Annotated in this window: 104 protein-coding genes and 2 tRNA genes (2 of these 106 only partly in view); 47 read left to right on the top strand and 59 right to left on the bottom strand. The window is 67.0% G+C overall.

Annotated elements, in window-relative coordinates; genetic code table 11:
• The 9 genes from pgaC to ACZK1G_RS15180 form a co-directional block, all read right to left on the bottom strand.
• Window positions 1-675 carry the 5' portion of a poly-beta-1,6-N-acetyl-D-glucosamine synthase gene (pgaC, locus tag ACZK1G_RS15220; protein WP_101765810.1) on the bottom strand. 582 nt of this gene lie to the left of the window's left edge, so the window shows 675 of its 1,257 coding nt (coding positions 1-675); its start codon is at window positions 673-675; its stop codon lies off the left edge, out of view.
• A 1-nt stretch (window position 676) separates the two neighbouring features.
• Window positions 677-2,563 carry a poly-beta-1,6-N-acetyl-D-glucosamine N-deacetylase PgaB gene (gene pgaB / locus ACZK1G_RS15215; RefSeq protein WP_049442788.1) on the bottom strand — a complete coding sequence of 629 codons (1,887 nt, stop codon included), beginning with the start codon at window positions 2,561-2,563 and terminating at the stop codon, window positions 677-679.
• Between the two features lies 1 nt (window position 2,564).
• Window positions 2,565-4,592, bottom strand: a complete 2,028-nt coding sequence (gene pgaA / locus ACZK1G_RS15210; protein ID WP_049442789.1) for a poly-beta-1,6 N-acetyl-D-glucosamine export porin PgaA — start codon at window positions 4,590-4,592, stop codon at window positions 2,565-2,567.
• Window positions 4,593-4,933: 341 nt separating this feature from the next.
• Window positions 4,934-6,139, bottom strand: a complete 1,206-nt coding sequence (locus ACZK1G_RS15205; RefSeq protein ID WP_014037847.1) for a CynX/NimT family MFS transporter — start codon at window positions 6,137-6,139, stop codon at window positions 4,934-4,936.
• Between the two features lie 221 nt (window positions 6,140-6,360).
• A tRNA-Pro gene (locus tag ACZK1G_RS15200) sits at window positions 6,361-6,437 on the bottom strand.
• Between the two features lie 140 nt (window positions 6,438-6,577).
• Window positions 6,578-6,654, bottom strand: a tRNA-Pro gene (locus ACZK1G_RS15195).
• Between the two features lie 55 nt (window positions 6,655-6,709).
• A complete protein-coding gene (cydX, locus tag ACZK1G_RS15190; RefSeq protein ID WP_005410354.1) occupies window positions 6,710-6,826 on the bottom strand; it encodes a cytochrome bd-I oxidase subunit CydX in 117 nt (38 codons plus the stop codon).
• A gap of 58 nt (window positions 6,827-6,884) precedes the next feature.
• The gene (gene cydB, locus ACZK1G_RS15185; protein WP_014037846.1) at window positions 6,885-8,036 is read right to left on the bottom strand and encodes a cytochrome d ubiquinol oxidase subunit II; all 1,152 of its coding nucleotides are present in this window, start codon (window positions 8,034-8,036) and stop codon (window positions 6,885-6,887) included.
• 15 nt (window positions 8,037-8,051) lie between these two features.
• Complete coding sequence (locus tag ACZK1G_RS15180; protein ID WP_014037845.1) at window positions 8,052-9,641, bottom strand: cytochrome ubiquinol oxidase subunit I; 1,590 nt, start codon at window positions 9,639-9,641, stop codon at window positions 8,052-8,054.
• Window positions 9,642-9,868: 227 nt separating this feature from the next.
• On the opposite strand from ACZK1G_RS15180, the gene cydD reads away from it, so the two are divergent.
• On the top strand, window positions 9,869-11,614 hold the full coding sequence (gene cydD / locus ACZK1G_RS15175) for a thiol reductant ABC exporter subunit CydD (RefSeq protein WP_049442790.1): 1,746 nt from the start codon (window positions 9,869-9,871) through the stop codon (window positions 11,612-11,614).
• Window positions 11,611-13,284, top strand: coding sequence for a thiol reductant ABC exporter subunit CydC (cydC, locus tag ACZK1G_RS15170; RefSeq protein ID WP_101765808.1), 1,674 nt, complete (start codon window positions 11,611-11,613; stop codon window positions 13,282-13,284). The genes cydD and cydC overlap by 4 nt, the downstream gene beginning before the upstream one ends.
• Window positions 13,285-13,382: 98 nt before the next feature.
• On the opposite strand, the gene ACZK1G_RS15165 is transcribed toward cydC, so the two are convergent.
• From ACZK1G_RS15165 to ccmA, 11 genes are all read right to left on the bottom strand, one after another.
• Window positions 13,383-13,727, bottom strand: a complete 345-nt coding sequence (locus tag ACZK1G_RS15165) for a DUF1294 domain-containing protein (protein WP_101765807.1) — start codon at window positions 13,725-13,727, stop codon at window positions 13,383-13,385.
• Complete coding sequence (gene metX / locus ACZK1G_RS15160; RefSeq protein ID WP_049442653.1) at window positions 13,728-14,840, bottom strand: homoserine O-acetyltransferase MetX; 1,113 nt, start codon at window positions 14,838-14,840, stop codon at window positions 13,728-13,730.
• Between the two features lie 152 nt (window positions 14,841-14,992).
• The gene (locus ACZK1G_RS15155) at window positions 14,993-15,982 is read right to left on the bottom strand and encodes a tetratricopeptide repeat protein (protein ID WP_101765806.1); all 990 of its coding nucleotides are present in this window, start codon (window positions 15,980-15,982) and stop codon (window positions 14,993-14,995) included.
• Complete coding sequence (locus ACZK1G_RS15150; protein WP_049442655.1) at window positions 15,976-16,425, bottom strand: cytochrome c-type biogenesis protein; 450 nt, start codon at window positions 16,423-16,425, stop codon at window positions 15,976-15,978. The genes ACZK1G_RS15155 and ACZK1G_RS15150 overlap by 7 nt, the downstream gene beginning before the upstream one ends.
• A gap of 4 nt (window positions 16,426-16,429) precedes the next feature.
• Window positions 16,430-17,047 carry a DsbE family thiol:disulfide interchange protein gene (locus tag ACZK1G_RS15145; protein ID WP_014037838.1) on the bottom strand — a complete coding sequence of 206 codons (618 nt, stop codon included), beginning with the start codon at window positions 17,045-17,047 and terminating at the stop codon, window positions 16,430-16,432.
• 8 nt (window positions 17,048-17,055) lie between these two features.
• Window positions 17,056-18,975 carry a heme lyase CcmF/NrfE family subunit gene (locus ACZK1G_RS15140; protein WP_049442656.1) on the bottom strand — a complete coding sequence of 640 codons (1,920 nt, stop codon included), beginning with the start codon at window positions 18,973-18,975 and terminating at the stop codon, window positions 17,056-17,058.
• A complete protein-coding gene (gene ccmE / locus ACZK1G_RS15135) occupies window positions 18,976-19,437 on the bottom strand; it encodes a cytochrome c maturation protein CcmE (RefSeq protein ID WP_014647764.1) in 462 nt (153 codons plus the stop codon).
• Window positions 19,434-19,622, bottom strand: a complete 189-nt coding sequence (locus ACZK1G_RS15130; protein WP_049442657.1) for a heme exporter protein CcmD — start codon at window positions 19,620-19,622, stop codon at window positions 19,434-19,436. Before ACZK1G_RS15130 ends, ccmE begins: the two co-directional genes overlap by 4 nt.
• Window positions 19,619-20,389 (bottom strand): heme ABC transporter permease CcmC, encoded by a 771-nt coding sequence (ccmC, locus tag ACZK1G_RS15125; RefSeq protein WP_049442658.1) that lies wholly within the window; start codon window positions 20,387-20,389, stop codon window positions 19,619-19,621. The genes ACZK1G_RS15130 and ccmC overlap by 4 nt, the downstream gene beginning before the upstream one ends.
• A gap of 43 nt (window positions 20,390-20,432) precedes the next feature.
• Complete coding sequence (ccmB, locus tag ACZK1G_RS15120) at window positions 20,433-21,128, bottom strand: heme exporter protein CcmB (RefSeq protein WP_101765805.1); 696 nt, start codon at window positions 21,126-21,128, stop codon at window positions 20,433-20,435.
• The gene (ccmA, locus tag ACZK1G_RS15115; protein ID WP_414616775.1) at window positions 21,125-21,694 is read right to left on the bottom strand and encodes a heme ABC exporter ATP-binding protein CcmA; all 570 of its coding nucleotides are present in this window, start codon (window positions 21,692-21,694) and stop codon (window positions 21,125-21,127) included. Before ccmA ends, ccmB begins: the two co-directional genes overlap by 4 nt.
• Window positions 21,695-21,941: 247 nt before the next feature.
• Here ccmA and ACZK1G_RS15110 point away from each other — a divergent pair, with 247 nt between their 5' ends.
• The 3 genes from ACZK1G_RS15110 to ACZK1G_RS15100 all read left to right on the top strand — a co-directional run bounded on the left by ACZK1G_RS15110 (window position 21,942) and on the right by ACZK1G_RS15100 (window position 24,449).
• Window positions 21,942-23,090, top strand: a complete 1,149-nt coding sequence (locus tag ACZK1G_RS15110) for a pyridoxal phosphate-dependent aminotransferase (RefSeq protein WP_014037833.1) — start codon at window positions 21,942-21,944, stop codon at window positions 23,088-23,090.
• Window positions 23,091-23,104: 14 nt separating this feature from the next.
• Complete coding sequence (locus ACZK1G_RS15105) at window positions 23,105-23,911, top strand: amidohydrolase (RefSeq protein ID WP_049442659.1); 807 nt, start codon at window positions 23,105-23,107, stop codon at window positions 23,909-23,911.
• Between the two features lie 103 nt (window positions 23,912-24,014).
• Entirely contained in the window at window positions 24,015-24,449 is a 435-nt protein-coding gene (locus ACZK1G_RS15100) for a hypothetical protein (protein ID WP_014037831.1), read from the top strand.
• Here the strand turns inward: ACZK1G_RS15100 and ACZK1G_RS15095 are convergent.
• Together ACZK1G_RS15095 and ACZK1G_RS15090 are read right to left on the bottom strand one after the other, a co-directional pair.
• Window positions 24,436-24,729, bottom strand: a complete 294-nt coding sequence (locus ACZK1G_RS15095) for a hypothetical protein (RefSeq protein WP_014037830.1) — start codon at window positions 24,727-24,729, stop codon at window positions 24,436-24,438. The two genes, ACZK1G_RS15100 and ACZK1G_RS15095, sit on opposite strands and share 14 nt — an antisense overlap.
• A gap of 95 nt (window positions 24,730-24,824) precedes the next feature.
• Window positions 24,825-25,952: an MFS transporter gene (locus ACZK1G_RS15090; RefSeq protein WP_101765804.1), complete on the bottom strand. Its 1,128-nt coding sequence runs from the start codon at window positions 25,950-25,952 to the stop codon at window positions 24,825-24,827.
• Between the two features lie 90 nt (window positions 25,953-26,042).
• Between ACZK1G_RS15090 and ACZK1G_RS15085 the strand changes: the two genes are divergently transcribed.
• A complete protein-coding gene (locus ACZK1G_RS15085; protein ID WP_101766426.1) occupies window positions 26,043-26,831 on the top strand; it encodes an AraC family transcriptional regulator in 789 nt (262 codons plus the stop codon).
• Between the two features lie 122 nt (window positions 26,832-26,953).
• Here ACZK1G_RS15085 and ACZK1G_RS15080 read toward each other — a convergent pair whose 3' ends face one another.
• The 3 genes from ACZK1G_RS15080 to ACZK1G_RS15070 are packed head-to-tail and all read right to left on the bottom strand — an operon-like array spanning window position 26,954 to window position 30,375.
• A complete protein-coding gene (locus ACZK1G_RS15080) occupies window positions 26,954-28,588 on the bottom strand; it encodes a pseudouridine synthase (RefSeq protein WP_014037827.1) in 1,635 nt (544 codons plus the stop codon).
• On the bottom strand, window positions 28,581-29,456 hold the full coding sequence (gene scpB, locus ACZK1G_RS15075) for an SMC-Scp complex subunit ScpB (protein WP_101765803.1): 876 nt from the start codon (window positions 29,454-29,456) through the stop codon (window positions 28,581-28,583). Before scpB ends, ACZK1G_RS15080 begins: the two co-directional genes overlap by 8 nt.
• Window positions 29,457-29,469: 13 nt before the next feature.
• Window positions 29,470-30,375 (bottom strand): segregation and condensation protein A, encoded by a 906-nt coding sequence (locus ACZK1G_RS15070; RefSeq protein ID WP_006456456.1) that lies wholly within the window; start codon window positions 30,373-30,375, stop codon window positions 29,470-29,472.
• Between the two features lie 376 nt (window positions 30,376-30,751).
• Between ACZK1G_RS15070 and ACZK1G_RS15065 the strand changes: the two genes are divergently transcribed.
• From ACZK1G_RS15065 to ACZK1G_RS15020, 10 genes are all read left to right on the top strand, one after another.
• Window positions 30,752-31,051, top strand: coding sequence for a YciI family protein (locus ACZK1G_RS15065; protein WP_049442759.1), 300 nt, complete (start codon window positions 30,752-30,754; stop codon window positions 31,049-31,051).
• The gene (locus ACZK1G_RS15060; protein ID WP_014647753.1) at window positions 31,048-31,323 is read left to right on the top strand and encodes a BolA family protein; all 276 of its coding nucleotides are present in this window, start codon (window positions 31,048-31,050) and stop codon (window positions 31,321-31,323) included. Before ACZK1G_RS15065 ends, ACZK1G_RS15060 begins: the two co-directional genes overlap by 4 nt.
• Window positions 31,324-31,471: 148 nt before the next feature.
• Entirely contained in the window at window positions 31,472-32,509 is a 1,038-nt protein-coding gene (locus ACZK1G_RS15055) for a LacI family DNA-binding transcriptional regulator (RefSeq protein WP_042358849.1), read from the top strand.
• Between the two features lie 76 nt (window positions 32,510-32,585).
• Complete coding sequence (locus tag ACZK1G_RS15050) at window positions 32,586-35,642, top strand: TonB-dependent receptor (protein WP_049442663.1); 3,057 nt, start codon at window positions 32,586-32,588, stop codon at window positions 35,640-35,642.
• Between the two features lie 250 nt (window positions 35,643-35,892).
• Window positions 35,893-37,497 (top strand): glucoamylase family protein, encoded by a 1,605-nt coding sequence (locus ACZK1G_RS15045; protein ID WP_049442664.1) that lies wholly within the window; start codon window positions 35,893-35,895, stop codon window positions 37,495-37,497.
• A 4-nt stretch (window positions 37,498-37,501) separates the two neighbouring features.
• A complete protein-coding gene (locus ACZK1G_RS15040) occupies window positions 37,502-38,842 on the top strand; it encodes a sugar ABC transporter substrate-binding protein (protein ID WP_101765802.1) in 1,341 nt (446 codons plus the stop codon).
• Window positions 38,839-39,720, top strand: coding sequence for a carbohydrate ABC transporter permease (locus ACZK1G_RS15035; RefSeq protein WP_005410323.1), 882 nt, complete (start codon window positions 38,839-38,841; stop codon window positions 39,718-39,720). The genes ACZK1G_RS15040 and ACZK1G_RS15035 overlap by 4 nt, the downstream gene beginning before the upstream one ends.
• The gene (locus ACZK1G_RS15030) at window positions 39,717-40,553 is read left to right on the top strand and encodes a carbohydrate ABC transporter permease (protein ID WP_008264935.1); all 837 of its coding nucleotides are present in this window, start codon (window positions 39,717-39,719) and stop codon (window positions 40,551-40,553) included. The genes ACZK1G_RS15035 and ACZK1G_RS15030 overlap by 4 nt, the downstream gene beginning before the upstream one ends.
• The gene (locus ACZK1G_RS15025) at window positions 40,550-43,717 is read left to right on the top strand and encodes a discoidin domain-containing protein (protein ID WP_101765801.1); all 3,168 of its coding nucleotides are present in this window, start codon (window positions 40,550-40,552) and stop codon (window positions 43,715-43,717) included. Before ACZK1G_RS15030 ends, ACZK1G_RS15025 begins: the two co-directional genes overlap by 4 nt.
• A gap of 2 nt (window positions 43,718-43,719) precedes the next feature.
• Window positions 43,720-44,607, top strand: a complete 888-nt coding sequence (locus ACZK1G_RS15020; protein ID WP_101765800.1) for an endonuclease/exonuclease/phosphatase family protein — start codon at window positions 43,720-43,722, stop codon at window positions 44,605-44,607.
• 184 nt (window positions 44,608-44,791) lie between these two features.
• Here ACZK1G_RS15020 and ACZK1G_RS15015 read toward each other — a convergent pair whose 3' ends face one another.
• Complete coding sequence (locus ACZK1G_RS15015) at window positions 44,792-48,037, bottom strand: Rne/Rng family ribonuclease (protein ID WP_101765799.1); 3,246 nt, start codon at window positions 48,035-48,037, stop codon at window positions 44,792-44,794.
• A gap of 407 nt (window positions 48,038-48,444) precedes the next feature.
• On the opposite strand from ACZK1G_RS15015, the gene ACZK1G_RS15010 reads away from it, so the two are divergent.
• The gene (locus ACZK1G_RS15010; RefSeq protein ID WP_049401092.1) at window positions 48,445-49,419 is read left to right on the top strand and encodes an RluA family pseudouridine synthase; all 975 of its coding nucleotides are present in this window, start codon (window positions 48,445-48,447) and stop codon (window positions 49,417-49,419) included.
• Window positions 49,420-49,507: 88 nt separating this feature from the next.
• Here the strand turns inward: ACZK1G_RS15010 and zupT are convergent, their stop codons facing one another.
• From zupT to ACZK1G_RS14995, 3 genes are all read right to left on the bottom strand, one after another.
• Window positions 49,508-50,317, bottom strand: a complete 810-nt coding sequence (gene zupT, locus ACZK1G_RS15005) for a zinc transporter ZupT (RefSeq protein WP_014037815.1) — start codon at window positions 50,315-50,317, stop codon at window positions 49,508-49,510.
• A 98-nt stretch (window positions 50,318-50,415) separates the two neighbouring features.
• Window positions 50,416-50,832 carry an energy transducer TonB gene (locus ACZK1G_RS15000; protein WP_014037814.1) on the bottom strand — a complete coding sequence of 139 codons (417 nt, stop codon included), beginning with the start codon at window positions 50,830-50,832 and terminating at the stop codon, window positions 50,416-50,418.
• Window positions 50,829-51,179, bottom strand: a complete 351-nt coding sequence (locus ACZK1G_RS14995) for a 4a-hydroxytetrahydrobiopterin dehydratase (protein ID WP_006456031.1) — start codon at window positions 51,177-51,179, stop codon at window positions 50,829-50,831. Before ACZK1G_RS14995 ends, ACZK1G_RS15000 begins: the two co-directional genes overlap by 4 nt.
• Before the next feature lie 90 nt (window positions 51,180-51,269).
• Here ACZK1G_RS14995 and ACZK1G_RS14990 point away from each other — a divergent pair, with 90 nt between their 5' ends.
• On the top strand, window positions 51,270-51,869 hold the full coding sequence (locus ACZK1G_RS14990) for an NfuA family Fe-S biogenesis protein (RefSeq protein WP_014037813.1): 600 nt from the start codon (window positions 51,270-51,272) through the stop codon (window positions 51,867-51,869).
• 10 nt (window positions 51,870-51,879) lie between these two features.
• Window positions 51,880-53,640 carry a hypothetical protein gene (locus ACZK1G_RS14985; RefSeq protein WP_101765798.1) on the top strand — a complete coding sequence of 587 codons (1,761 nt, stop codon included), beginning with the start codon at window positions 51,880-51,882 and terminating at the stop codon, window positions 53,638-53,640.
• Between the two features lie 132 nt (window positions 53,641-53,772).
• On the opposite strand, the gene ACZK1G_RS14980 is transcribed toward ACZK1G_RS14985, so the two are convergent.
• Both ACZK1G_RS14980 and ACZK1G_RS14975 read right to left on the bottom strand, forming a co-directional pair.
• On the bottom strand, window positions 53,773-54,186 hold the full coding sequence (locus tag ACZK1G_RS14980; protein WP_049444791.1) for a barstar family protein: 414 nt from the start codon (window positions 54,184-54,186) through the stop codon (window positions 53,773-53,775).
• The gene (locus tag ACZK1G_RS14975; protein ID WP_014037810.1) at window positions 54,186-54,638 is read right to left on the bottom strand and encodes a guanyl-specific ribonuclease; all 453 of its coding nucleotides are present in this window, start codon (window positions 54,636-54,638) and stop codon (window positions 54,186-54,188) included. Before ACZK1G_RS14975 ends, ACZK1G_RS14980 begins: the two co-directional genes overlap by 1 nt.
• Window positions 54,639-54,857: 219 nt before the next feature.
• On the opposite strand from ACZK1G_RS14975, the gene ACZK1G_RS14970 reads away from it, so the two are divergent.
• On the top strand, window positions 54,858-55,469 hold the full coding sequence (locus ACZK1G_RS14970; RefSeq protein ID WP_101765797.1) for a superoxide dismutase: 612 nt from the start codon (window positions 54,858-54,860) through the stop codon (window positions 55,467-55,469).
• A 103-nt stretch (window positions 55,470-55,572) separates the two neighbouring features.
• Here the strand turns inward: ACZK1G_RS14970 and ACZK1G_RS14965 are convergent, their stop codons facing one another.
• A complete protein-coding gene (locus ACZK1G_RS14965) occupies window positions 55,573-56,421 on the bottom strand; it encodes an endonuclease/exonuclease/phosphatase family protein (protein WP_101765796.1) in 849 nt (282 codons plus the stop codon).
• Between the two features lie 162 nt (window positions 56,422-56,583).
• On the opposite strand from ACZK1G_RS14965, the gene ACZK1G_RS14960 reads away from it, so the two are divergent.
• Window positions 56,584-58,149 carry a POT-type proton-dependent oligopeptide transporter gene (locus ACZK1G_RS14960; protein WP_014037808.1) on the top strand — a complete coding sequence of 522 codons (1,566 nt, stop codon included), beginning with the start codon at window positions 56,584-56,586 and terminating at the stop codon, window positions 58,147-58,149.
• Between the two features lie 7 nt (window positions 58,150-58,156).
• Window positions 58,157-58,783, top strand: a complete 627-nt coding sequence (locus ACZK1G_RS14955) for a rhomboid family intramembrane serine protease (RefSeq protein WP_014037807.1) — start codon at window positions 58,157-58,159, stop codon at window positions 58,781-58,783.
• A 43-nt stretch (window positions 58,784-58,826) separates the two neighbouring features.
• On the opposite strand, the gene ACZK1G_RS14950 is transcribed toward ACZK1G_RS14955, so the two are convergent.
• Window positions 58,827-58,988 (bottom strand): hypothetical protein, encoded by a 162-nt coding sequence (locus tag ACZK1G_RS14950; RefSeq protein WP_014037806.1) that lies wholly within the window; start codon window positions 58,986-58,988, stop codon window positions 58,827-58,829.
• Window positions 58,989-59,197: 209 nt separating this feature from the next.
• Between ACZK1G_RS14950 and ACZK1G_RS14945 the strand changes: the two genes are divergently transcribed.
• Genes ACZK1G_RS14945 through cfa form a run of 3 tightly spaced genes read left to right on the top strand, consistent with a single transcriptional unit; the run spans window position 59,198 to window position 61,554 of the window.
• Window positions 59,198-59,500 (top strand): GNAT family N-acetyltransferase, encoded by a 303-nt coding sequence (locus ACZK1G_RS14945; RefSeq protein WP_197622132.1) that lies wholly within the window; start codon window positions 59,198-59,200, stop codon window positions 59,498-59,500.
• A gap of 37 nt (window positions 59,501-59,537) precedes the next feature.
• On the top strand, window positions 59,538-60,419 hold the full coding sequence (locus tag ACZK1G_RS14940) for a DUF3298 and DUF4163 domain-containing protein (protein WP_049444810.1): 882 nt from the start codon (window positions 59,538-59,540) through the stop codon (window positions 60,417-60,419).
• Between the two features lie 19 nt (window positions 60,420-60,438).
• The gene (cfa, locus tag ACZK1G_RS14935; protein ID WP_101765795.1) at window positions 60,439-61,554 is read left to right on the top strand and encodes a cyclopropane fatty acyl phospholipid synthase; all 1,116 of its coding nucleotides are present in this window, start codon (window positions 60,439-60,441) and stop codon (window positions 61,552-61,554) included.
• 173 nt (window positions 61,555-61,727) lie between these two features.
• On the opposite strand, the gene ACZK1G_RS14930 is transcribed toward cfa, so the two are convergent.
• Window positions 61,728-63,896: a M3 family metallopeptidase gene (locus ACZK1G_RS14930; RefSeq protein WP_101765794.1), complete on the bottom strand. Its 2,169-nt coding sequence runs from the start codon at window positions 63,894-63,896 to the stop codon at window positions 61,728-61,730.
• Window positions 63,897-64,026: 130 nt separating this feature from the next.
• Here ACZK1G_RS14930 and ACZK1G_RS14925 point away from each other — a divergent pair, with 130 nt between their 5' ends.
• The gene (locus tag ACZK1G_RS14925) at window positions 64,027-64,506 is read left to right on the top strand and encodes a glutathione peroxidase (protein ID WP_075677299.1); all 480 of its coding nucleotides are present in this window, start codon (window positions 64,027-64,029) and stop codon (window positions 64,504-64,506) included.
• 43 nt (window positions 64,507-64,549) lie between these two features.
• Here ACZK1G_RS14925 and ACZK1G_RS14920 read toward each other — a convergent pair whose 3' ends face one another.
• From ACZK1G_RS14920 to ACZK1G_RS14905, 4 genes are all read right to left on the bottom strand, one after another.
• Window positions 64,550-65,329, bottom strand: a complete 780-nt coding sequence (locus ACZK1G_RS14920) for a ferredoxin--NADP reductase (protein WP_014037801.1) — start codon at window positions 65,327-65,329, stop codon at window positions 64,550-64,552.
• Between the two features lie 79 nt (window positions 65,330-65,408).
• Window positions 65,409-67,280 carry an ABC transporter ATP-binding protein gene (locus ACZK1G_RS14915; RefSeq protein ID WP_101765793.1) on the bottom strand — a complete coding sequence of 624 codons (1,872 nt, stop codon included), beginning with the start codon at window positions 67,278-67,280 and terminating at the stop codon, window positions 65,409-65,411.
• A gap of 237 nt (window positions 67,281-67,517) precedes the next feature.
• Window positions 67,518-67,967 carry a carboxymuconolactone decarboxylase family protein gene (locus ACZK1G_RS14910; protein ID WP_101765792.1) on the bottom strand — a complete coding sequence of 150 codons (450 nt, stop codon included), beginning with the start codon at window positions 67,965-67,967 and terminating at the stop codon, window positions 67,518-67,520.
• Between the two features lie 36 nt (window positions 67,968-68,003).
• Window positions 68,004-68,900, bottom strand: a complete 897-nt coding sequence (locus ACZK1G_RS14905; protein ID WP_049444775.1) for an RNA polymerase sigma-70 factor — start codon at window positions 68,898-68,900, stop codon at window positions 68,004-68,006.
• Between the two features lie 147 nt (window positions 68,901-69,047).
• Between ACZK1G_RS14905 and ACZK1G_RS14900 the strand changes: the two genes are divergently transcribed.
• The 3 genes from ACZK1G_RS14900 (at window position 69,048) to ACZK1G_RS14890 (ending at window position 71,718) form a co-directional block, all read left to right on the top strand.
• A complete protein-coding gene (locus tag ACZK1G_RS14900) occupies window positions 69,048-70,565 on the top strand; it encodes a fumarate hydratase (protein WP_008268808.1) in 1,518 nt (505 codons plus the stop codon).
• Window positions 70,566-70,689: 124 nt separating this feature from the next.
• The gene (locus tag ACZK1G_RS14895; protein ID WP_101765790.1) at window positions 70,690-71,025 is read left to right on the top strand and encodes a hypothetical protein; all 336 of its coding nucleotides are present in this window, start codon (window positions 70,690-70,692) and stop codon (window positions 71,023-71,025) included.
• Window positions 71,026-71,082: 57 nt separating this feature from the next.
• The gene (locus tag ACZK1G_RS14890; RefSeq protein ID WP_049444771.1) at window positions 71,083-71,718 is read left to right on the top strand and encodes a glutathione S-transferase family protein; all 636 of its coding nucleotides are present in this window, start codon (window positions 71,083-71,085) and stop codon (window positions 71,716-71,718) included.
• Between the two features lie 73 nt (window positions 71,719-71,791).
• On the opposite strand, the gene arsC is transcribed toward ACZK1G_RS14890, so the two are convergent.
• From arsC to ACZK1G_RS14875, 3 genes are all read right to left on the bottom strand, one after another.
• Entirely contained in the window at window positions 71,792-72,133 is a 342-nt protein-coding gene (arsC, locus tag ACZK1G_RS14885) for an arsenate reductase (glutaredoxin) (RefSeq protein ID WP_101765789.1), read from the bottom strand.
• On the bottom strand, window positions 72,133-73,287 hold the full coding sequence (locus ACZK1G_RS14880; protein ID WP_101765788.1) for a phospholipase A: 1,155 nt from the start codon (window positions 73,285-73,287) through the stop codon (window positions 72,133-72,135). Before ACZK1G_RS14880 ends, arsC begins: the two co-directional genes overlap by 1 nt.
• Before the next feature lie 118 nt (window positions 73,288-73,405).
• Entirely contained in the window at window positions 73,406-73,891 is a 486-nt protein-coding gene (locus ACZK1G_RS14875; protein ID WP_014037793.1) for a DUF456 domain-containing protein, read from the bottom strand.
• 235 nt (window positions 73,892-74,126) lie between these two features.
• Here ACZK1G_RS14875 and ACZK1G_RS14870 point away from each other — a divergent pair, with 235 nt between their 5' ends.
• Window positions 74,127-74,336: a cold-shock protein gene (locus ACZK1G_RS14870; protein ID WP_014037792.1), complete on the top strand. Its 210-nt coding sequence runs from the start codon at window positions 74,127-74,129 to the stop codon at window positions 74,334-74,336.
• A gap of 72 nt (window positions 74,337-74,408) precedes the next feature.
• Here the strand turns inward: ACZK1G_RS14870 and ACZK1G_RS14865 are convergent, their stop codons facing one another.
• Both ACZK1G_RS14865 and ACZK1G_RS14860 read right to left on the bottom strand, forming a co-directional pair.
• Window positions 74,409-74,903, bottom strand: a complete 495-nt coding sequence (locus ACZK1G_RS14865; RefSeq protein WP_005410289.1) for a glycine zipper 2TM domain-containing protein — start codon at window positions 74,901-74,903, stop codon at window positions 74,409-74,411.
• A gap of 136 nt (window positions 74,904-75,039) precedes the next feature.
• Window positions 75,040-75,474, bottom strand: coding sequence for a cytochrome c (locus tag ACZK1G_RS14860; RefSeq protein WP_101765787.1), 435 nt, complete (start codon window positions 75,472-75,474; stop codon window positions 75,040-75,042).
• A 79-nt stretch (window positions 75,475-75,553) separates the two neighbouring features.
• Here ACZK1G_RS14860 and ACZK1G_RS14855 point away from each other — a divergent pair, with 79 nt between their 5' ends.
• Window positions 75,554-76,381 (top strand): tRNA threonylcarbamoyladenosine dehydratase, encoded by an 828-nt coding sequence (locus ACZK1G_RS14855; RefSeq protein WP_101765786.1) that lies wholly within the window; start codon window positions 75,554-75,556, stop codon window positions 76,379-76,381.
• A gap of 77 nt (window positions 76,382-76,458) precedes the next feature.
• Here the strand turns inward: ACZK1G_RS14855 and ACZK1G_RS14850 are convergent, their stop codons facing one another.
• The gene (locus ACZK1G_RS14850; RefSeq protein WP_101765785.1) at window positions 76,459-77,232 is read right to left on the bottom strand and encodes a TatD family hydrolase; all 774 of its coding nucleotides are present in this window, start codon (window positions 77,230-77,232) and stop codon (window positions 76,459-76,461) included.
• Window positions 77,229-77,444, bottom strand: coding sequence for a DUF6116 family protein (locus tag ACZK1G_RS14845; RefSeq protein ID WP_014037787.1), 216 nt, complete (start codon window positions 77,442-77,444; stop codon window positions 77,229-77,231). Before ACZK1G_RS14845 ends, ACZK1G_RS14850 begins: the two co-directional genes overlap by 4 nt.
• 163 nt (window positions 77,445-77,607) lie before the next feature.
• Here ACZK1G_RS14845 and ACZK1G_RS14840 point away from each other — a divergent pair, with 163 nt between their 5' ends.
• The 11 genes from ACZK1G_RS14840 to ACZK1G_RS14790 all read left to right on the top strand — a co-directional run bounded on the left by ACZK1G_RS14840 (window position 77,608) and on the right by ACZK1G_RS14790 (window position 91,296).
• Window positions 77,608-78,453 (top strand): glycine zipper 2TM domain-containing protein, encoded by an 846-nt coding sequence (locus ACZK1G_RS14840; RefSeq protein ID WP_014037786.1) that lies wholly within the window; start codon window positions 77,608-77,610, stop codon window positions 78,451-78,453.
• 126 nt (window positions 78,454-78,579) lie between these two features.
• Complete coding sequence (locus tag ACZK1G_RS14835) at window positions 78,580-79,122, top strand: GNAT family N-acetyltransferase (RefSeq protein WP_101765784.1); 543 nt, start codon at window positions 78,580-78,582, stop codon at window positions 79,120-79,122.
• A 176-nt stretch (window positions 79,123-79,298) separates the two neighbouring features.
• Entirely contained in the window at window positions 79,299-79,955 is a 657-nt protein-coding gene (locus ACZK1G_RS14830; protein ID WP_049444808.1) for a glutathione S-transferase family protein, read from the top strand.
• Between the two features lie 78 nt (window positions 79,956-80,033).
• A complete protein-coding gene (locus tag ACZK1G_RS14825; RefSeq protein ID WP_101765783.1) occupies window positions 80,034-82,313 on the top strand; it encodes a thiamine pyrophosphate-dependent enzyme in 2,280 nt (759 codons plus the stop codon).
• Between the two features lie 3 nt (window positions 82,314-82,316).
• Window positions 82,317-84,260, top strand: coding sequence for an asparagine synthase (glutamine-hydrolyzing) (asnB, locus tag ACZK1G_RS14820; RefSeq protein WP_101765782.1), 1,944 nt, complete (start codon window positions 82,317-82,319; stop codon window positions 84,258-84,260).
• Window positions 84,261-84,326: 66 nt separating this feature from the next.
• Complete coding sequence (locus ACZK1G_RS14815) at window positions 84,327-84,887, top strand: NADPH-dependent FMN reductase (protein ID WP_101765781.1); 561 nt, start codon at window positions 84,327-84,329, stop codon at window positions 84,885-84,887.
• A gap of 347 nt (window positions 84,888-85,234) precedes the next feature.
• On the top strand, window positions 85,235-86,665 hold the full coding sequence (locus tag ACZK1G_RS14810) for a replicative DNA helicase (protein WP_075677331.1): 1,431 nt from the start codon (window positions 85,235-85,237) through the stop codon (window positions 86,663-86,665).
• A gap of 173 nt (window positions 86,666-86,838) precedes the next feature.
• Window positions 86,839-89,082, top strand: coding sequence for a TonB-dependent receptor family protein (locus ACZK1G_RS14805; protein ID WP_101765779.1), 2,244 nt, complete (start codon window positions 86,839-86,841; stop codon window positions 89,080-89,082).
• Entirely contained in the window at window positions 89,082-90,671 is a 1,590-nt protein-coding gene (locus ACZK1G_RS14800) for an alkaline phosphatase D family protein (protein WP_101765778.1), read from the top strand. The genes ACZK1G_RS14805 and ACZK1G_RS14800 overlap by 1 nt, the downstream gene beginning before the upstream one ends.
• A 167-nt stretch (window positions 90,672-90,838) precedes the next feature.
• Window positions 90,839-91,051, top strand: coding sequence for a hypothetical protein (locus ACZK1G_RS14795; protein ID WP_049438118.1), 213 nt, complete (start codon window positions 90,839-90,841; stop codon window positions 91,049-91,051).
• A complete protein-coding gene (locus tag ACZK1G_RS14790; protein WP_101765777.1) occupies window positions 91,048-91,296 on the top strand; it encodes a hypothetical protein in 249 nt (82 codons plus the stop codon). The genes ACZK1G_RS14795 and ACZK1G_RS14790 overlap by 4 nt, the downstream gene beginning before the upstream one ends.
• Before the next feature lie 25 nt (window positions 91,297-91,321).
• Here the strand turns inward: ACZK1G_RS14790 and gstA are convergent, their stop codons facing one another.
• Window positions 91,322-91,924 (bottom strand): glutathione transferase GstA, encoded by a 603-nt coding sequence (gene gstA, locus ACZK1G_RS14785; RefSeq protein ID WP_101765776.1) that lies wholly within the window; start codon window positions 91,922-91,924, stop codon window positions 91,322-91,324.
• 123 nt (window positions 91,925-92,047) lie between these two features.
• Between gstA and ACZK1G_RS14780 the strand changes: the two genes are divergently transcribed.
• Entirely contained in the window at window positions 92,048-92,944 is an 897-nt protein-coding gene (locus ACZK1G_RS14780; protein ID WP_233490792.1) for a LysR family transcriptional regulator, read from the top strand.
• Window positions 92,945-93,083: 139 nt separating this feature from the next.
• On the opposite strand, the gene lpdA is transcribed toward ACZK1G_RS14780, so the two are convergent.
• The 6 genes from lpdA to purB form a co-directional block, all read right to left on the bottom strand.
• Window positions 93,084-94,520 carry a dihydrolipoyl dehydrogenase gene (lpdA, locus tag ACZK1G_RS14775; protein WP_008264626.1) on the bottom strand — a complete coding sequence of 479 codons (1,437 nt, stop codon included), beginning with the start codon at window positions 94,518-94,520 and terminating at the stop codon, window positions 93,084-93,086.
• A gap of 63 nt (window positions 94,521-94,583) precedes the next feature.
• Complete coding sequence (gene sucB, locus ACZK1G_RS14770; protein WP_014037775.1) at window positions 94,584-95,786, bottom strand: dihydrolipoyllysine-residue succinyltransferase; 1,203 nt, start codon at window positions 95,784-95,786, stop codon at window positions 94,584-94,586.
• A 40-nt stretch (window positions 95,787-95,826) separates the two neighbouring features.
• A complete protein-coding gene (locus ACZK1G_RS14765; protein WP_075677345.1) occupies window positions 95,827-98,658 on the bottom strand; it encodes a 2-oxoglutarate dehydrogenase E1 component in 2,832 nt (943 codons plus the stop codon).
• Between the two features lie 186 nt (window positions 98,659-98,844).
• On the bottom strand, window positions 98,845-99,741 hold the full coding sequence (locus ACZK1G_RS14760; RefSeq protein WP_101765775.1) for a GNAT family N-acetyltransferase: 897 nt from the start codon (window positions 99,739-99,741) through the stop codon (window positions 98,845-98,847).
• A 9-nt stretch (window positions 99,742-99,750) separates the two neighbouring features.
• Window positions 99,751-101,163: a ribosomal protein uL16 3-hydroxylase gene (locus tag ACZK1G_RS14755; RefSeq protein ID WP_101765774.1), complete on the bottom strand. Its 1,413-nt coding sequence runs from the start codon at window positions 101,161-101,163 to the stop codon at window positions 99,751-99,753.
• A 779-nt stretch (window positions 101,164-101,942) separates the two neighbouring features.
• On the bottom strand, window positions 101,943-103,310 hold the full coding sequence (gene purB, locus ACZK1G_RS14750; protein WP_049443184.1) for an adenylosuccinate lyase: 1,368 nt from the start codon (window positions 103,308-103,310) through the stop codon (window positions 101,943-101,945).
• Between the two features lie 294 nt (window positions 103,311-103,604).
• Between purB and ACZK1G_RS14745 the strand changes: the two genes are divergently transcribed.
• Entirely contained in the window at window positions 103,605-105,044 is a 1,440-nt protein-coding gene (locus ACZK1G_RS14745) for a class II fumarate hydratase (protein ID WP_075677386.1), read from the top strand.
• A gap of 70 nt (window positions 105,045-105,114) precedes the next feature.
• Here the strand turns inward: ACZK1G_RS14745 and ACZK1G_RS14740 are convergent, their stop codons facing one another.
• The 7 genes from ACZK1G_RS14740 to ACZK1G_RS14710 all read right to left on the bottom strand — a co-directional run bounded on the left by ACZK1G_RS14740 (window position 105,115) and on the right by ACZK1G_RS14710 (window position 109,694).
• Window positions 105,115-105,540: a hypothetical protein gene (locus ACZK1G_RS14740; protein WP_042358832.1), complete on the bottom strand. Its 426-nt coding sequence runs from the start codon at window positions 105,538-105,540 to the stop codon at window positions 105,115-105,117.
• Window positions 105,541-105,646: 106 nt separating this feature from the next.
• On the bottom strand, window positions 105,647-106,252 hold the full coding sequence (locus ACZK1G_RS14735) for a DUF2884 family protein (protein ID WP_101765773.1): 606 nt from the start codon (window positions 106,250-106,252) through the stop codon (window positions 105,647-105,649).
• 30 nt (window positions 106,253-106,282) lie between these two features.
• The gene (locus ACZK1G_RS14730; RefSeq protein WP_101765772.1) at window positions 106,283-107,170 is read right to left on the bottom strand and encodes a DUF4097 family beta strand repeat-containing protein; all 888 of its coding nucleotides are present in this window, start codon (window positions 107,168-107,170) and stop codon (window positions 106,283-106,285) included.
• A gap of 25 nt (window positions 107,171-107,195) precedes the next feature.
• Window positions 107,196-108,224: an ABC-2 transporter permease gene (locus ACZK1G_RS14725; protein ID WP_014037765.1), complete on the bottom strand. Its 1,029-nt coding sequence runs from the start codon at window positions 108,222-108,224 to the stop codon at window positions 107,196-107,198.
• Window positions 108,221-109,096 carry an ABC transporter ATP-binding protein gene (locus ACZK1G_RS14720; protein WP_014037764.1) on the bottom strand — a complete coding sequence of 292 codons (876 nt, stop codon included), beginning with the start codon at window positions 109,094-109,096 and terminating at the stop codon, window positions 108,221-108,223. Before ACZK1G_RS14720 ends, ACZK1G_RS14725 begins: the two co-directional genes overlap by 4 nt.
• Window positions 109,096-109,455, bottom strand: a complete 360-nt coding sequence (locus ACZK1G_RS14715; RefSeq protein WP_005410261.1) for a GntR family transcriptional regulator — start codon at window positions 109,453-109,455, stop codon at window positions 109,096-109,098. The genes ACZK1G_RS14720 and ACZK1G_RS14715 overlap by 1 nt, the downstream gene beginning before the upstream one ends.
• Before the next feature lie 2 nt (window positions 109,456-109,457).
• Window positions 109,458-109,694, bottom strand: a complete 237-nt coding sequence (locus tag ACZK1G_RS14710; RefSeq protein WP_080347456.1) for a hypothetical protein — start codon at window positions 109,692-109,694, stop codon at window positions 109,458-109,460.
• Between the two features lie 366 nt (window positions 109,695-110,060).
• On the opposite strand from ACZK1G_RS14710, the gene ACZK1G_RS14705 reads away from it, so the two are divergent.
• The 3 genes from ACZK1G_RS14705 to ACZK1G_RS14695 all read left to right on the top strand — a co-directional run.
• Window positions 110,061-110,648: a glutathione peroxidase gene (locus tag ACZK1G_RS14705; protein WP_101766425.1), complete on the top strand. Its 588-nt coding sequence runs from the start codon at window positions 110,061-110,063 to the stop codon at window positions 110,646-110,648.
• A gap of 96 nt (window positions 110,649-110,744) precedes the next feature.
• Entirely contained in the window at window positions 110,745-111,722 is a 978-nt protein-coding gene (locus ACZK1G_RS14700; protein WP_014037761.1) for an FKBP-type peptidyl-prolyl cis-trans isomerase N-terminal domain-containing protein, read from the top strand.
• Window positions 111,723-111,745: 23 nt separating this feature from the next.
• Window positions 111,746-111,751, top strand: the start of a protein-coding gene (locus ACZK1G_RS14695; protein WP_101765771.1) for a UDP-glucose dehydrogenase family protein. Its footprint extends 1,344 nt past the window's final position; the window shows 6 of its 1,350 coding nt (coding positions 1-6); its start codon is at window positions 111,746-111,748; its stop codon lies beyond the right edge, outside the window.

Genomic DNA, 111,751 nt, shown 5'->3' with positions numbered 1-111,751 from the left:
GCCGACCTGGTGCAGGGCGGTGCGGCGGAAACCGGCGATCACGCCGGAGATGGTGAAGATGCGCCCGTACACCCGCTGCGCCCGCTTGATCATGCCGATGATCGAGGAGAACTCGGCCACCTGCAGGCGCCCGAGCAGGGTGGAGCGGTTGCGGATGCGCGGGTTGCCGGTGACCGCGCCGACCCGGTTGCCACTGACCAGGTGCCAGATCATCCAGTGCAGCGCGTGTTCTTCCAGCATTGCATCGCCGTCGATGCACACAAGATATTCCGAGCGTGCCGCCAGCGCGCCCATGCGCAGGGCGTTGGCCTTGCCCAGGTTGCGATCCAGGTGCAGCACGCGCAGCCGCGGGTACTTCGCGGCCAGCGCATCCAGGCGGGCACCGGTGTCGTCGCTGCTGCCATCGTCGATGGCGATTACCTCGTAATCGGCCGGATAGCGCTGTGCCAATGCCGCACCAAGCGTGTCGCCCAGGTTCTCCGCTTCGTTGTGGCAGGGAATCAGCAGGCTGGCGAACGGTGGATCGATCATCAGCGGTGGATCGTTGCGTGGCCGCGAATGCCGCTCGCGCCGGAAGTAGTAGTAGAGGCCACCGGACATCCAGAAGAACGCCATCACCATCGGGTAGTAGAAGGCGAACTGGAACAGGACCTGCAGCAGCGGATGCATGTCCATGTCACTTCTCCGGGTACGGGAAGTTGCCGGCGGACATCGCCGCGCGGGCATCGCGGGTGGAGGGCTGGTCGGCGATGAAGTCATCCGGGTACCAGGCGAAGTGGTGCACGCCCTGCGCCTGCAGCTGGCGGATCTGCGCACGCAGGCGCTCGGCGGGAATCGGCTGCCCGCTGCGCCAATCGACGGTCTGCAGCTCGAACAGCGTGTGCTGAAGCTGCGGGTCGTGTGTGCGTACCGCGGCCAGCAACTGATCGAGCCAGCGCTCGGGGTGCTTGCTGCCTTCCATCCACGGCATCGCCATCAGCGCCGTCTGGTCGTAGGCCTTGTTGAACAGGTCCAGGCGCTGCGCGAACCAGGCTTCGCTCTGCGGGCGGAGTACCGGCTCGGCATACAGGTTGCGCACCGTTGCCAGTTTCGGCCGCCAGCGCTGCGCGCTGTCGCGCAGGGCCAGGGTGAAGTCGATCAGTGCCTGGGTACGTGCGCTGCCATCCTCGCCGGCCGCCAGCGCGGGCAGCTCGGTGTCGCGCAGGTAACCGTCGTCATGGAACAGCAGGCCTTCGAAGTAGGAATTGACCGCCAGATCCTCGTAGATGTCGAGCATGATCTGCCTGGCCTTCGGGTTGGTGAAATCCAACCGGTACATGCCGTCGGCATCACCATTTCGGATCGCCAGCGCCTTGCGCTGCACCGGGTCGGGCAGCTCGAAGCCGAGCACCGGCAGCCACGCGTAGACCTTCACCCCGGCGCGGGATTTCAGCTGCCAGGCGACGCGGCTGAACAGGTCCGCCCGCATCGGCATGTGCCGGTTCGGGAAATACAGCGCATCGGCGGTGTTGTTGCCGTCCGGGTCGGCGAAGGCCTGCAGATAGACATGGGTCGGCGCGATGCGCTTGACCCGCTCGATCAATGCATCGAGATTGCGTGCCTGCTGCGCCGGATCCGGGTCATATACATCGTCCAGGTCGATCTGCAGGGCGCGGATGCCATCGAGCGCGATATCACGGCGCAGCTCATAGGCCAGGCCTTCCACCGTCGGGTTGTCGCTCACCAGCAATCGCGCCAGCCCGTGCAGGTCGCTGGCCACCGGGGTGCTGCGGCCTTCCAGGTCGAACGAGACCGGCATGCCCAGCTGCTCGGCGATGTCGTTGCTCAACTGGTTGTAGGCCGCGTACGGCCAGACGATCGCGCGCGGACGTACGCCGAGATGCTGTTCGATGCGCTGCGCGCTGCGTGTGAGGTCGGTGCGCAGGCGCTGCTCATACTGCGCCTCGCTTTCGTAGCTGTGCGTGGCGGGGGTGTAGATGCGGGTGACCACGGCGGGCGTGGAATTGCCCTGTGGGTTGGCAATCACGCCGTGGTGCAGGTCGTCGGTATGGCTGGCCACTTCGATCAGGCCGCTGTCGTGCATCTGCTTCAGCTGCGCCCAGGTGACGAAATCATCGTGGCCGAACGGGCGGTAGCCGTAGTCGATGGTGCGGCCCGGTGCCATGTCCACGTAGTCGGTGATCACCGCCACCAGGGCCGGGTAATGGTAGGCCTGCAGCAGCGGGAAGGCCTTGTCGTAGACGCTGCGCAGGCCATCGTCGAAGGTCAGCAGCACCGGTTTCGGCGGCAGCGTGGCACGGCCCTGCGAGGCTTCGATCACCTGCGACAGCGAGACCGGGTGATAGCCATGCGCGCCCAGCCAGTCCAGGTGCGCGGCGAAGTTCTGCGTGCTCACCGCATAGGTATCGGCATCGCCCTTGGCGGCCACCTGGTCGCGGATGTCGTGGTAGCTGAGGATCAGCAGGCCGTTGTCGATCGCATCAAGATGCAGGGGTTGCTGCGCGAACGCCGGCGGCACGCTGGCCAGCAGCAGGAGCACGATCAGTCGCAGGATGCGGGCCATGTCAGTCTCCCCAGCGCAATGCGGCTTCGAAGCCGATATGGCGTTCGCGATGGCCGTCGTAGACCGGCCGTGACCAGCGCACGCCGTACTCGAACACGCGGCCGGGGCCCAGCTGCCACTCATGCATGTAGGACACCGACGGCACCAGTGCGCTGCCGAAGCCGTCCTGCCAGTAGTCGCCCAGCGAGACGGTCAGCCGGTGCCGGAAGTGGCGCTCGTAATGCCGCCACAGCTGCTGGTCGATGCGCAGGCCGATCTCGACCATGCGGTCGCGTTTCGGGTTGAAGTAGGGCGCATCGTCGCGGCTGCCACGACTGGTGTAGGCGCTGGCCAGGCCATCGATCAGCCAGCGGGGGCGGGTCAGCAGGCGCTGTTCCAGGCTGGTGCTGAACAGCTCGCGATGGTTGCCATCGTCATAGCGGAAGCGGCTGGCGCCGAACATCCAGTGGGTGAGCTCGCTGCGCCGGTAGTCCACCTGTGCGCTCACGCTGTCGGCGGTGATGCCGGCCGCGCGCGCCTGCATCGAGGCGTCCGGATCATTGCGCGCGGCCACCACGCCGGCATGCCAGTAATCGTTGAACTGCCAGCCGACACCGGCGCGCAGGCCGGTATCGCCGATGTGGTCGTTGGCGCGCAGTACGGCTGCTTCTGCGTCCAGCCGCCCGAAGCGGTAACGCACGCCCGCGCCCAGCCACAACGGATCAATGCGCTGGTCCTGGAAGTCGGTCGAACGCCGGTCGGCGAGGGCGAACAACCGCCAGCGGTCATCAAGGATCGGCGTCTCCACTTCCACGCCGTAGTGGCGATCGTTGTTGCCCAGTGGCGAGGTGCCACCGCCCCCGGAGCTGTGGCCGATGTCGGTCCATGCCTTCAGCTGCCAGCCGCGATGCGCACGCCAGGCCTGGTCCATGCGTTCGACCGCCGGCTGGGTGGGATAGCGCGCGACCAGGTCATCGTGCAGCGGTCGCGCCAGGTCGTCGCGCTGCAGGGCAACGTAGGCTTCTTCCATGCCCAGTCGCGGTTCGATGTCACGCGGGTCCAGCGCGTGCGCCATCTGCTGGCGCTGCAGCGCCCTGCGTGGCCAGCCGCGCATCATGTAGACGCTGCCCAGCGCACTCTGCAGCCCGCCGTTGCCGGGTGCGATCTCGACCATCGACTCCAGGTCGTGCTGCGCGGTGTGCAGGTCACCGCTGTAGGCGCGCACCATCGCCAGGTTGAGGTCGGCCTCGTAGCGCGACCAGTTCGCGTAGGGCGACTTGCCGTTGCTCCAGCGCCAGGCCGGCTCCTTGTCACGCCATGCCTGCAGCAGGTCGATGGCCTTTTCCTGCTGCTCGCTTTCCAGGTAGGCGTAAGCCAGTTCCGAATGCGAGGCGTCGCGTGTCGGGTCGCCGGCCACGGCGGCCTGCAGCACCGGAATGGCTTCCTCCGGGTGCAGGGTGCCCATCAACGAATCGCCCACTGCGGGCAGCACGTAGTCGGGCAGGGTGTGGCCTTCGGCCTGCAGTGCCCGGGCTTCCTCGCGGACCTGTGCATGGCGGCCCAGCCGGTTGAGCAGGATCAGGCGGTCCATGCGGATCCGCAGCGGTGCCTGCGCGGGCGGCGTGCCTTCGCCGCCAAGGTAGCGCTGCATGCGGGCCAAGGTCGATTCGGCCTCTTCCAGGCGGCTGTCCTCGCTGCTGCTGTAGGCCAGGCTCCAGACCACCAGCTTGGCCAGGTAGTCGCCTTCAAGGCGCTGTTTCTGTGCATCGTCGAAGAGTTGCGGGCGCTGCTGGTACAGCTCCCACGCGCGCCAGGCGTTGCCGATGTCGCCCAGCGTCAATACGCGCAGCTTGAACAGCAGGTCGTCGTTGGGTTGCTGCTGGCTGGCGCGCTCGATCGCGCCCAGGGCGTCCAGCCAACGCGCCTGGTCTCGATAGCGGCCGATCTCGGCCAACGCCGCGTCGCGGTCGGGCGGGGCAGCGCTGCTGGCCCAGGCCAGGGCGGTGCAGGCAAGGCCGACGCAGAGCGCCAGCCGGCGGTGGACAACCATTGGGGACCCCCTTGGCTTCCGAACCAGACAACCTGTGAAAATGTGACGCACATCACATGCCAGATTCTGGGATGGCCGTGGCCTGCGTCACTCCCTTCGTGCATGCCGCCCAGCAAGGGCGGGTACAACCCGGACAGCGACCTGCAATGTCTTGTCTGAAACGAAAGTCCCCCGCACACCGAGTGGTGTTCCGGGCGGCGACGCCGCCCCCATGCCCGATGCCGGCACGCGGCAATGATGGGCATTCACCGGCACTATCCGCCCGGAATTGTCAGTCCAGCGTCAAGATGCGTGTGAAGACGGATGGCGGGTCGACGAGGCCGGCAGGCGGCCCCGGCCGCTTACCAGAGATCTTCCAGCTTGCGCGGCTTGCAGGCCACCCACGAGGCGCACAGCATCAGGGTGGCGCAGCCGAACAGGAAGCTGAACGGGAGGGTCCAGCCGTCGCTGACCGTGTGCAGCCAGCCGACCAGGAACGGGCCCAGGCAGCTGAAGCTGTAGCCCACGCCCTGCATGAAGCCGGACAGCGCCGCCGAGCCGGTCGGGGTGCGCGTGCGCAGGTTGATCAGCGTCAGTGCCAGCGGGAAGGTGGACGGGCCGACACCGAGCAGGCAGGCCCACAGCAGTGGCGCCTTCATCGGTGCCAGCAGCAGGCCGGTGAAGGCGATCACGAACGAGAAGAAGCCGATCAGCACCAGCGGGAACGGGTTCTGCAGACGCACCGCCATCGATGGAATGACCAGCGACGGCAGCAGGCCCAGCGCCGAGAACACGGCGACCATCACGCCACCGAACGCGGGCGTGCCACCGGCCTCGACCACGATGCGCGGCAGCCAGGTGAACATCGAGTAGGTCATCAGCGAGGTCATGCCGAACATCAGCGTCATGCTCCAGCCCAGCGACGTGCGCCAGACCTTGCCGTGCGGCTGCGCGGTCGGATCGGACGCGTCGGTCTGCGGCTTCGGCGCGCGCGTGGCCAGCACCAGCCACGGCAGTGCGGCAGCCAGCGCCAGCAGCGCCCACATGCCCAGCGAGACGCGCCAGCCTGCGGCGTTGGCCACCGGCACCGCCAGCAGCGCCGGCAGCATCGTGCCCAGCTGCAGCACGCTGATGTAGAGCGTGCTCATGGTGCCGACCTTGTTGGCGAAATAGCGCTTCACCAGCGGTGGCACCACCACGTTGCCGATGCCCATGCCGGCCAGTGCCACCACCGAACCCAACAGCAGCGTGCCGACGTTGCCGGCGCTGGAGCGCAGCAGCAGGCCGGCCATCGCCATCACCATCGCCAGCAGCGTGGTGCGCTCCAGCCCGAGGCGCCGCGCCAGTGCCGGCGTGGCGACGCCGAACAGCGCGAACGAGGCGGTCGGCAGCATGCCCAGCACGCCGGTCATGGTGGTGCCGAAGCCGAACTGCTGGCCGAGCACGTCCAGCAGCGGGGTGATCGAGGTGACCGCGGTGCGCAGGTTGATCGCTGCCAGCAGGATCGCAGCGAACGCGAGGACGCGCCCGTGCAGCAGCGACGGCGAATCGGAAGTGGAGGAACTCATCGGTGGTCCTTGCAGGTGTCGCACGCCGGGGCAATGGCATGCAGCGCCGGCATCGGTCTACGCCGAAGCGGCAGGTGGGGGAGGGGCTGCTGGCGGGCCGGCAGCGCGGCCATTGTACGTGCGGGCTCCGGCAAGGTCCCGTCATGCGGGCGGCCGGGTGCCTGATACAAAAAAACCCGGAGGACAGTGATGTCTTCCAGGCTTCTTGGTGACCACCGAAGTGGTCGGGGAGACAGGATTCGAACCTGCGACCTCTACGTCCCGAACGTAGCGCTCTACCAGACTGAGCTACACCCCGAAGGGAGCCGCCTATTCTAGCGATTTACCCCGATGGCGGCAAGGGGTAAATGCCGTTTTCTTCACACTACCGAAGCAGTGCCACTTCAGGGAACAAAAAAGCCTGGACGACTTCACCAGGCTTCAATGCGACCACCGAAGTGGTCGGGGAGACAGGATTCGAACCTGCGACCTCTACGTCCCGAACGTAGCGCTCTACCAGACTGAGCTACACCCCGAAGGAGCCGCCTAAGATACCGTGTGAAGGCCAGGGCGGCAAGGTTTTTTTACAGCTCAGCGACGATTTTCTTTCTCGATGCGGTTCTGCTCGCGAGCTTCGAACCACATGCCGTTGAGGATGGCCACCGTCGAGGCGAGGCCGGCGCCGAGAATCCAGGCGAAATACCACATGATCAGTCTCCTTCATTCCGGGTAGGTGCCGACCGTTGGTCGGCACACGTGCAGGCGATCAATACGCGTTCGGGTTGTTGCCCATTTCTTCAGTGGTGGTCTTGCCCTTCAGCACGCGGTACACCCAGGTGGTGTAACCGATGATGATCGGCAGGAACACCGCCGTGGCCAGCAGCATGATCCACAGGGTCAGGTGGCTGGACGAGGCATCCCACACGGTCAGGCTGGAGGTGGGCTGGCTCGAGGACGGCAGCAGGAACGGGAAGATGGCGAAGCCGACGGTCAGGATGATGCCGGCGATGGCCGCACCGGAGGCAATGAAGGCCAGGCCGCCGCGACGGGCACGCAGCAGCACCGCACTGGCCAGCAGGCCGGCCAGGCCGAGCAGCGGGGCCAGGATCGTGGCCGGCATCGTGCTGTAGTTGCGCATCCAGCCACCGGCGGCGCCGAGTTCGGCGGTCTTCAGCAGCGGATTGGTGGCGCCATCGGTGACCACCTGCGAGGTGATCTGGTAACCCGGCAGGCCGAAGGCCACCCAGGCGCCACCGACCGCGAACAGCACGAAGGCTATGATCGCGGCGATGCTGCCGAAGCGGGCCGCACGCTCGGCCACCGGGCCATCGGTCTTCAGCACCAGCATGGCGGCACCGTGGGCGACCAGCATCGACACGCTGAGCAGGCCGGCCAGCAGCGCGAAGGGCATCAGCAGGCCGAAGAATGAGCCGGTGTAGAAGATGCGCATGCTGTCATCGAAGTGGAACGGCACGCCCAGCACCACGTTGCCCACCGCCACGCCCATGATCAGCGCCGGGATGAAGCCACCGATGAACAGCGCCCAGTCCCAGGTGTTGCGCCAGCGTTCGCTGGGCATCTTGCTGCGGAACTTGAAGCCGACCGGACGCAGGATCAGGGCGAACAGGATCACGAACATCGCCAGGTAGAACCCGGAGAAGCTGACCGCATACAGCGGCGGCCAGGCGGCGAAGATCGCACCGCCACCGAGCACCAGCCATACCTGGTTGCCTTCCCAAACCGGGCCGATGGTGTTGATCACCAGCCGGCGCTCGGCATCGTTGCGGGCGACGAAGGGCAGCAGGGTGCCCACGCCCAGGTCGAAACCATCCATCACGGCGAAACCGATCAGCAGGATGCCGAGCAGCAGCCACCAGATCACGCGCAGCGTGGTGTAGTCCAGAAGAATGAAATCCATCTTGGTTCTCCTGCCTCAGGCCTGGCCGGCGGCCGGCGCCGAGGCATTGTGGGAAGCATGCGGCTGGGGTGACTGCAGCGACGGCAGCACCTCGTCCGGACCCTTGCGGATCGCCTTGAGCATCAGCTTGATCTCGACCACGATCAGCGCGGTGTAGATCGCGGTGAAGCCCGCCAGGGTCAGCACGATTTCATGCAGGGCCAGGCCCGATGCCGCATAGAAGGTCGGCAGCACGCCGTCGACCGCCCACGGCTGGCGACCGTATTCGGCCACGAACCAGCCACATTCGATCGCGATCCACGGTGCCGGCAGCGTCCACAGGGCCAGCTTGAGGAACCAGCGCTTGTCCTGGAAGTTGTTGCGGCAGGAGTAGTAGAAGGCCAGCGCGAAGAAGGCGATCAGGTAGAAGCCCAGGCCGGCCATCACGCGGAAGGTCCAGAACAGCGGCATCACGCGCGGCACGGTGTCCATCGCCGCCTGCGAGATTTCCTGCGGGGTGGCGTTGAGGATGTCATCGCGGTAGCGCTTGAGCAGCAGGCCATGGCCCAGGTCCTGCCAATGGCGGTCGAACATCTCGCGCGCCTCAACGTCGTTCTTGTTGGCGCGCAGGCGTTCCAGTGCACCGTAGGCCAGCTGGCCACCGCGCACGCGGTGCTCGGCACGATCGACCAGTTCCAGGATGCCCGGGATCGGCTGGTTCAACGAACGGGTGGCGATCAGGCCCATCAGGTACGGGATCTTCACCGCGTAGTCGTTCTGGTGGGTTTCCTGGTTCGGGATGCCGAAGGCGGTGAAGTCGGCCGGTGCACGCTCGGTCTCCCACATCGCTTCGATCGCGGCCAGCTTCATCTTCTGGTGTTCGCTGGCGGCGTAACCGCTCTCGTCACCCAGCACCACCACCGACAGCGACGACAGCAGGCCGAAGGCTGCGGCCACCGCGAACGAACGGCGGGCCAGGTCCTTGTGCTTGTTGCGCAGCAGGAAGAGGGCGCTGATCGCCATCACGAACACCGCACCGGTCACGTAACCGGCACTGACGGTGTGCACGAACTTGGCCTGCGCCACCGGGTTGAACACCACGGCCATGAAGTCGACGACTTCCATGCGCATGGTTTCCGGGTTGAACACCGCACCCGTCGGGTTCTGCATCCAGCCGTTGGCGATCAGGATCCAGATCGCCGACAGGTTGGTGCCCAGCGCCATCAGCCAGGTCACCATCAGGTGCTTGACCTTGGTCAGGCGGTTCCAGCCGAAGAAGAACAGGCCGACGAAGGTGGCTTCCAGGAAGAACGCCATCAGGCCTTCGATGGCCAGCGGCGCACCGAAGATGTCACCCACGTAGTGGCTGTAATAGGACCAGTTCATGCCGAACTGGAATTCCATGACGATGCCGGTGGCGACGCCCATGGCGAAGTTGATGCCGAACAGGACGCCCCAGAACAGGGTCATCCTGCGCCAGATCTCCTTGCCGGTCATCACGTACACGCTCTCCATGATGGCCACCATGAAGGACAGGCCGAGGGTGAGCGGTACGAATAGGAAGTGGTACATCGCGGTCAGCGCGAATTGCAGCCGCGACAGTTCTACGACTGTCTGATCAATCATGGCCTGGCTACCTCGTGGATAGTGCCGTTGCAGGTGGCGGGAAGGGTGGTCTACGACGTGAATGATGTGACCGACTACTTCAAACAGCCTTGATCCAGATCAATGTATGAACAGGTGTGCGAAGGGATCGTATGCGAACCTGATGAAGACTGCGACCGCCGGCCGCAGGGGTCGGCTATTGCCTGCGCCTACAATGCCGTGTCTCCCCCGTTGCCCGTGAAGACCTCTTGAGCGCTGCCGAAACGACCCCTGACGGCCTGTCCCCGGAAGCTGAAACCGCCCGCCAGCGGCGTGTGCGCACGGCCTGGCTGGCCGATCTGGCACGCTCCGCCCGCGGCCGCCAGCGTCTGGCCGCGCTGTGCATCAGCCTCTCCGGCGCGCTGTTGATCGGCCAGGCCGCCGCCATCGCCTGGCTGGTGCAGCAGGTGCTGGTGGAGCACGCGCCGCTGGCCTCGGGGCTGCCGGTGCTGGCGGGACTGGCGGTGATCCTGGTGCTGCGCACCTTGCTGGGCAGCGCCACCCAGGCCGCTGCCGGCGATGTGGCCGACGCCGCCCGCCTGGCACTGCGCGAACGCGTGTTCGCGCGCCTGCTGGGCCATGGCCCGCTGTGGCTGCGGCAGCGCCGCACCGGTGAACTGGGCGAACTGATGCTGCATCACGGTGATGCGATCGAGAGCTATTACAGCGGCTTCCTGCCGGTGCGCACCGAAGTGGTGGTGGTGCCGCTGCTGATCCTGGCCGCGGTGGCCTGGGTGGACTGGGTGGTGGCGCTGATCCTGCTGTTCACCGCGCCGCTGGTGCCGTTCTTCATGATGCTGGTGGGCTGGGGCGCCGAAGCCGCCGGGCGCGCGCAGCTGGGTGAACTGGCGCGCATGAGCGGCCATTTCGCCGACCGGATCAAGGGCCTGGGCCTGCTGCGCCTGTATGGCCGCGGTGACGCCGAGCTGGAGGGCATCGAGGCCGCCGCCGAAGGCGTGCGCGTGCGCACGCTGAAGGTGCTGCGCATCGCGTTCCTGTCGTCCACGGTGCTGGAATTCTTCGCCTCGGTCAGCGTGGCGATGGTCGCGTTGTACCTGGGCCTGAGCTATCTGGGCATGATGTCGCTGCATGCAGCGGTGCCGACGCTGGGTGCGGGCCTGTTCTGCCTGTTGCTGGCGCCGGAGTTCTATGCGCCGTTGCGACGGCTGGCCGCGCACTACCACGATCGCGCCAATGCACTGGCCGCCGCCGCCGAAGTGGAGCGCCTGCTGCAGTCGCTGCCGGACGAGCAGGGCCTGATCGAGAACGAGGTTGCACCGCTGGCGGTGGAGCCGGCCGAGGCCGCCTTGCCGCCGCTGCAGGCACAGGGGCTGGTGTTGCGCCCGCTGGGCGCGCCGCAGGATGTGTTGCAGGATTTGGACCTGCTGCTGGAGCCGGGCCAGCGCCTGGCCCTGGTCGGTCCCAGCGGGTCCGGCAAAAGCACGCTGCTGGAGGCGCTGGCCGGCTGGTTGCCGCCGCGCGCCGGCAAGCTGCAGTTGCGGCCCGGCGTGCAGGTGGCCTATGCCAGCCAGCGACCGTACCTGTTCCACGGCAGCATCGCCGACAACCTGCGGCTGGCCGATCCCGGTGCCAGCGATGCGCGGCTGCGCGCGGTGGCCGAGGCCTCGCAGGTCCTGCAGTTTGCCCAACGCCTGCCGCAGGGGCTGGACACGGTGATCGGCGAGCGCGGCTTCGGACTGTCCGGTGGCGAAGCCCGCCGCATCGGCCTGGCCCGCCTGTTGCTGCGTGATCCGCAGGTGCTGCTGCTGGACGAGCCCACCGCATTCCTCGATGCCGATACCGAAGCGGCCCTGCTGCGCAGCCTGGCCGCGTATGCACGCGGGCGCAGCGTGGTGGTCGCCACCCACAGCCCGGCGGTGATCGCGTGGGCTGACCGTTGCCTGCTGTTGCCGGAAGGCCGCCTGGTGGAACCGGCACAGGCGGTGCGCGCATGAGCCGTTCGCCTGATTCGCTGCGCGCGGTGTTCCTGCGCCACCGGCCGCGCCTGTTGCTGACCATGCTGCTGCTGTGGATCACGATGCTGGCCGGCACGGCGCTGCTCGGCCTGTCCGGTGGTTTCCTCACGGCGGCTGCGCTGGCCGGTGCGGCCGGCCTCGGCCAGGGCTTCAATTTCTTCTCACCCTCGGCCGGCATCCGTGGCCTGACCATGGCGCGCATCGTGTCGCGCTACTTCGAAAAGCTGGTCGGCCACGATGCCACGCTGCGCATCGCCCGCGACCTGCGCGTGTGGTTCTTCCGCCGCGCGCTGCCACTTGCCCCGGCACGGTTGGGGGCCACGCGTACCGGCGAGCTGCTGGCGCGGCTGCTGGGGGACATCGGCGAAGTGGATGGACTGCTGGTGCGTGCGATCGGGCCGCTGGTGGCGCTGGGTGCGCTGTCACTGGTGGCGGTCGCCTCGGCAGCGCTGATCCTGCCCTCGGCAGCGGTACTGCTGGCGGTGCTGGCGCTGCTGATCGCCTTCGGCGTGCCGTGGTTGGGCGTGCGTGGTCGCGACGACGAAGAGGCCGACCGTGCCGCGCATCGCGCCGCGTTGCGCACCGCTGCATTCGAAGGGCTGGAAGGGGCCGGTGATCTGGCTGCGCTGCATGCCGATGCGGCCTGGCAGCTGAAGGTGCGCGTGGCTGCCAAGCAGCTGGCCTCGCGTGATCGTCGTCGGCGTTGGCGCCTGATCGCGGCCTCGACCCTGCACGGCCTGGTCGCCGGGCTGGGGCTGGTGGCGATGCTGGCGTTGGCGCTGCACGCCGCCGAACAACAGCGCATCGCGCCGGAGATGGCCGCGGGCCTCGTGTTCCTGACCGTGGCGCTGATCGAGCTGTGGGCGGGCATGGGCCTGGCCTGGCAGTCGCTGCAGTCCGGGCGCATTGCGGCCGATCGCCTGCAGGCCATCGTCGAACAACCGCCGACGGTGCAGGATCCGCAGGCGCCGCAGCCGGTGCCGCAGGCGGCGCGCGTGCATTGGGATGACGTGCATTTCCAGTGGCCGGGTGCCGCGCGGCCGGTGCTGTCCGGCCTGCAGCTGACCCTGGCGCCGGGCGAACGCATCGCGATTCGCGGCGACAGCGGCAGTGGCAAGACCACGCTGTCCAGCCTGCTGCTGCGGCTGTGGGATCCGCAGCAGGGGCGAATCACCTATGGTGGACGCGACCTGCGCGACGTCGCCCAGGCCGAGTGGCACCGCCAGCTGGCCTGGCTGCCGCAGAACGCACCGGTGTTTGCCGGCACGGTGGCCGAGAACCTGCGGCTGGGTGATCCCGACGCCAGCGATGCCGCGTTGTGGGCGGTGCTGCGCCGCGTTCGCCTGGGTGACTGGGCCGAGCACAACGGTGGCCTGCAGGCCTGGGTCGGCGAGAACGGCGCGACGATGTCGGCAGGCCAGGCGCGACGGCTGGCGCTGGCGCGCGCGCTGTTGCGCGATGCGCCGATCCTGCTGCTGGACGAACCGACCGAAGGCCTGGACGTGGATACCGCACGCGCGCTGTTGCAGGACCTTTCCGGGTTGCTGGACGGGCGCAGCCTGCTGATGATCACCCACGACGACCTGCCCGACGGCGTGGTCGATGTGCAGTACCGGTTGCGTGATGGGATGTTGGAGCGCGAAGCGTGAAAACATCCCGGTAGTGCCGGCCGCTGGCCGGCAACCTCATGGCGTTTCACGCGGATACCTGATTGCCGGCCAGCGGCCGGCACTACCGATTGCGAGGGTTACCGCGAGAACTCGCGCAGCATCACCGCGATCGAGGCGACGTTGGCCAGCACGCACAGCCAGAACACCCACTGGAATCCGGTTTTGCGGTGCTTGTGGCGGAACAGCGCCTGGCCCAGCAGCGCGCCGGGCCAACCGCCGGCGAAGGCCAGCAGCTGCAGGGTGCGCTCGGGAATCCGCCATTGCTTTCGCTGTGCCGCGCGCTTGTCGTGGCCATACAGCCCGAAGGACACCGCGCTGGCCAGCAGGCACCAGCCACCCAGCCACAGAGGCAGCACTCCGCTGATCATCAAGGCGGCCAGCGCGCCGAATGCGGCCAACGCGAGATTACGCCGCCATGCCACTTACAGCGCGTCGAGGAAGCCGCGCACGGCCGGGCCGAAACGCTCGAAATCGACGAGGAAGGCGTCATGGCCCTGCGGCGATTCCAGTCCGACGAAGCGCGCATCGGCACCGCCGGCACGCAGGCCGTCGGCGACCTGTTGCTGCTGCTGCACCGGGAACAGGATGTCGGTGTTGGCGCCGATCGCCAGTGCCTTCTCCACCCGGATCTTCGCCAGCCCGGCCAGCACGTCGCCGTCGGCGTACTCGGCCAGGTCGAACCAGTCCATCGAGCGGCTCAGGTACAGATAGCAGTTCGGATCGAAGAAGCGCACGAAGCGCCGTGCGTGGCCTTCCAGATAGCTTTCCACCTGGAATTCGAGGCCGAACGGATCGTCGTCGGCCTGGTCCGAATCCAGCCGCACTCGGCCGAAACGGCCATCCCATTCCAGGGCCGAGCGGTAGGTGATCACGCCCAGCTTGCGCGCCATGCGCATGCCGGACTCCGGGTACTCGGCATCGTCGTAGCGACCGCCATTCCAGCGCGGATCGAGACGGATCGCCTCACGCTGCAGCGAACGGATCGCGATCGAGAACGGCAGTGCCTGCGCACTGCCGGAAATGTTGACGTGGCTGCGCGCGATGCCCGGATGCAGCATCAGTACCGCCAGTGCGGTCATGCCGCCCATTGAATTGCCGACCACGCAGGCCAGCTGTTCGATGCCCAGTGCACGCACGACTTCGATCGCGGCGCGTGCGCCGTCTTCGATCGACAGCTCGGGGAAGTCCAGGCGATAGGGCTCACCGCTGGCCGGGTTGAGCGAAGCGGGGCCGGTCGAACCCTTGCAGCTGCCCAGCGAGTTCACGCATATCACGAACCAGCGATCGGTATCGATCGGCTTGCCGGGGCCGACCATGCCTTCCCACCAGCCCGGTGCCGGGTTGGCCTCGTTGGCCGCTGCATGCGCGTCCGGCGACAGGCCGGTCACGATCAGGATCGCATTGCTGGCGTCCGCCGCCAGCGTTCCCCAGGTTTCATAGGCCACGCGTGCGCCATGCAGGGCGCCACCGCGCTTGAACGGGAATGGCGAGGGCAGGGCGTGGAAGCGGGTGCCGGGCGGGATGAATTCGGTCATGCAGTCATTCTAGCGGGGCCGCATGTGGAGCTGGCGACACGCTGGTTTCCATCGGCGATGCACCCGGTGGTGCCGGCCGCTGGCCGGCAACCTCATGAACCGTGATGCGCCCGCGTGGCTGCCCGCCAGCGGCCGGCACTACCTGCGGAGCGTCAAGGGAACCGCAGTTCCACCACGCCTTCATGCGGCAGGCTCACCTTCACCGGAACGCTCTGCAGGTCATCCTCGCTGCGGTTGGCGCTGCCGCTGCGCGAGATGCGTGCCAGCACTTCCACCTCACGATGGGCCGACAGCGGTGCGGTCGGCATCGGGCTGTCACCGTCGCCCAGCCCGACCATGGCCGGGAAACCGGCCAGGGGCAGCTTGCGCGCGGCCACCGGCATCGGCGGTCCGCCTACGGCGCGGGCCAGTACGAACACCTGGGTGCTGGCGGGCCATTCGGTGTTGTTCAGCGCAGGCAGCTGCACACGCACCTGCAGCAGCGCCTCTGGCGCCGCAGCGGCAGCATCGGGCGCCTGGCCGGCGGCTTCACGGGCGATGGCGATCTGCGCCTGCAGCGCCTGCGCGGCGCCGGGTTCCAGCCGTGGCAGCAGGCCACTCCACACATCCGCGGCCTCGGCATTCTTTCCGCGCTGGCGCAGGGCGATGCCCAGTAACCAGCTGGCGCGCTCGGCATCGGGTGCCTGTGCACGGGCCTGGTGCAACCAGGCCATCGCGGTGTCATCGAACTGCTTGCCGGCATCGGCCTGCGCGCGCGCCTGCGCGGCCTCCACCAGCACGCCCGGATCATCCGGTGCCAATGCGGCGGCCCTCGCGAAGGCGTCTGCCGCGGCCGAGACATTGCCCAGCTCGGCCTGCGACCGGCCCAGCAGTGCCCAGCCGTCAGCCCGCTGCGGGTCGCGCTTCAGTGCGTCCCGCAGGGCCTGCACGCCATCGCGCAGCGTCGCCACCGAGGGTGTCGGCTTCACCTGTGCAGCACGCGGATCACCGACCAGCAGATACAGGCAGGCGCCGGCCACGCCCAGTGCGAGCACGCCCACCACGAAACCGCGGCGCCCATGCTGGCGCAGTGGCCACAGCACCAGCGCCGCCATCAGCGCGGCCACCAGCCCAGCCAGCATCGGCAGCCAATGGCTCACCATCCGTCTCCCTCATCGGCCTTGCTGGCCGGCACGGCGGCGACCGCGCGGCCACGGCGGCGGACGATGCCCAGCACCACCAGTGCGCCGGCGCCGAGCACCAGCAGCGGACCACCCCACAGCAGCCAGGTACCCGGCTGCAACGGTGGCTGGTAGAGCACGAACTCGCCGTAGCGGGCGACCAGGAACTGCTTGATCTGCGCGTCGTCGCGGCCCTGCTGCATCAGCTGCAGCACCTCGCGGCGCAGGTCCTGGGCGATCTGCGCGTTCGAGTCGGCCAACGACTGGTTCTGGCACTGCACGCAGCGCAGCTGCGCAGCCAGGTCATGGAAGCGGCGCTCTTCGGCGCCATCGCGGAACTGCAGCGGCTGCGGATCGTGCAGCGGCTGCTGGGCCAGCACGGCCAGCGGCAGCATCAGGAGCAGCAGCGCCAGCAGCCAGCGCATGGGCTCAGGGCGCCGTATGCAGGGTGTTGCCGGCACTGGCCTGGGCCTTCTCGATCTTCTGCAGCGCCGGGATCAGTTTCTCGTCCACCACGCGCTGGGTCATCGCGCCACTGTACTTCCAGCGCACGATGCCGCTGCCATCGACCAGGAAGGTCTCCGGTGCTGCGGTCACGCCCCAGTCGATCGCGGTGCGGCCTTCAACGTCGCTGAGCACCACCATGAACGGGTTGCCCAGCTGTTCCAGCCAGTGCAGCGCGTCGGTCGGGTCGTCCTTCCAGTTGTAGCCGATCACGCGCACGCGCTTGCTCTCGGCGAACCGGGTCAGCACCGGGTGTTCCTCGCGGCAGGCCGCGCACCAGCTGCCCCACACGTTCAGCAGGTAGGGCGCGCCGCGCAGGTCATCGCTGTGCACGATCATTTCCGGGTCGTGCAGCACCGGCAGGGCGAAGGCCGGCGCCGGCTTGTCGATCAGCGCCGACGGCAGTACGTCGCGCTGCGGATCACCCGATTTCATCACCCCGTAGATCATCAGCCCGAGCAGGCCAAAGAAGAACAGCACGCCGATCACGATGGCTACCGGCGGCAGCGGGCGGGAGGGGCGCGGGGCGGGGGACTCGGACATGGGAACTCCTACGGACGACGGAAACGGCGGTCGGCGGCGGTGATGAATCCGCCCAGGGCCATCAGCAGCGCGCCCAGCCAGATCCAGCGCACGAACGGCTTGATGTGCACCCGGACCGCCCATGCATTGTTGCCCAGCGGCTCGCCCAATGCCACGTAGACATCACCATCGAAGCGTGCATCGATGCCGGCCTCGGTCATCACCTGGCCACCGCTGGCGTACTGGCGCTTCTCCGGGTGCAGCAGCGCCAGCTCGCGGCCGTTGCGGAACACGCGCAGATGGCCTCGATCAGCGATGAAATTCGGCCCTTCGCGATGGTCCACGCCCTCGAAGCGGACTTCGTAGCGGCCGACCACCAGCTGCTGGCCCGGTGCCAGTGCCACCTCGCGCTGCACGTTCAACGCTTCCACCAGCAGCGCGCCGGCCAGGAACACGGCGATGCCGGCATGGGCGACGATCATGCCGAGCATTTCGGCGGTGAAGCGGCCATTGCCGCGCAGGCGCTGCCAGACGAAGCGCGCGGTACCCAGCCCGACCCAGGCCGCAGCGGCTACGCCGATGCCGGCCTTCCAGCCGTTCTGCGGCGCCTGCCACCACGCCAGCGCGCCCAGCAGCAGCGCCAGGCCCAGCCACGGTGCCAGCAGTGCGAACGCGCGCGAAGGCTGGTCGCGCTGCCATTTCACCAGCGGGCCGAACGGCAGCAGCAGGATCATCGGCGCCATCAGCAGCAGGAACAGGCTGCCGAAGTAGGGCGGGCCGACCGAGATCTTGCCCAGCGACAGCGCATCGGCCAGCAGCGGGTACAGCGTGCCGAGCAGCACCATCGCGCAGGCGGTGGCCAGCAGCAGGTTGTTGGCAAGCAGCAGGGTCTCGCGCGAGGTGGCGGTGAAGCCACGGCGCGGATCGTCGGCGTCCACGCTCAGCTGGCTGGCACGCAACGCATACAGCAGCAGGCTGCCACCCACCAGCACCGACAGGAACACCAGGATGAACAGGCCGCGCGAGGGATCCGCGGCGAACGAATGCACGCTGGTCAGCACGCCGGAGCGCACCAGGAACGTTCCCAGCAGCGACAGCGCGAAGGCGGCGATCGCCAGCAGCAGGGTCCAGCTGCCGAAGGTGCCACGCTTTTCGGTGACGGCCTGCGAATGGATCAGCGCGGCGCCGACCAGCCAGGGCATGAAGCTGGCGTTCTCCACCGGGTCCCAGAACCACCAGCCGCCCCAGCCCAGCTCGTAATAGGCCCACCAGCTGCCCAGCGCGATGCCCAGGGTCAGGAACCCCCAGGCGACGTTGGTCCACGGCCGCGTCCAGCGCAGCCAGCGTGCATCGACGCGGCCTTCCAGCAGTGCGGCAACCGCGAACGCGAACGGCACCGCGAAGCCGACATAGCCCAGGTACAGCATCGGCGGATGGATGATCAGCCCCGGGTCCTGCAGCAGCGGATTGAGGTCGCGGCCTTCCAGCGGCGCCGGGTTCAGGCGCAGGAACGGGTTGGAGGTGAAGATCAGGAAGGCGAGGAAGCCGACGCTGACCACGCCCATCACCGCCAGTACGCGCGCCTGCACCGGCGCCGGCAGGTGCCGCGAGAACAGCGCCACCGCGCCGGTCCACAGCGCCAGCACCAGCGCCCACATCAACAGCGAGCCCTCGTGCGCGCCCCAGACCGCCGAGTAGCGGTAGACCATCGGCAGCAGCGAATTGGAGTTCTCGGCCACGTAGCGCACCGAGAAGTCCTGCTGCACGAACGCGGCGGTCAGCACGGCGAACGCGCCGGCGACCAGCAGCAGCTGCGCGAATGCGGCAGGTCGTGCCACCGCCATCCACGCCGTATTGTTGCGCTGCGCGCCGACCAGCGGCAGGCCGGCCTGCAGCAGCGAGGCCAGCAACGCGCACAGCAGCAGGATCTGACCCAGTTCGGGCAGCACTCAGCGCACCTCGGGTGCCGTCACCGGCACGTCGTGCTTGCGATGGGCGTCACCCATCTTGTCGGCCACTTCCTTCGGCACGTACTTCTCATCGTGCTTCGCAAGCACCTCGTCGGCGACGAAGGTGCCGTCCTGCAGTCGGCCGCTGGCGACCACCGCCGTGCCTTCGGCGAACATGTCCGGCAGGATCCGCGACGTGGTCACCGCCAGTTGCGCGTCGCCGTCGGTCACTTCAAAGCGTGCCTCCAGCGAGCCGACCGGTCGGTTGAAGGAGCCTTTCACCACCATGCCGCCGAGGCGGAAGCGCGATTGCGCATCGACATCGCCGCGCAGCACTTCCGAAGGCGTGTACAGGTAGGCGATGTTGCGCTCCAGTGCCATCGCCACCAGCGCAGTGGCCAGGCCGGAGGCGAGCAGGGCCAGCAGCACCCACACCAGGCGGCGACGCTGTACCGGGGTCATCGTTCCAGCTCCGTCGACAACGGCGCCGCTGCGTCCTGCCTGCCGGCGCGGGTCTGTTGCCGTTGCTGCCGGGCCAGTGCCAGCCGGCGCGCCACGCGCAGGCGCAGCCACGAACCGACGGCATCGGCGCTGAGCACCAGCACGAACACGGCGTAGGCGCCGATCACATAGGGCAGGTGGGTCATGGCTGGGCCTCCCGGGCCGGGCGTTCGGCATCGACGCGGCCACCGACCCAGGCTTTGCCGGCCTCGCGGTCGAGATTGTCGGCGCGGGCCTTGGCCAGCACCGAACCGGCGAACCAGAACTTGGTGCCGATCACCATCCACCACAGCGGCGCGATCATCGCGCTGCTGATCGCCGATTCACCGAACACGCTGATCGACTGGCGCTGGTGCAGGCCGCCCCACCAGTCCACCGAATAGCGGATCACCGGCAGCAGGCTGACGCCGACGATGGCCAGCAGCCCGGCCGCGCGCGCGGCGCTGCGGCGGTCCTCGATGGCGTGGTACAGGCCGATCACGCCCAAGTACAGGAACAGCAGCACCAGCTCGCTGGTCATGCGCGGGTCCCAGTCCCACCAGGTGCCCCAGGTGCCCTTGCCCCAGATGCTGCCGGTCAACAGGGTGATCAGGGTGAAGCCGGCGCCCATCGGCGCACAGGCCATGGCCAGGATCTCGCAGACCTTGATCCGCCAGATCAGCGCGATGGCCGCATACAGCGCCATCAACGCGAACACGAACAGGCTCATCCAGGCACTGGGCACGTGGATGTAGAGGATGCGGAAGCTGTCCAGCTGCTTGGCTTCCGGCGGTACCACCAGCAGCGCCTGCCACATGCCGACCAGCAGCACCGGCACCGCCGCGAGGTAGAACACCCGCGACCAGCGGGCAGCGAAACGGTCGAACGTGGGGGGCGAACCGAGTTGGTGGAACCAGCGGACAATCGGATTCATGCGTGGCGGCTATCCAGCAGGGGTGGATTGGCTCTCAGCTCGGTCAACTCAGAGAAATACGTATTGCAGCGGCAGTGGCCAGCGGCGCCAGCACCAGCGCGACCAGCAGGCCAGCGCCCAGCATCAGCAGCGCACCGACCGGATCCTGCCCGCGTCCGGCTGCCGCCAGGCTGCCTGCACCGAACACCAGCACCGGCACGTACAGCGGCAACGACAGCAGCGCCACGAGAATACCAGAGCGTCGGATGCCTACGGTCAGCGCGGCGACCACGCCACCGATCAGGCTCAACAATGGTGTTCCCAGCAGCAACGATGCCAGCAACATCGGCAGCTGGTCATGCGGCAGATGCAGCATTTCGGCCAGCAGCGGGCTGACCACGATCAGCGGCAGCGCAGTGGTGGTCCAATGCAGCAGCACGCGCACCAGCACCAGCCAGGCCAGCGGTACCGGCGCCAGCAGCCATTGTTCCAGCGAGCCGTCCTCGGCGTCGGAACGGAACAGCGAATCCAGCGACAGCTGCCCCGCCAGCAGCACGGCCAGCCACAGCACCGCGCCGGCGGTGGCGGCCAGCAGCTGTGGTTCGCGGCCCTGGGCCAACGCGAACAGCACCACCACCAGCACCGCGAACAGCAGCGGCTGCAGCGCATCGCCGCGGCGGCGCCAGAGCAGGCGCAGGTCGCGCTTGAGCAGGGCGCCCGCGGTCTGCCACAGGCCCGGCTCCGTACCCGGCGCGATCATGCGGCACCGCCGAGGTCGAGCTGGCGGGTACGCACAGGCGGTGCGGCATAGGCGCCATGGGTGGTGACCAGCGCAGCGCCTCCGGCGCGCAGGTGTGCCGAAATCATCCGGTTGACCAGGGTGATGCCCTCCAGGTCGAGGTTGGCATAGGGTTCGTCCAGCAGCCACAGCGGCGCCGGCGACAGCCAGATGCGCGCCAGTGCCAGCCGCCGCTTCTGTCCGGCCGACAGATGCCGTACCAGGGTGTCCTCATAACCGGCCAGGCCGACGATGGCCAGCGCGTTGCCGGGCATCTGCCGCGCACGCCGTCCGTGCAGGCCACACAGGAAATGCAGGTTTTCCAGCGTGCCGAGGTCCGGTTTCAGGGCCGGCAGGTGGCTGAGGTAGGCGACATACCTCGCGCGCTCGGCATTGCTGGCCGGCTTGCCGTCGATCCGCACCTGGCCAGCACCGGGCCGGGCCAGGCCGGCCAGCACGCGCAGCAGGGTGGTCTTGCCGGCGCCATTGCCGCCCTGCACCAGCAGGGCTTCGCCGGCGTCCACATGGAAGTCCAGCGGGCCGAACACCGGCTCGTCATTGCGGGAGAAGCTCAGGCCGCTGGCGGCCAGCAATGCAGGGGTGTTCAAGGGGCAAAGGTCTTCATGCCGGAGTGCGGCGGCAATTGTAGCGGTGAATTCACAGGGTAGTGCCGGCCGCTGGCCGGCGGGCGCGACCCAGCGTCGCAGATTGCCCGGGGGTGCCGGCCAGCGGCCGGCACGACCGAAGCAGGGATTGCGTAAACTCAGGGGTCTGTCTCCCCATATCCCCAGGCCGATGCAACCCACCACCAAGCTGCCCAAGGTCGGTACCACGATCTTCACCGTGATGTCCCAGCTCGCCGCCGAACATGGCGCGGTCAACCTGGGCCAGGGTTTCCCGGACTTTTCGGCGCCGCAGCGCCTGATCGACGAGACCGCCAGGGCGATGGCCGCCGGGCTGAACCAGTACCCGCCGATGACCGGCGTGGCGCCGCTGCGCCAGGCCATCGCACAGAAGGCGCTGGACTGCTACGGCGCGCAGGTCGATGCGGACAGCGAGATCACCGTCACCAGCGGCGGCACCGAGGCCATCTTCAACGCCATTCACGCCGTGGTGCGTGCCGGCGAGGAAGTGATCGTGCTCGACCCGGCGTATGACTGCTACGAACCGGCGATCGACCTGGCTGGCGCCAAGGCCGTGCATGTGTCGCTCGATCCGCAGACGTTCGCGGTCGACTGGGATCGCGTGCGTGCAGCGATCACCCCGCGCACCCGCATGCTGATCGTCAACACCCCGCACAACCCGTCCGGCGCGATGCTGTCCGCGCAGGACATGCAGGCGCTGGCCGAGCTGCTGCGCGGCACGCAGATCTACCTGATCTCCGATGAGGTGTACGAACACATCATCTACGACGGACGCCGCCACGAATCGGCGCTGCGCTACCCGGAACTGCGCGAGCGCGCGTTCGTCATCTCCAGCTTCGGCAAGACCTACCACTGCACCGGCTGGAAGATCGGCTATGCGATCGCCCCGCCGGCGCTGACCGCCGAGTTCCGCAAGGTGCACCAGTACAACACCTTCACCAGCTTCGGCCCCGCACAGTACGGCTTCGCCGCGATGATCCGTGACGAGCCCGAACACCACCTGGAGCTGGGCGCGTTCTACCAGGCCAAGCGCGACCGCTTCCGCGAGCAGCTGGCCGGCACCCGGCTGAAAGCACTGCCGGTGCCGGGCGGTTACTTCCAGCTGGTCGACTACTCGGCCATCAGCGACCTGCCGGACCATGAGTTCGTGAAGTGGCTGACCATCGAGAAGGGCGTCACCGCCATTCCGCTGTCGCCGTTCTACGAGAATCCGCCGGCCGGCCAGCGCCTGGTGCGCCTGTGCTTCGCCAAGAATGAAGCGACCATGGACGCGGCGATCGAACGCCTGCGCCTGCTGTGAGCGGAGACACGGACATGCAGGACCTGCGCATTTCCCTCGTCCAGGGCGACACCCGCTGGCATGACCCGGCGGGCAACCGCGCCTACTACGGTGCGCTGCTGGCACCGCTGGCCGGCACCACCGACCTGGTGATCCTGCCGGAGACCTTCACCAGTGGCTTCTCCAACGACGCCATCGCCCAGGCCGAAGGCATGGACGGTCCGACCGTGGCCTGGGTGCGCGGACAGGCCCAGGCCTTGAACGCGGCGGTGATCGGCAGCGTGCAGCTGCGCGAGGGCGACGGCGTCTACAACCGCCTGCTGTTCGCCACCCCTGATGGCGACCTGCAGTACTACGACAAGCGCCACCTGTTCCGCTACGGCGGTGAGCACGAACGCTATGCCGCCGGCCGTGAGCGCCTGAGCGTGGAATGGAAGGGCTGGCGGATCAATCCGCAGGTCTGCTACGACCTGCGTTTCCCGGTGTTCTGCCGCAATCGCTACAACGTGGAGCGTCCGCAGCAGCTGGATTTCGACCTGCAGATCTTCGTCGCCAACTGGCCGTCGGCGCGCGCCTATGCGTGGAAGACCCTGCTGCGTGCGCGGGCGATCGAGAACCTGTGCTTCGTCGCGGCGGTGAACCGCATCGGCGTCGATGGCAACCAGCTGCACTACGCCGGCGACAGCGCAGTGCTGGATTTCCTTGGCCAGCCGCAGGTGGAGATCCGCGAGCGCGAACAGGTGGTCACCACCACCATCTCGGCCGAGGCGCTGGCCGCGCACCGCGCGCGTTTCCCGGCGATGCTCGATGCCGATGCCTTCCACCTGGACGAACAGGCCTGAGCGACGGCCTGAACACTGCCGCACCAGCGCGCGCGCCTGCATCCAACGTGCACGCGCGCGCTGCTAGATTCGCCGGCAGTCCGACCGAACTGGAAGTCCCGCCATGAACAAGCCCTTCGCCCTGCTGCTGGCCCTGTCCGCTGCAACGCTGGCCCCGGCCGCGCACGCTGCCGGCAACCTCGATTGCCAGCTGCGCTACAACCTGTCCGGTTGGTCACTGATCTACAAGACCGCCTCCGGCAATGGCACGGTCAGCTGCAGCAATGGCACCAGCCTGCCGGTGCGCATCGAAGTGAAGGGCGGCGGCCTGACCGTGGGCAAGTCGAAGATCACCAATGGCCGTGGCAGCTTCACTGGTGCCGTGAGCGTCAACGAGCTGCTGGGTACCTATGCCTCGGTGGGCGCACATGCGGGCGCAGTGAAGTCCAGCAATGCGCAGGTGATGACCAAGGGCGACATCTCGCTGGCCCTGTCCGGCACCGGCAAGGGCTGGGACCTGGGCGTGGATGGCGCCGCCTTCACCATCAGCCGGCGTTGAGTGGGGCCGGCTGGGTCCCTTCCCAGCTGATGCGGATGTAATGCTGCTCGGCGTCGCTGGGCAGTTGTTTGACCTCGAAGCCATTGTTCAGCAACTGCGCGACGACGCCCTCGACGAGCCGCTCGCTGGCCAGTGCCTGGCTGAAGCCGAACACGATGTAGCGGCGACCATTCTCCGAGCCGGCCCGGATCGACGTGTCGAGATCGCGGTAGTACTGGTCGATGGGACGCGTAGCGGCATCGGCGTTGGCGCGCGCCTGTTCGGCGGTAATGGTGACCATGGGCATCTGCCTCGTTGGGGAGAACGCGCACGATAGCCAGCGCAGTGGCGTTGATTCCGGAAGCAGCGCACAGTGCGCGGTCTTTGCAGCAATTCCTAGACCGTAACCGGGCGCGGCCGCTGCAACCACAATGCAAGCAGGCCGCACACGATGAGTGTCGGTGCCAGCAGTTGCAGTGTACCGACCACCGCCATCGCCACGCCGATCAAGAGGTAGTAGAGCAGTCCGAACAGGGCGCCCGCGCTGCCCAGGCAGTGCGGATATCCGCGCAGGGCCTGGCCCAGCACATTGGGGATGGCTAGGCCAAACCCGGCCACCACCGGTACCATCGCCGCGACCAGTGCCGGTTGATTGCGCAGCAATGCAGCCAACAGCCCGCCGGCCAGCACCAGTCCTGCGGCGAGCCGGATGCGCGTGGCGGAGGCAATGCCTGCGCGCAGCAGGCGACCATTGCCCCATGCGCCCAGCGCCGAACCCAACGCCAGCACCGCGCCGCTTGCGCCGAACCAGGCCAGCGGCCAGTGCAGGCGTTCGAACACGAACGGGCCCAGCGCGTACCAGCTGTACATGGCCACGTTGAACGCCATCACCAACAGCGCTTGTGACCAGATCCAGCGATCACGCAGCAGTTGTCGCAGCAGTGGCAGCAGGGGCGTGTGCGCGACTTCGGCAGGGCGGCTCTCCTGCAGGCCGGATGCGCATCCGAGCATCAGCAGGATGACAATCAGCAGCAGGCCGGCCTGCACGCCGGCATAGCCGTGGTTGGCAACCAGCAATGCCCCCAGTGCCAGCCCGATCGCCGGGCTCAGGGCCAACGCCATGCCGATCCACGAGAACGCCTGCGCCAACGCGGGTCCCTTCAGGTGGTCGCGCAGTACGGTCTGGGTGACCACCGAGGCCGTCGCTGCACCCAGCGCGGCCAGTGCCTGGGCCAGCAGGACCTGGCCGAACGTGCTGGCCAGCAGCCCGCCGCAGGCCGCCAGTGCGAACACGGCCAGGCCGCAGAGCAGGGCAGGGCGACGGCCGATATGGTCGGCCAGCCGCCCCCATAGCAGGACACCGGCGGCGAAACCGAACAGGTACAGGCTCATGGCCTGGCTGGCGGCGCCGGGGGGCAATGCGAAGCGCCCGGCCAGATCGGCCAGGGCAGGGCTGTACAGGGTCTGCGCAAGCTGGGGGAACATCAGCAGCGCGATGGTGAGCAACAACAGGCGGCGCGACATGCGGGCGCTCCAGGAACAGGGCCGCGCATTGTGGTCGCGTCCCTGATGGCGCACCCTGTCTATCCTGTCATTGAATGGATGAAATCAGACGTGGCCTGGTTGCACCCGGATGCGCACTTCGATGCCGATGCCTGGAGCGCGCCGGTGTTGGGGATCGCGGCCTCACTGGCGGATCACGACTCGGGTTGGCACCAGCATGCACGCGCGCAGTTGCTGTACACCCGGCAAGGCTGTACGCGCCTGACCTACGGTGACCGCATCAGCCTGCTGCCGCCCGCGCGCGCGGCGTGGATTCCGGGTGGGCTGCGCCATCGCGCGCAGATGCGCCAAGCGGTCGACTACCGTTCGTTGTACTTCGAGGCCACCCTGTCGGCCCAGTTGCCGCAGCAGCCGGCGATCGTCGGCGTGGGTACCCTGCTGCAGGCATTGCTGGAGCCAATCGCGCAGGCGCCGTTCGACCATGACTGGCGGGTGCCGCGTGCGCACCACCAACTGGCGTTGTGCATGCTGGAGATCGCAGCCGCCCCGGTGGCCCCGATGGACCTGCCGCTGCCACGCGACCCACGGATCGCGCGCTGCCTGCCAGTGGCCGAGCAGTTGCCGCCCGAACTGGGCGAGCTGGCCGAGCGTGCGGGCTTGAGCGTGCGCACCGTTGGCCGGTTGATGCAGCGTGATACCGGCATGGGCTACCAGGCTTGGCGCCAGCAATGGCGACTGATGCGGGCCATGGAGTTGCTGCTGCTGGGCCATCGCGTTGCGCATGTGGCGCAGGACACCGGCTTTTCCGCCGAGAGCCCGTTCATCGCATTCTTCCGCAGCATGACCGGTACCACGCCCGCCGCCTTCCAGCGCCACGCAAAAGGGGACGGAGGGGATTAAGTCGCTTTCGCCTCAAAGGGGCAAAAGCGACTTAATCCCCTCCGTCCCCTTTTCCCTCCATCCCCCTTTCAAAGAAAAACCCCGGCTTGAGCCGGGGTTTTTCGTTTCAGTCGGACCGCTGATCAGCCGCCGCGCGGGCCGCTGCGGCGCGGGCCGCCGGGACCACGATTGCCACCGGGGCCACCCGGGCCACGGTTGCCACCCGGACCACCGGGACCGCGATTACCGCCCGGACCACGGTTGCCACCGCCCGGACCGCGACCGCCCGGACGGGCGCCCTGTGCAGGCTTCGGGCTGCCATACGGGTTGAAGCCCGGCGTGGCGTGGTCGGACGGGAAGCTCGGGGCGTTGCCCGGATGGCCGTACGGGTGCTTGTTGCCCTGGCCCTGCGAGCGGTTGCCGGCACCGGCCGGACGACCCTGGCCGCCTGCGCCGCCACGGCCTTCACCACCGAAACCGCCACGGCCCTGGCCGCCACCGGCGCCAGCGCCCGGACCCTTCGGCTTGCCGTACGGACGGCCCTGGCCGCCTGCACCCGGACCACGGGCACCGGGGCCGCGTGCGCCCGGACCGGCGTTGCGATGGCCGCTCGGGCCGGTGCTCACGCCATCCGGCACGTACCAGGTGCGGAACGCCGCCGGGTTGCCTTCCGGCAGCGAGCGATCATTCTTCTGGGCGCGCTGCTTGAACGGCTTCTGCGACTGCTTGGCTGCCGCTTCACCGCTGACCGTCAGGCCGCCCTTGAAGCCGCCACCCTTGCCGCCGCGACCACGGCCGCGGTCTTCGCGGACGTTGTCGAAACGACGCAGCTCGCGGCCTTCGTCAGCGGTGTTGTGGCCGTTGACGTACGCGTTGCCACGGCCACCTTCGCGCACGCGCACGGTGGTCTTGGCGGCGCGGCGCTGGCCGATCACCGGCTGCAGCGTCAGTGCCGACGGTGCGCCTTCTTCCAGCTTCAGCTGCGCGCGCAGGGCTTCAACCTGCGCGGTGCCCAGTTCCACCGAATGGCCACGGGCCAGTTCGCGCGGCAGGCTCACCTTGCCATAGCGGGTGCGCTTCAGGCGGCTGACCTGGCAGCCCTGCGATTCCCACAGGCGGCGCACTTCGCGGTTGCGGCCTTCCTTCACCACGACGCGGAACCAGTCGTGCGAATCGGTGCCGCCGATGCGTTCGATCTCATCGAACTTGGCCGGGCCGTCTTCCAGCGCGACGCCACGGGTGAGGCGGTCGACGATGGCGTCGGAGACCTTTTCCTCGCCTTCCGGCGCACGCACGCGCACCACGTACTCGCGCTCGACCTCGAACGACGGGTGCATCATGGCGTTGGCCAGCTCACCGTCGGTGGTGGCCAGCAGCAGGCCGGTGGTGTTGATGTCCAGGCGGCCGATGGCGATCCAGCGCGCGCCCTTCAGCGGCGGCAGCGACTCGAACACGGTCGGGCGGCCTTCCGGATCATCGCGGGTGGTCACTTCGCCTTCCGGCTTGTTGTAGACCAGCACGCGCGACGGCTCGGCCAGGGCGGTGGCGACGAAGCCACGGCCATCCAGTTCGATCTTGTCGCCGCTCTTGACCGACATGCCGGTCTGCGCGACTTCACCGTTGACCTTGACCAGGCCTTCGGCGATGCGCTGTTCCAGCGCGCGGCGCGAGCCGAGGCCGGCCTGGGCCAGCACCTTGTGCAGGCGCTCTTCCAGCTTGAACTGTTCGGAGGTGGCTTCGCGCTTCAGCGAGAGCTTGTTACGGGGGGTGTCACTCATCAGTTTTGCTCCGGCCGACGGTTTCGAGGTCGGCCTCTGGTTCGGAATCGGCTTGGTCAACAGCCACGGTCGTCATCGCGACGGCGTTGTCTTCGCGTTCGTTCACTGGCACCGCGCGCTCGCCCGGCGCGGAATCGGGGTGCCCATCATCGAGGGGCGAAGGTGCTTGCTCATCGGAGGCCGACGCAGGGGCTGCATCGACGGAATCGGGGGTGTCACTGCCGGCCAGGCCGGCGTCATCGTTCGCGGCAGCGCCATCGGCGCCGGCCGAGATGTCCGGACCGTCGGCACTGGCGGCCGCCGGTGCATCGCGGTCCAGGGACAGCTGCGGTTCCAGCTCGCCCAGGTCCTTCAGTTCCGACAGTGGCGGCAGCTCATCCAATCGCTTCAGGCCGAAATAATCCAGGAAGCCCTTGGTGGTGCCGAACAGCGCCGGCTTGCCAGGCACGTCGCGGTGGCCGACCACGCGGATCCATTCGCGTTCTTCCAGCGCCTGGATGATGTTGCTGCTGACCGCCACGCCGCGCACCTGTTCGATCTCGCCGCGGGTGATCGGTTGCCGGTAGGCGATCAGCGCCAGGGTTTCCAGGGTGGCACGGGTGTAGCGGGTCTTGCGCTCGGTCCACAGCCGGCTGATCCAGCCATGCACTTCGCCGGTGACCTGGTAGCGGAAGCCGGAGGCGACCTCGACCAGTTCCACGCCGCGGCCTTCGCAGGCTTCGCGCAGGCGTTCCAGCGCGCGTTCGATGCTGCCTGGCGGTGCCGGTTCCTCTTCCGGGAACAGGTCCTTCAGCTGGGCCAGAGTGAGCGGCTGGCTGGAAGCCAGCAGGGCACCCTCGACAATGCGGTTGATCAGCGATTGATCCATCGGCAGTCAGCGCTCACTCGTCTGCATTGGCGGCGTCGTTGTCGTCGAACTCGCTGCTGAACTGCAGCGGGGCGTTGGTGTTGCCGGCCGCCAGCGACTTCACGTAGATCGGCGCCAGCGGTTCTTCCTGGACGATGTCCAGCAGCTGTTCCTTGGCCAGTTCCAGCACCGCCAGGAACGTGACCAGCACGCCCAGCTTGCCTTCTTCCGCCGTGAACAAACCTTCAAAACGATAGAACTTGCCGTCTTCCAGGCGTCCCAGCACTTCGCCCATGCGTTGCCGCACGCTCAGTGCCTCACGCTTGATGGCGTGGCCGCTGAACAGCTCGGCGCGCTTGAGCACGTCGTGCAGGGCCAGCAGCATTTCCTTCAGGTCCACCGGCGGCGGCAGCTTCACCGTGGCGCGTTCGGGCATGAAGGCGTGTGCCAGGCTGGTATCGCGGTCCTGGCGGGGCAGGGCGTCGATGTCCTCGGCGGCCTGCTTGAATCGTTCGTACTCCTGCAGCCGGCGCACCAGCTCGGCGCGCGGGTCGGCCTCGTCGCCTTCCTCGCTGACCGGGCGCGGCAGCAGCATCCGCGACTTCACCTCGGCCAGGATCGCGGCCATCACCAGGTATTCGGCCGCCAGCTCGAAGCGCAGCTCACGCATCACGGTGATGTATTCCACGTACTGCCGGGTGATCTCGGCGACGGGAATGTCCAGTACATCCAGGTTCTGGCGGCGGATCAGGTACAGCAGCAGGTCCAGCGGGCCTTCGAAGGCATCCAGGATGACTTCCAGCGCGTCCGGCGGAATGTACAGGTCCTGCGGAATCTGCAGGACCGGTTGCCCATGCACCACGGCCAGCGGCATTTCCTGCTGCTGGGGGGCGGGCGGCCGGGTTGGCGGGTTCGCGTCGAGCGCGAGTTCGGAAGTCATCTAATGGAGATCAGGATTGCAACGGACCAGTCGCGGCACCGGGTTCGCCGGGCCAACGCCACGGAGCCCCAGGGCACCAGACACGCCGGGATCGGCGCGATTCCACACATATCAAACAGCAGGACGCGCCGCAGTAAACGGCAGCGACAGAACTACGGGGAGGTCGTCTACGTGGCCCGGCCGGGTGGTCCGGTTTGAAGCAGCGGGACGGTCGTCGGGGGCTGCGTTGGCCGCAAAAACCGACGGGCTGCTGCATCCAGCCACGTGCAATGGAGTCTAGGGTAAGCCTTTGCCGCGCCAGTGTCCAGCCGGGGCCGGGACAGGGTCGGCATTGGCTAGAATCTGCGGACCCGACAACGCAAGCGAGGAAATGCCGGTGTGGTATGTGATCGAAGGGTATGACGGCCAGGATGTGCTGGCGCAGCGGCTGCAGGCGCGGCCGGAACACCTGGCGCGGCTGCACGCGCTGCGCGACGAGGGACGCCTGCTGCTGGCCGGGCCGTGCCCGGCGGTGGACAGTGAAGACCCGGGCCCGGCCGGTTTCAGCGGCTCGGTGGTGATCGCGCAGTTCGAGTCGCTGCCGCAGGCCCAGGCCTGGGCCGATGCCGACCCGTACGTGGCTGCCGGCGTCTACACCCGCATTCAGGTGCGCCCGTTCCGCAAGGTCCTGCCGTGAACGCGGAACGGATCGAGCGGATCCGTGATGCGCTGCAACAGGCGCTGGCGCCCAGCGTGCTGGAGATCGAGGATGACAGCCATCGCCATGCCGGCCATGCCGGTGCCCGCGACGGGCGCGGCCATTTCAACGTGCATGTGGTGAGTGAACGCTTCGCCGGATTGGCTCCACTGGCCCGGCATCGCGCGGTCTATGCCGCGCTGGGGTCGATGATGGACACCGATATCCACGCGCTGTCCATCCGCGCACATACCCCGTCAGAACAGGGCTGAGCCCTTGTCCCGCACTGTCCTGGCCGGTCCGCACGGGCCTCGCCACGGACAGATTTTCATGTCCATTTCGGGACATTCGCCTAACGGACTGTTTACAAGCCCAGATGGAAACGCTTACATTCCGCGCCAATGCTGGTAGGTCCAAGCCGTGGAGGGCGGCTTCGTGAACAAGGCAGCTATCACAATCAAAGACGTCGCACGCGAAGCCCGGGTCTCCGTGGCCACGGTTTCCCGCGCGCTCAACGGGCATGAAAATGTCGCCGAACCGGTCCGCCAGCTCGTGCTGGAGGTGGCCGCACGGCTGCGTTACACCCCGCACGCCGCCGCCCGCAGCCTGAGCAGCCGCCGCACCAATACGGTGGGCGTGGTGCTGCCTGACCTGTACGGCGAATTCTTCTCCGAACTGATGCGCGGCATCGACGGGGTGGCCCGCAACCGCCGCCAGCACCTGCTGGTGTCCAGCTACCACGGTGACCAGGAACAGCAGGGCGCGGCCCTGCGTGCCATGCGCGGCCGCGTCGATGGCCTGCTGGTGCTCTCGCCCTATGCCGAGAGCCCGGGCTTCCTGACCGACAACCTGCCGCAGTCGTTGCCGACGGTGTTGATCAACACCTATCTGCCCGGGCAGGACCATCCGGTGCTGAGCATCGACGACCACGCCGGTGCGATGGCGATGACCCGCCACCTGCTGGACGCCGGCCATCGCCGCATTGCCTTCATTTCTGGCCCGGACCTCAACTTCGACGCGCGCGAGCGCCTGCGCGGCTTCCGTGACGCGCTGGTGGCGTTTGGCAGTGGCGCCGAGGGCATCGAGCTGCCCGGTGATTTCGACGAAGCTTCCGGCCATCGCGCCGGTCAGGAGTTGTTGGCAGCCGGAGCGCTGCCCGATGCCGTGTTCGCCGCCAACGACATGATGGCCCTTGGCTGCCTGTATGCGTTCACGCAGGCAGGGGTCCGTGTCCCGGCCGATGTGGCCCTGGCGGGTTTCGATGACATTCCACTGGCGCGTTTCGTCCACCCGTCGCTGACCACCATGCAGGTCAGCATCGCCGAGCTCGGCGACCGGGCCATGACGCGCCTGCTGCAGTTGATGGACGGCACCTCCACGGATGGGACAGGGGACAAGCAGACCCTGGTTCCCCGCTTGATAGTTCGCGATTCCACCACTCCGCCATCGGGCCGTTGAAGCCAGAGGCGTTCCTTCTTTTTTGATTGATCGCAGGGACCGCGCAAGCGGTTACCGCCACCCGGAGATTGAGTTGATGATGCATACCACCTTCCGCACGCCGGCACGCCGGCTGCTGAGCACCGCGCTGGTCAGCTGCCTGATGCTGGCTGCTGCTCCGAACGTCATGGCGCAGTCGGCCAATGCCAGCCTGCGCGGCCAGGTTTCCGGCGCCCAGGCCGGCGCCGAAGTCACCGCCACCAACGTGGCCACCGGCACCGTCCGTCGCGGCACCGTCCGTGCCGATGGCAGCTACTCGCTGATGGGCCTGGACCCGGGCACCTATGACGTGGTCGCCAACGGCCAGTCGCAGAAAGTCACCGTCACCGTGGCCTCGACCGCGACCCTGAACTTCGCCGGCGCGGCCAGCAGCACCCCGGGTGCGACCGCGGCCACCAACCTGGACACCGTCAACGTCGTCGCGCCGACCCTGCTGCAGGAAGTGCGGACCTCCGAAGTCGGCAAGACCGTCAGCCTGCAGCAGATCCAGACCACCCCGCAGGTCTCGCGCAACTTCCTGGAGTTCGCCGACGCGGTGCCGGGCATGATCTTCACCCGCGACGCCAAGGGCAACACTTCGCTGCGCGGCGGCGCCACCAACTCTGACGGTACCAACGTCTACATCGACGGCGTGGGCCAGAAGAGCTACGTCAAGGGAGGCGGCGTGGCCGGTCAGTCCGGCAGCGCCGGCAACCCGTTCCCGCAGCTGGCCATCGGCGAGTACAAGGTCATCACCGGCAACTACAAGGCCGAGTATGGCCAGGTGTCCAGTGCTGCAGTCACCGCGGCGACCAAGTCGGGTACCAACGAGTTCAAGGGTGAAACCTTCTACCGTTACACCAACGACAGCATGCGCGCGATGACCCCGGCCGAGCGCCAGCCGGGCAAGGGCAAGGAAGATTCGGCCGAGAAGGAATACGGATTCGCCCTGGGTGGTCCGATCATCCAGGACAAGGCCCATTTCTTCGTCACCTATGAGGCCAAGCGCTTCGACCTGCCGGTGACCATCGCCCCGCATGGCGCGGTGACCAGCAAGGCCGACCGCGTTCCGGCCGATGCGCAGGCCGGCCTGGGCCCGGCCAGCCAGCCGTTCCAGCAGGACCTGATTTTCGCCAAGGTCGACTTCGAGCCGACCGACAACGACCGCCTGGAGCTGACCTTCCAGGATCGTGACGAAACCCAGCAGCAGTTCTCGGACCAGACCGCGCCGATGCACGGCAAGGAAACCAAGAACACTGACCGTCGTTACGCGCTGCGCTGGAACCACAGCGGTGAGCGTTACTACAACGAGCTGATGGTCACCCACGAGGATTCGTTCAACAACCCCAAGCCGCTGAGCATGGGTAACGGTTTCAACTACACCGCACCGGACGGCAAGAGCGAGGAGCGCGCCATTGTCTCGATCGGCGGCTCGTCGGCGATGTCGTCGCAGGTGAAGGGCCAGAAGGGTTGGTCGATCGAAGACAACCTGACCCTGGACGGCATCGAGTGGGCGGGTGACCACACCATCAAGATGGGTGCCAAGTACAAGCAGATCGATCTGTACGCTTCCGACGCGGCGCAGATCAATCCGCAGTTCTACTACACCATCGACAATCCGGCCTTCCCGGACAGCATCCCGTACAAGGCACAGTTCGTGAAGCCGGTCACCGGCGTGTCCGGCGTGTCCGGTGAAGTGCGCTCGAAGGTGAAGCAGATCGGGCTGTTCATCCAGGACGACTGGCAGGTCAACGACCACCTGCAGCTGAACCTCGGCCTGCGTTGGGACTACGAAAAGAACCCGTCCTACCTGGACTTCGTGACGCCGCCGGAAGTGGTCAATGCGCTGTTCGCGCAGGATCCGCGTGCCGCCGCTGGCCAGAGCTACGCCGATACGCTGGCGCTGAGCGGTCTGAATATCAACGACTACATCAGCAACGGCCACAACCGCAAGGCGTTCAAGAATGCCTGGCAGCCGCGCCTGGGCTTCTCGTATGACATCAACGCCGACGAGCAGCACGTGATCCACGGCGGTGCCGGCCGTTCCTACGACCGCGACCTGTTCGACTACCTGCAGCTGGAAACCACCAAGCTGGCCCTGCCGCAGCCGACCATCTACTTCCGCAATCCGGCCACCGGCCAGTGCTTCCAGGGCAACGCCGCGTGCTATGACTGGAACCCGAACCTGCTCAACGGCATCGGCAACCTGCAGAGCCTGGTCGGTTCGACCAGCAATGCCGGCCTGGAAGTCGACCTGCTGAACAACAACCTGAAGGTTCCCTATGCTGACCAGTTCAGCCTGGGCATGAGCAACCAGATCGGCGACTGGCTGACCGACGCCACCATTTCGCGCACGCTCACCTACGATGGCTTCGCCTTCACCCTGGGCAACCGTTACCCGACCGGCAATTTCTTCGATGACCCGCGCCTGTGCGGCGGCACCGAAGCCGGCCTGAGCCAGGCCTGGAGCTGCAACGTGCCGGGCTTCGGCAGCCTGATCATCGGCCAGCAGGGCATCAAGACCCGTGCGACCCAGATCCTGCTGTCGGCGCAGAAGCCGTTCACCCAGGAAAGCGGTTGGGGCACCTCGATCGCCTATACCTGGACCACCGCCCGCCACAACCGTGACATCAACGAGCACTACGCATTCGATCGTGGCGTGATCGGTGACTACCCGACCATCCGCTCCAACGGCGCACCGCGCCACCGCCTGGTGGTGACCGGTTCGTACGCGGGCTTCTGGGGCATCACCTTCGGCGGCAAGATCACCCTGGCTACCCCGACTGCGATCAACGACTGGTACGGTGTGCCGCAGGCCAACGGCTTCGATCTGCCGACCCCGATGGCGGCGGTTCCGGGTGGCAACGGCCGGTTCCTGCTGGGTGGCAAGATCTTCGGTTACCGCTCGGTCGACCTGCAGGCCACGAAGACGTTCAAGATGCCGGGTGATACCGAGCTGTATGCCCGTATCGACATCATCAACGTGTTCAATTTCGACAACTTCTCGAACTACAACTACTACAAGAACGGCAAGTTGACCGCGAGCTACAACGAGACCGGCGACATCGTCGGCACGCCGCGCCAGGTCAAGGCGGAGGTGGGCTTCCGCTTCTAAGCGGAGCCGCCTGATGCAGTACCCCGATGCCGCCGGTCCGCCGGCGGCATCGGGCGCGTGAAAACGGCAATGGCCGGCCCCGCGCCGGTCCATTGCCCACGCCGCTGCCGGGCAGGGGGCAGCGGCGTGGGCAATGATCGCGGTGTCAAACCACGTTTTTCGTGGTTTTTTCAGGACGCACCTTGTAAACGATTTCAGATCATTGGACGTTATGCTTTCCCATCGATCAGACCACCGGAGGAATCGCGCCATGCAGGCACGCCATCTGTTGTCCGCCGCGGCGTTGAGCCTGGCCGTTGCTGCCTGCCAGCCGGCCCAGCAGGAGCCTGCCAAGCCTCGCCCGCCGGTGATCCTGATCGAGGCCGACGCACCGCCGCGGCCGATGAAGCCGGAGCTGCCGCCGCTGTTCGATGACATCGAGCGCCGCACCTTCCAGTTCTTCTGGGATACCACCAACGAGATCAATGGGCTGACCCCGGACCGCTATCCGTCGCGGCCGTTCGCCAGCATCGCCTCGGTCGGCTTCGCGCTGACCGCCTATCCGATCGGCATCGAGAACGGCTGGGTCAGCCGCAACCAGGCGATCGACCGCACACTGACCACGCTGAAGTTCTTCCGCGACGTGCCGATGGGCCCGCAGCGCACCGGCAAGGCCGGTTACAAGGGCTTCTACTACCACTTCCTGGACATGCAGGAAGGCCGTCGCTACGACAGCTGGGTCGAGCTGTCCTCGGTGGATACCGCGCTGCTGATGATGGGCGTGCTGTTCGCGCAGTCTTACTACGACGGTGACGATCCGCGCGAGAAGGAAATCCGCCAGATCGCCGATACGTTGTACAAGAAGGTCGACTGGCCGTGGCTGCAGCAGCGTGCACCGCTGATCTCGATGGGCTGGTTCCCGGAGAGCGGTTTCATCGACCATGACTGGATGGGCTACAACGAGGCGATGATGGTCTACATCCTCGCCCTGGGCTCGCCGACGCACCCGGTCAGCCCGGATGCGTGGACGGTGTGGACGCGTACCTACGACAACGACTGGGGCGTCTACCAGGGGCAGGAATACCTGTCCTTCGGCCCGCTGTTCGGCCACCAGTACAGCCACGTCTGGATCGACTTCCGCGACATCCAGGACGCGTACATGCGCGAGCGCGGCAGCACCTATTTCCTCAACAGCCGCTCGGCCGCGCTGGCCCAGCGCGAGTACGCCATCGCCAACCCGATGCAATGGAAGGAGTATGGCGAGAACGTGTGGGGCCTGACCGCCAGCGATGGTCCGCAGAACACCACGCAGGACTACCGTGGCGAGCAGCGCCAGTTCCGCCACTACTCTTCGCGCGGCGCTGGCCTGCGCGAGAACTTCGATGACGGCACCATTGCCCCTACCGCCGCGATCGCCTCGGTGGTGTTCGCCCCCGAGCAGGTGATCCCGGCCACGCTGGAGATGCACAAGCGCTTTGGCGATTACATCTATTCCAGCTACGGCTTCCTGGATTCGTTCAACCCCAGCTTCAACTACGACATCCCGATCAAGACCGGGCGCCTGGTTCCGGATCGCGGCTGGGTCGCCAGCGACTACATCGCCATCGACCAGGGGCCGATCCTGACCATGATCGCCAACTACCGCGATGACTTCGTCTGGGAAGTGATGAAGAAGAACCCGTACATCCGCAAGGGCCTGGAGCGGGCCGGGTTCAGCGGTGGCTGGCTGGCGCCGGAAGGCTCGTTCCAGCCGCTGGAACTGCAGAAGGACGAAAAGGCCGCGGCGGCACGCGCGGTGGGTATCGCCGAATCACGCGCGGCTGCCGCGCAGGAACAGAAGAACAATGCCAACCGCACCACAGGCCAGGGCAAGTAACCCGATGCCGAACTGGATCGACCGCCTGCGCCGCTGGGCGCTGCCTGCCCTGGCCGCACTGGCCGTGGCCGGCTGCGCCCGTACCGAACCGGGCACCACCACCGTGCGCTTCTGGGCGATGGGCCGCGAAGCCGAGGTGGTCAGCGAACTGATCCACGAATTCGAGGCCGAAAACCCGGGCATCAAGGTGGATGTGCAGAACATCCCGTGGACCGCCGCGCACGAGAAGCTGCTGACCGCGTTCGCCGCCGACGGCCTGCCGGACGTGTGCCAGCTGGGCAACACCTGGGTGCCGGAGTTCGCCGAACTCGACGCGCTGACCCCGCTGCAGCCGTTCGTGCAGCGCTCCGCCGTGGTCGACCCGAAGGACTACTTCCAGGGCATCTGGGATACCAACGTGATCCACGGCGAGCTGGTCGGCGTGCCGTGGTACGTCGATACGCGCCTGATCTACTACCGCAAGGACCTGCTGGCCAAGGCCGGCTACGACCACCCGCCGCGTACGTGGCAGGAATGGGAGGAGCAGATGGCGGCGATCAAGCGCATGCAGGGCCCGAACCGCTATGCGGTGCTGATGCCGATCAACGAATTCGAGCAGCAGCTGTCGCTGGCATTGCAGCAGCCCGACCCGCTGCTGCGCGACGACGACACCCGCGGCAATTTCGCCAGCCCGGGGTTCCGCCGCACGCTGGCCTTCTACGCCAACATGTTCGAGCAGGGCTGGGCGCCGAAGATGTCCGAAACGCAGATCTCCAACGTCTGGGACGAATTCTTCCGCGGCTTCAACGTGTTCTACATCTCCGGCCCCTGGAACATCCGCGAGTTCAAGAAACTGCAGCCGAAGGAACTGGAAGGACAGTGGGGCACCGCCGCGCTGCCGGGGCCGGACGGCCCGGGCGCGGGCATCGCCGGTGGTACCAGCCTGGTGATCTTCCGCAAGTCGCAGCAGAAGGAGGCGTCCTGGAAGCTGATCGAGTTCCTGTCGCGGCCAGAGATCCAGGCGCGCTTCCATTCCATCATCGGCGACCTGCCGCCGCGCCGCAGTGCCTGGAGCGCGCCGTCGCTGGCCAACGATCCGCTGGCAGCCGCGTTCCGCGATCAGCTGGAGCGGGTCAGGCCGACGCCGAAGGTGCTCGAATGGGAGCGCATCGTGCAGGAAATGCGCATCGTCACCGAGAAGGTGGTGCGTGGTGGCCTGGCGCAGGACAAGGCCGTGGAAGAGCTGGACCAGCGCGTGGACAAGGTGCTGGCCAAGCGCCGCTGGATGCATGAACAACAACGCCTGCAGGAGCGCGCGCCGTCGCCGCAATCGAGCAGCGCCGTGGCCGCCGGGAGCGCGCAATGAAACGTACTTCGCTGGCTGGCTGGATCTTCGCCGGCCCCTCGCTGATCGTGCTGGGCGTGTTCTTCGGCCTGCCGGTCGCTTCGGCGCTCGCGCTGAGCGTGACCGACTTCGACCTCTATGCGCTGGCCGACAGCAGCAACCTGCGCTTCGTCGGCCTGGGCAACTACATCGACCTGCTGCAGACGCCGATGTTCTGGAAGTCGCTGTGGAACACCACCTACTTCGTGCTGATCGGCGTGCCGTTGTCGATCGGCGTGTCGCTGGGCGCGGCGATGCTGCTCAATGCGCCGGCCGCGCGCTTCAAGGCCCTGTTCCGCACGGCCCTGTTCGCGCCGGTGGTGACCACGCTGGTGGCGGTGGCGGTGATCTGGCGCTACCTGTTCCATACCAGCTATGGCCTGGTGAACTACGGCCTGGGCCATCTGGGCATCAGCCCGATCGACTGGCTGGGTGATCCCAACTGGGCGATGCCGACCATCATGCTGTTCGCGGTGTGGAAGAACTTCGGCTACAACATGGTGATCTTCCTGGCCGGCCTGCAGGCGATCCCGCATGACCTGTACGAAGCGGCGCGCATCGACGGCGCCTCGCGCTGGAAGCAGTTCCTGCACATCACCCTGCCGATGCTCGGCCCGGTGCTGCTGGTGGTCGGCGTGATTACCGTGTCCGGCTACTTCCAGCTGTTCGCCGAACCCTACGTGATGACCCGCGGCGACCCACTGCAGAGCACCGTCAGCGTGCTGTATTTCATGTTCGAGGAAGGCTTCAAGTGGTGGAACCTGGGACGCGCCTCCGCCGTGGCGTTCCTGCTGTTCCTGATCATCCTGGCGGTGACCACCGTGATGCTCCGTTTCGGCCGCAAGAGGCAGTTGGTATGAGTCGTGAAATCGGCCAGTCGCGCTGGTACCCGTGGATGATCAATGGTGCGTTGCTGGTGCTGGCCCTGGTCAGCCTGGCACCGCTGCTGTGGATGCTCTCGGTCTCGTTTATGCCGCAGGGCGAGGCCAGTCATTTCCCGCCGCCGCTGCTGCCGTCGAGCATCACCACGCACAACTACCATGAGCTGTTCGCGCGCACCGGCATGGGCGGCAACTTCGCCAACAGCCTGCTGGTGTCGCTGGGCATCACGATCGGTTCGTTGCTGCTCAACACCATGGCCGGTTATGCGTTCGCCAAGCTGAATTTCGTCGGCCGCGAGCGCCTGTTCCAGGTACTGATGGCGGCGCTGGTGATTCCGGCGCAGGTGGCGATGCTGCCGCTGTTCCTGCTGATGAAGCAGCTGGGGCTGGTCAACAGCTTCGGTGGCGTGATCGTGCCGGCGCTGGCCAGCGTGTTCGGCATCTTCCTGGTACGCCAGTACGCGCGTTCGATCCCGGATGAACTGCTTGAAGCGGCCCGCATCGACGGGGCAGGGGAGCTGCGCATCTTCTTCCAGATCGTGCTGCCGATGCTCAAGCCGGTGCTGGTGACCCTGGCGATCTTCACCTTCATGGGCGCATGGAACGATTTCATGTGGCCGCTGATCGTGTTGACCGATCAGGAGCACTACACTTTGCCGGTGGCGCTGGCCACCCTCTCGCGCGAACACATCATGGACGTGGAAATGATGATGGCCGGCGCGGTGGTCACCGTGGTTCCGGTGCTGGCGCTGTTCCTGGTGCTGCAGCGGTACTACATCCAAGGTCTGTTGCTGGGGAGCGTCAAGGGATGAAGCGAGCGATCGCCGTTGGACTGGGACTGTTGTGGACCTCCCTGGCGATCGCCGCACCACCGGCACTGCCGGCGACGAAAGTGCTGGACGACTTCGACGATATCGGCGCCTGGAAACTGGTGCTGTCCGACCAGGTCAGTGGTTCGCTGCGGCCGGTCAGCGGCGCCGGCGGTGGCCGCGCGCTGTGCCTGGACTACGATTTCCACAAGGTCTCCGGCTACGTCGGCATCCGCCGCGCGCTGAACATCGAGTACCCGGTCAACTACCGTTTCGGCTTCCAGCTGCGCGGTGATTCGCCGGCCAACGACCTGCAGTTCAAGCTGATCGACGCCAGCGGCGACAACGTCTGGTGGGTCAACCGCCCGGGCTACAGCTTCCCCAAGGCGTGGACGCCGGTCGAGTACCGGCGTCGCCAGATCGACAAGGCGTGGGGGCCGTCGCCCGAGAAGGAGATGGCACGCAGCGCCGCGGTCGAGTTCACGATCTACAGCAAGGTCGGTGGCCGCGGCACGGTGTGCTTCGACAAGCTGACCCTGCAGGGCCTGCCGCCGCAGGATGATTCGGCGCTGGTGCCATCGGTGATCGCCGACACCGCCACCGCGCTGCAGGACCGCATGATCGATGGCAAGGGCGACACGTTCTGGATCAGTGGCGGGGTCAAGCAGCAGACCATCAGCCTGGATCTGCACAAGAGCCGCGAGATCGGTGGTGCGGTGATCGACTGGCTGCCGAACCTGGAAGCCAACCGTTACACCGTGCGGACCTCCGAGGATGGCCGGGACTGGCGCACTGTGCGCGAGGTGACCGGCGGCGCGGGCGGTCGTGACTGGCTGGCACTGCCGGATACCGATGCACGCTACGTGCGCTTCGACCTGCTCGATGGCCCGAACTGGCGCTACGGCATCCGTGACATCGCGCTCAAGCCGCTGGCCTTCGCCGCCACGCCGAATGCGTTCCTGTCTTCGGTGGCGGCCGATCTGCCGCGCGGGTCGTTGCCGCGTGCCTATGTGGGCGAACAGCCGTACTGGACCCTGCTCGGCCTCGATGGCGGCCAGGAACAGGCGCTGATCAGCGAGGATGGCGCGCTGGAGCCGGCCAAGGGCAGCTTCAGCATCGAGCCGTTCATCCGCCTCGACGGCAAGCTGCTGGACTGGTCGAAGGTGGCCATCACCCAGTCGCTGCAGGATCACTACCTGCCGATCGCCAACGTCGACTGGGTGCACGAGAAGGCCGGCCTGGCGGTGACCAGCTTCGTGCAGGGCACGCCGGAGCGCGCGCAGCTGATCGGCCGCTACCGGCTGAGCAATCCGGACAAGGTGGCGCACGAATACACCCTGGCGCTGGCGATCCGCCCGTGGCAGGTCAACCCGCCGACCCAGTTCCTCAACACCGTTGGCGGCTTCAGCCGCATCGATGCGCTGGATGTGGGCGAACAGCTGGTGCGCATCAACGGCGAGCCGCGCATCTACCCGCTGCAGGTGCCGGATGCCCGCTTCGCCAGCACGTTCGATGGCAAGCTCGATGCGATGCATCTGGCGTCCGGAAAGTACCCGGCCAGCACGGCGGTGAAGGACAGCACCGGCATGGCGTCCGGCGCGCTGCTGTATACGATCAAGCTGGAACCCGGCCAGAGCCGCGAAGTGGCGGTGGTGCTGCCGCAGACCGGCGGCTGGGCGCCACAGGCGCTGGACGTGGCCAAGGCGCAGGCGCAGGTGGCCGAGCAGTGGCGGCAGAAGCTGGGCGTGGTCTCGTTGCAGGTGCCGGCTGCGGGCCAGGCACTGGTCGACACCCTGCGCACCGCAGTGGCGCACATGCTGATCTCGCGGGTTGGCCCACGCCTGCAGCCGGGCACGCGCTCGTACGCGCGCAGCTGGATCCGCGATGGCGCGATGATTTCCGAGGGCCTGCTGCGCATGGGGCGCAGCGATGCCGTGCGTGACTACATCAACTGGTATGCGCCGTACCAGTTCGAGAACGGCAAGGTGCCGTGCTGTGTCGATGCACGTGGCAGCGACCCGGTGCCGGAGAACGACAGCCATGGCGAGCTGATCTACAGCATTGCCGAGTATGGGCGTTATACCGGTGACAGCACCTTCGCCGAGCTGATGTGGCCGCATGTGCAGGGCGCCTACAGCTACATGGAGCAGCTGCGCGCCAGCGAGCGCACGGACGAGAATCGTGCGCGCAATCCGGCGTTCTACGGGATGATGCCGGCCTCGATCAGCCACGAAGGCTATTCGGCCAAGCCGATGCATTCGTACTGGGATAATTTCTGGGCGTTGCGCGGCTACAAGGACGCGGCATCGCTGGCGGCCCAGCTGGGCAAGGTCGAGGCGATGCAGATCGCCGAATCGCGTGACCAGTTCCGTGATGACCTGCAGGCTTCGCTGCTGTCGGCGATGCAGCAGCACAACATCGATTACCTGCCAGGCTCGGCCGAGCTGGGCGATTTCGATGCGACCTCGACCACCATCGCGCTGGCCCCGGGCGGTGAACAGGGTCGCCTTCCGCAGCAGGCGCTCGATGCCACCTTCGAGCGCTACTGGAAGGAGTTCGTGGCCCGTCGCGATGGCAAGCGCGAGTGGAAGGACTACACGCCCTATGAGTGGCGCAACGTGGCCGCCTTCGTCCGCCTGGGCTGGCGTGATCGCGCCTGGCAGGCGACCGAGTTCTTCTTCAAGGACCGTGCGCCGCAGGCCTGGAACCAGTGGGCCGAAGTGGTTTCGCGCACGCCACGCAAGCCGTTCTTCGTCGGTGACCTGCCGCATGCCTGGGTGGCCTCGGACTTCGTGCGCTCGGCCTTGGACATGTTCGCCTACAGCCGTGACATGGACGATGCACTGGTGCTGGCCGCCGGCATTCCGACCGCCTGGCTTCAGGGCGAGGGCATCGCGGTGCAGGGCCTGCGCACGCCGCAGGGCCAGCTCAACTACCGCCTGCAGCGCAGCGACAAGCAGCTGGTGCTGGAGGTGCAGCCGGGCCTGGTGCCACCGGTCGGTGGCGTGGTGCTGCCGTGGCCGTATGCGGGCGATCCGGGCGAGGCGACCATCAACGGCGAAGCGGCCGAGTGGGTCAACAAGGAACTGCACGTGCACCAGCTGCCGGCGCGGGTCGAGATCGACGTACCGAGCGCGGTGCGCCGCGCCGAACGCAAGGGGCAGTAACGATGAAGCAACAGGGGGCAGGGGTGCGCGCGACGGTGCGCGCCCTGGGGCTGGCCATTGCATTGGCATTGCCGGGCGTGATGATGGCGGCCGAACCGGCTGCCACGACCGCGGCGTCCGACGTCGCCAGCGCGCCAGGCATGAGCATGGTGACCTTCAACCTGCATCATGACCGCGAAGACTGGCCGAGCCGGCGCCGCACCATCCTGGCCGAGCTCAAGCGCCTGCAGCCGGATGCGGTTGCCCTGCAGGAGGTGATCCAGCGTCGCAACGTGCGCAACCAGGCGCAATGGCTGGCCAGCCAGCTCGGCTACAAGTACGTGTTCGTGTCCACCGATCCGGTGGGCGCACCGAAGCGCTACGGCAATGCGTTGCTGACCCGGCGGCCGATCCTCGCCCAGGGAGATTATCTGCTGCAGCCATTGAATGATTACCGCACGGTGGCCCACCTGCGCATCGACGTCGACGGCACGCCGGTGAACGTCTACGCCACGCATCTCAACGAGCGCAACGACGAGAGTGGTCAGCGCATTCGTCGCAGCCAGGTCGAGGACCTGCTGCGCTTCATCACCGCTACCTCGGCCGGCGCGCCGGTCGTGATCGCCGGCGACTTCAACGCGCTGGTGGACGCAGGCGACCTGAGCGAGCTGCGCAGCCATTACGGCGACAGCTACGGCAGCGTGCACGTCAACACCGACCTGGCCGGCGTCAGCACCTTGAACCGGCACTATTACCAGGCGCCCTCGCGCATCGACCACATCTTCTTCCAGCAGGACCGGATGGTCGCGCGCGAAGCGAAGCTTCTGTTCGACCAGCCCGATGACAGCGGTCGCTGGGCGTCGGATCATTACGGGGTCTGGACCCGCCTGCAGTTCGCCCCGGCGCGCTGACGCTGCGGGGCCTCATGCTCTGGTAGGTGCCAACCTTGGTTGGCACGGGCGTGTCCACGTGCATTGAATCAACGGCGCCAATCAAGGTTGGCCTCTACCAGAGCGCTGCACGCGCTGTCCGCACAAACAAAAACGGCGGGGATCATCGATCCCCGCCGTTTCGTTCTACCCGATCAAAGAACGATCAGTTCGCCGGTGGCGTGCGCTTGGCGGCTTCTTCGTCTTCGTCCGATGCCTGGGCATCCGCGGCCTGGCTGGCCGAATCGGCATGGCCATCGGCAACCGGATCGATCGACGGCGTCACCACGGCTTCGGCCACCGGTGCGGCAGCTTCGATCGGCGCGGCTTCGACGGCCACCGGCGCTGCCGGCTGCTCGACGACCGGTGCGGTTTCGACCACCGGGGCGGCCTCGATGACCGGCTTCGCTTCCACCACCGGAGCGACATCGGCCACGACCGGAGCGGCTTCAACCACCGGGGCGGCTTCAGCAATCACCGGCTTGGCTTCGACGACCGGAGCCACTTCCACCACCGGAGCGGCTTCGACGACCACCGGTGCCGGCGCGGCCACTACGGCGGCCTCTTCGACCACCGGCTTGGCTTCAGCCGCCGGAGCGACCGGTGCTTCCGGCTGGGCCGGGGTTGCGGCGTCGATCTGGTCCAGCATGCTGGTCTGCACCGGCTGCGGGGCCGGCTCGGCCTTGATGACCGGTGCCGGGGCCGCCGCTTCCTGCGGAGCGACTGCTTCGACCACGGCGCTGCTCACGGCAACCACCGGGGCGGCAGCGGCAACAGCGACCGGTGCACGGACGGGCTTTTCAGCTTCCACGGCCACCGGCTCGACTTCGTCATCGAAATCGAACTCCGGCTGCGAGCGCGACGGCGGCGCGGCGGCGGCCGGAGCGGCCTCGGCGACAGTGTCGGCAGCCTGGTCGGCGCTGTCATTGTCATCGCCTTCGTCACCGTCGTCCTGGTCATCGCCCAGGCCGTCGTTGCCGACAGCGTTCTCGGCGCCACCGCGACGACGGCGACGGCCACCACGACGGCCACGGCGGCGGCGGGTCGCGCCTTCACCGGCCTGCTCGCCGTTGGCGTCGAGGGCAGCCTCTTCACCGGTCACGGCAATCGCCTCGGCCTCGTTGCCGGCGTTGGCAGTGGTGTCGGCCGGTGCGGCGGCCTCAGGCGAAGCGGCAGCCAACGGTGCAACCGGCGCCACCGGCGCGGTCGCTTCCTGAGCGGTCACCACGTTGGCGGCGACCGCCGTGGCGGTCACGGCCTCGGCCGGTGCCTCGGCGGCGCTGCGCTGCGGCTTCTCGGCCGGCTTGTCACCGTCCTGCTGCTGGCGCGGCTGCTTGGGCTGCTTCAGCTTCGGCTGCTGCTGGTTCTGGCCCTGCTGCTCGTTGCGCGGCTTGTTCTGCTGCTGCGGCTGCTGGCCGTCCTTCTGCTGCGGTTCCTTCTGCTTGCCCTGCTGCGGCTGCTGCTGGGCATTGCCGTTGTTGCCGCCCTGGCGACCGTCCTTGCGCTGCTCACCACGGTCCTTGCGGTTGCCGCCGTCCTTCTGCTGCTGGGCATTGCCGTTGCCGCCGTTGCCACGGCTGTCGTCGCGACGGTCCTTGCGATCCTTGTTGCGATCCTTGTTGCGGTCCTTGCGGCCGCCATCCTGCTGCGGCTGGCGGGCTGCCGGGGCCGGAGCGGGGGCCGGAGCCGGCTCGCCACCGAAGATGCGCTTTAGCCAGCCGACCACGCCACCACTGGCGGCCGGTGCCGGGGCAGCGGCGACCGGTGCCGGGGCCGGAGCGGCCACCGGTTCGGCTTCGGCACGCACCGGGGCCGGTGCAGTGTGCTTGACCTGGGTCACGGCCGGCGGCGGGATGTTCAGCTGGCCCTTGGTCAGGGCGTGCACCGGCAGCTTGCGCGGGGTGCCACGCTGGTAGCTCGGCTTGTTGCTGTCTTCACCCAGCTCGTTCTCGCGCAGGCGGGTCACGTTGTAGTGCGGGGTGTGCAGCTGCTCGTCGGCGACGATCACGATCGGCGCCTCGTGGCGCTGTTCGATCTCGCGCAGGGCGCTGCGCTTTTCGTTCAGCAGGTAATTGGCGATCTCCACCGGGGCCTGCACCAGCACCTGCCCGGTGTTCTCCTTCATCGCATGCTCTTCGGCAACGCGGATGATCGACAGCGACAGCGACTCGACGCTGCGCATGCGGCCGTGGCCGTCGCAGCGCGGGCAGACGATCTGGCTGGATTCACCCAGGCTCGGGCGCAGGCGCTGGCGGCTCATTTCCAGCAGACCGAAGCGCGAGATGCGGCCGACCTGGACGCGGGCACGGTCGTACTTCAGCGCGTTGGCGAGGCGGTTCTCGACTTCGCGCTGGTGCTTGTTGGAGGCCATGTCGATGAAGTCGATCACCACCAGGCCGCCCAGGTCGCGCAGGCGCAGCTGGCGGGCCACTTCCTCGGCCGCTTCCAGGTTGGTCTGGAACGCGGTGTCCTCGATGTCGCTGCCCTTGGTGGCGCGCGAGGAGTTCACGTCGACCGCGGTCAGCGCTTCGGTCTGGTCGACCACGATCGAGCCGCCCGACGGCAGGCGCACGTTGCGCTCGTAGGCACCTTCGATCTGCGATTCGATCTGGAAGCGGTTGAACAGCGGGATGTCGTCCTTGTAGTGCTTGAGCTTGCGCAGGGTCTGCGGCATCACCTGCTGCATGAACTCGCGGGCGTGCTCGTACATCTCCTCGGTGTCCACCAGGATCTCGCCGATGTCGGCGCGCAGGTAGTCACGCAGGGCGCGCACGATCAGGCGCGATTCCTGGTAGATCAGGAACGGGGCCGGCTTGCTCAGCGCGGCTTCGGCGATGGCGCGCCAGACGTTGAGCAGGTAGTCCAGGTCCCACTGCAGCTCTTCCGCATCGCGGCCGACGCCGGCGGTACGGATGATCACGCCCATGTCGTCGGGGATGTTCAGCTTGTCCAGGGCGTCCTTCAGTGCGGCCCGGTCTTCGCCCTCGATGCGACGGGAGACACCGCCGGCGCTGGGCGAGTTCGGCATCAGCACCATGTAGCGGCCGGCCAGCGAGATGAACGTGGTCAGGGCGGCGCCCTTGTTGCCACGCTCTTCCTTGTCCACCTGGACGACGATCTCCTGGCCTTCCTTCAGCAGCTCGCGGATGCCGGCCTTGTTGTGGTCGACACCGGCCTGGAAGTAGTCGCGGGAGATTTCCTTCAGCGGCAGGAAGCCATGGCGGCCACCGCCGTACTCGACGAAGGCGGCTTCCAGCGAGGGCTCGATGCGGAAGATCCGGCCCTTGTAGATGTTGGACTTCTTCTGTTCCTTCGACGGCTGTTCGATGTCGATGTCATACAACGACTGGCCATCCACGATGGCAACACGCAGCTCTTCAGCCTGCGTGGCGTTGATCAGCATTCGCTTCATTGTTGCGTTCCTCGCAAGCGGCTACCGCGCGGAACGCCATGGGGTTTCGCCTCTGGACACGGTTCGCCGCCCATTCGCGCAAGCGCGGGGAGGGCGGCTTGGGTTTCCAGCGCTACGACACCACGGCAGGCCGCGGGAGCGCTTCACTCTTATGGGTTTTGGGGTGTTACAGGCCGCAGGCAGCTGTCAGCCAGGCTGGAGCGCCACGCGGGACATGTTCAGCACGGTTGCGTGTCAGGCATCCGGCGATGGCCGGGAAGGCCGGTGAGCCGCTAACATGGCCGCCCCGCGGGCGGTGGTCGCGCACTGTGCCGGATTCGTCGGAAGCTGGGCTTCTGGCCCTGAGTAACTTCCAACGAAATCAATCCCTTATCTCGCCCCCCGAGTGTAACAGAATAAACAGCCTGATGACCGCCCAAGACCCCACCAAACCCGCTGGCGACAAGCCTTCCGTGCGCATGATCACCGTTCCCGCCGACCGCGCCGGCCAGCGCCTGGACAACTTCCTGCTCGGCCAGCTGAAGGGTGCCCCGCGCAGCCTGGTCTACAAGCTAGTGCGCAGCGGCCAGGTACGGGTGAATGGTGGCCGCGCCAAGGCCGAACGCAAGCTCGAGGCGGGTGATGAGGTGCGTGTGCCGCCGGTTCGTCTCACCGAAGAGGGAGACAAGGCCGGTCCGCCGGAGGCGTTCATGCGCCGCCTGGAGCAGGCCATCGTCTTCGAGGATGCCCGCCTGCTGGCCCTGAACAAGCCGACCGGCGTGGCCAGCCACGGCGGCAGCGGCATCAGTTTCGGTGCCATCGAAACCCTGCGTGCCCTGCGCCCGGGCCAGACCCTGGAGCTGGTCCACCGGTTGGATCGCGACACGTCGGGTCTGCTGATCGTCGCCAAGAAGCGCTCGGCGCTGAGCGAGCTACAGGCGCTGCTACGTGAAGACCATGGCGCCGGCATCCGCAAGCGCTACCTGACCCTGCTGGCCGGGCGCATGCCCGACGGTGTGATGACGGTCGACGCGCCGCTGCACGTGGGCCTGCGCCAGGGCGGCGAGCGCCATGTGCAGGTCAATGCGATCGGCAAGGAATCGATCAGCCACTTCCGGGTGTTGGAACGCCGCGGGGGTCATTCCTACTGCGAAGTCCGCATCGAGACCGGCCGTACCCACCAGATCCGCGTGCATGCCCAGCACCTGGGGCATCCGGTGGCCGGTGACGACAAATACGGCGATCCTGCGGTCAACAAGCGGCTTCGTGAGCAGATCGGGCTGAAGCGCCTGTTCCTGCACGCGGCCTCGCTGGAGTTCGCGCTGGACGACGGCAAGAGCCCGTACGTGCTGAACGCGCCGCTGGCCGACGAGCTGGTCGAGGCGCTGGATCGTCTGCGCTGACAATGACCGGGTAGCTCCGGGGCATGCCCGGTCGTTGTCTTGTCTGGGTAGATCCACGCCATGCGTGGATGCGCCCCTCTGGGGCCCCTCACCACTTGAACAGCACCAGGCTGATCGCCAGCGTGCCCATGCCTGCGACCAGTCCATAAACCGTCTCGTGGCCCTTCGCATAGCGCTTGGCCGCCGGCAGCAGCTCGTCCAGCGCCAGGAACACCATCACGCCGGCGATCAGCCCGAACACCCAGCCGAACGTGGCGTGCGACAGCGACCCGGACAGCAGCCAGTAGCCCAGCGCCGCGCCCACCGGTTCGGCCAGGCCGGACAGCAGGCTGGCGCTGAACGCATAGAACTTGTTCTGGGTGGCGAAGTACACCGGCACCGCAATGGCGATGCCCTCGGGGATGTTGTGGATGGCGATGGCGAAGGCCAGCGGCATGCCCACCGATGGGCTCTCCAGCGTCGCGAAGAACGTTGCCAGCCCTTCCGGGAAATTGTGCGCGGTGATCGCGATCGAGGTCAGCAGGGCGACGCGCTTCAGGTACTCGCGGCTGTTCTCGCGGAATGCCGGGTCCTGCTTGTCCAGGCTGTCATGCGGGTTGGGAATGAAGTGGTCGATCAGCACGATCACGATCACGCCCAGCAGGAAGGCCAGGGTGCCGTAGGTGAAGCCGGTGCGCTCGCCATAGGCCAGGGCGAACGACGCAATGGACTTGTTGAGGATCTCCGACAGCGACACATACACCATCGCGCCGCCGGCGAAGGCCAGGCCAAAGGCCAGCAGGCGCGGATTGGGCCGGCGCGAGAACAGCACCAGCAGGCTGCCGATCGCGGTGGCGAGGCCGGCCGCAAGGGTGACCGCCAGCGCGATCCAGATGTTTTCGGGGGGAATCTGCAGCATCTACCGACGCAGTCCTGGTCAACAGACAACCGCCCCGGGCAGTGCCGGGGCGGCGAGGGCGAGGCGGGCGTCGGCTGGCCTCGTCGGGGTGCGCGCGATCAGCCGCCGCGGCGCAGGCGTTCTTCGATGGCGAAGCACTGGTCCGGCTTCGGCTGCGGCGGGTTGAAGCTGACCGGCACCTGGATGGTGGCCGGCACCGGCTGGCCGTTGCGGGTGGCGGCATTGAACTGCCAGCCCTGCACGGCGGTCTTGGCCAGCTCGTCCAGCTGCGGGTTGCCGGCGCCTGTGAGCAGCGCCACTTCGCTCGGCTTGCCGTCGGTGCCGATGGTCACCTTGAAGGTGCTGGTGCCACCCACGCCCATGCAGGCCAGTTCCAGCGGGTACTGCGGCGGCGGCGTCTTCACCGCGGCCACTTCGGTCGGCGGCGGCGGTGGAGGTGCCGGTGGTTCGGACGTGCCACAGCCGGCCAGGCCGGTCGCAGCGATCAGGGACAGGCTCAGCAAACGTACGTTCATGGCAGTTGCTCCGTCAGGGCCGAAGTCTTTGCCGCGCAGATGAAGTCGTTCTCGCTCAGGCCGCCCACGTCGTGGGTGGAGAAGCGCACGACCGCGCGGTCGTAGTGCACGCCCAGGTCCGGATGGTGGTCCTCGCGGTGGGCAATCCAGGCCAGCGCGTTCACGAAGGCCATGGTGGCGTAGTAATCCTTGAAGCGGAAGGTGCGCGACAGGGCCTGGCCACCCTCGCTCAGCTCCCAGCCGGGAATCTGCGGCAGCAGTTCGGCCAGGCGGGCTTCGCCGAGCTTGTGGTCGCTGCCTTTGCGTGGCACGCAACGGGCCTGGGCCAGTGGAATCAGGTCGGCCATGGGAATCTCCACCTCGTGTTGACTGAACAATGCGCCGGACGGTGTATAAACCGAATGAGCGGCTGACGCTTACTTGGCTAGAATAGCCTGATGATCCAGATCTCCGACACTGCCCAGACCCATTTCCGCAAGTTGATCGAACGCGAGGGCGTGCCCGGCATGGGCGTGCGCCTGAGCGCGGTCGACCCCGGTACGCCGCGCGCCGATGCCCGGCTGGAATTCGCCGAACCGACCGACCTGCTCGGTGACGAGTGGGCGGTGGACTGCGATGGTTTCACCCTCTATGTGGACGCCGGCAGCGTTGGCTGGCTCGATGGCGCCGAGATCGACATCGTCGCCGGCACCGCCGGTGCCCAGCAGCTGACCATCAAGGCGCCGCGCATCAAGGGTGAAGCGCCCGGTGACGCCGCCTCGCTGGTCGAACGCGTGCACTGGGTGGTGGAGAACGAAGTCAATCCGCAGCTGGCCTCGCATGGCGGCAAGGTGGCCGTGCAGGAAGTCTCGTCCGACGGCGTGGTGCTGCTGCGCTTCGGTGGTGGCTGCCAGGGCTGCGGCATGGCTGACGTGACGCTCAAGCAGGGCATCGAAAAGACCCTGATGGGCCGCGTGCCGGGCGTGACCGCCGTGCGCGACGCGACCGACCACGACAGCGGCCACGCGCCGTACATTCCGCGCGGCAACGTCGCCTGATCGCTGACGCGTGCCTCTGACCCGGGCCGAGCAACTCATTGACCTGCTGCTGGCGCGCCAGCAGCCCCGCGCCGTCCTCGAGAAGACCACGCGCCTGCCCTATGGCTGGGCGCTGTGGCTGCGCTCGCTGGGGCCGCTGCCGCGGCCGTTCCATGCCCGCGACGTGATCGCAGTTTTCCTGCCGCGCCCGCTGCCGGGCCCGCCCGGCCAGTCGCCGCGGCTGTCGCCGTGGCAGGCGCTGCGCCGTTTGTTCTGGCAGGACTGGGACGCTGCGCCGCGCGACCAGCGCTGGATGCGCTGGACCTCGGCACTGGTCAGTGCACTGCTGCACCTGCTGTTCTTCATGCTGCTGCTGTGGGTGGCGGTGATCCGTACCACCGCGCCGGACGAAGAGGGCGCCGAGGGCGAGCGCGTGCAGGTGGAGTTCGTCGGCAGCGCCACCCAGGAAGGCGGTGGCGATCAACCGGGCGCCGAAGCGACTGCGGCTGCGGCGGCGGGTCGGGTTGCGACGGGCCAGGAAGCGGGCGCTGCCACGGCCCCTGCACCACGTCCGGTCGCTGCCGAAGCCGCCGCCTCATCCCCGGCATCCGCGCCGACCGTCAGCGTTCCACCACCGCCGGCCGAAGCGGAGCCGGCGCCGGTTGCCGCGCCGCCGCCTTCGCCTGTCCAGGCCACCGAAGTGGCGCAGGCCAGCACCGATTTCGTGGTGCCGCCGGTCAGCGTGCCGCGTACCGAAGTGAGCGTCGTGCCGCGTGACAGCACACCCGTTGTGCGCGAGCGCAGCGTGCAGCCGGTGCAGGCGCCGCCGACACCAAGCCAGGTGCGCACCCCGGAACTGGCCGTGCGCACGCCGCAGGTGCGTGACATCCAGGTGCGCGAACGCGAAGTCAGTACGGTCGATGCGCCGGTCGCGCCACAACCGTTGCGTAGCGCGGAAATGCAGGTGCGCGTGCCGCAGCAGGACGTGCAGGTGCGCGAACGTGAAGTGCAGGCCGTGGCCGATCCGCAGGTGCGGATGGCGGCGGTGGCCGGACGTGAGCCCGCCGTACGCGCGCCCACCGGCCGCGACGTGCAGGTGCGCGAACGGGAGGTGGCCTCGGCACCGGTGGCAGTACCGGCATCTTCCAGTGGCAGTGCCACGGCGGCGCCTGCAACTGCGGCCCAGGGCAGCGCGACGCAGGCGAGCAGCAGCACGCGTCCGTCAGCGTCCAGCAATACACCGGCGAACGCAGGAGCGCGCCCGGCGCCCGATCCAGGCAACTGGGCGACACCTGCCAAGGGCGATGACTGGGGGTCTTCCAGCCGCAACCGTGACGGTGCCAGCAGTGGTGCCCGCCAGGCCAGCACTGCCGGCAAGGGCAGCGGCCTGTTCAATGCCGATGGCAGCGTGCGCGTGCCGGGCCAGGAAGGAGATGGCCATGCCGAGCGCGGTGCGCCCGGTGGTGCCAACGATGGCTGGAGCAAGGAGCGCATCGCGCAGTCCGGCACCTGGCTGAAACGCCCGCCGTACGACTACACACCGACCTCGTTCGACAAATACTGGGTGCCGCAGGAATCGCTGCTGGCCGAATGGGTGCGCAAGGGCGTCAAGGCGATGGAGATTCCATTGCCGGGCACCAACACGAGGATCTCCTGCGTCATTTCGATCCTGCAGGCCGGTGGCGGCTGTGGCCTGACCAACCCCAACATGCAGGACCAGCCGGCCGTGGCACGACCGCCGCCGGACATCCCGTTCAAGAAAGAGCTGCAGGAAGATAACGGGAGCCGCTAGGACGGCGCATCCACGCATGGCGTGGATCTACTGTGCATCCAGCTGCGCCGGGTAGATCCACGCCATGCGTGGATGATCCATGCGGGGACACGCCCATGCCGACCAGGGTCGGCATCCACCAGGGCAGTGCTCTTACGCGCTCTGCGACAGGAACACCCAGAACGGTACGTCGCGGCCGACCCAGTCACGGCTGGTCTCGTCCATCACGTCCAGCAGGGTGTCGAAGTCCTTCTGCGCACCGGTGCGCAGCGCGTCCACGTCGGCCAGAAACAGCGCGTAGCCATTGGCCGGCAGCCATTGCAGGTCGCGCAGGTTGTCCGACAGCGCATCCCAGTTGCCGCCGAAGCCGGCCGGGAAATCCAGCTGTGCGGCCAGCCGGGCGAGCAGGGTGCGCTTGTCCGCGACGCCCTCCAGATCGATGCGGATCACCTTCAGGCCGGCATCGCGCATCGCCGCGGCCAGTGCGCCGATGTCGTCGCTGTCGATCGCGTAGACGCCGGCATTGTTGATGTCGTGCAGGCCGAGGCCGAAATCATCGTGGCTCATCACTGCGCTCCCTGGGCCGGTACGGTGAAGCTGCGGAATGACGCGTAGTGGTCGTCGGTGTAGTACCACGCTTCCGGCGGATCGCCGCCGGTGACGATGCGGCGCGTGCCGCGGGTACGCGCGCCGGGGGTATCGACGGTGTATTCGCGGTAATAGCCGCGTGCGCGCTGCGGCAGTTGCTGCTCGCGGTTGCCGAAGGTGCTGCCGTCCTGGCGGTGCGGGAACGGACCGCCACGCTGGATCAGGGCGATGGTCGCGCGCGCTTCGGCGGGCAGGAACGCGGGAAGTCCGCTGTCCTTGCCGGGCGAGGCGGTGGCCGGCGCGCGTGCGGCGGGCGTGCCCTGCAGGTCGGGCGCGAACTGCGGCGCCGGCGGCCGCTGCAGGAAATGGTTGGCGACCAGGCCGAGCAGCAGCAGGGCGATGGCGGTGATCAGCAGCCGGGGGTTGCGCATGGGCAGGGGCGGGCGAGGGTGGTGCACGCACTGTAGCGCCTGTGCGCTGCACGGTGCATGAGGAGAGCGCTGCGTCACTGCTGCGTAACAATTGCCGTCGTGCTCACTGGCAGGACGCAATTTCCTTTACATCCCCCTTGGTAATCTGGGGGTCTGTCCCCATCATTCACCGCGCACCGCCCGACACCGTCGGGTGCCCTCGCAATCAGGAGATGCATCATGGCCTACACCCTGCCCAAGCTGTCCTACGCCTACGACGCGCTGGAACCGCATATCGATGCGGCGACGATGGAAATCCATCACACCAAGCATCACCAGACCTACATCAACAACGTCAACGCGGCGCTGGAAGGCACCGAGTACGCTGACCTGCCGGTCGAAGAGCTGGTGAAGAAGCTCAAGTCGCTGCCGGAGAACCTGCAGGGCCCGGTGCGCAACAACGGTGGTGGCCATGCCAACCACTCGCTGTTCTGGACCGTGATGGCCCCGAATGCCGGCGGCAACCCGGTGGGCGGCGTGGCCAAGGCCATCGACAAGGACCTGGGCGGCTTCGACAAGTTCAAGGATGCCTTCACCAAGGCAGCGCTGACCCGTTTCGGCAGCGGCTGGGCGTGGCTGAGCGTGACCCCGGACAAGAAGGTCGTGGTCGAGAGCACCGGCAACCAGGACAGCCCGCTGATGGAAGGCAACACCCCCATCCTCGGCCTGGACGTGTGGGAACACGCGTACTACCTGAAGTACCAGAACCGCCGCCCGGAATACATCGGCGCGTTCTTCAACGTCATCGACTGGAACGAAGTCGAGCGCCGTTACCAGGAAGCGATCGCCTGATCGCGGTAGCGGGATGAACTGAAGAGGCCGGGGGAGACCCCGGCCTTTTTTGTTTGCCAGCGTCTGGACGCCGGGCAGGACCTGGTGGGTGCCGAAGGCGGGGCTATTCGGCCGTCGCCGTGATGCCCTGCAGGCGAAGGGTGGCCAACACGCCCAGGCGCAGGCCGGGCAGGTCGCCGTCGGCCGGCAGCAGGATCGGCTGCTGGCGGATGCCGCCGAAGTGCTTGACCTGGAACAGCACATCCAGGCCGTGGCCGCTGCTGCCACCCCCACTGGCGGCCGGCGCTTCGGCGCGGCCGCCGGGATTGCGCCGGGCCGGCTGGAAACCCGGCGTGCTGCGCACCAGTTCCACCGTGTTGGCCGAGAAATCGCCGGCAATCAGGCTGGGCATGCCTTCGGCGGTGGCGCCGATCCAGGTCATCAGGTCGCTGGTCTGGTGCTGGCGGGCGGTGGCCTCGTCCGGGTCCGGACGCAGCCGCGCCACATAGATGTTGACCAGCGCCTCGCCCAGCTTCAGCCGCATCATGCCGGCCGCGCTGAAGGTGCCGGGAGGATGCAGCAGGGTCACGCCGTCCTCGCTGACCGGCAGCCGGGTCAGCATGGCGTTGCCATGCCGCAGCGGCTGGCTGGGCGGATCGGCGGTAACGAAGTCGCAGCTGTAGCGCAGCCGGCTGGCCAGCCAGCAGGCCGGGTTGCGGCCCTGCTGCTGCAGCACCTGCTGCACCGAGATCACGTCCGGTTGCAGCTCGGTCAGCAGCTGTGCGACCTGCTCGCGGCGCTGCTTCCATTGCGCGTCATCGCGGCTGGGCAGTTCCAGCGCGGCCACGGTCAGTTGCCGGGGCTCGCTCTCGCTGGCGGCGGCGGTCGGCGCCTGCGGGCGGGCCTGTGCCTGCAACGCCAGCAGCAGCAAGAGACAGCTGAGCAGGAGGCGGGCGTGGGCGAGGGGGCGCATAACGATAAGTTTACGCTTTTGTCGTGCAGGTGCCGTGACTTCCGGCACGGCCGGGATGGCCTGCCACGGATTGGCACCGTTGTCATGCAGCCCTGCAGCGTGCTTCGCAAGCCCCGGTTCCGGTAACCTTGCGCCTTTCGCTTTGCAGGAATGCCTTACAGGATGAGCCACGACGCAGTCGCCCCCATCGCCGGCCAAGGAAAGATGCCGCGCCAGATTCCGTACATCATCGGCAATGAGGCCTGCGAACGGTTCAGTTTCTACGGGATGCGCAACATCCTGGTGCAGTTCCTGATCACCTCGCTGCTGCTGCAGGAAATCACTGCAGAAGGCCGTGCCGGTGAAGCCAAGGACATCATGCACAGCTTCATGATCGGCGTGTATTTCTTCCCGCTGCTCGGTGGCTGGCTGGCCGACAGGTTCTTCGGCAAATACCACACCATCCTCTGGTTCAGCCTGGTCTACTGCGCCGGCCACCTGTGCCTGGCGCTGTTCGAGAACAGCCGCGAGGGCTTCTTCCTCGGCCTGGGCCTGATCGCGCTCGGTGCCGGCGGCATCAAGCCGCTGGTGGCCTCGTTCATGGGCGACCAGTTCGACCAGAGCAACAAGCACCTGGCCAAGATCGTCTTCGACGCCTTCTACTGGATCATCAATTTCGGCTCGCTGTTCGCCTCGCTGCTGATTCCGCTGGTGCTGAAGAACTGGGGCCCGCAGTGGGCGTTCGGCATCCCGGGTATCCTGATGTTCATCGCTACCTTCGTGTTCTGGCTGGGCCGCAAGCGCTACGTGCTGGTGCCGCTGCCGCCGAAGGATCCGCACTCGTTCGCCAACGTGGTGCGCACCGCGCTGACCGCGCGCGTGGCCGGCCAGGGCCGTCCGGGCCTGGTGATCGCCGTGCTTGGCCTGGTGCTGGCGGTGGCCTCGTTCGGCCTGGTCGGTTCGCTGGGCATCGTGATCTGCCTGTGCCTGGCGCTGGTGGCCATCCTTGCCGGCATCGGTGGTGGCACCTGGCTGCAGCTGGACCGCGCCCGTGGCCAGCATCCGGCCGAAGCCGTGGAAGGCGTGCGCTCGGTACTGCGCGTGCTGGTGATCTTCGCGCTGACCACGCCGTTCTTCTCGCTGTTCGACCAGAAGGCCTCGACCTGGGTCCTGCAGGGCCAGCAGATGCAGATGCCGAGCTGGTTCACCGCCTCGCAGATGCAGGCGCTGAACCCGCTGCTGGTGATGATCCTGATTCCGTTCAACAACCTGGTGCTGTACCCGGCCCTGCGCCGCTTCGGCTTCGAGCCGACCGCGCTGCGCCGCATGACCGCCGGCATCGCCTTCAGTGGCCTGGCCTGGATCGTGGTGGGTGGCATCCAGGTGGTGATGGACGGCGGCAACGCCATGTCGATCTTCTGGCAGATGCTGCCGTACGCGCTGCTGACCTTCGGTGAGGTGCTGGTCTCGGCCACCGGCCTGGAGTTCGCCTACAGCCAGGCGCCGCAGGCGATGAAGGGCGTGGTGATGAGCTTCTGGAACCTGACCACCACCATCGGCAACCTGTGGGTGCTGCTGTCCAATGCGGCGGTGCGCAACGACACGGTGACCCACCAGATCGCCGGCACGGGCCTGAGCGAGGCGGCGTTCCTGATGTTCTTCTTCGCCGGCTTCGCCTTCGTCGCGGCGTTGGCCTTCGGTTGGTACGCGAAACGCTATCGTATGGTCGACAACTACCGTAGCGCCTGAGCCTGACATGACCCCCGTCAATCTGCTGTTGATCGCCATCACCGCCATCCTGTCGTGGATGGCGTTCAACAACCGCAAGCTGGCCGACCGCCTGATCCTGTGGCCGCCGGCCATCGACCGTCACCGCCAGTACGACCGGCTGGTGACCTATGGCTTCATCCATGCCGACTGGTCGCACCTGATCTTCAACATGATCACCCTGTTCTTCTTCGGGGGATTCATCGAGAGCGTGATGGTGCAGCTGACCGGCAGCTACCTGACCTACCCGGCGTTCTATATCGGCGCGCTGCTGGTCTCGATCCTGCCCAGCTACCTGAAGAACCAGAAGAACCCGAACTACCTCAGCCTCGGGGCGTCCGGGGCGGTGTCGGCGGTGCTGTTCGCCTTCATCCTGATCAAGCCGTGGTCGATCATCCTGGTGTTCTTCATTCCGGCACCGGCGATCATCTATGCCGCGTTCTACGTCGGCTACAGCATCTGGATGGACAAGCGCGGCGGCGACCGCATCAACCACAGCGCGCACCTGGCAGGCGCGGCGTTTGGCGTGATCTTCATGCTGGCCATGCAGCCGAGCATCTTCAACCACTTCCTGCGCGAGCTCTCCAACCCGACCTTCCGCCTCGGCGGCGGTTGATGCAGGTAGCGGGGCGGATCGGGTCCGATCCGCCCCGGCCGGGTCAGGCCGCGGTCTGCTGGCCGTAGGTATCCAGCAGGCGGGCGAACACTTCCTCGCCGATGCGCTGGAAATCCTGATCCTCGGTCTGCCCTTCCACCGCCAGTTGCAGCAGGCCCTCCAGCAGGGCGCGGTCGGTATCGGAATGGGAATTGCTGGCGTGCATGGGGGCCTCCACGGTGGTGCGCATGGTCAACGGTCGCAAGGGTCGTGCCAGCCTGGCCGTACCCCTCCATAGGCGATAGCGGCCGGCCCGCCTCCAGCTTGAGGGGCGAAAACTGACGTGAATGGACTGGACTTGCCCCTGTTCAGGCTTCACGCGATCATGGCGCCCGGCTGCGCACCATCCACGCAGTCGCCGCAGGAGACAGTTCCATGGCTTCGGTCACGCCCCCCGGTCTGGCCTACGAGGTCGAACACGACCTGGCCAACCACCGCTTCACCGCCCATGTGCGAGGACAGCTGGCGGTGCTGGACTACCAGATCAAGCGCAAGCGCATGGTCATCACCCACACCGAGGTGCCCGAGCCGATCGCGGGCCGTGGCATCGCCGGTGAGCTGACCCGTGTGGCACTGCGTTTCGCCCGCGAGCAGAAGTACAAGGTGGTGCCGGCATGTTCCTACGCCGAGGCCTTCCTGCAGCGGCACGAGGAGTACCACGACCTGCTCGTTGGCTGAATGCCAGCGGGCCACGCTTCAGCCATGGCAGGCGATGATGTACAAACATGAACAGGGGATCCCGATGAAGATTGGAAACAACCGGCCACTGCACGGCAGCGTGCTGGCCGGCGTGGTGGGCGTGCTGTTGCTGGCCGGTTGCCAGCGTGAAAGCGAGCCGGCACCGGCGACCGACGCGGCGCCCGCCGCCGAAGCCACCGCCGCAGGCGAAACGCCGGCCACGGAAGCGCCGCTGGACCTGCGCGACGTGATCGAGAACAACGAGCGGGAAGTGGTGGGCATCAGCTACCCGGCCGGTATCGACCGTTATCCGGGCCTGGCCCGCGCGCTGCAGAGCTATGCGACGAGTGCGCGCAGCGACCTGCAGCAGGCGCTGGACGGGCTGGGCAACGACAAGCCGACCATGCCGTACGAGCTGTCGCTGAGCTTCGAGAAGCTGCTGGAAACCCCGCAGCTGGTGGTGATCAGTGCCGATGGCAGCCGCTACACCGGTGGCGCCCACGGCGAGCCGCTGGTGGCCCGCTTCGTGTGGCTGCCGCAGCACCAGCAGATGCTCAGCGCCGAAAAGCTGGTGGCTGATGCCAAGGGCTGGAAGGCGATCAGCGATTTCGTCGCCGACCAGCTGCGCGAACGCGTGGCCACGCGCCTCAGCGGCGAGGACATGGATCCGGCCCAGCTGCAGGAATCGCTGCGCAACGCATCGCGCATGATCGCCGACGGCACCGGCCCGCAGGCCGACAATTTCAGCCAGTTCCAGCCGCTGACCGACGACAAGGGGCAGATCACCGCGCTGCGCTTTGTTTTCCCGCCGTACCAGGTGGGTCCATACTCGGACGGCACCCAGACCGCCGATGTACCGGCGGCGGTGCTGTTGCCGCACGTGGCCAGGGACTACGTGGAGCTGTTCGCACGCGGTTGACCGCAGTCGAGGAGGTGGCGTGGATACAGGGTTGCAGGAGCGGGTCGCCGGCCTGCTCCACGAAGCCGGGGTCCGCATCGGCGGCACCCAGCCACAGGACATCCAGGTGCATGACCCGCGCTTTTTCGCGCGGGTCATGGGCCACGGCTCGCTCGGCCTGGGCGAGAGCTACATGGAAGGTTGGTGGGATGCCAACGTCCTGGATGAATTCCTCGTCCACCTGATGCAGGCGCATCTGGATGAGCGGGTGCACGGCTGGCGCGAAGTGGCGGACGCGCTGAAGGCGCGCCTGTTCAACCTGCAGGTGGGGCAGGGCAGCTACGAAGTCGGTCGTCGCCATTACGATCTGGGCAATGATCTCTACCAGGCCATGCTCGGCCAGCGCCTGGTCTACAGCTGCGGCTATTGGCGCAACGCTGATGACCTTGATGCAGCGCAGGAGGCCAAGCTCGACCTGGTCTGCCGCAAGCTGGGCCTGCGCCCGGGCCAGCGCGTGCTGGACATCGGCTGTGGTTGGGGCGAAGCCCTGAAGTTCGCCGCCGAGCGCTATGGTGTCAGCGGCGTCGGCGTGACGATTTCGCAGGAGCAGGCCGAGTTCGCCCGCGAACTGTGTGCCGGCCTGCCGATCGAGATCCGCCTGCAGGACTACCGCGAGCTGGACGAACCGTTCGATGCGATCTTCTCGATCGGCATGTTCGAGCACGTCGGTGACAAGAACTACGGCAGTTTCTTCGAAGTGGCCAAGCGCTGCCTGTCACCGCGCGGCCTGCTGCTGTTGCACAGCATCGGCACCAACATCTCCCGGCACCGCACCGATCCGTGGATTGCGCGCTACATCTTCCCCAACTCGATGCTGCCATCGGCGGTGCAGATCACCAGGGCGTTCGAAGGCCATTTCGTGCTGGAGGACTGGCACAACTTCGGCACCGACTACGACCTGACCCTGCAGGCATGGCGGCGCAACGTGGAAGCAGCGTGGCCGCGGCTGGATGCGCACTACGACGAGCACTTCCGGCGCATGTGGCGCTTCTACCTGGCCGGGTCGATGGCCACCTTCCGCTGCCGGCACGCGCAGCTGTGGCAGCTGGTGCTGTCGCCGGAGGGCGTGCCCGGTGGGTACGTGGCACCGCGTTGACAGACAGTAGATCCACGCCATGCGTGGATGGACGATACCGGGGTTCATGGCCCGGAAGGATCGTGCCGACCAACGGTCGGCACCCACCCGTAGATCCACGCCGTGCGTGGATGATCAACAAAAAACCGCCCGGTTTCCCGGGCGGTTTTCGTTTCAGGCGACTGCGCGGGCGATCAGTTGCCGGCGCCGGTCAGACCACGCTTTTCCAGCAGCGGTTCGATCTGCGGCTCGTGGCCGGCGAAATCGCGGAACAGCTGCATCGCGTCGACGCTGCCGCCCTTGGACAGCAGGGTGGCGCGGAAGTGGTCGCCGTTCTTGCGGCTCAGGCCGCCGTTGTCCTTGAACCACTTCTGGGTGTTGGCATCGAGCACTTCCGACCAGATGTAGGCGTAGTAGCCGGCCGAGTAGCCGCCCATGATGTGGCTGAAGTACGGAGTCTTGTAGCGCGGCGGAACCGGCGCATAGTAGATGCCGTCCTTCTCCAGCGCGGCGCGCTCGAAGGCCATCACGTCCTTGGCCGCCGGCACCTGGTCCGGGCCGATCTGGTGCCAGTTCTGGTCCAGCATCGCCGCACCCAGGTATTCGGTGGTGGCAAAGCCCTGGTTGAACTTCGATGCGGCAATCACCTTGTCCAGCAGCGCCTGCGGCATCGCCGAACCGTTCTGGTAGTGCTTGGCGTAGTTCTTCAGGATGACCGGGTTGTCCGACCACATCTCGTTGACCTGCGACGGGAACTCGACGAAGTCACGCGGCACCGAGGTGCCCGAGAAGTACGGGTACTTCACGTTGGAGAACATGCCGTGCAGGGCGTGGCCGAACTCGTGGAAGGTGGTGTTCACCTCATCCCAGGTCAGCAGGGTCGGCTGGCCGGCCGGCGGCTTCGGGATGTTCAGGTGGTTGGCGACCACCGGCTTGAAGCCGGTCAGCTTGGACTGCGAGACGTAGGAGTTCATCCACGCACCGCCACGCTTGGAGGCGCGCGCATACGGATCGAAGATGAAGATCGCCAGCTGGCTGCCGTCGGCGTCGAACACGTCGTAGACGGTGACGTCATCGTGGTAGACCGGCAGGTCGGTGCGCTGCTTGAAGGTCAGGCCGAATTCCTGGCCGGCAGCGTAGAACACGCCGTTTTCCAGCACGTTCTTCAGTTCGAAGTACGGCTTCAGCTGCGACTCGTCGAAGTTGTACTTGGCCTGGCGCACCTTCTCGCTGTAGAAGGCCCAGTCCCACGGTTCCAGCTGGAAGGTCGGCTTGCGCGCGGCCTTCTGTTCCTTGTCGATCATCGCCTGCAGGTCGGCGGCTTCGCGCTTGGCATTGGCCACCGCGGCCGGGGCCAGCTTGCCCAGCATCGCGTTGACCGCTTCCGGGGTCTTGGCGGTCTGGTTGGTCAGGTTGTAGGCGGCGAAGTTCGGGAAGCCCATCAGCTTGGCCTTGTCGGCACGCAGCTGCATGATGCGCGAGACCAGCGCGGTGTTGTCGAACTCACCGCCGCGGCTGCCGCGGGTGGTCGAGGCTTCGTAGATCTTCTGGCGCAGGGCGCGGTTGGCCAGGTTGGTCAGCGGCGGCTGGCCGGTGGTGTTGAGCAGGGTGATCACGTACTTGCCTTCCAGGCCACGGGCCTTGGCGGCTTCGGCGGCGGCCGCGATCTGCTCCTTGGACAGGCCAGCCAGCTCCTTGACGTCGTCGACGGTGATCGCCGAAGCGTTCACTTCCGACTGCACGTTCTGGCTGAACTTGGTGCCCAGGTTGGCCAGCTCGGCGTTCATCTCCTTCAGCTTGGCCTTGTCGGCCTCGGACAGCTTGGCGCCGGCGCGCACGTAGTTGTCGTAGTACTTCTCGACCAGGCGCACGCCTTCGGCGTCCAGGCCCAGCTGGCTGCGGGTGTCGTACAGCGCCTGGATGCGGGCGAACAGCTTGCCGTTCAGCGCGATCGCATCGCTGTGCGCGGCGAACTTCGCCGAGTAGTCGGCCTGCAGCTTCTTGCGGGTGTCGTTGGTATCGGCGCCGACCAGGCTGAAGAACACGGTGGTCGCACGGTCGAGGATGTCACCGCTCTTTTCCAGGGCGATGATGGTGTTGTCGAAGGTCGGCTTGGCCTTGTTGTTGGCGATCGCCTCCACTTCCTTCAGCTGTTGCGCCATGCCGGCGTCGAAAGCCGGGGCGAAGTCGCTGTCCTTGATCTTGTCGAACTGCGGGAAGTGCAGCGGCAGCGGGCTTTCGGCGAAGAACGGGTTGGCCTGCTGGGCGGTGGTGCTGGCGGCCGGGGTGGCGGCGCCGGCCGAGAAGGCGGGCAGGGCAAGGCCGAGGGACATGGCCACGGCAAGGGCAAGTCGAGTGGTCAAGGTAGAAGCTCCGGTAAGGCAAACAAGGGCCCGAGGGTAACCCGGCCGGTGGCGCCTGCACTTGTGTCAAAAGGCATGTTGCCGGGGCCGGGCGCGGGTACCATGCAGTCACCGCCCACGGCCCGCCATCATGACCACCGCCTACGATTTCAGCTTCCGTGACCTCGACGGCCAGCCACAGGCGCTGGCCCGGTACCAGGGCCATCCGTTGCTGCTGGTGAACGTCGCCAGCCGTTGTGGCTTCACCCCGCAATACACCGGGCTGGAGCAGCTGTGGCAGGACTACCGCGAACGCGGCCTGGTGGTGATCGGCTTCCCGTGCAACCAGTTCGGCGCGCAGGAGCCGGGTGATGCCGCGCAGATCCGCCAGTTCTGTTCGCTGGACTATCCGGTCAGCTTCCCGCTGTCGGAAAAGATCGAGGTCAACGGCGACGGTGCCGACCCGCTGTGGGCGTGGCTCGCGCGCGAAAAGCGTGGCCTGCTAGGCAGTGCCCGCATCAAGTGGAATTTCAGCAAGTTCCTGGTCGACCGCCAGGGGCGGGTGGCGTCGCGGCATGCGCCCACCACCAGGCCGGAGCAGCTGCGCGGCGAGATCGAAGCGCTGTTGTGAAGGGTGGTAGTGCCGGCCGCTGGCCGGCAATCCCGTTGCAGCCTTATTTCTCGACGAACGCGCGCTCGAACACGTAGTGGCCCGGTTGGCCGATGCGCGGCGAAACCTGGAACCCACGGGCATCGAGCACGGCGCGCAGATCGGCCAGCATCTGCGGGCTGCCACAGATCATCGCGCGATCGTTTTCCGGGCTCAGCTCCGGCAGGCCGAGCGTGCGCTGCATCTCGCCGCTTTCCATCAGCGAGGTCAGGCGGCCCTGGTTGGCGAACGGCTCGCGGGTGACGGCCGGGTAGTACAGCAGCTTGTCGCCGATCATCTCGCCCAGGAACTCGTGCTCACGCAGTTCCTTCTCGAAGTAATCGCGGTAGGCCAGGTCCTTTTCGTAGCGCACGCCGTGGCACAGGATCACCTTCTCGAAGCGCTCGTAGGTTTCCGGGTCCTTGATGACCGACAGCCACGGCGCCATGCCGGTGCCCGTGCCCAGCAGGTACAGGTTCTTGCCCGGGTGCAGGTCGCTGATCAGCAGGGTGCCGGTGGGCTTCTTGCCGACCAGCACCTTGTCACCCGGCTTGATGTGCTGCAGGCGCGAGGTCAGCGGGCCGTCCTGCACCTTGATGCTGAAGAACTCCAGGTGCTCTTCCCAGTTGGCGCTGGCGATGGAGTACGCGCGCAGCAGCGGCCGTGCCTCGGTTTCCAGGCCGATCATCACGAACTGGCCGTTCTCGAAGCGGAAACCGCTGTCGCGGGTGAGGGTGAAGCTGAAGTAGGCATCGGTCCAGTGACGGACCTCAAGCACCGTTTCGGCGCCAAAAGCGGAGGACATGGGCGTATCTATCGGAAGTCGTCGGGGGGATTCTATCTCAAATGAGACAGGTTCTCATTAGGCGGAACGAGAGGCGTTCTCAGCGGTAACCGGCCGCCTGCAGCTCGAACAGCTCGGCATAGCGGCCGCCCTGCGCCATCAGCTGCTCATGGGTGCCGCTGGCCTCGATCCGGCCGTCGGCCAGCACCAGGATGCGATCGGCCATGCGCACCGAGGAGAACCGGTGGGAAATCAGCACGGCTGTACGATTATCCGCCAGTTCCCTGAACCGCTGGAACACCTCGAACTCACTGCGCGCATCCAGCGCCGCCGTTGGCTCATCCAGGATCATCACCTGCGCATTGCGCATCCATGCGCGGGCAATGGCGATCTTCTGCCACTGGCCGCCGGACAGGTCCACGCCCTGCTTGAAGCGGCGGCCGATCAGCTGGTCGTAGCCGCCGGGCAGGTCGTCGATCACTTCCTCGGCCATGCCGCGCCGTGCGGCGTCGGCGATGCGCGCCTGATCGGCCATCGCCTCGACCTGGCCGACGCCGATGTTCTCGCCGGCACTGAGGTTGTAGCGCACGAAGTCCTGGAAGATCACCCCGAGGTTGGCGCGCAGGTCGTCCAGGTCGTAATCGCGCAGGTCGCGGCCATCGAGCAGGATGCGGCCCTCGTCCGGTTCGTACAGCCGCGCCAGCAGCTTCACCAGCGTGGTCTTGCCGGCGCCGTTCTCGCCGACCAGGGCCAGTACTTCGCCGGCCCGCAGCTGGAAATCGAGGTGGCGCACCGCCCATTGCTCGGCATCGGGATAGCGGAAGCCGACGTTCTCGAACACGAAGCCCTGGCGGATCGGCTGCGGCACACGCACCGCACCTTCGCGTGAGTGGATTTCCGGCTGGATCTGGAAGAACGAGAACAGGTCATCCAGGTACAGGGCCTGGCTGGCCACCTGCGAGAACCCGATCAGCAGGCCCTCCAGCAGCTGGCGCAGGCGCAGGAAGCTGCCGGCGAGGAAGGTCAGGTCGCCGATCGAGAAGTCGCCGCGCACCGTGCGCCACGCGATGTAGGCGTAGGCGGTGTAGTAACCCAGCGTGCCCAGCGCGGCCAGCAGCGTGCCCCAGAAAGCGCGCCGCCGGGCCAGTGCACGGTTGGCCTGGAAGAGTGCCACCGACAGCCGCCGGTAGCGCTCCACCAGGAAGCGGTGCAGGTTGTAGATCTTCACTTCCTTGGCCGTTTCCACGCTGGCACCGAGTTGGCGCAGGTAGTCGAGCTGGCGGCGCTCGGGCGTCCACTGGAAGTTGAGGCTGTAGCCGGCCGCGTTGAAGTGCGATTCGCCGATGAAGGCCGGCACCAGCGCCAGCGCCAGCAGCAGGATCAACCATGGCGCGTAGACCAGCAGGCCGACGGCGAGGCTGGCCACGGTGATCGCATCCTGCACCTGGCCGAACAGCTGGCTCATCAGGTTCATCCGGCCCATGGTCTGGCGCCGCGCACGGTCCAGCTTGTCCTGCAGGTCCGGGTCTTCGAAGTCCTCCAGGTCCAGCGTTGCGGCGTGTTCCATCAGCCGGATGCTGGTGACGTTGGCGAACAGTTCCGAGAGCAGCGCATCGGCGTAGCTGACCAGGCGGCCGAGCAGGTCCGAGGCGATGGCCAGGCCGAATTCCAGCGCCAGCAGGCCCAGCAGTGGATTCAACACACCACTGGACAGTGCCTCGCCCAACGGCGGGAAGCCGGCATCGTGCTGGCTCAGGTGCAGGGCGCTGTCGATGATCAGCTTGCCGACGTAGAGCATCGCGACCGGCAGCAGCGCACGGATCAGGCGCAGCCCCAGGCTGGCCAGGGTGAGCGCGGGGCTGGTCTGCCAGACCATGCGCAGGAACGGCGGCAGGTTGCGCATCGCCCTGAAGCGCTGGCGCAGGCTGGGTTTCTTCGCGGCGGCAGCGCCAGCGGTGGGGGAAGCAGGCATGCGCGTATTGTGCGCGCCGGACGCGTGCAGATGAGGTCAGTGCAGGCGTGTGGCCGCGCCGGGGTCAGATCCCTTTGCGGCGCAAAGGGCTCTGACCCCATCAGCCCGGATCGGGTCAGAGCCCTTCGCGTGGCGAAGGGATCCGACCCTGCCGCATCCACGCATGGCGTGGATCTACCGTGTCGACCAAGGTCGGCACCTACCAACCGTTGCAGGAACCCGCCCGGCCAGACCCCGTTACGGCAGCGGCGGCAGCAGGCCCGCGCCCAACCGGTTCCAGGCATTGATCACCGCAATGCCCATGCTCAGGTCACTGATGCCCTTCTCATCGAAGTGCGGTGCCAGTGCATCGAACGCCGCCTGCGACGGCGCACCGTCGGTCAGCCGGGTCAGCGCCTCGGCCCAGCCCAGCGCCGCGCGTTCGCGCGCATCGAAGAAACGGCTTTCGTGCCAGGCGGGCAGGGTATCGAGCTTGCGCGGCTCGATGCCGTCCTTGCGCAGCGCGGTGCCGTGCATGTCCATGCAGTAGCCGCAGCCGTTGAGCTGCGACACGCGCAGGAACACCAGTTCCATCAGGGTCGGATCGATCGAGCTGTCATGCACCGCCTGGCTGGTGGCCAGCAGGCCCTTGAAGGCCTCGGCGGCCAGGCGGGTATAGGGAACGCGGGGAGAGGCGTGGTCGGACATTTTCGGCTCCACGGCGGCCACGATGGCCGCCTTTCACTACCAGGACGCCGCACCGTCATCGCGCGTGACAACACCCGGCAGCTTTTCCGGATTCAAAACGCTGTACACGTTGGCGATGCGGCCATCGACCACCTCGATGGTGGTGACCGAGTGCAGGCGATCGCCCTGGAAACGCAGGATCGCCGGTTCGCCATTGACGTAGCCCAATTGCGCCGGATGCACCGCGCCGCGGCGGGCGATGGCCCAGAACAGGCGGCCAATGCGTTCGGCGCCGAGCAGGGGCCGCACCGCCGCAGTGACCACGCCACCGCCGTCGGAAACCAGTACCGCGTTGGCGTGCAGCAGGGCCTGGATCGCTTCACTGTCGCCGCGCTGCGAGGCGTCCATGAAGCGTGCGAGCAGCTGCCGGTGCTGGCTGGCGTCGGCGTTGAAGCGCGGCCGCCCGGCCTGCAGGCGCTGCCGCGCGCGGTGCACCAGCTGCCGGCAGTTGGCCTCGCTGTGGCCGAGCAGGTCGGCGATCTCGCGGTAATCGTGATCAAAGGCCTCCTTCAGCAGGAACGCGGCGCGTTCCTCAGGGCCGAGCTGTTCGAGCAGGGTCAGGAAGGCCACCGAGACATCGTCGGCCAGCGCATGCAGCTGCGCCGGACCGGGTGCCGGGTCGGGCTCCAGGGTGACCGCCAGCGGTTCGGCCAGCCATGGGCCGACGTAGTGCACGCGCTCGCGCTTGGCCGCGCGCAGCCGGTCCAGGCCGAGCCGGGTGGTGGTGGTGACCAGCCAGGCTTCGGGGTCGCGGACGGCCGCCGGGTCGGCGCCGGACCAGCGCAGCCAGGCATCCTGGACCACGTCTTCGGCGTCGGCGCGGCTGCCGAGCAGGCGGTAGGCCAGGGCCATCAGGCGCGGGCGGTGGGTCTGGAAAGCGGTTTCGGCGTTCATGTGGGCAAGGACGCCGCAGTGGCGCATGGCGTGACAGAGGGCGTGTGCGGATATTGCCGGCCAGCGGCCGGCACTACCACCCTGGGGCCGGGGGAGGGGGTAAAATAGGCGGATTACCCCCGCCAGCCTCCAGCAAGCGAGCAAGTCGTGACATCGATCAAGCAGGAAGACCTCATCCAGTCCATCGCCGACGCGCTGCAGTACATCTCGTACTACCACCCGGTCGATTACATCAAGAACCTTGCCGCCGCCTACGAGCGCGAGGAGTCGCCGGCCGCGAAGGAAGCGATGGCCCAGATCCTGATCAATTCGCGCATGTGCGCCGAAGGCCACCGTCCGATCTGCCAGGACACCGGCATCGTCACCGTGTTCCTGGAAATCGGCATGGACGTGCGCTGGGACGACGCCACCATGGGCGTGGAAGACATGGCCAATGAAGGCGTGCGCCGCGCCTACATGCACCCGGACAACAAGCTGCGCGCCTCGGTGCTGGCTGATCCGGCCGGCAAGCGCATCAACACCAAGGACAACACCCCGGGCGTGGTCAACGTCAAGGTGGTGCCGGGCAACACGGTCGATGTGATCGTCGCCGCCAAGGGTGGTGGTTCGGAAGCCAAGACCAAGTTCGCGATGCTCAACCCGTCCGACTCCATCGTCGACTGGGTGCTGAAGACCGTGCCGACCATGGGCGCCGGCTGGTGCCCGCCGGGCATGCTCGGCATCGGCATCGGTGGCACCGCCGAGAAGGCGATGCTGCTGGCCAAGGAAGCGCTGATGGAGCCGATCGACATCACCGAGCTGCAGGCTCGCGGTGCCTCCAACCGCATCGAAGAGCTGCGCCTGGAGCTGTACGAGAAGGTCAATGCGCTGGGCATCGGTGCGCAGGGCCTGGGCGGCCTGACCACCGTGCTCGACATCAAGATCAACGACTACCCGACCCACGCGGCCAACCTGCCGGTGGCGATGATCCCGAACTGCGCGGCCACCCGCCATGCGCACTTCACCCTGGATGGCAGCGGCCCGGTGATGCTGGACCCGCCGTCGCTGGAAGACTGGCCGAAGCTGACCTACGACGCATCCAAGGGCACCCGCGTGGACCTGGATACGATCACCCCCGAAGACGTGGCCAGCTGGAAGCCGGGCCAGACCCTGCTGCTCAACGGCAAGCTGCTGACCGGCCGCGACGCCGCGCACAAGCGCATGGTCGACATGCTCAACAAGGGCGAGCAGCTGCCGGTCGACCTGAAGGGCCGCTTCATCTACTACGTCGGCCCGGTTGATCCGGTGCGCGACGAAGTGGTGGGCCCGGCCGGCCCGACCACGGCGACCCGCATGGACAAGTTCACCCGCCAGGTGCTGGAGCAGACCGGCCTGCTGGGCATGGTCGGCAAGGCCGAGCGCGGCCCGGCGGCGATCGAAGCGATCCGTGACAACAAGTCGGCCTACCTGATGGCGGTTGGCGGTTCGGCCTACCTGGTGTCCAAGGCGATCAAGGCGGCCAAGGTGGTCGGCTTCGCCGACCTGGGCATGGAGGCGATCTACGAGTTCACCGTGCAGGACATGCCGGTGACCGTGGCGGTCGATTCCACCGGCGAGTCGGTGCACAAGACCGGCCCGCGCGAATGGCAGGCCCGCATCGGCAAGATTCCGGTGGTGGTGGAGTAAGTTCTCCCGCTCCGTCCCAGGCAACGGCGCCCGTGTGGCGCCGTTGCTGCGCATGGCGGGAGCATTAACGAATCTGCAGCAATCGCTCTGCTACGGTCGGAATCTGCTCACACAGGAGGTGTCCATGACCCTGCTTCGAACCATCATGGTTGGCGTCGTGCTGGCGCTGGCCGGCTGCAGCACCCCGGCATCGTACGAAGGTGCGGATTTTTCCGCGTCCTCGCAGTGCCGCATGCAATGCCAGGCAGGCTATCGCAGCTGCATGGCACAGGGCAGTACCGGCAACAGTGCCTTCAGCTGCGAACAGCAGGTGGTACCAGCACCAGACAAACGCTGCAAGGACGTTGCCAACCCCGAGCTGCGCCGCGCCTGCGAGCTGAAGGCGCATGACTGCACAATGCGCGCGCCGATGATGTCCTGTGGCGAACGCCGCGATACCTGCATGAGCAGCTGCGGCTGAGCAACGGCGCTCGCACGGGCGCATAATCGGCCGGTCCACCTGCACAGGATCCGCCGCATGAGCACCACGCTGTATGGTTCGACAAGCACCGCCGCCCTGGTGGTGCACTGGCTGCTGATCGAGCTCGGCATCGAGCATGAGTTGGTGCTGCTGGATTTCGACGCGCGCGAGCACAAGTCGGCGGAGTATCTGGCACTGAATCCCGCCGGCGTGGTGCCGACGCTGCTGATCGACGGCCTGGTAATGACCGAAGCGGCGGCGATCGCACTGTACCTGGCCGACCGCCATCCGGACGCCCACCTGTTGCCCGCGCTGGGCACGCCGCAGCGCGCCGATGCCTACCGCTGGATGTTCTGGTGTGCCAATACGTTGCAGCCGGCCTATCGCGCCTGGTTCTATCCGAACGAGGTGGCGGGCGAGGCAAACGTGGAGGCCAGTCGCGAGATGGCGCGGCAGCGCCTGGAAGCGGCCTGGCAGCATGTGGCCACGCACCTGCTGGCGCATGGGCCCTATCTGCTGGGCGCAACGCCCTGCGTGGTCGACTACATGCTGGTGATGCTGATGCGCTGGTCGCGCAACATGCCCAGGCCCAGTGACACCTGGCCGCCACTCAAGGCGCATGCCACGGCGATGAAGGCGCGCCCGGCGTTCGCAGAGGTGTACCGCCGCGAAGGCATCACCGACTGGCGGTAACCGAAAAAGGGGACGGAGGGAATTAAGTCGTTTGTGCACAAGCGACGTAATTCCCTCCGTCCCCTTTTTGGGGTTACAGGATCTCCAGCACCGTTTCCGGTGGGCGGCACAGCCGCGTGCCCTTGGGGGTGCGCACCACCGGACGGTTGATCAAGTGCGGGTGTTCGGCCATCGCGGCCAGCAGGGTGGCATCGTCGGCATCTTCCAGCCCGAGTTCGGCGAACTGGGTTTCCTTGCTGCGCACCAGATCGCGCGCGCTCAGTGCCGACTCGGCCAGCACCTGGCGCAACGTGGCCGCGTCGGGCGGATTGCCCAGGTACTCGATCACCACCGGATCGAAGCCCGCATCGCGGATCAGCTTCAGTGCGCCGCGCGAGTTGCTGCAGGCCGGGTTGTGCCAGATCGTCACGTCCATCAGAACCACTCCAGCAGCGACACGCCCACGCCCACATAGGTGGCCTTGTGGTTGTAGTCGATCATGCTCTCGCCATAGCCGTCGAAGATCTGCACATGGCCACGCAGCAGGTTGCTGATCGGGAAGCCGTAGTCCAGCTGCAGTGCACCGTGGGAGCGGCTGCCGGTGCGCAGTGAATGGCGTGCCATCAGCGCGACCTCATGCCCGTTGCGGTTCCAGATCAGGGTCGCGTCACCCCGGCCCATGTAATCCTCGATGTCCGGATTGTTGTCTTCGCTGCGGCTTTCCGGGATGCGGTACCAAGGGCGCAGCACCAGCGCCCAGTTCTCGCGATCCAGGCCGATGTTGAGCATGACCCGGTTCCAGCTGCGCGAAAGCGGATCGGCCCGTCCGTTGGACTGGTGGTTGAGGCTGATGCCGGTCATGCGCCCGCGCCAGCCACCGATCGAGTAGCCGTTGCGGAACACCATCATCACTTCCGGTTCGTAATTGGTTTCGCGGAACGGGCGCGAATCCTCGCTGTTGTAGGCCTGCCAGCGCGAGCTCTGGGTGTAGCCGGCCCAGATGTCGCCGTTGTCGCCAAACAGGTTCTCGGCGATCTTGGTCTTGAAGCTGATCTGGAACTTCAGCTCGGCACTGTCCAGCACCTGCGGCGTGGTGACCGTGTTGGCCGGGTTCGGCGAGTGCGGCATGGTGTTGCGGTCGCTGGTCCAGAACGCGGGCAGCAGGTACACCGGCTTGTAGGCGCGCAGCTGGAACGGGCCCAGCTTGGAGTCCTCGGCCAGCTCCCAGCGGCTGTCCAGCAGCGAACCGCGGCCGGCGTTGGCCAGCGCGCTGTCCGGTGCCGCCGGGCGGAACAGGTCGCTGACCCGTTCGCGCAGTTTCTCTTCGCCTTGGCTCACGCGTGCGGTCTGGCGCTCTTCGCGGCGGGCCTGTGCGGCTGCCTCGGCAGCGGCGTCGGCAGCGGCGGTGGCCTGCGGGGTGTGCGCGAACAGGCGGTCATAGCAGGCCAGGCGGGCCGCGTCGGTGGTGATGGCCGCGCAGGCGGCCGGCGAGGTGTCGGCGCTGGGTGCGAACTCCTGCGCGGCCAGCGGTGCACTGGCCAGGGCAAGCGCCAGCGGCGCCAGACGGGGAAGCAGCGTGGGGAGGGTCATTGCAGCAGGCCCTTCGGTGGATACGGGAATCGCACAGTGTGGCGGCTGCACCGGATCGCGGCCAGCCCTACGGTTTATGCACGGCCACGGCGTGCGCGTGGCGTGAAGGCCAGGTGGCTCAGAAGAACCAGGCGAACGCGAACAGGCCCAGCATCGCGATCACCACCGCTAGTTTCAGTGCCAGGCCGAGCAGGATGCCGAGCCAGGTGGCCAGGCCGACCTTGGTCGAGCGGCCGAGTTCGCGGGTGTGCCAGTACTCGCCGAGCAGGGCGCCGATCAGGGGGCCGGCAAACAGGCCGATGGGCATGAAGAACAGGCCGACGATGCTGCCGACGAAGGTGCCCCACAGGGCCTTGCGGCTGGCGCCGACGCGCTGCGCGCCGACCACGGTGGCCAGCACGTCCACCAGCAGTGAAAGCAGGGTCAGCACACCCAGCGCGACCAGGGTGGGCCAGCCGACATGGGCGAAGCCGTCGGCCCAGGCCGCCAGCAGCAGTCCGATGAACACCAGTGGGATGCCTGGAAGGGCCGGCAGGACGATGCCAGCGATGCCGATCAGGACAAAAATGACCGCTAGCAGATATAAGATGAATGAGAGTCCCATGCTGTCCCGTATGGTGTCCGTTTTGGGGTTGACAGTGAAAGATTTTGCCAGTTGCTTTTTCGTTTTGGGCGGGTTAAGTTGCAGTCGCTGAGCTTGGCAAGGTCACCGTGGATCGTGGCCTGATGAAGCAAGATCTTTCCGATCCGCTGCATCGATGCACCTCGCTTCCCCCTTGCTTGTCAGCCGCCCACCGGGCGTTTCCAACAACAAGAGAGAGTCAAAGGGAGTTAGTGAGATGGCTGAGCGCGAGACCGGTACCGTAAAGTGGTTCAATGATGCGAAGGGCTTCGGCTTCATCAGCCGGCAGAATGGCGAGGACGTGTTCGTGCACTTCCGCGCCATCGAGACCCAGGGCTTCAAGAGCCTCAAGGAAGGCCAGTCGGTGACCTTTGAAGTCGTGCAGGGCCAGAAGGGCCTGCAGGCTGACAAGGTGCAGCCGGTGTAATACCTGCCGCCCGTCGGCATGAAAAAGGCCCGCGCAAGCGGGCCTTTTTCTTTGCCGTTGGCCCGGTGCAGGTCAGCGCAGGATGACCTTGCCATTGACCACGCGCACGTAGGTGTTCTCGCGGATGCCGCCGAGATCGCGCTGGTTGACCACGATGGTACGGCCATCATCCATGCGCACGCTGATGTCATAGGTATCGCTGGTGACGTTCTTCTGGATCTGGTTGCCGGCCAGGGCGCCACCGACCGCGCCTGCAGCGGCAGCGATGTTCTTGTTGCCACGGCTGCCACCGGTGTGGTCGGAGATTTCATGGCCGGCCACGGCGCCGACGATGCCGCCGAGGATCGCGCCGGTCGCGCTGGGCGCGGTGCGGCCCGAGGGCACGGTGTTGATGCGGGTGACGATGCCGCAGTCGGCGCAGCGGCCCTGGTTGTAACCGCCATTGTTGCCGTAGCCGCCGTTGTTGTAGCCGTTGTTGTAACCACCGCCGCCGTAACCGGGCGAGGTGGCACAGCCGGCCAGGGCGAGGGTTGCGATGGCACTGGCAGCGATGAGCTGGATCTTCATGAGGCGTCTCCTGGCCGTGAAGGCGGGTGCGTTGGGTGGTACTGCGTCATGCAGCAGGGTGGACGAATCCTCTCCTTTCGAACGTGAACAACGCGCCAACCGTGCGTGCCCTGACCGGCTGCAGGATGAATGCGCGTCAGCGGAAGTCCTGGTGGCAGGCACGGCAGTCCGCCTGCAGTGTTTCCACCACCTGGGCGAGGGCTTTGCAGTCGCCTGGCGGTGAGGCCAGCGCCGTGTTGAGGTTGCCGCGCAGCTGGCTGGCGTGCTGCTGGAACTGCGCACTGTCCTTCAGCCCGGGAAAGGCCAGATCCAGATCGTTGGACAACATGCGTATGGCCTGCAGGCGCGGCACGCTGTCGGCCAGGCTGCAGCGGTTCTGCTGCTGGGCCTGCTGCAGCAGCTGCGACTGCCGCTGCATCACCTGCATGAGGCTGTCCGGGAACGGGTCACGGCGGGCCTGCAGGGCACGGCTGACCATCACCGTGGCGATCAGGCCGATCAGCAGGCCCAGGCAGAGCACGAACAGGTAACGATGGGCGGTGGACAGGCGGCGGGGCGGGCTGGCATTCATGCGGGCTCTCTGGGCTTGCAACGGTGGGTTCGATGCCGGCGTACTGCGGGCGCCGGCACCTGCACGTTAAAATAGCCCGATGAACGAACAGGTCAAACAACGCTTCGCCGGCATCGAACGGCTGTATGGCGTGGGCGCGCTCGAGCGCCTGCAGGGCAGCCGCGTGGCGGTGGTGGGCATGGGCGGCGTCGGCTCGTGGGTGGTGGAGGCGCTGGCCCGTTCGGCGGTCGGCCACCTGACCCTGATCGACGCCGACGATATCTGCGTGTCCAATACCAACCGGCAGCTGCCGGCGATGGAAGGCAACTACGGCCGCAACAAGGCCGAAGCAATGGCCGAGCGCTGCCGGGCGATCAATCCGGACATCGAGGTCGACGCCGTGCAGGCGTTCCTGACCGTGTCCAACATGGCCGAGCTGCTGGACCGGGGGTTCGATCTGGTGATCGATGCCTGCGACAGCTTCCGGGTCAAGGTCGAGACGATCGCCTGGTGCCGCCGCCGCAAGCTGCCGTTGCTGACCGTTGGTGCCGCCGGTGGCCGTACCGACCCGACCCTGGTGCGCATCCGCGATGTCTCTCGCACCGAGCACGACGCCATGCTGGCGCTGATCCGCAAGAAGCTGCGCAGCGAATTCAACTTCCCGAAGAACGCCAAGCGCTATTTCGGCGTGCCGGCGGTGTATTCGCTGGAGAATGTGAAGTACCCGCAGGCCGATGGCAGCGTCTGCGGCATCCGACCGAACCTGGGCGCCGATGCGGCGCTGAAGCTGGACTGCGGCGCCGGCCTGGGCGCGGCAACCCACATCACCGGCGCGTTTGCCTTCGCGGCGGTCGGCAAGGCGCTGGAGATGCTGCTGGAGCCGAAGAAGGTGAAGGCTGAAGTGATCGAGGATCACGCCGACGCGTGACGGTAGTGCCGGCCGCTGGCCGACAACTCCGGAATGTATGAATCAGCGCAGATGCCGGCCAGCGGCCGGCACTACCGCTATAGCGCTGGCAGCGCGAACAGCCGCCGCGCATTCTCCGTCGTGGCCTGGGCCACGGCGTCCAGTTCCATCCCGCGCAGCGCGGCCACATGGCGGGCAATGGTCGCCAGCCGCGCCGGTTCGTTGCGCTGGCCGCGGATGCCGGCGTCGGGCTGGTCGGGCGCGTCGGTTTCCAGCAGCAGCTGTTCCAGCGGCATTTCGCGCACCAGCCGCTGCAGGCGCTGCGCGCGGTCGTAGGTCAGCGGACCGCCGAGACCCAGCAGGAAGCCCTGCCGGTGCAGTTGCGCGGCCTGTTCGGGGCTGCCGGAAAAGCTGTGCACCACGCCGCGCAGGCCGCCGATGCGGCGGATGGCGGCGATCACCGCATCTACCGCGCGTCGCGCGTGCACGATCACCGGCAGCTCGAACTCACGGGCCAGTTCCAGCTGGCCGATGAAATACGCCTGCTGAGCCTCGGCATCCAGTCCTTCGACGAAGAAGTCCAGGCCGCATTCGCCGATCGCGCAGGGGCGCTCGCGTTCGATCCACTCGCGCAGCAGCGGCAGGTGCCCAGGCTGGTGCTCGGCCAGGAACATCGGATGCAGGCCGTAGGCCGGGTACAGCCCCGGCGCCTGCTGGCAGACCTCGCGCAGCTTCGGCCAGCTGGCTGCGGTCACCGCCGGTACCACCTGCAGGCGCACCCCAGCCGCCTGCGCACGCTCGACCACGGCGGCGCGGTCACGGTCGAACTCGCTGGCGTCCAGATGGCAGTGGCTGTCGACCAGCACGCTCAACGCTGTTCCAGCGGCGGGGGCGTGATGGCGTTGCGGCTCTTCCAGTTGGCCAGCAGCAGGGTGCCGAAGCCCAGCACCAGCTCATCGACGAACGGGATCGGGTCCGGGATGAACAGCGTCAGCACGAACAGGCCGGCGGTGAGCTTGAACAGGGTCGGGTAGCGCAGCCGGCGGGCCCATTGCAGTACCGGCAGCAGCATCGGGTTGGCCATGGCGGGAATCCTCGTGGGGAATATGCAAACGCTACCACGGGCCCAGCATTTCCCGATGCTGAATGGGTTACAGCAATGAGCAGGAAATGTGGAGATTCCGTTCAGGCAGCGCATGCTGCAATCTGGCCTGAGAACGTTGCGGATGGTCCGCAAGGAGCAGGTCATGAAAAGCACAACTACAACTGTCCTGGTCGCAGCGGGCGCGCTGCTGGTCGGTGGCATCGCCACCGCCGCCTTCATGAAGAGTGGCGACAAATCGCCCGATTCCATCAGCGCCGCAACCCCCAATGGCGAGTCGCGCCTGGTCGATGGCAGTGCCACCGACGATGGCGCGCGTGGTGACAAGCTCGACCCGTCCGCACCGCGCGGCCTGGAGTACGCCGATGTGCTGAAGGTCGATCCGATCACCGAAAAGCAGAAGGCGTATGCCACCGTGATCGGCACCGATCCGGTGCGTGAGACCTCCACCACCCAGACCCCGCACGAGGTCTGCCAGGACGTGACGGTGCAGGAGCGCCTGCCGGAGCGTGATGGCAATGTCGGCGGCACTGTGGTGGGCGCTGTGGTCGGTGGCCTGCTCGGCAACCAGGTGGGTGGTGGCAACGGCAAGAAGGCCGCGACCGCCGCCGGTGCCGTGGCCGGTGGCTTCATCGGCAACCAGATCGACAAGCGCCATGTGGGTGGCCGCGTGGTCAACCGCACTGAGCGCCAGTGCCACACCGAGACCGCCACCTCCGAGTCGAGCCGCGTCACCGGTTACAACGTGACCTATCGCAACGAGGACGGCACCACCGGCACCATGCGCATGGCCAGCAAGCCGGGCAACCGCATCGCCATGGGCAACACCGATGTGGTCAAGGGCTACAACGTGACCTACCGCTATGACGGCGCCGAGAAGACCGTGCGCATGGACAACAAGCCGGCCAGCGATCGCCTGCCGGTGGTCGATGGCCAGCTGGTCACGCAGACCGCTGCCGCCGGTGCCACTGCCGCAGCCACGCGCCAGTAATCCCGGCGAAGCATGCAGTACCTGACGGGCCGGCTCATGCCGGCCCGTTTCGTTGTAGCCGGCGATATTCATCCGCGCAGGGAAGCGATCCTCCATCATGGATGCCCCCTTCGACTTGGAGCCGGCATGAGCATCTTCGACCTGCGCATCGAAACCGAGCGGCTGATCCTGCGCCCGCTGCTGCGCGAGGACTACGAACCATATCTCGCGTTCTGCGCCGACGAAGACACGATGCGCACTCTCGGTGGCGTGCAGCCGCCGTCGGTGGCCTGGCGCGGTTTCTGCAGCCTAGCCGGCGCCTGGCAGCTGTTCGGCTTCTCGATGTTCAGCGTGATCGAGAAATCCAGCGGCGACTGGATCGGGCGGATGGGGCCGTGGCAGCCGCAGGACTGGCCGGGTACCGAGGTCGGTTGGGGCATCCGCCACGCCAGCTGGGGCAGGGGCTATGCGCCGGAGGCGGCGGTCGCGGCGATCGACTGGGCCTTCGATACGCTGGGCTGGGAGGAGGTGATCCACACCATCGCCGAGAACAACGACAACTCCCGGGCCGTGGCACGCAAGCTCGGCAGCACACTGCTGCGCATGGGCGAGTTGCCAGCGCCGTACAACGACAAGCCGATGCAGATCTGGGGCCAGTCGCGCGAACAGTGGCGGCAGCGCGCGCGCTGAGCATTGCCCGGTAGTGCCGGCCGCTGGCCGGCAATCTCCTTGCAGCAGGGCTCATGCGAGTGCCGGCCGGCGGACGGCACTACCGTGCAGTCATGCTGCACTCGCGCTTGGCATTCACCGGCGTGCTTGCCAGACTGCACGCAGCCGGCCGCCGGCCGGATCCGAGGGAGCAGGCAATGGTGGAAGAGCGCGTCCCGTTGACGGTGCACGGCATGTCGGTGTCAGGCAATTGCCACAAGGTCCGCCTGTTGCTGGAGCAGCTCGGCAGCCGCTACCGCTGGGTGGAAGTGGACAGTGCCCATGGCCAGACCCACACCCCTGAGTTCCTCGCGCTCAATCCCAATGCGAAGGTGCCGCTGATCGTCCGCGACGATGGCCGCGTGCTGACTGAATCCAACGCGATCCTGTTCTGGCTGGCCGAAGGCACGCCCTACCTGCCCACCGATGGCTGGGAGCGTGCGCAGGCACTGAGCTGGATGTTCTTCGAGCAGTACACGCACGAGCCGTGCGTAGCGGTCGCGCGCTTCATCCGCGGCTGGACCCCGCCTGAGTCGCCGCGCCGCGCCGAACTGCCACGCCTGCACGAGCGCGCCGCCACCGCACTGGCGGTGATGGAGCAGCATCTGCGTGAAGCGCAATGGTTCACCGGTAGCGGGTACGGCATCGCCGACATCGCGCTGTTCGCCTACACCGACGTCGCAGGCGAGGGTGGAATCAGCCTGCAGCCATTCCCGGAGGTGCGTGCCTGGCTGCAACGCGTGCGCGGGCAACCGCGCTTCCTGCCGATGCCGGCGGTGACCGCCGAGGTGCGCGCACGCTTCGAGGCCGCGTGACGCTCACCAGGGTGACCCCCACAGGGTAGCGCCTGGCCAACGCCGGGCGGAATGCAGCAACGACACGGAGGGTGTTCGATGTTCGCTGTGGTTCCAGATCCGATTCCCGCACGCATGCGCGTGCTCAACCGCGCCGACGTGTGCGACGCCAATTTCCTCGACGCGGTACGTGGCTGGCGTGGCACCCCACGCCCGCGCCCGGCGCCGGATGCGCCGATCCTGCCGGGCAGCACGCTCACTGCCGCCGCGTTTGGCGAGCTGTTCGATTCGCAACTGGCCAGCCGCCAGCTGGACCTGATGGCGCGCGTGCTGCGCGTGCAGAACAAGGTTTTTTATACCATCGGTTCGTCCGGCCACGAGGGCAACGCGCTGCTGGCGCGGGCCTGCCGGCATACCGACCCGGCATTCCTGCACTATCGCTCCGGAGCCTTCATGGCCGAGCGTTCGCGCCAGATGCCGGGCATCGACCCACTGCGCGATGCCGCGCTGTCCTTTGCTGCCAGCGCCGATGACCCGGCCAGCGGGGGGCGCCACAAGGTGTGGGGCAGCAAACCGTTGTGGGTGCTGCCGCAGACCTCGACCATCGCGTCGCATCTGCCGAAAGCGCTGGGCACCGCGCTCGCCATCGAAAGCGGCAAGCGGCTGGGCCAGGAACTGCCGATTCCGGCCGACAGCATCGTGCTGTGCTCGTTCGGCGACGCCTCGGCCAACCATGCCACCGCGCAGACCGCGTTCAATACCGCGATGTGGTCGGCCTACCAGAAGCTGCCGGCGCCGATCCTGTTCGTCTGCGAGGACAACGGGCTGGGCATTTCGGTGAAGACGCCGGAAGGCTGGATTGCCGAACGCTTCAGCCGCCAGCCGGGGCTGGACTATTTCTTCGCCGATGGTCTGGACCTGGCCACCGGACACGCCCAGGTGCAGGCGGCGGTGGAGCACTGCCGGCGTACGCGGCGGCCGACGTTCCTGCATCTGCGCACCACGCGCCTGATGGGGCACGCCGGTACCGACTTCGAGGTGGAATGGCGCGCGTTGCCGGAGCTGTGTGCGGCCGAGGCGCAGGACCCGCTGCTGCGCTCGGCACAGATTGCGATGGAATCGGGCTGGATGGATGCGGCCGCCATCGAGGTGGCCTACGAGACGATGCGTGCGCGCTGCATGGCGGCCGCCGCCGATGCCGAAGGACGCCCGAAGCTGCAATCGCTGCGCGAAGTGATGGAGCCGCTTGCGCCCTATACGCCGGCTGCGGTGCAGGCCGAAGCACGGCGCGAGGTGCCCGCCGGGACACGCGAAGCGCTGTATGGCGGTGCGGAGGCCCTGCCCGAACGGCAGGCGCCACGCCACCTGGCGATCCAGATCAACCATGCCCTGCAGGAACTGCTGGCGAAGTATCCGCAGAGCCTGCTGTTCGGTGAGGACGTCGCACAGAAGGGCGGTGTCTACACCGTCACCAAGGACCTGCTGCGCCGCTTCGGCCCACGCCGGGTGTTCAACACCCTGCTGGACGAGACCATGATCCTGGGCATGGCGCAGGGCCTGGCCAACCTGGGCATGCTGCCGATTCCGGAGATCCAGTACCTGGCCTACCTGCACAACGCCATCGACCAGGTGCGCGGCGAAGCGTGTTCGCTGCAGTTCTTCTCCAACGACCAGTACCGCAACCCGATGCTGGTGCGGGTGGCCGGGCTGGGCTACCAGAAGGGCTTCGGTGGCCACTTCCACAACGACAACTCGATCACCGCGCTGCGCGACATCCCCGGGCTGGTGGTGGGCTGCCCGTCGCGTGGCGACGATGCGGTGATGATGCTGCGCACGCTGGCCGCACTGGCGCGGGTGGATGGACGCGTGGCGGTGTTCCTGGAGCCGATCGCGCTGTACATGAGCAAGGACCTGCACGAAGCGGGTGATGGCCAGTGGCTGTTTGACTATCCGGCACAGGGCCAGGCACTGGTGCCGGGCGAGGGCCGGGTCTATGCGCCGGAGGCCGGCGACCTGGTGATCTATACCTATGGCAACGGCGTGCCGATGGCATTGCGCGCATCGCGGGCGATCGAGCAGCAGCTGGGCTGGCAGGTACGGGTGGTCGACCTGCGCTGGCTGGTGCCGCTGGACGCCGGCTTCATCGCCGCCCAGGCTGCCAGCGCTCGCCGGGTGCTGGTGCTGGACGAAGGGCGCCACAGTGGCGGGGTGGGGGAGGGCGTGGTCACCGCGCTGGTCGAGGCGGGGTTTGGCCATCTGCCGTTGCGCCGGGTCTGTGGTGCCGATACGTACACGCCACTGGCGGGGGCAGCAATGTTCGGGCTTCCAAGCGACAATGCGGTGATTGGCGCCGCCCTCGACCTGGCGCAGGAACCCTGATGCATGTGTGGATTGGCGGGAATGTTGTTGCCGGCGCCGCTGGCGTCGGCCGAGGCGCTGCAGGCGCAGGCCCTGGCCATGGGCCAGGCGCTGCACCACCGCGGGCCGGATGATGGCGGCAGCTGGATCGATGCCGAGGCGGGCATCGCGCTGGCGCATCGGCGGCTGAGCATCCTCGACCTGTCCCCGCTGGGCCACCAGCCGATGGCCTCGGCCGACGGCCGCTACGTGATGGCCTACAACGGCGAGGTCTACAACTTCGCCGCCCTGCGTGAGGAACTGGAGCCGCTGGGGCATGCCTTCCGCGGCCATTCCGACACCGAAGTACTGCTGGCGGCGATCCTGCAGTGGGGCGTGGAAGACACCCTGCAGCGTTGCAACGGCATGTTCGCCATCGCGCTGTGGGACCGCCAGGAGCGTTGCCTGTGGCTGGCCCGCGACCGCGTCGGCAAGAAGCCGCTGTACTACGGCTGGGCCGGCGACACGCTGGTGTTCGGGTCTGAACTGAAGGCGCTCTGGCAGCACCCGGCGTTCGACAACGACATCGACCGCGATGCGCTCACATTGCTGCTGCGGCTCGATTACATTCCCGCGCCGCACAGCATCCACCAGCGCTGCTACAAGCTGATGCCGGGCCGCGTGCTGCGCCTGGACGCGGCGGTTGTGGCCGCAGGTGCCGCGGCACATCGCCCGGAGCAGGCGCAGCGCCCGTACTGGGATGCGCGTGCACGCATGCAGGCGGCGTTGGCCGCGCCGTTCCAGGGCCGCATCGAGGAGGCGGAGGAACAGCTGGACACGCTGCTGCGCGACGCGGTGGCGCTGCGCATGGTGGCCGACGTGCCGGTCGGCGTATTCCTGTCCGGCGGCACCGATTCATCACTGGTGGCGGCGCTGATGCAGGCGCAGAGCGGGCAGCCGGTGCACAGTTTCAGCATCGGCTTCACCGACTCGGGGCATGACGAAGCGCCGCTGGCCAGGGAGCTGGCGGCCCACCTGGGCTGTGATCACACCGAGCTGTACGTCAGCGGTGCCGACGCGCTGGCGGTGGTGCCGCAGTTGCCGGCGATGTTCGACGAGCCTTTTGCCGATGCGTCGCAGGTGCCGACCGCGCTGGTCGCCCGGCTGGCACGGCAGGGGGTGACCGTGGCGCTGTCCGGCGACGGTGGCGATGAGCTGTTCTTCGGCTACACCCGGTATGTACGCGCGCTGCGCAACTGGCAGATGCTCGGCCGCGTGCCGGGGCCGTTGCGGCGCTGGATGGGCGCACGCGCGCAGCAGCAGGGCGAGGCCTCGCGGACCGGTGGCCTCGCCGCGCTGCTGGCCGAGACCGGCGCACGTGGCATCGGCGACGTCTACCGCAACCGCATCTCGCGCTGGCGCGACCCGGCCGCGGCGGTGCCCGGCGCGCAGGCCGCCGGCAGCTTCTACGACCTGGCTGATCCGCTGCACGGCGCGGGCACGCCGGCCGATGCGATGATGCTGGCCGATTTCGTGACCTACCTGCCGGACGACCTGTTGTGCAAGGTCGACCGCACCTCGATGGCAGTCAGCCTGGAGGCGCGCGCACCGCTGTTGGACTGGCGCGTGGCCGAGTTCGCCTGGTCGCTGCCGCTGGGCTTCAAGCGCAGTGAGACGACCAGCAAGGTGTTGCTCAAGCGCGTGCTGGGTCGTTACGTGCCGCATTCGATGGTGCACCGTCCCAAGCGCGGTTTCGGCGCACCGGTCAGCGATTGGCTGAAGGGTGACCTGCGGCCCTGGGCCGAGGACCTGCTGCAGCCGGCGCGGCTGGAGCGTGAGGGCGTGCTGTCGGCGGCGGCGGTGCAGCCGTTGTGGCAGCAGTTCCTGGGAGGGCAGCGCAAGTGGCATACCCATCTGTGGAACGTGCTGATGTTCCAAGCCTGGCAGGCGCATTGGCGGCAGGTGCGCGCGACCGTCACGGGCGGTTGATCTTCACCGGCCTGCACGGGCCCGGCGACTAGGCTGGGCCTCCCGCACCGTGAGGAGTATGTCCCGATGTCCGTCCCCACCATCGCCGTGTTCGTCGGCAGCCTGCGCAAGGACTCCTGCAACCGCAAGCTGGCCCATGCGCTGGAGAAGATCGCCGGCGATCGCGCGCGCTTCCAGTACGTGCAGATCGGCGACCTGCCGCTGTACGACCAGGACTTCGACGCGCACTATCCGCCGCAGGGTACCCGGCTGAAGAACCAGGTGCGCGCCGCCGACGCGGTGCTGTTCGTGACCCCCGAGTACAACCGGTCGGTGCCGGGCGTACTCAAGAACGCCATCGATATCGGCTCGCGCCCCTACGGTGACAGTGCGTTTGCCGGCAAGCCGGCGGCGGTGATCGGCGCCTCCATCGGCCAGATCGGTACCGCCGTGGCCCAGCAGCACCTGCGCAACAGCCTGGCCTTCCTGGACATGCACGTGCTGGGCCAGCCCGAGGCGTTCATCCACTTCAAGGATGGACTGATCGATGCCGACGGCACGATCCACAACGAGGGCACGCAGAAGTTCCTGCAGGGCTACGTGGACCGGTTCCTGGCGCTGATCGCGGTACACGTGAAGGGCGATTGAGACCGATGGGGTCAGAGCCCTCTGCTTCGCAGAGGGATCCGACCCCAGCCATGCCCGGGGTCGGATCCCGTCGCGCAGTGGCGGGTTCTGACCCCACGCCCAGCAGAGCGGGCCAGAGCCCGTATGTTGCACGGGTTCCGACCCGGGTCGCCTGATCTGCGATAATGCTCCGCTCGGGTGCCGCAATGGCGCCTGTCGCAGGCAGTGCGACGCCCCCACGCCAGTCTGGCCAGGCGCCGGCGGATATCCCCCGTTTCTCCACGGCTTATCCACAGGCTTGTCCATGGCCGCCGGGGTCGGCGCATGCCTACACTCGTCTGGCCCACTTTTGCAGGAAACACCGCAGCATGTCCGCTCGTCCCGGCTTCCGTTCCAACCGCAGAGAGCGCGGTGATGGCTTCGATCGCGATCGCGACGAGTCGCGCATCGACCAGTTGCGGGTACCGCCGCATTCGGTGGAGGCCGAGCAGGCGGTGCTGGGTGGCCTGATGCTGGCGCCCGAGGCGTATGACCGGGTCAACGACCAGCTGACCGAAGGCGACTTCTATCGTCGCGATCACCAGATGATCTACCGGGCGATCCGCGAGCTGTCCGAGCGCGAACGGCCGTTCGATGCGGTGACCCTGGGCGAGTGGTTTGAATCGCAGGGCAAGATGGAACTCGTTGGCGACGGCGCCTACCTGATCGAACTGGCCAGTACCACGCCGTCGGCCGCCAATATCGTGGCCTACGCCGAGATCGTGCGCGACAAGGCGGTGCTGCGGCAGCTGATCCAGGTCGGCACCGACATCGTCAACGACGGTTTCCAGCCCGAAGGGCGTGACAGCAGCGAGCTGCTGGCCTCGGCGGAAAAGAGCGTGTTCGCCATCGCCGAACAGGGTGCGCGCGGCCGTACCGATTTCGTGGCCATGCCTGGTGCGCTGAAGGATGCCTTCGAGGAGCTGCGCAACCGCTTCGAGAACGGCGGCAACATCACCGGCCTGCCGACCGGTTACAACGATTTCGATGCGATGACCGCCGGCCTTCAGCCGACCGACCTGATCATCCTCGCGGCGCGCCCGGCAATGGGCAAGACCACCTTCGCGCTGAACATCGCCGAGTACGCGGCGATCAAGTCGAAGAAGGGCGTGGCGGTGTTCTCGATGGAAATGTCGGCATCGCAGCTGGCGATGCGCCTGATTTCCTCCAATGGCCGCATCAACGCGCAGCGCCTGCGTACCGGCCAGCTGGAAGACGAGGACTGGAGCCGCGTCACCAGCGCGATCAAGATGCTGAAGGAAACCAAGATCTTCATCGACGATACGCCGGGCGTATCGCCGGAAGTGCTGCGCTCCAAGTGCCGCCGCCTCAAGCGCGAGCATGATCTCGGCCTGATCGTGATCGACTACCTGCAGCTGATGAGCGTGCCGGGCAACAGCGAGAACCGCGCGACCGAAATCTCGGAGATCTCGCGTTCGCTGAAGGGTCTGGCCAAGGAACTGAACGTGCCGGTGATCGCGCTGTCACAGCTCAACCGCTCGCTGGAAACGCGTACCGACAAGCGCCCGGTGATGGCCGATCTTCGCGAGTCGGGCGCAATCGAGCAGGATGCGGACATGATCGTGTTCATCTACCGCGACGACTACTACAACAAGGAAAACTCGCCGGACAAGGGCCTGGCCGAGATCATCATCGGCAAGCACCGTGGTGGCCCGACCGGTTCGTGCAAGCTGAAGTTCTTCGGCGAGTACACCCGCTTCGACAACCTGGCCCACGATTCGGTCGGCTCGTTCGAGTAACGGTGATGCCGGCCACTGGCCGGCAATCACCTACCAGCCGATAAACCATTCGGAACGCAAAAATTCCGTATGTGGCGTGTAAATGACATGTAACGCGCCGCTTCTACGATTCCGCCGCTGCTGCCCTTCGACGCCGCCCTTCGGCGTCCAGCGTGCCCAAGGAATCCGCCTCCATGTCGTCCCACGCTCCGCTTCGCCGCAATCTGCTGGCCCTGCTGGTCTGTGCTTCGCTGCCGTCGCTCGCTGCCGCTGAAACCGCCCCCGCCCCCGACGCGCCGTCGGCGACCACCCTCGATTCGATCTCGGTGATCGGCCGCGGCGAAGCCCGCCAGGTGCAGCGCGTGACCGCCGAGGACATGAAGATCCTGCCGCCCGGTGCCAACCCGCTGAAGCTGCTGGCCAGCAAGCCGGGCGTGCACTTCGAGTCGGCCGATGCCACCGGCGCCTACGAATGGTCCACCACCATCAGCCTGCGTGGCTTCAACCAGAACCGCCTGGGCTACACGCTCGATGGCATCCCGCTGGGCAACATGGCCTATGGCAACAGCAACGGCCTGCACATCAGCCGTGCCGTGATCAGCGAGAACCTGGGCGGTGCCGAAGTGTCCACCGGCATCGGCGCGCTTGGCACGCCGTCCACCAGCAACCTCGGTGGCGTGTTCCAGTTCTATTCGATCGATCCGTCCACCGAGTACGGCGTGGTGCTGGCGCAGGGCTTCGGCAGTGACAGTGCGCGGCGCAGCTATGCGCGCCTGGAGACCGGTGAGCACCAGGGCTTCGCCGCCTACCTGTCCGGCGTGTATTCGGAAGGCGACAAGTGGAAGGGCAAGGGCTCGCAGGAGCTGAAGCAGTTCAACGGCAAGGCCACCTACAACTTCGGAACAGACAGCAGGATCACCGCGTTGTTCAACGCTTCGCGCCGCGTCGAGGCCGATTACCAGGACCTGTCGCTGGAGATGATCGATCGCCTCGGCTGGGACTGGGACAACTACGCGCCGGACTGGGATCGCGCCGTCGCCGCGGCACGCGGGAAATTCAGCGGCGGCGTCAACAGCCCGTGGGATGCGTACTACTCCGGCCACGGCCTGCGCAACGATGACCTGTCCAGCATCGCCGGCGATTTCGGCCTGAACGAGTCGATGCGGTTGAAGGTCAATGTCTACAACCACAGCAACCGTGGCCAGGGCCACTGGTTCAGCCCGTCCAATCCGTCCAACCCGGGCACCAGCCGCGAGATTCCGATCTCGATCCGCACCACCGAGTACGCGATCGACCGTACCGGCGTGACCTCGGCGTTCACCTGGAACGTTGGCGGCCACGAACTGGAAGCCGGTCTCTGGTACGAGGACAACGGCCACAGCGTGCAGCGCAACTTCTACTACATCGACGGCCCGATCACCGACGACTTCTTCCTGCGCAACCCGGACCAGCGCGTGTGGCACCAGCGCTACACCACCATCACCCGCCAGTTCTACGTGCAGGACCGCTTCCGCCTGTTCGATGACCGGCTGACCATCGACATCGGTGCGAAGTCGCCGCACACCCGCACCAGCGTGCGCACGCCGCTGGGCAGCTATGCCAACAACAGCAGCCTGACCTCGAAGAAGGGCTTCCTGCCGCAGGCCGGCTTCAACTTCAAGCTCAACGAAGGCAACGAGATCTTTGGTTCGTTCGCCAAGAACATCGCGGCCTATGCACTGGGTGTGGGCAGTCCGTTCAACGTGCCGCAGGCCGCCTTCGATGCCAGCGCGCAGAACCTGAAGCCGGAACAGTCGCGCACGATCGAGCTGGGTTGGCGTGGCTACGGCCGTGGCTATGAAGCCTCGGTTGCGGTGTACGACGTCAAGTTCGACAACCGCCTGCTGGCGATCGCACAGTGCGTGGGCATCCTCGGTTGCCCGGCGCTGTTCTCCAACGTGGGTTCGGTGACCAGCCGTGGCGCCGAGGCGACGCTGCAGCTGAAGCCGATGCAGGACCTGTCGTGGTCCAACGCGCTGTCCTGGAATGACAGCACCTATGACAACGACTACGTGAACAACGGCGTGGTGCCGACCCGCGGCAAGAAGACCGTCGACACCCCGGAATGGATGTTCGCCAGCACCCTGGCCTGGACCCCGGGCCCGTGGGACATGCGCCTGTCGGCCAACCACGTGGGCAAGCGCTACGTGACCTACACCAATGATGTGTCGGTGCCGAGCTACTGGCTGGTCAACGCTTCGGTGGCCTATGACTTCGGCAAGCTCGGCCCGGCGCAGAACCTGACCGTGGCGTTGAACCTGACCAACCTGACCGACAAGCGCTACCTGTCTTCGATCAACACCAACGGCACCTACGCCGCCGACCCGACCCGCAGCCTGGCGACCATGCAGGTCGGTGCGCCGCGCCAGGTGATGGCTACCGCCACCGTGCGCTTCTGATGCGCGGGCCTGTCGATCCGGAACGCCGTCGTCGTCTGCTGCGCATGGCGTGGCAGGGCACGGGGGCGGCGATCGCGCTGGCGGCGATGCCGGGGCTGGCCACGGCCGGCCCACGGCCGCGGCTGGGGCGCGATCCGTTCACCCTCGGTGTCGCCGCCGGTGATCCGGATCCACAGGGGGCCGTGTTGTGGACGCGGCTGGTACCGGACCCGCTCAATGGCGGCGGCATGCCGTCGCGGGCGGTGCCGGTGCGCTGGTTCGTGGCCGAAGACCCCGGCATGCGCCGGCTGGTGCAGCGGGGGACTGCGGCCGCGGTGCCCGAGCTGGCCCACTCGGTGCACGTGGAGGTCAACGGACTGCGCCCAGGCCGCGACTACTACTACCGTTTTGCCTGCGACGGCGATGAGGAAAGCGCGGTCGGCCACTTCCGCACCGCGCCGCTGCTGGACACGCAACTGCAGCAGCTGCGGCTGGCCCTGTGCACCTGCCAGGCCTGGAACAGTGGCTACTACCCGGTCCTGCGTGATATCGCGAAGAGTGATGTTGACCTGGTGCTGCATGCCGGTGACTACCTGTACGAGTACAGCCCGCTGCAGAACGCGCGTGGTCGCGCGCTGGATGCTGAGCGCTTCAGCGGCGAGACCGTCAGCCTGGAGCGCTACCGTGACCAGTACGCGCTGTACAAACTCGATCCGGATCTACAGGCCGCGCACGCCGCACACGCGTTCGCGGTGATCTGGGACGACCATGAAGTGCAGAACGATTACTCCGGCATCCACCCGGAAAAGCCCGGCGTATCGACCGAAGATTTCATCGTGCGTCGTGCGGCAGCCTATCGCGCGTTCTACGAACACCTGCCGATGCGCAGCTCGCCGGCGGGCAATGGCGGCCTGCGCGTGCACCGGCGCCTGCGCTATGGCGACCTGGCACAGCTGACGCTGCTCGATTGCCGCCAGTTCCGCCCGGCCAATCCCTGTGGCGTCGGCGAGTCGCCACGCTGTGATGCCGCACTGGACCCGCGCATGAGCATGCTCGGCGTGGGCCAGGAAGCGTGGTTCGCGCAGTCGATGGCCGCCGCGCAAGGCACGCGCTGGAACGTGGTGGTGCAGCAGCTGTTGATGGCGCAGCTGCGGCTGGACGGCGGCACGCCACGCGAGCGCTTCTGGAACGACGCCTGGGATGGCTATCCCGCCGCACGCAACCGGTTGCTGCAGGCGATGCAGGCGGGCGGGCAGGGCAATGCCATCGTGCTGGGCGGTGACTGGCATTCCTCTTTCGTCAACGATCTGAAGCTGGATTTCGACGCGGCCAGTGCGCCGGTCGTGGCCACCGAATTCATCGCCCCGGCAATCAGCAGTGGCGGCGACGATACGCCCTATGGCCCGTACTACGGGCCGTCGATTCCGCAGAATCCGCATATCCGCTATTTCGACGGCGACCGCCGTGGCTGGTGGAAGCTGCAGCTGAACCGGCAGACCATGGACGCCGAGCTGCGCTTCGCCGACAGCGTGCTGCGCCCGGATGCGGCGGTGCGTACAGCGGCGCGTTTCCAGGTGACCCACGGCCGCCCGGGCGCAGTCCCGGTGTGAATCCGATCCTGATCGATGGCGGGTAGTGCCGGCCGCTGGCCGGCAACCGCATTAACCACTGGTTTCATCGCTCCCAGCCCGGGTTTCGTCGCAAACCGTTTGCGGGCGGCCTGGGCGGGGCGCCAAGGTGTCCGCAGGCGGCAGGGTGCCGCCCCAAGGAGACCGTGATGAAGACCCTGTTCGCGCTCGGTGTGTGGTGCCTGCTGTTCGTGCTGTGCTGGCCGCTGGCGATCCTCGCCCTGATCGCCTGGCCGTTCGTGTGGCTGCTGAGCCTGCCGTTCCGCCTGGTCGGCATCACCTTCTCGGCGCTGTTCGCCTTCCTGCGCGCGCTGTTCATGCTGCCGGCGCGGTTGCTCGGTGGTCGGGTGGTTCCCGCATGAGGAGGGTGCTGCTGGTCGGTCTGGCCCTGTTGGCGGCCCCGGTACTGGCCGCACCTCCAGCGCCGCCCTCGGTGTGGCTGGAACGCCAGCAGACCGCCGCTGCCGATGAGGCGAACGCTGCAGCGGTCTCTGTGCAGAAGGCCAAGGAGCGCTGCAGGGTCGCGAAGGAATGGAAGGTCGGCGATACGGTTGTGCAGCACAGGGTCTGTGAGGATCCGCCGAAGAAGCCCACTGGGAAGGTGTAGAGCCGAGCCCATGCTCGGCTCCACCTCATGCTGCCTCGGCACGCAGCGCCGCCTGCACGGCCGGTCGTGCGTTGATCCTGCGGACATAGGCAGGCAGGGCCGGCCACGGCGCCAGATCGATGGAGAAGAAGCGGCACCAACCCAGCACCGTAAACAGGTAGGCATCGACCACGCTGAAGTCGGGCCCCATCAGGAAGTCCTGCGTTGCCAACGTCTCCTGCAGCAGGTCGAAACGCTTGAACAGCTTCTGCCGGAAGAAGGCTTTGGCCGCTTCCGGCAGATCGGCGTTGAACAGCGGCGCCGAGCCGGCGTGGATCTCGCTGGTCACGAAGTTCAACCACTCCTGCAGTCGCACCCGCTCCCAGCTGCCGGCGGGCGGCGCCAGCGCGCATCCGGGTTTCAGGTCGGCCAGGTACTGGACGATGGCCGGGCCTTCGGTCAGCACCTGCCCGTCATCCAGTTCCAGCGCCGCGACATAGCCTTTGCGGTTGATGGTGCGGAAATCGCGGCCATCGGCGGTCTGCTTGCTGGCGTTGTCGACCTTGATCAGCTCGAAGGGCAGGCCGAGCTCACGCAGCACGATATGGGGCGACAGCGAGCAGGTGTAGGGCGCGTAGTACAGCTTCATGGACGGTCTCGAGGGGGAAAGGACGGCTGGGCCAGCCGATGCGAGGCAGTCTGCTGTGCGAGCGGTATCCGGTAAAATCAATCTTCGATTTTCTTGCCATAAGCTGGGCTACTGCCAGTCATGATGAATCTTGCCCATTGGCGCCTGCTGGTTGCGGTGGCTGACGAGGGAACCATCTCGCGCGGCGCTGACCGGGTCGGCATCAGCCAGTCCGGTGCCAGCCAGGCCCTGGCCCAGCTGGAATCCTCATTGGGGTTTGCGGTGTTCGTGCGCGAGCGGCGCCAGGTGGAGATCACTGCGCTCGGGCAGCGGGTGATCGAACACGCACGCATCATGCTGGGCGGCCTGCAGGCGATCCGTGCGCTGGCCGATGACAGCCAGGGGTTCAGTGGCGCACGCATCCGTCTGGCGACCTTCCCGTCACTCGTTTCCAGCGTGCTGCCAGCGCTGCTGCGGGATTTCCAGCGCCGCCACCCGGGCATCGAGGTGGTGATCGTGGAGGGTACGGACGAGGAGGTCGAGCGCTGGCTCGAATCGGGCACGGTCGATGCCGGCGTGGTGATGAACCCCGCTGCCGATCGCGTCCCGTTGATGCTGGGCAGCGATGGGTGGATGGCGGTGCTGCCGCAGGCGCATCCGCTGGGGCGTCGCGCCACGGAAAGCGGGGTGGCCTTGAGCGAGCTGGCGGGCGAACCCTTCATCCTCGCAACAGGGGGCTGTGCGGTGAACGGTCAGCGCTTGATGGCGGACGCTGGTCTACAGCTGAGCGACGTACGGGTGACCGTGCGCGACTGGGCCAGCGCGTGCGTGCTGGCGCGCGAGGGACTGGGCGTCTCGCTGGTGCCGGAATCGACGTTGCCGGACGATCTCCACGGCCTGCGCGTGCTGCCGGTGAAGCCGGCCATCCGTCGATTGTTTGGCCTGGTCTGTTCGCCGGCGGGTCGCGCATCGCGTGCAACGCAGGTCTTCATGCAGGAGCTGGCCACGGCCGTTGCGGGCAGTGCGTCTGGATCAGCGTGAGCCCGCTACCGGCGGGGAGCCCGAGCGCGGGGGCGTCAGCTGCCCGGCAGGGGTGCGGGCAACAAAAAACCCCGCCGAGGCGGGGTTCTTTGTTTGCAGGCGCGTGCCGACCAACGGTCGGCACCTACCCGGATGCAGATCAGTTCGCCTTGTGGATGGCGCGCTTGCTGACCGCCATCGCCGCGTCGTGGATCACTTCCGACAGCGACGGGTGGGCGTGGCAGATGCGGGCCAGGTCATCGGCCGAGCCGCTGAACTCCATGGTCAGCACGCCTTCGTGCACCAGTTCGGAGACGTTGGCGCCGACCAGGTGCATGCCGAGGATGCGATCGGTTTCGGCATGGGCCAGGATCTTCACGAAGCCAGCCGGCTCGATCATCGCCACGGCACGGCCGTTGGCGGCGAACGGGAAGCTGCCGGCCTTGTACGGAATGCCTTCGGCCTTCAGCTGGGCTTCGGTCTTGCCGACCCACGCCAGTTCCGGCTCGGTGTAGATGACCCACGGGATGGTGTCGAAGTTGACGTGGCCCGGCAGGCCGGCGATCAGCTCGGCCACCGCGATGCCTTCCTCGAAGCCCTTGTGCGCCAGCATCGGGCCGCGCACGCAGTCGCCGACCGCCCACACGCCGTTGACGCCGGTGTGGCAGTGCGCGTCGACTTCGATCTGGCCGCGCTCGTTGATCTTGACGCCGGTGCCTTCGGCCAGCAGGCCCTTGGTGGCGGCGCGACGGCCAACGGCCACCAGCAGCTTGTCCACGGTCAGGGTCTTTTCGCCTTCGCTGTCGGTGTAGGTGACAACGACTTCCTTCTTCTTGCCCTTGCCGGTGATCTCGGTCTTGGAGACCTTGGCGCCGAGGCGGATGTCCAGGCCCTGCTTCTTGAATTCCTTGGCAGCGGTCTTGGCCACTTCGGCGTCGGCCACGGCCAGGAACTCCGGCAGTGCTTCCAGGATGGTGACTTCAGCGCCCAGGCGCTTCCACACGCTGCCCAGTTCCAGGCCGATCACGCCGGCGCCGATCACGGCCAGGCGGTTCGGCACTTCGGTGAAGTCCAGGCCGCCGACGTTGTCGACGATGGTCTCGCCGTCGAACTTGGCGAACGGCAGTTCGATCGAATCCGAACCGGCGGCGATGATGACGTTGGTGCCCTTCAGCTCGACGATGGAACCGTCATGCTGGGTGACCTTGACCACGTTGCCCGGCTGCAGTTCGCCAAAACCGTAGTAGGCGGCGACCTTGTTGGCCTTGAACAGCATGCCGATGCCGCCGGTGAACTGCTTGACGATCTTGTCCTTGCGGCCAACCATCGCCTCGACGTCGATCTTGGCATCCTTGAAGCTGATGCCGTGGTCGCCAAAGATGTGGCCCATGTTCCAGAACTGGCGCGAGGAATCCAGCAGCGCCTTGGACGGGATGCAGCCCACGCGCAGGCAGGTGCCGCCCAGCGCCGGCTTGCCGTCCTTGCCCAGCGCTGCGTCGATGCAGGCGGTCTTCAGGCCCAGCTGGGCCGCGCGGATGGCAGCGTGGTAACCGGCCGGGCCGGCACCGATGACGACGACGTCGAATTGTTCAGCCATTGAATTATTCCTTGATGCATTACCAGAACCCCTCCGCGCAGGCGCGGAGGGGCGGGAGGTTTCTTACAGGCCGAACAGCATGCGGCCCGGGTTTTCCAGCTGGTTCTTGATGTCCACCAGGAACTGCACCGAGTCCTTGCCGTCGATGATGCGGTGGTCGTACGACAGCGCCAGGTACATCATCGGCGCGATCACGACCTGGCCGTTCTGGGCGATCGGACGCTCCTTGATGGCGTGCATGCCCAGGATGGCGCTCTGCGGCGGGTTGATGATCGGGGTCGACAGCAGCGAACCGAAGGTGCCGCCGTTGGTCACGGTGAAGGTGCCGCCCTGCAGTTCTTCCAGGCTCAGCTTGCCGTCACGGGCCTTCTTGGCGTAGTCGGCGATGGTCTTCTCGATGTCGGCGAACGACATGCGCTCGACGTTGCGCAGCACCGGCGTGACCAGGCCCTTCTCGGTCGACACGGCGATCGAGATGTCCGAGTAGCCGTGGTAGATGATGTCGTCGCCGTCGATCGAGGCGTTGACCAGCGGGAAGCGCTGCAGGGCATTGGCAGCGGCCTTCACGAAGAAGCTCATGAAGCCCAGCTTGATGCCGTGTGCCTTGACGAACTCGTCCTGCAGTTCCTTGCGCGCGGCCGACACCTTGGACAGGTCGACTTCGTTGAAGGTGGTCAGCATGGCGGTGGAGTTCTTCGACTCCATCAGGCGCTCGGCGATGCGCTTGCGGATGCGGGTCATCGGCACGCGTTCTTCCGGACGTGCGCCACCGGCCTTGCCGGCGCCGCCATTGCGGGCGAAGTTGACGATGTCTTCCTTGGTCACCGCGCCGCGACGGCCGGTGCCGTCGACGTCGGCCGGGTTCACGCCTTCCGTGATGGCGGTGAAGCGGGCGCCCGGCGGCAGCGCGTCGGCGGCCGACTTGGCAGCCGGGGCCGGAGCGGCGGCTGCGGCCGGAGCCGCGGCGGCCGGGGCAGCAGCGGCAGCCGGAGCGGCTTCAGCGGCCGGAGCCGGGGCAGCAGCGACGGCGCCTTCTTCGATGATCGCCACGACCTGGCTGGAGGTCACGGTCGAGCCTTCGGCGAACTTGATTTCCTTGAGCACGCCGTCGACCGGCGACGGCACTTCCAGGACGACCTTGTCGGTTTCCAGGTCAAGCAGGTTTTCGTCGCGCTTGACGGCGTCGCCCACCTTCTTGTGCCAGGTGGCGATGGTGCCGTCGGCGACGGATTCGGGCAGTACCGGGGCTTTGACTTCGGTGGCCATTGCGGGAGCTTCCTGGTTTGTCTTCTAAATAGGGGGAGGATTATTCAGCGAACGTGTCGTTGAACGGGTTGACCAGTGCATCGGCGACCAGCTGCTGCTGTTCGCGGACGTGGTCAGCCATGTGACCGGCAGCCGGCGAAGCCGAACGTGCGCGACCGGCGTAGTGCAGGTTCTGGCCATCGGCCAGGCAGAACTGCAGGTGGTGGCGGATCTGGTACCACGCACCCTGGTTCTGCGGTTCTTCCTGCGTCCACACCACGTCGGTGGCCTTGCCGTACTTCTTCAGTTCGGCAGCCAGCAGCGCACGCGGGAACGGGTACAGCTGCTCCACGCGGATGATCGCCACGTCGTCCTGGCCACGCTTGGTCTGGTCTTCCAGCAGGTCGTAGTAGACCTTGCCCGAGCACAGCACCACGCGCTTGACCTTCTTGGCGTCCGCGTTGGCGTCGCCGATCAGGTGCTGGAACTCGCCGTTGGCCAGTTCGTCCAGGGTCGAAACGGCCAGCTTGTGGCGCAGCAGCGACTTCGGCGACATCACCACCAGCGGCTTGCGGGTGGTCAGGTGCAGCTGGCGGCGCAGCATGTGGAAGGCCTGTGCCGGGGTCGACGGCACCACCACCAGCATGTTCTCCAGCGCGCACAGCTGCAGGAAGCGCTCCAGGCGCGCCGAGCTGTGTTCCGGGCCTTGGCCTTCGTAGCCATGCGGCAGCAGCAGGGTCAGGCCGGAGATGCGGCCCCACTTGGCTTCACCGGCGGCGATGAACTGATCGATCACCACCTGGGCGCCGTTGGCGAAGTCGCCGAACTGGCCTTCCCAGATGCACAGCGTGTTCGGATCGGTGGTGGAGAAGCCGTACTCGTAGGCCATCACCGCTTCTTCGCTCAGCAGCGAATCGATGACGGTGGCCTTCTCCGGCGAATCCACCAGCTGCCGCAGCGGCATGTAGTAGTTGTCGGTCTTCTGGTCGTGCAGGATCGCGTGGCGGTGCGTGAACGTACCGCGGCCCACGTCCTGGCCGACCAGGCGCAGTGCATGGCCTTCGTCGAGCAGGGTGGCGTAGGCCAGGTTCTCGGCAAAGCCCCAGTCGCCCGGGATCTCGCCGGCGGCCATCTTGCGGCGGTCGTCGTAGACCTTGGCCACGCGCGAGTGCAGCTGCACTTCGTCCGGAATGGTGTTGATCAGCTTGGCCAGCTCGACCAGCTTGTTCTTCTCGACCTTGGTCGAGACCGGATCGGACAGCTTGCCTTCCAGCAGCTTCGGCCAGTCGACGAACAGCGGGCTGGTCGGCGGAGTCTTCTCGACCTTGGCCAGCTCGGTGGTCACTTCACCGGCGTCCAGCTTCTCACGGTAGGCATCGACCATCGCCTTGCCGGCACCGGCGGCGATCACGCCCGCCTTTTCCAGCTGCTCGGCGTACATCTCGCGGGTGGTGGCGTGCTTGCGGATCACCTGGTACATCAGCGGCTGGGTGATCGCCGGTTCGTCGGCCTCGTTGTGGCCCCAACGCCGGTAGCACATCAGGTCGATGACCACGTCCTTGGCGAACGTCTGGCGGAACTCGAAGGCCAGCTGTGCGGCGAACACCACGGCTTCCGGATCATCGCCATTCACGTGCAGCACCGGTGCGGCGATCATCTTCGCCACGTCGGTGGCATAGCGCGTGGAGCGCGTATCCAGCGGGTTGGAGGTGGTGAAGCCGACCTGGTTGTTGACCACGATGTGCACGGTGCCGCCGACGGCGAAGCCGCGGGCCTGCGACATCTGGAACAGTTCCATGACCACGCCCTGGCCGGAGAAGGCCGCGTCGCCGTGGATCAGGATCGGCATGACCTGCTTGCGTGCGGTGTCCTTGCGGCGCTCCTGGCGCGAACGCACGGAACCGGCCACGACCGGGTCGGCGATTTCCAGGTGCGACGGGTTGAACGCCAGCGCCAGGTGCACCGGGCCGCCGTCGGTGGCGACGTCGGCGGAGAAGCCCATGTGGTACTTCACGTCACCGGCCGACGCGTGCTCGTCGTGTTCGAACTTGCCTTCGAATTCGTCGAACAGCTTGCGCGGGTTCTTGCCCAGGGTGTTGACCAGCACGTTCAGGCGGCCGCGGTGGGCCATGCCGATCACCACGTCCTTGACGCCATCCTTGCCGGCGCTGCGGATGATGGTGTCCATCATCGGGATCAGCGAGTCGCCGCCTTCCAGCGAGAAGCGCTTCTGGCCGACGTACTTGGTGTGCAGGTAGCGCTCCAGGCCTTCGGCCGCGGTCAGGCGCTCCAGGGTGCGGCGCTGGGTGTCAGCGTCCAGCTGGTAGTTGCCACCGGCCGCTTCCAGCTTCTTGTAGATCCACTGGCGCTGCTCGACCTCCGAGATGTGCATGAACTCCGCACCGATCGAGCCGGTGTAGGTCGCCTTCAGGCGTGCCAGCAGGTCGCGCAGCTTCATGCGCGGCTGGCCGCCGACGCCGCCGGTGCTGAACTCGCTGTTGAGGTCGCCATCGGACAGGCTGTGGAACGGCAGGCCCAGGTCCGGGGTGTTGACCGGCGCGGCCAGGCCCAGCGGATCGAGGCGGGCGTCCAGGTGGCCGCGCGAACGGTAGGCGGTGATCAGACGACCGACATTGCGCTCGCGCTCGTCGCCCGCACCATTGCCGGTGCCGGCTTTCAGCGCATCCTTGGCCGCGTCCGCGATGTGGGAGATGACGGCCGAGTGCGGAATGTCACCTGCTTCGCGGCCCTTGAAGCCGTCGAAGTAGGTTTTCCATTTGGGATCGACACTATCCGGGGAGACCAGGTACTGCTCGTACAGGTCCTCGACATAGGAGGCGTTGCCGCCGGCGAGTTGCGAAGATTGCGCAAACTGCTTCAGTTGATTGTCCACGATGGAGGGTGTTGATTCGCTTTGTGGGGTATGGCTTCAGAAGGACCCGGCACGAAGATGAATAGCCATGCACGGGCGCGTTCAAACAGCCAAATTGTACCCCCAACCGGACACGAAGGGGCACCACCCGAGGCATCGTGCGTCCCCCGGTGCCGCTCCCAGACAGGTTGGCGCGGTGGCGCGCGCTCAGATGCCGAGCGCACGCAGTTCGCCGCAATCGCGCGAACGGTCCCAGACGCGCTGCAATTGCTGCTCGAACGGCTGCGAACGTGCAGGCAGCGCGATGCCGGCCTCGCCGTCGAGGCGATGGCCGATCAGACGAAAGTAGAAGTCGCCCGCATCGTTGAGCAGGCACGCCGAGGCCAGCGCGCGGTCGATCGGGTCGCTGACCTCGCGGAACTGGATCACGCTGGGCAGGCGCTGGGCCAGCGCCAGCAGCGGCGCGCCGGCAGCGGCGATCGCGGCCGCGTCGTGCACGATCACCCGCAGCTGCTTGTCGTGACGGGCGGTGACGAAGCGGCGCAGGGCGGCCTGCACCGGCGGTGCGTCAAGCAGTCCGGGGTCCAGCTGGCGGCTGTGCAGCCACAGCTGGCGGCGGGCGCGGTGGATGATGGCGGTGGTGATGGCCACCGCCTCGGCGCGGCTGTCGATGGCGCTGGCCGCGCCCAGCCGGCGGCGCATCTGCTGGTGGCCGATGCCGGCCTCCTCGAACACCTCGCCCTCGGGCAGGAAGCCCTGGCGGGCATAGAAATCGCGGGCCGGCAGCTGGGCGTGCAGGTGCAGTTCGGCCAGGCCGAGCCTGCGCCCAGCCTCGACCAGTGCCTCCAACAGGGCCTCGCCGACACCGTTGCTGCGATGGCTGGCCAGCACGGCCATGCGGCCGATGCGACCGTCCGGGGCCAGCCGGCCGGTGCCGACCGGCTGGCCGTCACTGTCCAGCGCCAGCACATGGGCGCTGACCGGGTCCAGCGCATCGCGTTCCAGCTCGGCGGCGATGCCCTGTTCCTGCACGAACACGCGTTGGCGCACCTCGTGGATGGCGACGTGGGCATCGGCGTGGCTGACCTGCTGGACCCGGATCATGGCGATGGCTCAGGCCCGGCCGGCGCTGTCGTCTTCTTCGTCGTCCTCGAAGTTGACGATGACCTCGATACCGTCGTCGTGCACGGTCACGGAGTGGACATCGTCGGACACCGCATCGGCGTCGATCGCATCCACGCGGTCGCGGCCTTCGACGACCTCGCCGAGCACCACGGCATCCTCGCCGTCTTCCTCGTCTTCGGCCTCGTATACCTCATTCGGGTCGATCAGCTGGAACACACCACCGACCAGCAGCTGCTGGACCACGGCCCGGCCCTTGTCGGACAGGCCGCGATAAGCGGCGGCATCGAGCTGTTCGGCGCCAGCCAGGCGCTGCGCGTCCTTCACTGGCAGCGCGAAGTCCTGGCCGCTGACGTACAGGCTGGCGCCACGCTTGGCCCGGCGCCAGGCCAGGCGGGCCCACGGGTGGCGCTGCAGCAGCAGGCCCGAGGCCAGCGCTTCGACCACTTCCTCCGCGGCCGGTGCGGCCTGGTGGGCCATCACTTCGCCGGCGGCGCGGTAGGTGGTGATGAAGCGGCCGAACCAGTCGCCCAGCTTGTCCGGGTCGTTCATGCGGATGGCGTTGAGGGCGGTGATCACCCGTGCCATCGCCACCGTATCGATTTCGTTCGGGTCGGCCGGCACCTTCAGGTCGGCATCCTGGTAGCGGATGTTCTCGTCGGCATCGGCGATCAGGGTGTCCAGGTAGTCGCTGATCAGCTCGGCCGACGCCGGTGCGCGCATGCCGAACGAGAAGGTCAGGCAGGGATCTTCGGCGACACCGTGGTGCGGCACGTTCGGCGGCAGGTACAGCATGTCGCCCGGCGCCAGCACCCAGTCGTGGGTCGGCTTGAACACCTTCAGCAGCTTCAGTTCGACGTCCGGGCGGAAGCCCAGCGGCGGCTGCTTGCCCTTGATCGATTCGCTGGCGTCGATCTGCCAGCGGCGATGGCCATGGGCCTGCAGCAGGAACACGTCGTACTGGTCGACGTGGGCGCCGACCGAGCCGCCGGTGGCGGCAAAGCTGATCATCACGTCATCCATGCGCCAGCGCGGCAGGAAGCTGAAGTGCTCGATCAGGGCGCGCACGTCCTTGTCCCACTTGTCGACATCCTGCACCAGCAGGGTCCAGTCGTGGTCGGGCAGGGCGGGGAAGATGTCTTCCTGGAACGGGCCGCTGCGAACGCGCCAGCTGTCCTGCGTCTTGTCGTGCTCGATCAGGCGCGCCAGCACGCCTTCCTCGCAGGCCAGGCCGGCCAGGTCTTCCGGCTGCACCGGGGTCTGGAAGTCCGGGAAGGCATTGCGGATCAGCAGCGGGCGCTTCTGCCAGAAGTCGCGCAGGAAGGTGGCCGGCGCCATGCCCAGCGGCTGGCCGGGGCGGGCGGTGACTTCGATCAGGGGGGCGGAGGACTTGCGGGCGGCCATGGGGGAATCCTTGCAGCGGAAAGCGGGAGGGGCGGCACGGCGGGCCGCCTGAGATCTCCATTGTCCGCCGTTCGTGGGGATTGCGCACGTGCGCGGGATTGTCGCGGGGTGTCCGGCCAACGGCGGAGCCCCTCGTGGCGACATCTTGGTAGGGTCGACTGTTAGTCGACCGTCTTCATGAGCTGGGCCGGGCGGGTGGGCCATGCAGGGGACGCTGCAAGTCCCCCTCCGGGGCCCGGCCCAGTCGCTGGCGGCTGTGCGTTCAGGCGCTTGCGAAGCAGTGCTTCGCAAGCAAAGCGCCTTCACCCCTGTAAGCTCGATGGCGCCATCCATGGCGCCAACGCCCCTGCATGACCCACCCGCCCGGCCCCTGACAGTTTCCTGCGGGGGCCGCCACGGAATGGAAGAAGAAAAGCAAGGCAAAAGCGGGTCGCGCGCTGCGCTTGCTCATGCTCCTGACCCCAGCGGACAAACAAAAGAGGGACGCGGCGAAGCCGCGTCCCTCTTTCAAATTCCGTCCCGACAACCCAATGCTCTTCGATCCGTCACCGGGAATCTGTCAGAGGTGGGGCGGGTTGGGTTCGCGGGGGTGTCCGCGGCATGGATGCCGCGGCCAAGCCCCCAGGGATGGGTTTACGGCGTCCCCCGCGAACCCAACCCGCCCCGCCAAGTACGGCATAACCCCGAGCCGCCTTTGACGTTGCAGTTGCTGTTGCCGTTGCCGTTGCAGTAAAGCCTGCCGCAGGCAGCGCCCGCGGCCGCCGCCGCAAAGGAAACCCTTAAATCTTCTTCGCCAGCGACTCGGCCAGGCCGGTGTAGCTGCCCGGGGTCATCTCCAGCAGACGCTGCTTCGCATCCGCCGGCAGCTCCAGCCCCTGCACGAACGCACGCATCGACTCGGCCGTGATGCCCTGGCCGCGGGTCAGCGCCTTCAGCTGCTCGTACGGATTCGGCAGGCCGTGGCGGCGCATCACCGTCTGCACGGCCTCGGCCAGCACTTCCCAGGCCGCGTCCAGATCGGCGTCCAGACGCTGCGGGTTCACTTCCAGCTTGCCCAGGCCCTTGGCCAGCGAATCCAGTGCCACCTGGCTGTGGCCGAAGGCGGTGCCCAGCGCACGCAGCACGGTGGAGTCGGTCAGGTCACGCTGCCAGCGGCTGATCGGCAGCTTCGCGCTGAAGTGTTCGAACAGCGCGTTGGCGATGCCGAAGTTGCCTTCCGCATTCTCGAAATCGATCGGGTTGACCTTGTGCGGCATCGTCGACGAACCGACTTCGCCTTCCTTCAGGCGCTGCTTGAAGTAGCCCAGCGAAACGTAGCCCCAGATGTCACGGGCCAGGTCGATCAGGATGATGTTGGCGCGGCGTGCGGCATCGCCGATCTCGGCGATGTTGTCGTGCGGCTCGATCTGGGTGGTGTACGGGTTGAACACCAGGCCCAGGCCGGTCACGAAGCGCTCGGCGAAGGCCGGCCAGTCCACGTCCGGGTAGCTGGCGATGTGGGCGTTGTAGTTGCCGACCGCGCCGTTGATCTTGCCGGTCAGTTCGACGGCGGCGATCTGCCTGCGCTGGCGCTCCAGGCGGGCGACCACGTTGGCCAGTTCCTTGCCCAGGGTGGTCGGCGAGGCGGTCTGGCCGTGGGTGCGCGACAGCATCGGCTGGCCGGCCTGGGCGTGGGCCAGGGTGCGCAGGGTGCTGGCGATGCCGTCCAGGGTCGGCAGCAGCACCTCGCGGCGCGCCTGTTCCAGCATCAGCCCGTAGCTGAGGTTGTTGATGTCTTCGCTGGTGCAGGCGAAATGCACGAATTCCAGCGCCGGGGCCAGCTCGGCGTCGTCCTTCAGCTGTTCCTTGATGAAGTACTCCACCGCCTTGACGTCATGGTTGGTGGTGCGCTCGATCTCCTTCACGCGCGCGGCCTGGGCCGGGCTGAAGCCGGCGGCCAGCGCGCGCAGGCGGGCGATGGCGGCGTCGGAGAACGGCGCCAGTTCGACGATGCCCGGCTCGGCGGCCAGGGCCAGCAGCCATTCCACCTCGACCGTGATGCGGGCCTTGATCAGGCCGTACTCGGAGAAGATCGGGCGCAGGGCGTCGACCTTGCCGGCGTAGCGGCCATCGAGCGGGGACAGGGCGAGCAGGGCGGAATCGGACATGTCGGCAGGGCTGGGACGAGCGGCGGGGCCGATATTCTACGACGTGCCGGTGAGGTAGTGCCGGCCGCTGGCCGGCAAACACGCCCGGCCCACGATTCCATGGAATTCCGGCCAGCAGCCGGCACTACCTCTTGTGCGTGCAGGACGGCCGTGCAGATGGAACGATCTGGCCCGTCCTCGTCATCCCACGCTACGGGCAAGGGAGTATCGTTGGCACAGCCGCCAGCCCGGGAAGCGACACCCTGCCAGCCGCCGCTTCCCTTTCCCCAACTGAAGTAGTGCGGAGTTGATGCAATGAGCAAAGCTGCAAGCAAGGGTGCCACCCCGGGATTCCGGATCGAACATGACAGCATGGGCGAACTGCAGGTGCCTGCCGATGCCCTGTGGGGCGCGCAGACCCAGCGTGCCGTGCAGAATTTCCCGGTGTCGGGCCAGCGCATGCCGCGCGGTTTCATCCGTGCACTGGGCCTGGTCAAGGGCGCTGCTGCCGGCGTCAACGCCGAGCTGGGCCATCTGCCGAAGACCGTGGCCAAGGCCATCCAGACCGCTGCTGCCGAAGTGGCTGCCGGCAACTGGGATGCGCAGTTCCCGATCGATGTCTACCAGACTGGTTCGGGCACTTCCTCGAACATGAATGCCAACGAGGTCATCGCCACCCTGGCCAATCGTGCCGGCAAGGCCGGCAAGACCGCGGTGCACCCCAATGACCACGTCAACCAGGGGCAGAGCTCCAATGACGTGATCCCGACCGCGTTGCGCGTATCGGCGGTACTGGCGGCGCATGAGCAGCTGCTGCCAGCGCTGGTGCACCTGCGCAAGACCCTCGACAAGAAGGGCCGCAGCCTGCGCAAGGTGGTCAAGACCGGCCGTACCCATCTGATGGATGCGATGCCGCTGACCTTCGAGCAGGAGTTCGGCGCATGGTCCGCACAGCTGGCCTCGGCGCAGGAGCGCATCGAAGACAGCCTGAAGCGCGTGCGTCGCCTGCCGCTCGGCGGCACCGCCATCGGTACCGGCATCAATGCCGATCCGCGCTTCGGCGCGCAGGTGGCCAAGGCGCTGAAGCAGCAGACCGGTTTCAAGTTCGACAGCGCCGAGAACAAGTTCGAAGGCCTGGCCGCGCAGGATGATGCCGTGGAACTGTCGGGCCAGCTCAATGCACTGGCCGTGGCGCTGATCAAGATCGCCAATGACCTTCGCTGGATGAACGCCGGTCCGCTGGCCGGGCTGGGCGAGATCGAATTGCCGGCGCTGCAGCCGGGCAGCTCGATCATGCCGGGCAAGGTCAATCCGGTGATTCCGGAGGCGACGGTGATGGCCTGCGCGCAGGTGATCGGCCACCATACCGCGATCACCGTGGCCGGGCAGACCGGCAATTTCCAGCTCAATGTCACCCTCCCGCTGATCGCGGTGAACCTGCTGGATGGCATCGGCCTGCTGGCCAATGTGTCCCGCCTGCTGGCCGACAGCGCGATTGCCGGGCTGAAGGTGCGCGAGGATCGTGTCGCCGAGGCGCTGGCGCGCAATCCGATCCTGGTCACCGCGCTGAACCCGATCATCGGCTACGAGAAGGCGGCGGCCATCGCCAAGCGTGCCTACAAGGAACAGCGCCCGGTGCTGGACGTCGCGCTGGAGGACAGCGGCCTGGACGAAGCCGAACTGCGCCGCCTGCTGGACCCGGCCGCGCTGACTGCCGGTGGCATCCAGGCGGGGGGCGGTGGCGCCGGCGGTTGATCGAACGGCGTGCGGACCAAGGTCCGCACCCACCACACGCAGAAACGCCGCCCTTGGGCGGCGTTTTTCTTCAGCGACGGTCGGCGACGATGTTGCCGAACGTGTCGGTGTAGTCCTTGAACTCCGGGATGCGCTGGATCAGGTCCGCCGGAATCACTTCCATGCCCTCGGGCGGCTGGATCTTCACCGGCTGCATGTTGGGATCGGCCGGTGCGGCCACCAGGGTGTTCTGGCGCAGCACCTGCAGTTTGCCGAACATGGTCTGCAGCATCTGCTTCTGTGCCTCGTCCAGCGGGATCTGGATCTCGTCAACCTTCATCGAGCCATCGCCGAGGATGATGATGTTCGGTGCCGGCGGGCGACGCACGGTGACCATGCCTTCGCTGACGGAAATCTTGGGCTTGCCGCGCTCGGCGCGGTGGTTGCGGTAATCCTTGTCACAGCCGACCAGGCCCAGGCAGAGCAGGGCGGCCAGCAGCAGGAACAACTTCTTCATGGCATTCGGTTCGGGGGCGTCCGGGGCCGCCATTGTAAGCCGGTCGGCGCACTGCGGCCGGCAGCAGGGCGCCACTGCCGGCCGGGTGCGCTGATCTGTCACAGGCCTAGCGCTGGACCACGGTGTCCTTGCCGCAGTCGTCGACGTCACTCTGGTCCATCGTTGCGTAGGGCTTGAACGCGGGCAGCGATGCGGCCAGCGCCTGCTGGCTGGCCAGCATCGCCGGCAGGCGCTCGCAGATGCGCTTTGCCTGGGCCTCGATCTTCGCCGCCTTGGCGTTGATCCGCTTCTCGATGCCATCGCTGTCGCCACTGAAGATGCCCTTCAGCGCTTCGCTGGCAGCATCGGTGCCGAGTTTGGCGCCGGCCAGGCCGATCTCCATGCCTTCATTCGCCACGGCCACCACCTGGCTGCGGTATGCCTGCAGCTGGCGGCGCTGGTTGGCATCGGCCGGTACATCCTTGCCGTCGATCAGCAGACGGCCGTCGGGGGTGATCTCGGCCTGTGGCTGGTTGGAGGCGGAAATCTTGATGTTGCCCTCGGTGATTTCCTTGCGGGCATCGTCCATGGCCTCCTTGACGGTCTGGCCGACGCCACTGGTGGCCTCGGCGACGCTCTTGCCGACGGTCTTGTCGGGCGCGGAAGAAGTGCCGCCGCAGGCGATCAGCGGCAGGCACAGCAGGGTGGCAGGCAGCACGCGCAGCAGGTTCATGGCAATTCCCTCGAATCGGTCGGGTGGCGGTTACTTGTTGCGGGGCAGGGTGACCGTGCCGCTGACGTTGCGGTGGCCGACATCGCCGCTGCCGCTGTGGTCGACGGTCAGGCTGCCGCGCACGCCATCGACCTGGATGTCCCCCGAACCATGACTGCGCACATGCACGTTGCCGCCGATCTCGGACAGATCGACATCACCGGAGCCGACCACGCCGACCTCGACGTTGCCCTGCACGCGCTTGAACCCGATATCGCCGGAACCGACGGTGTCCAGCCGCGCGTTGCCGCGGACATCGCTGATCTTCAGGTCGCCCGAACCGACGGTGCCGGTGACGGCATCGCCACCGATGTTGCGCGCCTTGACGTCGCCGGAACCCAGCGACAGCAGGTTCAGCGAGCCGCCGCCGTCGATGTCCAGGTCACCCGAACCCACCGCTGCGTGGATGCTGCCGCGGGTGCCGCGAACGATCGCGTCGCCCGAGCCGACGTCCACGCTCAGCGACTGGGCGTTGTCCACGCTGGCATCGCCGGAGCCGACCTTGAGCTGCAGTGGCAGGTTGTCCGGCACGCTGCCGCGGATGTCCAGCCAGGCATAGCTGTTGCCCAGGCTGATGCCGCTGTGGCGGCCGTCGCGGCGCAGGCTGACGACCAGCTTGTCGCCTTCCCTGCGCTGGTCCAGTACCAGCTGGTCCAGCCATTCCTGGCTGGAGGCACAGGCGCGGCCATCGAGCTGGCCACCGCCCTTGCTGGCGACGACCTTCAGGTCATGCTGGTTCACCTCCAGCACCACCGCCTTGGCGCCGGCCACATCCAGCTTCAGCGTGCGGGTGGCGGTGAACTTGCAGTTCGGAGCATCGGCGGCCAGCGCCGACAGCGGCAACAGCAACAACGCAGAACAGGCGAGCAGGGAACGCATGGGTGGTGCCTCCGGGTGGATGGAATCAGATCTCGCCGGCGCGCTTGCGCAGGCGGATGGCAAGGACGATGAACACGACACCGACGGCGGCGCCGATCCACAGCTCCGGCATCGCCAGCGATTTCAGCTGCGAGGCCGGCGACATCAGGCTGACCACCGATTCAAGATCGCGACGCGTGCCTTCCTCGGCGCTGAGGCGATACACCAGGTCGGTGCCCGGTACGCCGCCCAGCAACAGGCGGCCGACGATGTTCTGCCAGAACCAGCCGGTGGTCAGGCCGATCAGCGGCATCACCTTGGTGGTGCTGACAATGACGCCGGCGAACAGCGGCAGCATCACTGCCCACAGGAACGGCTTGGTACGGGCCCAGGCCGAGCACAGCAGCAGCCAGCCGGCGGTGGGCAGGGCCCACAGGGCGTAGACCGGGATCCAGGCCAGGTGACCGGCGGCCAGGGTCAGCGGGCTGGCCGGGCCCCAGATCAGGGTCATCGGGCTGCCGCCGTGCATCAGCGCGACGATGCTGATCACCAGCATGAAGCCGAACATGGTGATGATGCCGGCGATCACCGCGATCAGCGGGGCCACGACCAGTGCGCTGATCACCTTGGACAGCACGGTCTGGGTGTCCGACAGCGGCAGCGACTTCCAGAACAGGATGCTGCGGTCGCGACGGTCGTCGTACAAGGCGCCCAGGCAGTAGAAGAACACCACGAAGGCCAACACCAGGAACGGCCAGGCCGAGCTGAGCACCAGGGTCAGGTCGAGGCCGTTGCCGAGGTCGGTCAGGTCCTTGGCGCTGATGTCGCGGGTCAGCAGGGCCAGGTCCAGGCCGTTGATGTTCACGCTCTCGCCGTCGACATGCAGTGCACCGTTGCGGGCTGCACGGTTCAGCGCAAACAGACCGAAGGCGATGCCGACGGTGCTCATCACCAGCGAGATCAGACCGGCGATCAGCGGCGCATACAGGAAGCCGCCACGGTTCTCCCAGTACTCGCGCTTGAGCAGCCAGCGCAGGGTGCCCATCGGGCTGACGGGGTGGTTGACGGCATTCATGCGTAGGTCCCCTTCATGATGGCGACGAACAGGTCGGCCAGGCCCGGGCTGCGGGTCTCGCCAAGGGTGGAGAGCTGGGTGCGCGGCACGCCATCGAACAGCATCACGGTCTTGCCGAACGTCAGGCTGCGCTCGTCGATCGGCTTCAGCGCCCGCGCGGTCTCCAGCTGGTCGGCGTTGACCAGCAGTTCGGTGTAGCGCTGGCCGACATCGTCCATTTCTGCATCGAGCACGATGCGGCCATCACGGATGAACATGACGTCGCTGAGGATGTGCTCGATCTCCTCCACCTGGTGGGTGGTGACGATGATGGTCTTCTGTTCGTCGAAATAGTCTTCCAGCAGGCGCTGGTAGAACTCCTTGCGGTACAGGATGTCCAGGCCCAGGGTGGGTTCGTCCAGCACCAGGATGCGGGCATCGATGGCCATCACCAGCGCCAGGTGCAGCTGCACGATCATGCCCTTGGACAGTTCGCGCACGCGCTGCTTCGGCTGCAGCTTGGTGTTGGCCAGGAAGCGCTCGCAGCGGGCGCGGTCGAAGCGCGGGTGCACGCCGGCCACGAAATCGATCGCCTCGCGGACCTTCAGCCAGCGCGGCAGCACGGCGACGTCGGCAATGAAGCAGATGTCGTTCATCAGCTCGTCGCGGTGCAGCCGCGGGTCGCGGCCGAGCACGCTCAGCTCACCTTCCACCGAAGTCAGGCCGAGGATGGCCTTCAGCGCGGTGGTCTTGCCGGCGCCGTTGGGCCCGATCAGGCCGACGATGCGCCCGCTCGGAATGCTGAAGCTGGCATTGTCGAGGGCAACGGTGGTCTTGTAGGCCTTGCGCAGGCCTCGGGCGGTGATGACCGGTTCACTTGCAGTGCTATTCATCAGACTTTCCCCTGGGGCAGCAATTCGTCGAGGCTCAGGCCCAGGCGCTGGATACGCTCCAGCACCGCCGGCCATTCTTCGTTGAGAAAGCGCTCGCGCTCGCTGCTGCGAAGCTGCGTGGCCGCCTGCTCGGTCATGAACATGCCCAGGCCGCGGCGCTTCTCGACCAGGCCTTCATCGGCCAGTTCCTGGTAAGCGCGCGAAACGGTGATGGGGTTGAGCTGGTAGTCGGCGGCCACCTGGCGCACCGAAGGCAGGGCATCGCCCGGCTTGAGGATTCCGTCGAGCATCATGGCGATCACGCGCTCCTTCAACTGACGGTAGATGGGAGCGCCGTCGCTCCACTGGATGTCGCTCATATTCAGCTCCGTGGGGTCAGCGGCTGTGCGAACGAGAAATACGGCATGGACAGGGAGCTGTGCAGCCGACGCGGGGGAGGGGGGGAGGGATCGGCGTTCCCGGCCGGTGAAACGGACGCGTCCTGCGCACTGTCGGCGGAGGCGGGGGTGGTTGGCATGGCCAGCCAGGCCAGCACGATCAGGGTCGAAACTGCAGCGGCCGCGGGTGCGGTGAGGTTGCGACGGATCCGGGCGTTCATGGCTTCCCCCTGTCTCAGGTGACTGGTGTTGTATGCAACTATAACACCGGCACGCCTACGTGCAACCCCTTGCCGTCCCCAACTGATGGCACGGGTGGTCAAGTTGCTGAAATATCCCCTTATCTCTTTGATTGAAAAGGGAAATAAAATTGTCGTGCGGGCCGATCAAGCCCTGCCTTCCATTCAGTGTTGTCCATGCTATGTCATCCCTGCGCCGTTGCTGGTGGGTCCTGCCGGGAAAGGCCACGCCACGCAAAGCCAGTGGCGCTCGCCGCAACAAGGGGGAACGGAGCCCGGTGCTATAGTTCGGCCGATTCCCGGCCGCTACCGGCCGGCCCTGTGAATGGCTACCGCGGACTGTTCTCGATGCCTCTGCCGACCGTTATCCCGCGCCGCCTGCGCGGCCTGTCCCTGCTGACCCTGCTGGTGGCCGGCTTGACCGGTTCCGCCCATGTGCTGGCGGCCGATCTGCTGGACCTGGAGTACCGCCCGCTGGCCAGCAAGCAGCAGGTCAACCTGCAGCAGCGCTACCACGGGCAGGTACTGCTGGTGGTCAATACCGCAAGCAAGTGCGGCTATACCCCTCAGTACGAAGGCCTGGAGGCGCTGCAGAAGCGCTATGCCGGCCGCGGCTTTGCCGTGCTCGGTTTCCCGTCCAACGATTTCAAGGGCCAGGAGCCGGGTGACGAGAAGCAGATCCAGGATTTCTGCACGCTTACCTACGGCGTCAAGTTCCCGATGTTCGAGAAGGTGCACGTCGTCGGTGCGCAGGCCACGCCGCTGTACCAGCGGCTGACCGCAGCCACCGGCGTGGCGCCGGGCTGGAACTTCCACAAGTACCTGGTCGGCCGCGATGGCAAGGTCATCGCCCAGTTCGCCAGCAAGGTGACGCCGGACGATCCACAGCTGACCGCGGCGATCGACAAGGCGCTGGCCGCCGCCGCTACGCATTGATATCCGGCACGGATGCCTCGACATCTCGGGCATGCGTGCGACAATGTTTCTTTTCGCGCCGACGTCGGCGCCCAGACACTTCCAGGAATGCAGCGAATGAAGATGGGAATGCGCGGCGCCGCGGCGTCGGTTCTGATTCTGGCGATGGGCACTTCGGGTGTCGCTCTGTCGCAACAACCGGCTGCCCCCGCGGCCGCCAAGGAGACCGCAACCTTGAATTCCCCCAAGCAGAAGCTCGGCTACGCCATCGGCCTGGATGTCGCCAAGTCGTTCACCCCGATCGCCGATGAGATCGATGTGGCCGCGCTGCGCACCGCCGTGGAGCGTTCGTTCGAAGGCCTGCAGCCGCAGATCACCCAGGAACAGGCCAAGGCCACCGATGCCGCGCTGCGCCAGGTCGTTATGGCCCGCAGTGGCCAGCAGGTGCCGGGCATGGCGCCGGGTTCGCAGCCGCCGAAGGTCGATCGCGTCAAAGTGTCGCAGATGATCGGTTCGTACTCGGTCGGCCCGTCGCTGGCACAGCTGAAGGACGACATCGATGTCGCCTCGCTGTTTGACGCGATCAGCACCGGCCTGAGCAAGGGTCAGCCGAAGATGACGGAAGCTGACGCGACCGCCACCATCCAGGCCTTCATGGGCAGCAAGCAGGCCGAAATGCAGGCCAAGGCCGCCGCCGCCGCGCAGACCAACCGCGAGGAAGGCAACGCGTTCCTGGCCAAGAACAAGACCCAGCCGGGCGTGGTGACCACCCCGTCGGGCCTGCAGTACCAGATCATCCGCCCGGGTAGCGGCGAGCGTCCGCTGCCGAGCAGCAAGGTGCGCGTGAACTACGAAGGCAAGCTGCTCAACGGCACCGTGTTCGACAGCTCCTACGGTCGCCAGCCGGCTGAGTTCGGCCTGGACCAGGTGATCAAGGGCTGGACCGAAGGCGTCGCGCTGATGCCGGTCGGTTCGAAGTACCGCTTCTGGATCCCGGGCGAGCTCGCCTACGGTGAGAACGGTACCCCGGGTGGCCCGATCGGCCCGAACGCGACTCTGACGTTCGACGTCGAGCTGCTGGGCGTCCTGCCGTAAGCGACCACGGAGCCTGCACGGACATGCGC

This window comes from Stenotrophomonas sp. 109824_Sma (assembly GCF_056480025.1).
This window is presented reverse-complemented; position numbering and strand designations above follow the sequence as displayed.

Bases quoted from the DNA above. Each gene is read 5' to 3' on its own strand.
- ACZK1G_RS14740 (WP_042358832.1), bottom strand. From the start codon at position 105,540: ATGAAGAAGTTGTTCCTGCTGCTGGCCGCCCTGCTCTGCCTGGGCCTG.
- ACZK1G_RS15155 (WP_101765806.1), bottom strand. From the start codon at position 15,982: ATGGTGAGCCATTGGCTGCCGATGCTGGCTGGGCTGGTGGCCGCGCTG.
- ACZK1G_RS15150 (WP_049442655.1), bottom strand. From the start codon at position 16,425: ATGCGCTGGCTGCTGGCGCTGCTGCTCCTGATGCTGCCGCTGGCCGTG.
- ACZK1G_RS14865 (WP_005410289.1), bottom strand. From the start codon at position 74,903: ATGAAGATCCAGCTCATCGCTGCCAGTGCCATCGCAACCCTCGCCCTG.
- ccmC (WP_049442658.1), bottom strand. From the start codon at position 20,389: ATGAATCCGATTGTCCGCTGGTTCCACCAACTCGGTTCGCCCCCCACG.
- ACZK1G_RS15205 (WP_014037847.1), bottom strand. From the start codon at position 6,139: ATGAGTTCCTCCACTTCCGATTCGCCGTCGCTGCTGCACGGGCGCGTC.
- pgaB (WP_049442788.1), bottom strand. From the start codon at position 2,563: ATGGCCCGCATCCTGCGACTGATCGTGCTCCTGCTGCTGGCCAGCGTG.
- ACZK1G_RS15000 (WP_014037814.1), bottom strand. From the start codon at position 50,832: ATGAACGTACGTTTGCTGAGCCTGTCCCTGATCGCTGCGACCGGCCTG.
- ACZK1G_RS14925 (WP_075677299.1), top strand. From the start codon at position 64,027: ATGACCACCGCCTACGATTTCAGCTTCCGTGACCTCGACGGCCAGCCA.
- ACZK1G_RS14855 (WP_101765786.1), top strand. From the start codon at position 75,554: ATGAACGAACAGGTCAAACAACGCTTCGCCGGCATCGAACGGCTGTAT.
- ACZK1G_RS14735 (WP_101765773.1), bottom strand. From the start codon at position 106,252: ATGAACCTGCTGCGCGTGCTGCCTGCCACCCTGCTGTGCCTGCCGCTG.
- ACZK1G_RS14720 (WP_014037764.1), bottom strand. From the start codon at position 109,096: ATGAATAGCACTGCAAGTGAACCGGTCATCACCGCCCGAGGCCTGCGC.
- ACZK1G_RS14815 (WP_101765781.1), top strand. From the start codon at position 84,327: ATGTCCGTCCCCACCATCGCCGTGTTCGTCGGCAGCCTGCGCAAGGAC.
- ACZK1G_RS14990 (WP_014037813.1), top strand. From the start codon at position 51,270: ATGATCCAGATCTCCGACACTGCCCAGACCCATTTCCGCAAGTTGATC.
- ACZK1G_RS14875 (WP_014037793.1), bottom strand. From the start codon at position 73,891: ATGGGACTCTCATTCATCTTATATCTGCTAGCGGTCATTTTTGTCCTG.
- ccmE (WP_014647764.1), bottom strand. From the start codon at position 19,437: ATGACCCCGGTACAGCGTCGCCGCCTGGTGTGGGTGCTGCTGGCCCTG.
- ACZK1G_RS14830 (WP_049444808.1), top strand. From the start codon at position 79,299: ATGGTGGAAGAGCGCGTCCCGTTGACGGTGCACGGCATGTCGGTGTCA.
- ACZK1G_RS14700 (WP_014037761.1), top strand. From the start codon at position 110,745: ATGAAGATGGGAATGCGCGGCGCCGCGGCGTCGGTTCTGATTCTGGCG.
- ACZK1G_RS15045 (WP_049442664.1), top strand. From the start codon at position 35,893: ATGCAGGCACGCCATCTGTTGTCCGCCGCGGCGTTGAGCCTGGCCGTT.
- ccmB (WP_101765805.1), bottom strand. From the start codon at position 21,128: ATGATCGCGCCGGGTACGGAGCCGGGCCTGTGGCAGACCGCGGGCGCC.
- ACZK1G_RS15020 (WP_101765800.1), top strand. From the start codon at position 43,720: ATGAAGCAACAGGGGGCAGGGGTGCGCGCGACGGTGCGCGCCCTGGGG.
- ACZK1G_RS14940 (WP_049444810.1), top strand. From the start codon at position 59,538: ATGTACAAACATGAACAGGGGATCCCGATGAAGATTGGAAACAACCGG.
- ACZK1G_RS14810 (WP_075677331.1), top strand. From the start codon at position 85,235: ATGTCCGCTCGTCCCGGCTTCCGTTCCAACCGCAGAGAGCGCGGTGAT.
- ACZK1G_RS14890 (WP_049444771.1), top strand. From the start codon at position 71,083: ATGAGCACCACGCTGTATGGTTCGACAAGCACCGCCGCCCTGGTGGTG.
- ACZK1G_RS14725 (WP_014037765.1), bottom strand. From the start codon at position 108,224: ATGAATGCCGTCAACCACCCCGTCAGCCCGATGGGCACCCTGCGCTGG.
- ACZK1G_RS14880 (WP_101765788.1), bottom strand. From the start codon at position 73,287: ATGACCCTCCCCACGCTGCTTCCCCGTCTGGCGCCGCTGGCGCTTGCC.
- ACZK1G_RS14840 (WP_014037786.1), top strand. From the start codon at position 77,608: ATGAAAAGCACAACTACAACTGTCCTGGTCGCAGCGGGCGCGCTGCTG.
- ACZK1G_RS14980 (WP_049444791.1), bottom strand. From the start codon at position 54,186: ATGAGCCACGATGATTTCGGCCTCGGCCTGCACGACATCAACAATGCC.
- ACZK1G_RS14995 (WP_006456031.1), bottom strand. From the start codon at position 51,179: ATGGCCGACCTGATTCCACTGGCCCAGGCCCGTTGCGTGCCACGCAAA.
- gstA (WP_101765776.1), bottom strand. From the start codon at position 91,924: ATGAAGCTGTACTACGCGCCCTACACCTGCTCGCTGTCGCCCCATATC.
- arsC (WP_101765789.1), bottom strand. From the start codon at position 72,133: ATGGACGTGACGATCTGGCACAACCCGGCCTGCAGCAACTCGCGCGGC.
- ACZK1G_RS15130 (WP_049442657.1), bottom strand. From the start codon at position 19,622: ATGACCCACCTGCCCTATGTGATCGGCGCCTACGCCGTGTTCGTGCTG.
- ACZK1G_RS15040 (WP_101765802.1), top strand. From the start codon at position 37,502: ATGCCGAACTGGATCGACCGCCTGCGCCGCTGGGCGCTGCCTGCCCTG.
- ACZK1G_RS14860 (WP_101765787.1), bottom strand. From the start codon at position 75,474: ATGAATGCCAGCCCGCCCCGCCGCCTGTCCACCGCCCATCGTTACCTG.
- ACZK1G_RS14970 (WP_101765797.1), top strand. From the start codon at position 54,858: ATGGCCTACACCCTGCCCAAGCTGTCCTACGCCTACGACGCGCTGGAA.
- purB (WP_049443184.1), bottom strand. From the start codon at position 103,310: ATGTCCGATTCCGCCCTGCTCGCCCTGTCCCCGCTCGATGGCCGCTAC.
- metX (WP_049442653.1), bottom strand. From the start codon at position 14,840: ATGACCGAATTCATCCCGCCCGGCACCCGCTTCCACGCCCTGCCCTCG.
- cydX (WP_005410354.1), bottom strand. From the start codon at position 6,826: ATGTGGTATTTCGCCTGGATTCTCGGCGCCGGCCTCGCCTCGACGGTG.
- ACZK1G_RS14975 (WP_014037810.1), bottom strand. From the start codon at position 54,638: ATGCGCAACCCCCGGCTGCTGATCACCGCCATCGCCCTGCTGCTGCTC.
- ACZK1G_RS14835 (WP_101765784.1), top strand. From the start codon at position 78,580: ATGAGCATCTTCGACCTGCGCATCGAAACCGAGCGGCTGATCCTGCGC.
- ACZK1G_RS15050 (WP_049442663.1), top strand. From the start codon at position 32,586: ATGATGCATACCACCTTCCGCACGCCGGCACGCCGGCTGCTGAGCACC.
- ACZK1G_RS15095 (WP_014037830.1), bottom strand. From the start codon at position 24,729: ATGGTCACCATTACCGCCGAACAGGCGCGCGCCAACGCCGATGCCGCT.
- ACZK1G_RS14780 (WP_233490792.1), top strand. From the start codon at position 92,048: ATGAATCTTGCCCATTGGCGCCTGCTGGTTGCGGTGGCTGACGAGGGA.
- ACZK1G_RS14870 (WP_014037792.1), top strand. From the start codon at position 74,127: ATGGCTGAGCGCGAGACCGGTACCGTAAAGTGGTTCAATGATGCGAAG.
- ACZK1G_RS14715 (WP_005410261.1), bottom strand. From the start codon at position 109,455: ATGAGCGACATCCAGTGGAGCGACGGCGCTCCCATCTACCGTCAGTTG.
- ACZK1G_RS15030 (WP_008264935.1), top strand. From the start codon at position 39,717: ATGAGTCGTGAAATCGGCCAGTCGCGCTGGTACCCGTGGATGATCAAT.
- ACZK1G_RS14800 (WP_101765778.1), top strand. From the start codon at position 89,082: ATGCGCGGGCCTGTCGATCCGGAACGCCGTCGTCGTCTGCTGCGCATG.
- ACZK1G_RS14745 (WP_075677386.1), top strand. From the start codon at position 103,605: ATGAGCAAAGCTGCAAGCAAGGGTGCCACCCCGGGATTCCGGATCGAA.
- ACZK1G_RS14965 (WP_101765796.1), bottom strand. From the start codon at position 56,421: ATGCGCCCCCTCGCCCACGCCCGCCTCCTGCTCAGCTGTCTCTTGCTG.
- ACZK1G_RS14710 (WP_080347456.1), bottom strand. From the start codon at position 109,694: ATGAACGCCCGGATCCGTCGCAACCTCACCGCACCCGCGGCCGCTGCA.
- ACZK1G_RS15035 (WP_005410323.1), top strand. From the start codon at position 38,839: ATGAAACGTACTTCGCTGGCTGGCTGGATCTTCGCCGGCCCCTCGCTG.
- ACZK1G_RS15080 (WP_014037827.1), bottom strand. From the start codon at position 28,588: ATGAGTGACACCCCCCGTAACAAGCTCTCGCTGAAGCGCGAAGCCACC.
- ACZK1G_RS15105 (WP_049442659.1), top strand. From the start codon at position 23,105: ATGCAGGACCTGCGCATTTCCCTCGTCCAGGGCGACACCCGCTGGCAT.
- ACZK1G_RS15010 (WP_049401092.1), top strand. From the start codon at position 48,445: ATGACCGCCCAAGACCCCACCAAACCCGCTGGCGACAAGCCTTCCGTG.
- ACZK1G_RS14920 (WP_014037801.1), bottom strand. From the start codon at position 65,329: ATGTCCTCCGCTTTTGGCGCCGAAACGGTGCTTGAGGTCCGTCACTGG.
- lpdA (WP_008264626.1), bottom strand. From the start codon at position 94,520: ATGGCTGAACAATTCGACGTCGTCGTCATCGGTGCCGGCCCGGCCGGT.
- ACZK1G_RS14905 (WP_049444775.1), bottom strand. From the start codon at position 68,900: ATGAACGCCGAAACCGCTTTCCAGACCCACCGCCCGCGCCTGATGGCC.
- ACZK1G_RS14790 (WP_101765777.1), top strand. From the start codon at position 91,048: ATGAGGAGGGTGCTGCTGGTCGGTCTGGCCCTGTTGGCGGCCCCGGTA.
- ACZK1G_RS15145 (WP_014037838.1), bottom strand. From the start codon at position 17,047: ATGTCCGAGTCCCCCGCCCCGCGCCCCTCCCGCCCGCTGCCGCCGGTA.
- ACZK1G_RS15100 (WP_014037831.1), top strand. From the start codon at position 24,015: ATGAACAAGCCCTTCGCCCTGCTGCTGGCCCTGTCCGCTGCAACGCTG.
- cydC (WP_101765808.1), top strand. From the start codon at position 11,611: ATGAGCCGTTCGCCTGATTCGCTGCGCGCGGTGTTCCTGCGCCACCGG.
- ACZK1G_RS15180 (WP_014037845.1), bottom strand. From the start codon at position 9,641: ATGATTGATCAGACAGTCGTAGAACTGTCGCGGCTGCAATTCGCGCTG.
- ACZK1G_RS14730 (WP_101765772.1), bottom strand. From the start codon at position 107,170: ATGCGTTCCCTGCTCGCCTGTTCTGCGTTGTTGCTGTTGCCGCTGTCG.
- zupT (WP_014037815.1), bottom strand. From the start codon at position 50,317: ATGCTGCAGATTCCCCCCGAAAACATCTGGATCGCGCTGGCGGTCACC.
- ACZK1G_RS15110 (WP_014037833.1), top strand. From the start codon at position 21,942: ATGCAACCCACCACCAAGCTGCCCAAGGTCGGTACCACGATCTTCACC.
- ACZK1G_RS14825 (WP_101765783.1), top strand. From the start codon at position 80,034: ATGTTCGCTGTGGTTCCAGATCCGATTCCCGCACGCATGCGCGTGCTC.
- ACZK1G_RS14910 (WP_101765792.1), bottom strand. From the start codon at position 67,967: ATGTCCGACCACGCCTCTCCCCGCGTTCCCTATACCCGCCTGGCCGCC.
- ACZK1G_RS15090 (WP_101765804.1), bottom strand. From the start codon at position 25,952: ATGTCGCGCCGCCTGTTGTTGCTCACCATCGCGCTGCTGATGTTCCCC.
- cydB (WP_014037846.1), bottom strand. From the start codon at position 8,036: ATGGATTTCATTCTTCTGGACTACACCACGCTGCGCGTGATCTGGTGG.
- ACZK1G_RS15025 (WP_101765801.1), top strand. From the start codon at position 40,550: ATGAAGCGAGCGATCGCCGTTGGACTGGGACTGTTGTGGACCTCCCTG.
- asnB (WP_101765782.1), top strand. From the start codon at position 82,317: ATGTGTGGATTGGCGGGAATGTTGTTGCCGGCGCCGCTGGCGTCGGCC.
- ACZK1G_RS14755 (WP_101765774.1), bottom strand. From the start codon at position 101,163: ATGGCCGCCCGCAAGTCCTCCGCCCCCCTGATCGAAGTCACCGCCCGC.
- ACZK1G_RS14760 (WP_101765775.1), bottom strand. From the start codon at position 99,741: ATGATCCGGGTCCAGCAGGTCAGCCACGCCGATGCCCACGTCGCCATC.
- ACZK1G_RS14805 (WP_101765779.1), top strand. From the start codon at position 86,839: ATGTCGTCCCACGCTCCGCTTCGCCGCAATCTGCTGGCCCTGCTGGTC.
- ACZK1G_RS14955 (WP_014037807.1), top strand. From the start codon at position 58,157: ATGACCCCCGTCAATCTGCTGTTGATCGCCATCACCGCCATCCTGTCG.
- scpB (WP_101765803.1), bottom strand. From the start codon at position 29,456: ATGGATCAATCGCTGATCAACCGCATTGTCGAGGGTGCCCTGCTGGCT.
- ACZK1G_RS14915 (WP_101765793.1), bottom strand. From the start codon at position 67,280: ATGCCTGCTTCCCCCACCGCTGGCGCTGCCGCCGCGAAGAAACCCAGC.
- ACZK1G_RS14795 (WP_049438118.1), top strand. From the start codon at position 90,839: ATGAAGACCCTGTTCGCGCTCGGTGTGTGGTGCCTGCTGTTCGTGCTG.
- ACZK1G_RS14945 (WP_197622132.1), top strand. From the start codon at position 59,198: ATGGCTTCGGTCACGCCCCCCGGTCTGGCCTACGAGGTCGAACACGAC.
- pgaA (WP_049442789.1), bottom strand. From the start codon at position 4,592: ATGGTTGTCCACCGCCGGCTGGCGCTCTGCGTCGGCCTTGCCTGCACC.
- ACZK1G_RS14950 (WP_014037806.1), bottom strand. From the start codon at position 58,988: ATGCACGCCAGCAATTCCCATTCCGATACCGACCGCGCCCTGCTGGAG.
- ACZK1G_RS14705 (WP_101766425.1), top strand. From the start codon at position 110,061: ATGCCTCTGCCGACCGTTATCCCGCGCCGCCTGCGCGGCCTGTCCCTG.
- ACZK1G_RS14895 (WP_101765790.1), top strand. From the start codon at position 70,690: ATGACCCTGCTTCGAACCATCATGGTTGGCGTCGTGCTGGCGCTGGCC.
- sucB (WP_014037775.1), bottom strand. From the start codon at position 95,786: ATGGCCACCGAAGTCAAAGCCCCGGTACTGCCCGAATCCGTCGCCGAC.
- ACZK1G_RS15070 (WP_006456456.1), bottom strand. From the start codon at position 30,375: ATGACTTCCGAACTCGCGCTCGACGCGAACCCGCCAACCCGGCCGCCC.
- ACZK1G_RS15015 (WP_101765799.1), bottom strand. From the start codon at position 48,037: ATGAAGCGAATGCTGATCAACGCCACGCAGGCTGAAGAGCTGCGTGTT.
- ACZK1G_RS14845 (WP_014037787.1), bottom strand. From the start codon at position 77,444: ATGGCCAACCCGATGCTGCTGCCGGTACTGCAATGGGCCCGCCGGCTG.
- ACZK1G_RS14960 (WP_014037808.1), top strand. From the start codon at position 56,584: ATGAGCCACGACGCAGTCGCCCCCATCGCCGGCCAAGGAAAGATGCCG.